The organism is Paenibacillus sp. FSL K6-1122 (assembly GCF_037977015.1).
Lineage (GTDB): Bacteria > Bacillota > Bacilli > Paenibacillales > Paenibacillaceae > Paenibacillus > Paenibacillus amylolyticus.
Genome location: NZ_CP150272.1, coordinates 5643164 through 5758506 on the forward strand (window position 1 = coordinate 5643164; position 115343 = coordinate 5758506).

The window sequence follows — 115343 nt, forward strand, 5'->3', positions numbered from 1 at the left end:
AGTGCTCAGCAAGCGTATCCGTATTCCCTCTAAAATAATTACTCCCATCCCGTGTCATCCACAGGACGTCATGCCGATCGTAATGTCGGTTTAACCAGCCCACCGCCTCGGCACTCCCCAAAATGCATACCGTCTTGGCAATGATCTCGCATTGCGAAGCATGCTGTCCCAGAACGGTACACTGCAATACGTCCGTATCTGCCGGCTCCATCGTCCGGGGGTCAATGAGGTGGTGTGCAAAGCTTCCATCCGTATTCTGCCATTGTCTGCGGGAAATACCCGAAGTGGCAACAGCTCCTCGCTGTAAACGGATCGCTCCCGACATAGCACCCTGATTCTGCAAAGGATCTGCTACTTGCAAGGTCCATTGGGAATGGTCTGGTGAACCCCATACTTGAATATCTCCACCCGCGTTAATCAAACCCGCTGGAATATGCAATGTTCGCTGCAACCAGTCTGCGATACGCTCTACTGCCCAGCCCTTAACAATGCCTCCCAAGTCCAACTCAGCTCCGGGGTCCAGATGAACCATCCGGCTACCTTCCCGCTGGATCCAGCTCGGACGGCTGTGGTCATATCGATCTTCCATCCAGCCTGATGATTCAGGTGTTCTCGTTCGCAATACACGTTCAATTAATGGACGTTTCAATTGTCGTTGCTGCACCTTCTCGAAGCTTAGATCATATCCCGAAGCCTGAAGAGCCTGCGAGATACCCGGTTGAAAAATCCCTTCGGTCAGGCCAATATATCCATAGGCCAAACTCAAAACTTCATCCATCGCAGCGGAGATGGGCATCCATCCGGTTGAAGCATTCAAACGATTCAGTTCACTGTCTGCAACAAATCGGCTGAAGCGCTGCTCCTGCGTCTCAAACCAATTCTTCACCACGGTTGCTGCATGTTCAGCTTCTTCCCGCCCAGCTGACAGTTGCACTTCAACATCCGTGTTCATCGCACGGAATTGAAATCGGAGCGGACGAGCAACTTGCTCCGTGCGGCTCATGATGCACCTGTACGTGACTGATAGTTGCCACTGCTGTATCCGGAGTCTGTAACCTGGTTATTTTGCCCGATACGCTGAGAATCTGAATAATTCCCCTCGTTACTGGAGCTCTGATCTGGCCGAGCTGCTTGTGTGCTATCGGATGTTCCATTATATTGACTATCATTATTGTCATTGTCCTGCGTGTTCCAGTTGTTGCTGTCCGTTGTACTGTTGATCCATTCATCCATCACATCATCATGCGTATCCACTTGGCTTGAAGCAGTAACGCTTGTATCTGTGCCATTTGCTGCTGCATAGGCCACATCAAAGGCATCCGAAGTTCTTACATATTGAAAAAGTGCAGCCACAGTCAACGTTGCTGCCGCTGAAGCTTGCCATTTTCTCCATTGATTCCGTTTTCTTCTGGTCATCGCTCTTCCCTGCTTTCTTTAGCGAAGTTCATAGATGTATCATAGGCGCGCTGGCTTAAAAATAGATGAATGAACCGTTAAGAGAGGCTAAAAAGGCCCAGAACAGGTGAATTTCCTGTCCCGAGCCTCTATATAAGATCGTATTATCATTCCATATCGATATCATCATTCCGTTTAGATTTGAAAATAGAACGTGCCATCCGGTTGCTGCTCTTGCTTCACTAGTTCGCGTCGAATTAACTCCTGCAAATGGGCTAACGTCTCACTCATGGCAAACCGCAGTTGATGGGTACCCAGCCGATTGCCAAACATGTGCACACAGATGTCATAAGCATTCGCCGGTGACTCCTGAATTCGCTCCGTCATCTTCTGAAGACGTTCCTCGTGATGAGCCAGCAATTGAACTGTCCGTTCGTTGAACTGGGCAAAAGGATTCCGATGCCCCGGATACGCCTGCTTGACATTCAGCTCCCCAAGACGTTGCAATCCTTCCATATAAGACAATAATGGCTGAGGGTCACTGCCGGGTTGCAGACTAATATTCGGTGAAATCTGTGGCAAAACTGCATCTCCGCACAGAATCTCCATGGACTCCGGCGCATAAAAGGATAAATGGCCTGGGGCATGTCCACCCGTCTCCACAGCAACCCAACGTTTCCCGCCCATATCAAGCCACTCGCCATCTTCAATGGGTGTCACCTTCGGAAGTGGTGTGATCTGCGAAGTAAATGCCTTCATATGTTCATGTATCTGCTCAGTCTTGTCTTCCGGCATACCATGACGACCATAATAATCAGGTAATATTGTATTGATGCGTGAATCAGGTCCCCACATATAGTCGGCCTCTTGGCGGGAGCGTGTGGACATTCGAACGGGTGCCCCCGTCATCTGTTGCATCCAACCCGACAACCCAAGATGATCGGGGTGATGGTGGGTCAGTACAATTTGACGAATATCGCTAAAGGTCAGGCCGAGATCTGCCAGTGCTTCACTCCACTCCTGTTCTGTTTCCGAATTACGCGGTCCCGGATCTATAATAGTTATCTTCCCATCCGATTCTGATAACACATAACTGTTCACCCAACGTAAGGGAAACGACATGCTGATCTTGACCCGGTGTATGCCCTCTGTCATGGGCATCTCTTCTGTGCGCTTCATGTTATCCCCCTTCCAAACTGTCTCTGTTCACTCTACAGGACGACGACCAACAAAAATCATGCGCGGAGAAGTCTGCTCGTCATATTTCTCTTCGTCATAGCCGCCATGTACCTGATCTACCCGGAGTCCGGCGGCACTTAACATCTGACTCAGTTGTTCCCGTGTGTACAACTTCACACGTTCCTGATATACCCGCGGTTCATGTCCGGATGTGGTATCCGTAATGCGAATTTCCTTTTGCACAAACCCTTCCTCAATCTTGCGATACTCCTCAATACGCTGTCCTTCATCCTCTCGAACGGAGTGTTGCACCAGATGACGCGTTACATAAGCCGTATTCATAAAATCAATAATATAGCTGCCACCTGGGCGAAGCATGCGATGAATGGCACGTAATACTTTCAATTGTTCTCCGTCCTCCAGGAAATAACCAAACGATGTGAACAGATTAACTACAGCGTCAAAGCCACCTTTCAGCGGCAGTTCACGCATGTCTGCGTGACACCAAGATACTCGGTGTTCAGTGTCCATTAGGCGCGCTTCGCGTAAAAGTACATCGGACAGATCAACTCCGGTCACTCGCAATCCTGCATCAGCAAGTGCCATGGAGTGACGTCCCATACCGCAGCATAGATCCAATACTTCAGCATTCGGCTCAAGCTTCAACCAATTAATCATTTTATGTACTTCCTGATGGGCACCCTGCACATCCCGGTGCTTGTATACGAGAAGATAATCTTCTCCAAAACTCTTTTCATACCATTCCGTCATCCATTCTCGCCCTCCACTTGGTCACTGGCTCTCTATCTGTAGTACGCTATGTACAGGCCTGATCATTTCCACTAGCTTTAATGTATTGTAACGTCTTTATTCTGCAAACTCAAAAAAATCCAGTAATTTTCCAACATTGAAGAGCCAAAATGCACACGATATAATGTTAGACATATGCCTGCAAATCGGTTAATTATAAGAGGTTGTTCAAAAAGCAACAGGAGGTGTTCTTATGATTCGCATCGGACTTACCGGATGGGGGGATCAGGAAGATCTCTATCCAAACCGTACCAAAGCCAAAGACAAGCTCAGTCTATACGGACAATACTTCTCCACCGTGGAGGTGGATAGTTCCTTCTACGCCGTTCAGCCGCGGGATCGAATGGCGCGATGGGCCGCAGAGACGCCCGAATCCTTTGCTTTTATCATCAAAGCCTATCAGGGAATGACCGGACATCTGCGGGGCAAGCCCTACTTCACCAGCACGTCGGAGATGTATAAGGCTTTTCGGGAATCACTGGAACCGGTCATTGAAGCCGGCAAGATGCAGGCAGCCTTGTTTCAATATCCGCCTTGGTTTGAGTGCAATAAAGACAACGTGAAAGAGCTTCGTGAAGTGAAACTGAGAATGGAGGGCATTCCGTGTGCCCTGGAATTCCGTCATCGTAGCTGGTATGAAGGTGACATGCGCGAGCGGACGCTTTCGTTCCTGAAAGAGCAAGGCTGGATTCACAGCGTCTGTGACGAACCTCAGGCAGGTCTAGGTTCTATCCCCATCGTGCCACAGGCGACGGATTCCGAGATGACACTGGTTCGCATGCACGGACGTAATGTGTCCGGGTGGCATCAGAATGGTGCGCCTAATTGGCGCGAGACCCGTTATTTATACCGTTACAACAAGGAAGAATTGTTGGAATGGAAAGGGTATCTGGAGCAATTGCAGGAGCAGAGCAAGGATGTCTATGTTATTTTTAATAACAACTCCGGTGGCGATGCAGCAGCGAATGCCCAGATGATGATGGACCTGCTGGACCAGCCAGTGAAGCCTTTCCCTGACCGTTCTGAACCGGAGAAGGAAGAAGGACCGGAGCAGCTAGAGCTATTTTAATACGTGCTATAAACGGAGTTATTCATATTATTGGGTGAAGGTAAGTGTATTTATCATTGCTATTATGCAGATCGGATTCGAAATTGGAAACAAACTAAAAGCGGCAAGCCCGGGGGCTTTGCCGCTTTCTTTAGCTGGTAATCTCCTATAGAAGGCTATCCACAAATATCCGTTCAGTTGCGTCAAACATCAGCGCTGCGCGGCTGTAACCGAAGAATCGATATGCGCCTCACGGAGCTTCTGGTTCATTTTATACAATTCAATGCCTGCCAAGAGCACAATGCCGATCCCATGGGTATCGTTTAGATTCCATCCCAGATCATCGCGATAATACAAGGCGGTAAACGAGTACCCGGAACCCCGGCATACCCCGTATATATTGCCTTTATAGTCAATCGACAAACGTGTCATGCCTTCCCATCCTTGGCGTACTGCCTCCAAATAAGGCTCTGGCTGTTCCAGCCAGCCTTCCCGAATACCACGGGCATAGGCGTAGATGAACATGGATGTGCAGGAGGTTTCTTCATACGAATCCGGGCGGTTCAGCACCTGATGCCATAGTCCATTTTCCCCTTGCAGCGCCAGATAACCTTGACTTAAATCACGATAGAAAGTTAGCAGTTCCGACCGTTTCACATGATCATTTGGCAGGATAGATAACAATTCGGTTAATGAAAATAGCACCCAGCCGTTCCCCCGTCCCCATGGAATACCTGTCGCCCGACCACGCACAAAATCATACACGTGGGACATGATCTGTTGTTCGGGAAGGTAGAGGTATTTACGGAACATCAGGAACTGATTGACCGCATCATCCCAATACGTCGCATCTCCTGTCAACTGACCATAACGCATCAGAAAAGGTGTACTCATGTACAAGTCATCACACCACATCGTTTCCTGACGCATCTCCCCACTGCCGCGAACCCGGTAAAAGGCGCCATCCTCCAGACGTTCTTGCTCATCCGTAATGTAGCCTGCAATCCGATCCGCAGTATCTCTTCCCCCACGAATATCACCGAACTCCATCGCAGCAAGCAAAGTGGACCCAAACGAACCGCAATCATCCAGGCTGTCGATGGCAGACAGTTGATTATTAATCCCTGCCGCACCGTACCCTTCCCGATCCCACAGACCATAGCGGTCAAATGAAGTGCTCAGTTCAATATGTTGCCGCACATACTGAATGTAATCATCCCGTCCCAATTCCTGTCCCGTCTGTAGCAGTCCAAGCAGGGTAACGCCAAGCGGATAATTCCACTTTCCGTAATGTGTATTCTCCAGATAGGGACGGACATGCGTATCAGGAAGATCTACTCGCCAATACACACCTTGTGCGCCATCATCAAATACGGTATCTGTTCGCACGATGTCGGCGTGGGATGGTTCAGCACCGGGAGCAAACACACCCGTGTACAGCCAGGGGTTAGAACATCCCGCAACCGGATGAGGCGATTTCAGTCTCCAGCCTTTGGAATCCGAACGCTCGGCATATTCCAACGTGAATCCCCATGAGCCGCCGACTGCCTGAATTTCACCTTTCGCCACCAGATCGGATGTACCGTAACGGCGAGGAAGTTCAACGCGGAAATTACCGCTGCTTCCAGCAGAGTATACTTCCGTGCCATCCACATACAGGGTCAAAGCTCCATCATGACGACCTTTTAAAATAACTGGTGATGTTCCTGGCAAAGTTACATCCAATCTGGACCAGGCGTAGGCAACAGCGGGCTTTTCTGTACCAAAGATGCGGGCAAAAGAACCCATGCTCTGCTCCTCATCTGTCCAGCCCCTGCGCGGATACCAGGTAAGACCCGTTTCTTCTTCCGTCATGCCGTCACGAGGAAGAGATACTACAGGTTCATCGACGGGTTCCGAATATAACCAGCCCTCTTGACCCTGACGATCTGCCCCAGGAGTGAGGAAGTGCAGCGGGAAATTTTTGAACGAGGCTGTTCCGTAGATACCGCCGAATCCCACTTCTGTTTTGACAAAACACAGCAATACATCATTCCAGCCATAGTTCACGGAAATCGGAATCTGGGTTCTTCGCTCAGGAAATAATTCCTGCAATAGCTCAGACTTGAATACCTCTTCACCGTTCACGTAAATCGTCACCGGACTATAACAGTTCAAGCCCGTATTTAACGTTGTATTCTGCTCGCTCCATAACTTGCCCCATACATACACGTACTGCCCTGCATGCCCCCCAACGCATTTCTCATTCAGATTCAGGTTGTAACGATAGTCCCCTAGCCTGCGAAAACCTCCCTGATGATAAGCTCTGAACAAAAAGGAATGTTTCGGATGATCGCCAATATAACGCTGAGCCACCGTAGTTAATATATCCGGAATTGAATCGTATACCTTGCCTGCAATCGCCTCGTTCTCATGAAAATAACGAATGATCGTCAGCTCCCTTCCTTATACCTTGATTCGTTCGCTTAGCCGCAATGTTTCTCCACCCTGCACTTCAACAACCTGCTGGTCAGCCGTGAACCAAACCGGGATGGCAGACGGATTATGGATGATGGATCGATCAGCCGAACACTCGAGTCGTTGTACCGCTTTCCAATAGGCAATCACTTCGATGTTCGTGGCATACCAGATATCGTCCCTGCCGCCAATCTGCTCACCAAACTGTTCGATGATCTCCCAGTTGTCGTTGTCATTGAACTCATAACTATGACCCCAGACGTAGAGTAATAGTGGTGTACCTGTTTTGGAATGTTGGATAAAACGTTTGGCATGCCCCGCCAGATCATGGTTATGATGACACGTCGGATGCCATTCAAGCGGCCGATCTGGCAACGTGTATCTGCCATGTGATTCAACGGTACGGGCATAATCAATGCCAAGCCACTCCAGCTTTGTACTTAACGCACGGTCGTACCCTCCGTTGGGATAAGCCATGCCTCGTACCGGATAACCGACGAGCTGCTCCAATGCTTTTCGGTCTTCGATAATCTCTTCGGTCAATAGTTCATTCGGAACATAAGGCAGCGTAGGGTGAGTAACCGTGTGAACGGCTACTTCATGCCCCGTATAAAGTTCAGCGACTTCCCCAGCCTCAATGCGGCCTGGATTACCCAGGGTACCGGAGTTCAGATTAAAGGTTCCCCGTAGACCATACCGATTACAGATTTCCACCAGTCTGCGATCATGCACCACTCCATCGTCATAACTGAGTGTTAACGCTTTCATCACACCACCTGGATAGCGATCAAACTGAATACGATGTCCCATTCCTTACTTCCACTCCTTTATCCCAATTCTTCAACAGGTACATGACCTGCATCCTGTAATCGATGATGTTCTGAATCAAAATACGTGCCTTCCAGCAGGCCGATCAATGTGTTGGTAATCCGCACTTCAATGTCGTTGTCTCCCGCACGCAACCAGGAGGCCTCTCCCTTCCAGCGATACGGAGACCAGCATCTTACACCCAGGCTATGTCCGTTTACCCGCACTTCCACCACATCTTGCACACGCCAATCGCTAAATTCCAGTTCAAACGAGGTAATAACTTCCCCTGGCTCATCCAGCCAGAACGTGCGTTTATAACTCATTTCCCCTGCAAAATGGGGATACAGCGGCTGCGGTTCTGGTCCGATACAAAGGGCCGTGTCCGACTCCCGCACGAGCGAAGCCATGCCTTCATGATGGAACTCCACACCGAATCTTCCCTGTAGATACAAGGGATCCACAATGCCATCCTCATCTTTCGTTACCTGTACGATGACGGTCATTTCGTTGAGACCGCTGTGCAGCAACTCCGTAATCTCACAAGCGATGTTATTGTGGTCGGTTATTTCGATTGGATCGAACTGTTCTTTTCCAAGTGATTGCCCATTAATCTCCATCGACCAAGTGCCCGAAATCGCCGCTCTGTCCATAAATAACAAACATGCGAGCAGTGCCGTTCTTAGCTCAAATGTAGTCGTATATCGACATTCGATGGGATAGGCTAAGGATGCTTTTTTCGGTGTGCCAAATACCTGATTAAACTGGATTGGCAGATGCTGCTGCTCCGATAATTCTGCCGCTTGATCAATAAACGGTTTCACAGCTACATGCTGGCTTTCCAGAATCACACCATTAGCATTGGAAGCCTGAAGATAGAATTGTCCCATTCGCAAAATGTTAGGCTGCACCGTTTCGAGTCGCCATGGCCCTTCCGAAGGGACCATGATCTTACAGGCTTGATTAGCTCCTGCCAATACATCCGCTCCGAACGTCGAACCCGTTTTGTCTGTTACATCCACCTTCGTTGTTAATGCCTCTTCCTTCGCAGGTTGTAAAGTAAGACGAACAGCATGCGCTTCATAAGGCGCAAGTGTTAGTGAAATGCACCATTCCCCACCACTGCTCGTATACGGCAATGTCTGAAGCCGCCCTGTCTCCAGATCAAGTCGTTCTGCCACAATACAAGCACCCTCTGTCAACTCCGTTCCATCCCACAGCTGTCTGGCGACCAGCTTCAATTGACCAATCAGGTCCTGACCCTCCTGATTGGTCAAAAAAACCATATGCTCTCCAGACGACAATTGACGGGTATGCATCAGCAGGGAGGCACTTTCCTCCTCCATGATCCAACAGATGGGTTCCGGCAATACCTGATCGAGCAGGAGAGAGATTAGCTCCAGCGAAAAGTCATCTCCTTGCCCCGTTCCTGCGGGTAGAAAATAAGCATTCCCCTCACCCTGATGCCACATGGTTTCACGGTTATCGTGATCTGTTGTCACGTTACGGCCCCAGTACACCTCTTCCGGCTGCTCGCCCGCATCAAAGAACTGGGCAGCTTCATCTCCCTCTGGACTTCCCTGCTGAATCGCAATATGTGGAGGCATCCCAACAGAGATGACAGTTCCTCCCTGTTGAACAAATCGCTTCACCTGTTCCCAGGCCACGGCCTCCAGATTCAGCATCGGTGGCAGAATTAATACGTCATAACGGGCAACGCCGAGCTGAATGATGCCATCCGTTAAGTCAGCTTCAGCCAACAATTCGGGATCAAGGTGATCATAGTCACGTCTGTTTTCGAGCAGATGTGTCGTGATCCTCATCCAGTCCTTCGTCAGGCGCTCCAGTTGCACCCGTTCTGCTTCGTCCTCGCCGCTATACTCAAATCCATGCAGCGGATTACCCATCAGACTCCAGAATGTCGTCGTTGGGTCAAGTACAGCAATTCGAATGTCTGCTGCTCCAGTGCTCATGAGATAGCTCAAACGTCCGGTGTAATCCCCTAACTGCCGGAAATGCTTCCAGTAGGGATTCTGTAAAAATTGAGATGGCGGTGCGTCATGCTTCACAAGCCCACCAATCGTATAGAAAAAGGCGTGAAAGTTATAAAAATTGGTGCCCATGGCGGCCATTCGATCAATCATCCACTTGGCATCCTGTAGCGTCATGGACCAGCCTACACTGTGAAAACATTCAATCAGATTGCGGCTTCGGCCCAATTGCCGGGCAAGCGAACTGACCATCTTGGGATTGTCACGCATCTTTTGACCATATCGTTCCAGAATCCACGATAAGGATCGTCCAATTTTCTCATGTGCTGAATCACCACCTGGCATATGGCTAAACAACTGGGTCGTCATCCGTACACCAGGCACTTCAGCCGCATACTGGATTCCTGCTTCCTCACACCAATCATGCACCTGTTTGTGATAGGACTCCCTGAGAAGCAGGTGCAGTGACTGGTAATAGTCATACCGAATACGATGCGCGTCCGGAACATCACCATATAACAGCGCCGGTAGCGAATCGATCAGACTATAACCACAACGCTCGCTGAAATAACGGGGAAGCTGTTGCGACCAGGGGATACGACCCAGCGGTGCAATCTCATCCGAGAACATGCCTTTGATTACGCTTTCAAATCGATCTCCAACCGCTGACTTATAACGCTCATGTGTCAGTTCAATAAAACGACTCATCGCTTCCTTGTGGCAAGGATCAACAAAGTTGCCGTAATATTTGAAATCATCGATCTCCATTTCTTGAAATATAATCAACTCCCAATCACCCGGGGGAACATCCCACAACAAGCGGAACGCTGTTCGGTAGGTGAAGAACCGCTTGCGGTTATACGAGGTGAGTCCTGTCTCCTGATAGACCTGATCGGTCTGGATATTGCCGATTTTGCTGCGCAGATCGATGGACCCATGCCACAGACGCTTGCCCTGTTCATCCTTGGGAATCGCCTTGGCAACCAAGACTCGTCCCCATGGCAACTCCATATCCACAGCTTCTCCGCCCTGAACCACCAGTTGGTGATGCACGAGCTGTCGTTGCTTCGCTTCAGGGAAATCAAGGGTCACTTCCCCACCAGCCATCCCGCTTGGATATGGATATTCGTCATATAACCATACCTGCATGCCGTGAGCAGCCGCCGCTTCCACTGCAATCCGCACCTTATCAAACCACGCTTCCGACAGATAGGGAATTTGCAGTCCCTGACGTGGACAGATGAAGAATCCACCTACACCTTGCGCCGCCATCTCAGCCACTTGCCGCTTTATCTGTTCTTCTTCCATATCCCCGTTCCAGAACCAAAAGGGATGGACCCTGTACTGCGCCTCGGGATTTTCAAAAGCATCCCCGTTCCACATGTTGCCTTCCTCCTTTCACACTAATTCAGTGCAGCGTACAGTTCATTAACTTCTTTCACATAATCGTCTCCGCCGTTATTCTTCCACAGGGCAACAGCATCTTCGAATCCTTTCTCATCAATCTGACCTACGATATATTTGATCCGCGCATCGTTGATGATATTGTCCAGCTGCGGTCCTTTCTGAGCGTAAACATCAGAGATCAGCGGTTCGCCAGGATTGGCAATGACAATCTCTTCGTTGGCTTTCTGCACCTGTGCAACCTTTTCACGGACAGGTGTCTGTTGGACACGAAGCGTTCTGTCTTCCGGCACAAACATCAAAATCTGATTTAAACCCTGCAAGTCGCGGAGCGCAAGCTTGTCAGTGCTCGGTATGATGTAGTCTTCTTTTTTCTCATACTGCTTGCCTTCCAGTCCGTTGTACAACAATGCCTGCAATTCCTGTTCATTCAGCTGATCCAGAAAACTCAGTACCTTCTTCAGGTCTTCTTCCGTTTTGACACTGCTTTTGGAGATCGCAATCAGGCCGGAGTAGCCGGACGTTGGCATATCACGCAATCCCTTTGGACCTTCCATCGCTTGCAGCACATCCACGCGTCCCGTCGCATTGGGGTCTTTATCGAGTATTTTCTGATCCATCCGCTGCGCATTATCTGCTACATCCACCATGACACCGGCTTGCCCATTCACAAATGGATCAGGAAGTTTCGTTGCATCCATCACGGCAAAGTCCTTGTTCACCAGACCTTCGCTATAGATTTGCCGGAAAAATTTCAGGGCTTCCATGTATTCTGGTGTCTCATGCGCCGGGATCAGGCCTCCGCTGCCATCATCTCCCCATTTGTTGGGCGCACCGAACCATACCTGCATGTTATCCCACGGGCCCGTGAATTTGCTGGCAACCAGACCGTACGTATCATCCTTGCCGTTACCGTCCGGATCATCCTTCGTGAAAGCTTTTAATACATTGTAAAATTCATCAATCGTCTTTGGCTCTTCCAGCCCCAGATTCTCCAGCCAATCTTTGCGGATTGTAACCCCGTTACGTCCCAGGGCCCGTGCCCGGTAGATCCCATAGGTTTTGCCATCGATTGATGCATTGTTGGTGATGATTTCATTCAGTTGACTCAGATTCGGATAATCTTTCAGATAAGGACCAAGCTCCCAGAATGCTCCGGTTCGGGCCGCATTAATAAAACTTGGGGACTTCCCTAACACCACCATAATCTGAGGCAGCTTTCCCGAGGCCAGTGTGATGTTGAATTTGTCTTCATACGAGCTGCTCGGCACCCACTGCAGGTTCACATCCACCTTGGTCAGTTCTTCAAGCTTCTGGATGACCGGGCTGTTCTCCGGCGGATTCTCCGCTTCGAAGTTCGGAAGCATAATGGTAATCTGATCGGTGCCACCCGCAGCGGTTCCTGAACTTTCTTTGTCCGTGGAGCATGCTCCTAAGATCGTACTAAGTACCAGTGACGCAGAGAGTAACAGTGCACCTTTTTTGAATCCCGTTTTTTGTCCCATACGTTCTCCCCCTTGGCTTTAGCCTTTGATTGAACCTAACATGACACCTTTGGCAAAATGCTTCTGCAAAAACGGATACACCAGCAAAATCGGAATGGTACCTACAACGATCACCGCCATTTTGATTGACTGCTCTGGTGGCTGCACAAAATTGGGGTCCATATTAGCCATATCTCCGACACTGGCTTGCGAAAGTAACACGATCTGTCTCAGCATGACTTGCAGCGGCCATTTGTCACTGTCGGAAATGTACAGAAGTGCCGAGAAAAAATTGTTCCAGTGGCCTACGGCGTAGAACAAGGCAAACGTGGCAATGACTGGCTTTGATAAAGGCAGAACAATTCGCCACAGCACCCCGAGATCTGAACAGCCGTCGATGCGGGCCGCTTCCTCCAGCCCGGGCGGCATTTGCTGAAAAAAGTTTTTGACAACTATTAAGTTAAAAGCGCTGATCGCCCCAGGAAGCATAAGGGCCCAGTAAGAATCGAGCAGTCCCAGTCCACGAATGACGAGGTACGTTGGAATCATGCCACCACCAAATAACATCGAGAAAATCACCATGTTCATCATGACGTTACGACCCCAGAAGTCACTTCTGGATAGTGGATAGGCCATCGTTAGAGTGAAGAACAGATTGACTAGTGTACCTGCCACCGTGATGAAAATGGAAACACCAATGCTGCGAAAGATCGTGGACGATGAAAAGATATACTCATACGCGCTGAAGGAAAACACCTTCGGAATGAGGAAAAAACTGCGTTCGGTGATCTCGGCTTCTGTTGCGAAAGAATTCCCTATAATATACAGGAACGGAAGGACGGTTAATATGCCCAGAATCCCCAGCATGACGTAATTGAAGATATCAAATACCTTGCCGGCAGGGCTGTTGTATAGACGGCTGTTCATGGGCGCTCCTCCTTAATAAATTCCGGGATGGCCGAATTTTTTCGCAAGTTTATTACTGCCAAGCACCAGAATAATCCCCACCACAGACTTGAATAGTCCCACAGCGGTACTGTAACTGAATGCACCTTGCGTGATCCCCACCGTATACACATACGTATCAAAGACGTCTGCGACATCCCGGTTGAGGGAGTTGGTCATCAGATAGATCTGCTCAAATCCGGTATCGAGGAAGTTCCCCAATCTGAGAATGAGCAAAATGACTATAGTCGTACGAATGGCTGGAAGTGTAATATGCCACATCCGCCGTAATCGTCCGGCGCCATCCACAATGGAGGCTTCATATTGTTCCGTATCGACACCTGCGAGGGCTGCCAAGAAGATGATTGTGCCCCACCCCATCTCCTTCCACATCATCTGTACAATAACGAGCGGACGGAACGAACCCGGACTGGAGAGTACATCAATGGGCTTGCCCGTAATCCAGGCGATCAGATCGTATAACACGCCGCCTTGCGGGGTCAGGAACACATACGTGATACTGGCGATAATAACCATCGATACAAAATGGGGTACATAGACCAGTGTTTGAATCGTTCTTTTGAAGAAAGCGACCCGAATTTCATTTAATAACAAAGCGATAATGATCGGTGCCGGAAAAAAGAAGATGAGATCATACAGGGCAAGGACCAGCGTATTGCGTAATAGTCGGTAGAAGTCCGGATTGGAGAAAAAGTTCGTAAAGTTCTCTAGCCCCACCCAGTTACTCTCCCGGATGCCCAGGAAAGGCTGGTAGTCCTGAAAGGCAATGATGATCCCCCACATGGGCAAGTATTTAAAGATGACAAAGTACAAAAAGCCGGGAAGCACAAGCACATATAACCACTTGTTTCGTTTGATCTGCCTCTTCCAATTGGACTCTCGTCTCATGGGCCTTGTGGCCCTATCCGCTTGGGTGGTTGCAGTGCCGTTGGTATTCCAGTCCGTCTTCCCGTTCATCATGTCTCCCCTCCCTCAAAGATGTAAGCGTTATCAATTCATCTGTTATTCAGACTATACAGCCGATCTTTTTCCGGCAACCTTCATTTTTTGCATTGCTCCGGCTCATTGGCCGAAAAGCCCGCTATAACGCCATTTCCACAAGAAACTGAACATAACGTAGCAGGTAGAATTGCACATTTTTGCGGGTTTATCCTTCTTTGTATCACGGTAAAAAAAAGAAAAAACCAACATTCACTAAAGCTGAATGCCGGTCTGAAATGACAAAGATATAAAAGGTTATTGTCCGAACCATTGATCGCGATACTGACTCGGGGTAACTCCCTCCTGTTTCTTGAAGATCCGATTAAAATAACTGTGCTGATATCCCACAGCCGCTGCAACATCATTGATTTTCATCGTTGTCTCCCGTAACAATTGCTTCGCCGCATCCATTCTCACACGTGTCAGATAATCAATAAAATTGATGCCCGATACCTGTTTGAATGCCTTGCTCAGTGCATAAGGTGTCATCTGCTCCTCGTCAGCACAGTTTTCCAGCGAGATGTCGTTGCGGTAATGTGTATCGATGTACAACATCGTTCGTTCCACCACCAGTTTCAGCGGTTCCTGCGATCGTACCTCAACCTCTTGTATATAAGGTATGAGTACCTCATTCATCATCCATTGCTTCATCTGTACAGGTTCACGAATACCGGATAGTTGCTCATACATGTTGTAACCACCAAACAGCTTATAAGGTGTGACACCCGTTTGCAGCATCATGTGCTGAATACTGCCGAGCAATTGAAGCATCATTTGCTGAACTTGGAATTCGGTACTGCCCGTCCGCGTAATCTCACTCATGAATTGTTCCAGCACACGTTCCGCTTCGGTTTGTTTGCCCAGCCTGACCGCCTGTAACAATTCCCGTTCCAGCCCAAGCGGATAGGAAGCTGCTTCATTTCTGCGGAAACACGCCTCATCCTCCAGATCGAGAATCTGACTTCCTTCCTCCACACTGCGATAAGCCACGGCCTGTTCCATCTCGACGAATCGTCCGGGCAGTTCCTGAAGTGAAGCTGCCGGGCGACTGACCATCAAGGTCACCTTCATTTTGAGCGTACGTCCAATGACCTCCACCAGTTCCCGTCCCCATAACAGCGCTTGTGATTTCACAGGTTCGTCCTGGGGAGCAATCACAATCATGGCGGAAGACAAGTCATGAAAGTTCATGACACTGATCTGCCTGAAATAATTTTTCGCAACTTCCTGTGTAATATTCACTGCTGCAAAGGTGACTAATCCCGTGTCCTGGCTTCCAAATCTGCCTTGCAGCTGCTCGTACCCCGTAAAATACATCTGTACCAGCAAATACTGCTGGCCCTCCAACTCAAATCCGAGATGACGCATCCGCTGCTGAAGATCCTGCTCGTTATAGGCGTATAGATGCCCCTGCACAAGTTGTAAGACAAAACTGTCGCGCAGATGGGGAAGTTGCTCCTGCAATTGGCGATGTGCCGTGACACTGCGAGAGGTCAGTTCGTTCCACTGTTGCTCCAGCAGCTCAAACTCGTCCAGCTTGGCATCCGTTGGTGTTGTTTCGTTTCTGCCAGGCGTAAGCAGATGCAGCATCCGTGCTACAGGCGAATAGATGCGGCGGGAAGCAAACCAGGATAACAATAATCCCAGGATGAGACTGCCTGCACTCGCAATGACGATGATTTTGGATACCAGTTTGACTGGCGAAGTGACTGAGGTCAAAGGTGCTGCGGAGACGTAAGTCCAGTCTGAATCGATCCGACTCAATGAACCGTATGAGACAGAATAGGTCTGATCCTCATATCGGAACAGGAATGAGCGGCTGCCCGCATGTAGGGCTACTTCTTCTTTTAGCTGCTGCTCAAAAGCAGAAGTCTCTCCCGCCGTTCCCGGATTCCCGGTAACCAGTGTGTTTCCTTCCTGATCCATAAGGAACGTTAAACCTTCGTCATACGGAGTAAGCGTTTTCAATAAACTGGCGACTTTCTCGTTATCCAGCGTGATGATCAGTGCACCAAACGGATTAATGCTCTCCCCCGGTATCTTATGTACTAGAACAAGTGCATTGCCTGCATCCGTATGCAGTGGACTATCGTTGGTCGAAGGTTCGGTATCACTGTTGATGCTGGAAACCCAATCTGTCCAGTACACGTGGTTCCCCATGGAAAGGTATCGATCATAGGCTTGTACTTTGGCTTCATCGTTCAATTCGGTATAATCCCGATTAAACAAGATTGGCTTAGGCTCTTGTAAATACAGCTGTGCTGACTTGATCAGTGGATGAGAACCTTGTAATACGTATAAGGTAGTCACAATCTCCTGCGTTTCATTAAAATAATACACAAAATCCAGCGTTCGCAGTGCATTGCCAAACCTCGGTTCAAAAGCCCAATGGGATAAGTTCATCTCCAGATAAGCCAGCTGGTCATCCACATTGCGTGCCCGGTTCTCAATCTGGTTCTGGTGCATCTGATTGAACTCGGTTTCCATCCGGCCAACAACCTGTTGATACATGACGATACCTGTGATTAGTCCGGGAATGCTGGCAATGAGTAAAATAAGCATGAGGCTGTTTCGATAAAATCGTCCTTTATGCCTTCCAGCCTTCAAATCGGATAACCGCTTGAATCTGCCAAATATTCGATCGCTCCTAGTCGGTTCCATCGCTGCTCACCTGCCTGCTTGCATCGAGTCTGACTGTCATGGAAACTTTCTCAACTCCCCTGAGAATATATGGATGAAATCCTTTTCTTGTATTATACGCACAATCCTCAGGTGAATGAAACGATCTGTAACCGATCATTTTTTTAACCAATGTTTTATTAACATGACAAAATGGATTACAATGAGATATAGCAAACATGAAGGAGGCCTTTTTAATGAAAGAACAGACTTATTTTGAACAAAATAGAGAAAAACACCTGGCAGAACTGAATGAATGGTTGTCCATTCCAAGTATCTCTGCCATTTCAGAGCATAAAGAGGATATTAATCGTGCAGCACAATGGGCAGCAGATGCGCTCACACGTGCAGGCATGGAAAACGTAGAGGTCATTCAAACGGCTGGACATCCGATTGTCTATGCAGATCACCTGCATGCACCCGGCAAACCAACGGCTCTGATCTATGGACACTATGATGTACAACCTGTTGATCCGCTTAACCTGTGGGAGACACCTCCTTTTGAACCTACCGTTCGTGATGGCAAGCTGTATGCCCGTGGTGCAACGGATGACAAAGGACAGATCTTCCTACATATCAAGGCAGTAGAAGCCATTCTCGCCGAAAACAAAGAACTGCCAGTTAACATCAAGTTCTGCATTGAAGGCGAAGAGGAAATCTCCAGCCCGAACTTGCCCATCTATCTGAATGAACATACAGACAAGCTGCGTGCAGACATGATACTAATCTCGGATACGTCCTTGCTTGAAAAAGGTAAACCGGCGATCTCTACAGGCCTGCGCGGCCTTTGCTCGCTTCACGTAGATCTGAACACAGCCAATACCGACTTGCACTCCGGTTCATTTGGTGGTGGTGTACCTAACGCACTGCACGCACTCGTATCCCTGCTCGCTTCGTTGCATGATGAGCAAGGCCGTGTAAGTGTAGATGGTTTCTACGACGGCGTACTGCCACTGTCTCCTGAGATGAGAGAAGAATTTGTGAAACAAGGCTTCAATGAAGAACAGCTTCGTCAAGACCTTGGGCTGGAGCAATTGTACGGCGAAGAAGGTTACTCGTTCGTGGAACGTGTAGGCGCTCGTCCAACATTGGAACTCAACGGCGTATGGGGTGGTTTCCAGGGCGAAGGCAGCAAAACGGTTATTCCGAAGGAAGCTCATGCCAAAATTACGTGCCGTCTCGTGGCGGATCAAGATCCACAACATGTATTGGATCGTATCGAAGCACATCTGCGTGCTCACGTTCAACCAGGTGCAACGCTGCATGTGAAACAGATCGAGAAAGCTTTTGCTTTCAATACCGATCCTTCCAATCCAATTCTGCAAAAAGCAGCAGACGCGTATGAGCACGTGTATGGCGTTCGTGCCCTCTTTACCAAAGATGGCGGCTCCATTCCGATTGTTGAGAAGCTCTCACGTGTACTCAAAATCCCTGCTGTTATGATGGGTTTCGGCTTGCCGGATGAGAACCTGCATGCACCGAACGAGCACTTCAACCTGGAGAACTTTGATAAAGGGTTGTTGACGATTGTTCAGTTTTTGAAGAGTTTGTAAACATCGTGTTTAAAACCAGATCATGAGAGCGTGCTGAGTGGACGTTCCGGGGCCGAATCGTTCTTTAGATCGCTGTTATCCCCGGATTTCCTTGATTCCCTTTCTAAAGGGTGAAATCCGGGGATAAAGGCGAACGCTCCGCTTCTTCAGAATCGATTTCGTCCCCTTCACTACGTTGCAGCTTCTCGCATGACTGATTTTAGGATTGAGCTAACTATTGAATGGTTAGTGTAATTAAGAGAACAAAAGGACGGCCTTCGGGTCGTCTTTTTTGTTATTTATTTTGTTTCTTTGTTCTTTTTTTTGATTCTTTTTTTTGGTTCTTTGTTCTTTGTTCTTTGGTTCTTTGGTTCTTGTTTCTTGTTTCTTGTTTCTTGTTTCTTGTTTCTTGTTTCTTTGGTGAAATTGTAGTTTTTTTGATGGCTGCTTTTTATGATGGAGACGATGGAGGCTTACTTTTAAAAAGGTTAGTGTATTAGTGATAACAACATGGTAGCCCTATAGGCCGTTTCTTTGATTTTGTCGCGATCGTTACGTTGTAGCTTTATCATGGTGCTTTAGAGGGTTGGGTCTCACTTTGATGGGTTAGTGTGATAGATTACCTTAACGATGGGCTACTGAACACTTTTTCGATTTTTTTCTCTATAACTTCGTTATCATTGTTCCTATGACTGATTTTATAGACGAGGTCTCGGTTTTAATGGTTTAGTGTATGGGAGATAACATACGCGACCTTATAGTCTTTTTTGATTCGGTCTCCTTCACTAGGTTTCAGCTTTTACAGCGGTTGCTTTATTGTGACTGGTTTTAGAAGACGGCTAACTTTTAAGGGTTTTGATAGAGATAACTCAAGCGTTGGCCTTTGGAGGTTTGTTTGAATCGATTGATATTCAGTACTTAGAATGAACCTTATGGAGTATGATGTGGATCGGGTAACGAAGATGTTGATAGCTAAAGGGTTTTTGTGGATGGCAGGGTCTTTTGGGATTCCTGCGTTTTGACTTGCTTATGTTCAGCGACTTCGGCGCGGGACTTTTGCCATGAGTGTTTACCTGCTGTTGCGCCCCGGCAAGCTAATCCAAAATGATGAGGTGAATGTTGTGTCTACTTCTCACCTGACCAAAAATGCGCTGGCTCACTCGCTTAAATCACTGATGGAGCATACTCCATTGAACAAGATTACGGTCAAACATCTGGTGGAGAATTGCGGAGTGAACCGGCAAACCTTTTATTATCATTTTCAGGATATTTACGCGCTGCTTGGGTGGATCTATCAGACTGAAGCGGTGGAGAGTCTTACGGAGTACCGAAGCTACAGCACATGGACGGACGGATTCTATAAAATCTTTTGTTACATCGAGAACAACAAAACGTTCTGCTGCAACACACTCGACTCGCTCGGGCGTACCCATCTGGATGTATACCTCTATGAAGTAACCCATGATCTGATCATGGGTGTTATTGATGAACTCGCCTGCGGGATTAAGGTCCGCGGAGAAGACAAAGAGTTCGTTGCCAACTTCTATACTCTGGCCTTCACTGGGCTGATCATTCAATGGATGAGAGGCGATATGCAAGAACCGCCAAAACAGATTATTGAGAAGCTTAGTGAGCTAATCGAAGGCAATGTCCTGAGGGCACTGCACAGGTATGAGAACAAGCTGCCATCCACTTAAGGATGCGCGGCTTTTTTTCACATGTGATCTAAGCCTAGGTTTTAGACAATTTTCCAAAAGTGACCAAAAATTGGACACTCCCTTTCTTTTGATCATACCTTACGGAACCTGCAAGGTTTACATTAGGGATGTGATTACAGTAACTTTTGGAGGCGAATGATCGTGAAGAAAGAACATGGTAATAAACAGGTCTATTTTGTAGGCGGCGGCATTGCATCTTTGGCGGGTGCAGCTTATCTGGTTAGAGATTGTGACTTTCCCGGAGAACATATTCACATTATCGAAGAAATGTCGATTCTCGGCGGCAGCAATGACGGTGCTGGTAATCCCGATCAAGGATATATCATTCGTGGCGGACGGATGCTCAATGACGAGGCCTATGAGAATCTGTGGGAGTTGCTGGCTTCCATCCCTTCCATCGACCGTCCGGGCATATCTGTCCGACAGGAAATCACCGAATTTGACGATGCCAATCCCACACATTCCAATGCACGGCTCATTAACCGTGACGGCAAGGTCGAAGATGTGCTCTCCATGGGTTTTGATATGGCGGACCGGTTGGCGATGGGCAAACTGATTATTACTCCTGAAGACACGCTGGGTAAATTGCGAATCAACGACTGGTTTGGCCCTCATTTTTTCAAAACAAACTTCTGGTATATGTGGGCGACCACCTTCGCTTTCCAGCCTTGGCATAGCGCCGTGGAATTCAAAAGATACATGCTTCGCTTTTTTCACGAATTCCCAAGAATTCAGACACTGGAAGGCGTTACCCGTACACCCTTCAACCAATATGACTCGATCATCCTGCCATTGCATAACTACCTGGAGCCGTTTGGCGTAGATTTCACGCTGAAATGTACGGTTACCGATCTGGATTTCAAAGACGGAGACGGCATTACGGTAAGTCGGATGCATGTGCTCAGGGAAGGTGAAGAGGAAGTCATTGACATCCTCGAAGGTGATCTCGTCATTGTCACAAACGGTTCGATGACCGAAGGGGCCGATATCGGCTCCATGACTTCCGCACCGAAACTGAACGGCAAGGGCAGCTCATGGAAGCTGTGGGAGAACATTGCCGCCAAGAAACCGTTGCTGGGCAATCCTTCTTCATTTAATGATCATGTGGATGAGTCCAAATGGGAATCGTTTACGGTCACCTTCCAGGATTCGGTCTTCTTTGATCTGATGGAGAAATTCACACGGAACCGGGCAGGTACCGGTGCTCTGGTTACTTTCAAGGATTCCAGCTGGTTCATGTCTGTCGTTCTCGCCTTCCAGCCGCACTTCCGTGGTCAGCCGGAGCATGTCAACGTATTCTGGGGATACGGATTATCCCCGGATAACGTGGGCGATTACGTGAAGAAAAGAATGTGCGACTGTACAGGGGAAGAGATTATGCAGGAGTTGATCGGCCATCTTCATTTCCAGGAACATCAAGAGGACATCATGGCTACCGCCAACTGCATTCCTTGCATGATGCCATACATTACAGCGCAATTCATGCCTAGACTAAACAGCGACAGACCGAAGGTTGTACCTGAAGGCTCCACCAACCTGGCCTTCATCAGCCAATTCTGCGAGATTCCCGATGACGTGGTATTCACAGAAGAATATTCGGTCCGAGCAGCACGAATCGCGGTATACACTTTACTTGGAGAAAATCGTCCAATCGAGCCGATCAACCAGTATCAGTATGATGTCCGGACGCTGTTCAGCAGTTTTGTGACTTCGTTTAGATGACCACTTTTCATGAGGATTCAGACATTAGATGAATGAAGGAATGTTGGATGGATCTGTGGATGGAGATAGATCTTTGGAGATATCTATAGAATTCGGTGAGTAACTTTGTGATCTTTAGGAAGCTTTGTTATCTTAATTCTACGGATAGTGCCAAGTTAGTAAGATATGAGTTACTACATGAGTTAGCTTCAGAAGCTTGCATCCCCGTTGAACGAGTTAATGAGTGAATATGGTTGTTGCTGAACTGATTAGTCGTTGTATAAAGAAAATAGAGAGAGTTCCGTCAGCTATGACAGGACTCTCTCTTTCGTTTACTCGTGTACTATCTAAGTCCAACCCATAGCTTTCATCGAGATTGCCAACTGTCGTCTAAAGAACCTCACAAGCCTTATTACTTGAAATTTCGCAGGTTTGAAAATCTAACGAATCGTAGACACTTTATTTGTGCTGTAAGCATATTTGGGTAGCAGAATATCACTAAATTGTACTAAATAGCGTGTCTGAGATTCGTTACATTTTGTATGACAGCAAAATCATTGGAATAAGGCTTCACAGATTCGTTAGCGCTACGCGGTCTACGGAGAAAACTACTTATGAGAATGGAATCGTAGTGAAATGTTGTTTTCGAGATCCTAGTCCATTCTTTCTTGAAGCCTAACTTATTACTCTTCCATGTTACTCACGTATACTCTTGTAGTGTTCTTATTATTCTTGGTGTTTATTTTAATTTTTTCGTTGATACTCATCGCTTATGAGTGCCACATATTATACTCTTCCTACTCACGCTGCTTATTACAGCCTACATATCACACTTCGCTTAAGTGCGGAAAGTCGTAAATTTCAGCATGTGCACTAGCTTGGATAAATGTACGATCTCCTGCTGGACTCCAGAGGTGTCCGTACCTGCCATTGCCTGATTTGCTCGCAGCGTTCTACGTGTATTCAGCATACCCTCGATCAGTTTCATGACTGTGTTGCGTCCACGATGATCGACAATCATATACTTTTTGCGTGAATCCAGCTCTACCCATACGATGTTGCTGAATGATGTGAACAAATGCCTGCGGTACAGCTCCATATCTGTCTCATTGTAATGCTCACCATAAAAGGCATAATATCCGTGTATGTGCAACTTCTCCGCCAACACTGTGATGAACGGATCATGTTCGAGCATAGCGTTACGTTCCATGTTTCACGCCTCCGTTATGCGTGATCCGCAGATCCCGTCTTTTTGAGATCTATTTTAACATATTGCGCACGGTGTTGCCTCTACACAGATAAAAGCCAAGTTTTAACTCCGAAGACTGATGCATCACAAATGAGAGTTATTAGCACGATACTAATTTTCTAAATCTAATATGACTCGCCGATCCGTCTGCCCTTCACCCACACACCCTCAATATCCAGCTCCGCATTCAGCAAAACGATATCTGCCTGTTTTCCTTGAGCCAGGGAACCTGTCCGGTGATCAATGCCGAGCAGACGTGCAGGGGTTAGACTTGCTGCCCGTGAAGCAGCCTTCAGACTCAAGCCCACTTCCTGCACCAGGTAACGGAAACCGCGAATCATCGTCAGCGTGCTTCCCGCCAGTGCGCCGCCGTCCTTCAGTCTGGCCTCCCCATGCTTCACGATTACGGGTAGATCGCCGATCTTGTATTCCCCATCATCCAGTCCCGCAGCAGACATGGCATCCGTGATCAACACGAGTTGATCATCATGTTGCTTCAGCTGAGCCAGGATCGAGATCGCCGCAGGATGCACGTGAATGCCGTCGGCAATCACCTCGGCACTGATACGTGGATCACTCAGCACGGCTCCGGCAGCACCCGGTAGCCGGTGATGTAGCGGTGTCATGGCATTAAACGTATGTACCGCATGATGAAGTCCGGCTTCCACTGCCCGCTCCACCTCTTCATAGGTCGCATCCGTGTGACCGAGTGCCGCTGTAATCCGCTGTTCACGTAGCCACGAGATGACCTCCAGCGCACCTTCACGTTCCGGTGCCAACGTAACTTGACGGATCAGGCCAGGATATTGCTTCTCCCACGCTTCGAGCCAGGATACATCAGGCAGTATGATATGTTCCGGATTTTGCGCGCCAGGCCATTTCGGACTAAAAAACGGACCTTCCAGGTGCACGCCCTCAAGCTGTGCATAGGGCATTTCACCGGAACGATAGCGGTCCACTTCAGCAAGTACGTTATCCAGTCGCTCTTTCGGAGCCGTCATGGAAGTGGCAAGCATCGCTGTTGTGCCCTGCATACTATGGAAAGAAGTGATCTTGTCCAACACCTCCGGGCTTGCGTCCATAAAGTCTTCTCCGTTCCCACCATGCACATGGATATCAATGAATCCAGGCACAATGAGACCACGTTCCGGTACTGACAGCGGCAAAGCCTCGCTTCGAATCCGTTCAGGAAGACCTTCCGGTATCCCAGCATAAAGGATTTCCCCATCCCTCCAGGCTATTACACCGTCTTCCAGTATTTCATCTGCAAGGAGCAGCTTGCCCCGAAGAAGAGAAATATTATCATCACGCTGGCTCCCAGGTTCATGGCTATTCGCTCCGGTCATCTCACCAGCCTCCCTGCTGCACGGTCCAGCAATACCACCACATTTGGATGACATTGCAAAAGCGATGCAGGACAGGCCGTTGTGATTGGCCCCATGAAAGCTTCGCGAATAATCTCGGCTTTTTCCTCGCCACGGGCAATGAGCAGAATCTGTTTGGCTTTCAAAATGGTACCAACACCCATTGTAATCGCCTGAGCCGGAACTTCATCAATGCTGTCAAAGAAGCGTGCGTTTGCCTTTCGCGTCTCGTCTTTCAGATCCACGACATGTGTTCGTCCTGTAAGTTCAGTTCCCGGTTCATTGAAGCCAATATGACCATTATGTCCGATGCCCAGCAGTTGAAGGTCTACCGGTCCACGATCGTCCAGCCGTTGTTCATAGGAATTACATTCCTGTTCCAGATCTGCAGCCTGACCATCAGGCACTTGCGTTCTAGCAATATCTACATCGATATGATTGAATAATTGTTCATTCATAAAACTACGGTAACTTTCACGATGTTCTGTTGGAAGTCCAACATACTCATCCAGATTAAAAGAAGAAGCCTGTGAAAAGCTGACAAGCCCCTTCTGATATAACGTGATAAGCTGTTTATATATGCCTACAGGAGAACTTCCTGTAGCAAGCCCCAATACAGCCCGTGGTTTGGTCTGCAACAAGCTGGCAATGAGGCCAGCACCTGTGGCGTTCAAATCTTCTTCATTTTCAAAAATGCGTATATTCATCTTCATCTGTCAGGCACCTCCGTTGTGTTGGACTCGATAAGATTGCACATTGTGATAGGATTGTTCCAGTCTGGGGATAAAACGGTCGAAGTCGGCACTTACCATGCCTGTGAACAAAATATCGACCACATGCAGTAGCGCAATACGTGAAGCCATATCTCCACGCCTCATGCCTTCTTCCAGAGAAGAGGTGAATAGTGGGATATCGGATACAGTTGCAAGCTTGTTACTGCCATAGGAAGTCAGTGAAATCGTAGAAGCTCCGGCCTGTTTGGCACAATGCAGGGCATCGATGGTTTCTGGTGTTTCGCCTGAATAGGATACGGCCATCGCAACATCTCCCTCTGCGAGCGAAGATGCGGATGTAATCTGCATGTGTGAGTCGGAGAAAGCGGTACAGCTCTTGCCGATCCGCACCAGTTTCTGATAGAAATCCTGTGTAACAATCGACGAGGTCGCCACACCATACAGATCGATGCGGCGAGCCTGGCACAATAATTGCACTGCTTGCTCCAATCTGCCCAAATCCAGCAAACGGGTGGTATCTGCAATCGACGCGAGGTGGTTGGCTTCGATAGCTTCAACAATTTTGGATAGGGAATTGCCCGCTACAATATCCTGATACGCCGTTTCATCAGATGCGTGGGACAATTCTGCGGCGAGTTTCATTTTGAAATCGGGAAAACCTTTGAAATGAAACGACTTGCAAAAGCGGGTCACCGTCGCCGCACTAGTGCCACTCTGTTCTGCCAGATGACTAATCGTCCAGCTGGGAATGTTCGATGGAGATTGCATAATGACTTCGGCAATACGTCGCTCCTGAGACGGAAGGTTATTCAGTTCTTGCTGCAACGCACGTAATATGGCTGCCATGAGGACCTCACTTCATGAAAATTATTTTTATTTATTTTTAGTAAATTAAGAAAATCATTTTTATAACTTCATTCTAATCAAGACGATCCTGCAAATCAAGAGGTATTTCCCATGGCTTTTGCAATATCAAAAAAAGGAGCAATTCAATGAATCAAAGACAACGGAGAAAGTACATTCCTTCCACCTGGATTATAGCTACCAAACAAACAGAAGCACATGCCTATTATGCCCTCTATGCTATTGACTGGAAACGCGGAGGTCGGCTGAGTTGGGAGGGCTGGAATCAGCTCGAAGACCTGCTGCAATTTCATATTCCGATCAAACGAAAAGCCGGAGGCCGGAAAACTTCTTCCCAGCCTGCCGCCAAAATAGCAAAAAGAGCGCTCCATCTTCATCTGAACGAAGCGCAATTCGAGGAATTGGAGCAGCTCTTTTATCAGCCAGTTTCGAAGAAAAGATGGAGGAGTTTCATTCAAATGAATAGGAATCTATAAGTGATAAATTATTATGGAGCGGTTGTTTCATTTTTTCACGTAAAACAAAAAAGCCTCTTCCCTTCTTTGAATGAAAGAATAGGAAAGACTTTCGCGGTACAACGATTCAATTCATTTTGATTCAAGTTAACTCGTTCTAATTGATGCCATCATATCGTTTTAAAAACTTGCTGAGTAAGCTGGGGTTTGTCATTTGATGAACCGATTGATTCTCAATCTCCTCCGCCAGATCGTCATCTGTGAGAGAAACGAAGAACGTAATATCTGCTTTGGTTTGTCCATATCGGGCGAAAACGTCATCTGCTGTCTCATTCACAACTTTCGCAATGATTCGAATGATCTCATCTTTATACTTCTGGACATCTTCTGTTGCATACAACAATCGGCTGATATGATTAAAGTGCGTCTCCTCGCCATATTGATATTCGGAGCAGCCCCATCTGTAATAGATCTCGTCCTGCTCGCTGTCGCACAACCCCTGTTCCTTCATATTGGTAATATGCCTAGTCAGGGATTCCTCTGTATTTACCGCCATGAACAGCGTTATCCAATCACTGTCTGTTCCAAATACACAAGCATATACTTTCTCCAGCTCTACTTTTGCCAGCGTTTGTTCCAGATCGGGTAGAAAACCCGCTCGAAATTTATTTTCAAATTCACTTAAAAAGCGATCCACTCAGCTCATCCTTTCATTACTATTATAAGTTGAAATACGGAGTAGTTACACTTGCCACTTCGCTGACAGAATAACCTTCTGATCACTGTTATCCCCAGATTTTTTGAATCATTTTTTATAAGGGTGAACATCTGGGGATAAAGGCGAACGCTCCGCTTCTTCAGGTCATTTCTGTCCTCTACGTTCTAGTGTAACTGTGTTGTCTAACTCATGGAAATATGTTTTAAGAACCCATTCGTCCGTTCAAACCATTGTTTCAATTCTACTGCCTTATCTTCATATATGTAATCATTATGGTCTACTAAAAAATGAAAACAAGCGATGCTACGTTTCGGATCTTCCCTCCATTTATTGTTAACTCCCTTATTTTATGGTCCATTGCAGCAAAAAAGCCTTGCCCCATTCTTCATGACAAAGAATAGAGAAAGGCTTTCATGCTGCTACTTAATCCTAACTGTAATCCGCAACTAAATCTTAAGCTCTTGTTGAATTTCTGCATCACATTCGTGATGGGATTTGAAGTACGCTGAGATATATCAACTTAAATGTATCAAATCTCAAAATAGTCTAAATAAAACTTTTTAATCTGATATCCCAGTTCATCTTCGACAAGTGATTTCACAAATTTTTTTCTTAGAATCTCCTTATTACTCGAGCTACTAAGTATCTTTTTAATTTCATCTTCACTAAGGTATGGAAACCAATCTAAATTGAATTTCTGAAAATCGAAATTATTCTCTTGTATCACTAGATCATAAAAATCATCAGTCCCAATAAACTTAGTGAAAGGATCTTTATTATTTATTTTGTTATGCCGTAAAAGTAGAACCAGGACCCCCAATTCGCTTATTAACGGATCAGGATAACTCTTCATCGAACTGTTTTCAACTTTATTTTTCGTTTGTTGTATTTTTAAAAACAGTTTTCCTTCAAAATGCTCAGTTGAATGTAAAACACCAGCCTCACAAGCTGCGCCATATATTTTAACTTCAAAGTTCTGTAATAAGAACTCTTCTAAAATGAGTTTTACTGACTTCTGATCTACTGGTCCCATAAATCTATATAGTGGAATTAGAACTTGAAGTAATATACTGCGCTTATTATTTGATAGATTGCCATGTTCAATTGAGATGATTAACTTTTCAATATCTAATTCAATACTAAAATTCTCATACTCACTCTGGTCAATAAGATTGATTAGTCCTTGAATATAATTGTTATTATTGAGCGCATCAAGTTCGAATCCTCCTTGATGACCGTTATGCTTATAATCTAATAACTTGTTGATAAAAGCTATAGTTAACTTTGCGATTAACGGTGATTCTAATTTATCATTTTGCTTCTGATCATATAAGAATTTTAATAATGTGAAATAAATATCATGCTCAACATATCCCGAACTTAACAACCTTAGCATATCATCGATTAACTCATTTAAATCTTGTGGATCAATCTTAATCTTACCAAATAAACATAACATATTTTTAAGAATCTCTCTCAAACCAATAGTATAATCAATTTCTAAATAGCTTGTTATTAAATTCGAGAATAACCCCTTTAAATGGATACTTGGAAATGATATCTCAATTTCATTTATATCATATTCTTCAAATATTTCATTTAGTTTTTTACAATCTAAATATTTCATTATTATAATGACATCTTTGCGGGAAAAACTATGATTCGGTAATCTATGAAGGAAAAATCCAGAAAAAAGAGAGTCTTGAGTTGTTTGGACCTCCGATTTTACTTTGACTGAATAAGTACTGAGGAGCGATTTTATATAAGAATAGTAGTATTCCTTCACTTCTGAATATTGATCCACCATAATAAAATTATTGTGTGTGTAATCAAAAAACTCATGTACATGACTTACCATATTATTAACTGATGTAGAATTGGGACTATCAAATCTGGTATTTAAGTCTTTTGTTACTTTTTCAGTTAACTCTTTAATACGAAGTAGTTGTTGTGAAACGTACCCTTGTTCTTGCAATAAATCGTGAATAAATTTAACTTTATCTTTATCTTTTTGAGCTAGCATCTCATATACATCATTTATTTTAAGGTTCGAATGTTCATATGTCTCAATAATCTTAGTAATTTGTTCAATAAAAACACTTTCTCCTAAGTCATTCAATGTAATTACAGTTTGAACACCAGTGTTATGTTTAAGTTTTCTAATTAGATATCTCTTGTTGAATTCAATAATATAGAGTAAGATAAAATCTTTATTTCGATACGATTCTAATGAAATTTTCTCAAGGATTTCAAATGCAGAAACAAATTGATTGACCAAATACTTAGCATATGCTCTCATTAGTTCATTAATAATTTTATTCTCGAAGTCATTAATCATTTTATAATCTTGTTTAGCTACAAGATTAACTGAAAAATAATCATTCAATAGAATATCTTTAATAATCCGGGGTTCATTATTGTATGAAAAATCAAAAGTAAAACTTTGCTTTCCAACACTCATCTCTGACAGTCTTGTTTTTGCGAACGTAAATTTTATAAAGTCATATTTCCGTTTTATTTCCCAATCTTGTTGTTCATAAGACTGTTTTATAGTGTTTAAATGTTCTAAAAGATCACTATGATAGGTTTCATCTTTAGAGGGAAATAATTTTAAATTCCCACCTTTTTCTATAAAGTAATTATCTATATCAAATAGATTTACCAGATCTTTGACTCTTATTGTGTTCAAGCTATTAAAAGCTTGAAGCTTTTCATAACAAGAATCTAGAGGATTTTGATCTGACTCTTTATATTGAAAAATGTAGTCTAAAATTTTAACAACATTCTTCCCTTGGGAGGATTTTAGCTCAGGAAATTCTTTATCTAAATATTTGTTTGGAATGTCAAATTTATCAATTACATTCACACCGAGATTCCTAAAATACTCTTTTTCCACTAATAATCTAGAATTATCTGAAGAATCAACTAAATATGCCTTCTGAAAATGCTCACCTAAGATACCCTGCACATTTTTCATTATTAACTTCAGATCATAATCTTGAAGTGAGTAACCTACAAAAAGTACAGTGTTGTTGATAAAAATTGATTTAATATAAGATTCTATCAACTTGAAATTTGTAGAATAATTTAAATAATCATCTTCTTTTAGTACAATATTTTTTCTCTTTAAGTCCCCGTGCATTTTAATAAGCATTCTTCCGTTTGATGAATAGGGAAGATCAATATCCTCTTTAACAGTATCATAGAACATAAAATGTTTCTCAATTGCTTGCTCAATTAAATTATCATAGTTTGTTGTTATTATATGTCTGGGTTTAAACCTTAAAATATAATCATGTAATAAATTAGGAGACACTGACGTATCAAAAATTTCCATTATCTTTTTAAAATATTCATTCTTACCTCTCTGGTTGTAGAAATATTGAGGGATTTTTAGAAAATCATCTGAGTTTACCTCTCTATTAATACCTAAACCTACAGCAAATTCTTTTATGAGCCCCATCCAACTTGGTAAATTAGAATTTGCTGAAATACCAGCCCCTACAAACAATACAAGATGATCTCTGCTCATTGCTTCCAATATCGCTTCTATATCTAAATTCTTTTTAAATATCATTGATTATCACCTCTATTTATATCAGTCTTATAAAGAGATAGATTAATGCGTTTAGATTTCATTTACTTTACAATTGTACCATGAAATTGAAACCTCCGCGCTTACTTCCTATACCCTTAAACAACTATGTTATAATAAAAATACGACTATCCAAGCGAGGTGACGCCGATGAAATGGGGAGAGATTACTGAATTACACCCAGATCGTTTTGTACTTGTGGAAGCAATCAAGGCAAGTTCCAGCAACCATGTCCGTCAACTAGAGGATATAGCTGTTATTCAAAACTATGATAATCCTCAAGAAGCCTGGAGCGGTTACAAAGAACTGCACAAGCTCCATCCGACACGCGAGTTATATGTATTTCATACGAGCAGAAGCGATGTTGAGGTTGTAGAGGAATTTTTCTCAGGAGCCTCATGCAAAGTTGACTTTGAATTAATGAATGTTCAATTTTCAACATAAGCCATGTAATGATAACCTTTGATGGTTGTCGTTGCGTGGCTTATTTTTGTACACCATGGTTGGGTGACTCAATCCCGGAACACGGATCATCTGATGTAATAAACTATAATCAACAGCAAAAAAGCCTTGCCCCATTCTTCATGACAAAGAATAGAGAAAGGCTTTCATGCTGCTACTTAATCCTAACTGTAATTCGCAACTAAATCTTCAGTTCTCCAAGCTTAATCAGCTCGACAACTGCCTGCGAACGACCCTTAACATTGAGTTTCTGCATCACATTCGAAATATGGTTTGAAACACACAAAAAAACTATAGCCTACCCAATACAGAATGGATCTCAACATTGTTTGCTTTATCAACTATAATGTTTGACACTAATTTTTTCAGGATCAGGTTCACTTGGTCTACTTCAGTAAATTGTCTTAGATCTGATAATTCATCAAGTGAGATGTTTATCTCCTTAAACTGTTCACTGTCATTCAAAGCTCGTTCTAATTCAGATTTCATTTTGGACAACTGTTCTTGTTTCTGTTTAATCTCTTGTTCATACTGTTCCTTCTCAAACTCATATTGCTCATCATCAATTTCATCGTTTAACTTTTGCTTTCGGATTTCAAAAAGCATTTTACGTGTATTCTGTATCTGCTTCTCATATTTAACGATTAACTTTCCAGTATCTTCTTTCGCTTTTTTAGTGAAGGTTACAGTCTTCCCCGACTTTGTTTTACTTCTAAGTTTCTCGCTCAATCTTTCAATAAGAGCATCTTTGAAATCGTCGTATGGAATCCTATTGTGATTTTCACATCCAGTTTCACCCTGTCTTCTTCTCTTAGAACAAACTAAGTAACGATAGCTGTTCTTCTTGCCGTTTGAGGTCACAATGTTTAATGATGATCCACAATGCTTACACTTGATTATACCAGCGAATACATTGACTTTGTTTCTTACCCCTCCACGCTTTCCACCGCCACGCTCTAACCGTATCTCCTGTGCCTTTCTAAATAGCTCCTCACTAACAATTGCTTCATGAGTCTGCTTACCGCTTTCTTCCCATAGCTCCTTGTCACGCTTAACCAACTTTCTAGATTTATCAGAGATATTGTTGATATCGTTATAAACCTTTACAACTGTAAATTTATTAAATATGTTTTTACCTGTATATATCTCATTCGTTAGTATACGCTCTACAGACGTTATTCCCCAGTTCCCTCCTCTGTAAGAGGGAACTTTCTCTTTATTCAGATACTTTGTTATAGCTTTCTCACCCATCTTTTGATTGACATACATATCAAAAATGAGTTGAACGATCCTGGCACGTTCATTAGGTACAATGGTTTTCCTATCATCGACCTTTATTTTGTCATAGCCCAATGGTGCAATAGTACCTAAATAATTTCCTTTCATTCCAGACTGACGTATACCTCTTCGTGAAGATATGCTAATTTGCTCACTCAACTTTTGGTTAACTGCTGAGAATATTTGAAATTTAAACTCGTCATGATCAACTTGTGAATCATAGTTCTCGTCCAAGGATACAACCCTTAAACCAAGCTTATCTACAAGAGTTCTCTTCAAACCTAACGAGTCATACGTATCACGAGAGAATCTAGATAAAGAAGAAAAGAGGATGGTTTTAAAGTAACCCTTACCTGCATCCTCAATTAGTGTCTGAATAGATGGTCTTCCAACAATGGATGTACCACTATCCCTGTCTACATATATGTACTCTTCACGAACCTTTAAACTTAGCTGTCTGGCTTTCTCTTCACAATCCATCCGTTGGTGTTCTGGACTGAACTTTTGTGACTCCTTTGTTGTGGATACCCTAACATATATTGCTGCATCCTCATATCTCATGTGACATTCCCCTCAGTCTGTAGATTTAATTGTGATATCATAGTCTGTAGCAGGGAAATTTTTGATCGCTCTTTGTACTACAGTATCAACTACAAATTGAATTGCTGCTTTTGCTTCTTCTTCGCTACGGTTATCGTCTATAAAAATAAAGTTGAATGATTTAGATTTTGTCTGCTTGTTTGTCTCCTTCATCCGTTGTACACCACCCGTATGACTTTCGTACGGATAATGTATGCGAATGCTGCTTGGACGAATGACAGACAATGTTTTTGCTGCACTTTGGATATTCACTCACCTCCTCACCTTGTATATTCGAGGTAATAGTAGTTGTCACCCGGACACCCCACGAGACTACTCAGTATTCTAAGACATGTTCCATTTGTGTTTAGTGTAGTTTAGAGTGCAATGAATAGATGGATTACAATTGAGTCTAGAGATAATCTTGCATGTTCTTTTGTTATGTATTTCTATTCTTGATCCTTCAACTTAATTTGCATTTGTTCAAAGGTAAACGGTTGATGCACATTGTATATTTGACCATCAATCTCTATCTGTCCTATTGGTATGTATCCTTTATACACTTTCTGTTCATTCTCATTACTGTCTACTTCAATGCTTTTTTGACCAGTCGTTGATTGCTCCGATTGAATCAAAACTATTTTTCCATCTTGAGTGTTTGTAAAAACTCCAGTATCGTTTTCTAGCTTAGGTAAACCCAAGTCTTTCTTTGCATCTGTTATCGAATCATATCTTCTAAATATGGGAATTACATTGGTTTGCTTGTTTCCCATCTCAAATGCATAAACTGGCTTAGCCTGTGCCTTATATGAATTTTCACCGAAAGGCAATATGGTAACATTAGATAACCTGTAGCCGATATTTGGATCAGTGTTAATACGGTCAATTGTGGGACGATAAGATTGATTCTGGTCATTTTCAAGAAAGCGCTTTGTCTGCGTAATCCATTCCTTCCACATTTCTGGCTTCAAATTAATAATTTCACTCACTCCGCTAATCGGATCACTCCAATCGCAGTGAACTCCTCTATAAATACCTTGCGAATAACGACAGCTATGAATTCTCGACTCCACTGATTTAAAAAGGAGATATGCAGCCATGGAGTACTCTTCCTCAATAACTTCATCCTCAATCAAACTCTGTACACATAAAATTCCTCTTGGTAAATATGTGTTCTCTCCATACTTTTCAACCCATTTTTTAATTTCTGATGGGTGTAATTTGTATGGTCTTCCCATTTTTTTATCTGCCATTTTATAATCTACCTTTCTTAAATGTTAATACTACTTTCTAGTTCATTCTTATTCATTTTAGAAGTCGGACACCTAAGCCCGACCCCATACTTTTTGCTTTATCTTATCTAACTCTGTGGTATCTTAACTTGCACAACATCTTAAAACTAAAGTCCATCACCCCATAGTCATTAATAACATAAGGTTCACCTTTATGATGAAAATAATTTGGTTCAGTTCTTTTAATTTCATATCTACTTCCCATGGTTAAGGAATCTAATTTGAATTTGTTATCAACAACCTCAGCGTATATTGGCATAAGCAGAATCCCTCTTGTAATATTTTAATTGCAATTTTGGGTTGTAGAACATCTCAGTGTTTGCGGTATATGTATTATCCATACTGTAGCGCTCCCCCTCAGTGTATATAGAACCATCATCCACCTTAACCTCATAAATCTGTCCTACTGTAAAATCACTCGTTTCCCCACTTACCAATTCAATATAATCCGCATCGTTAATATTGGTGATCTCGATCAAGCCATTATGCATGTTCTTTCCTCCGTGTTTAAATATTTTAATAGACACAATTGACAGTACCACCAAATCAAATCAATTTGCACCACCACCTTTAATAAGCTTCAAAGGTGTCTATTTATATATAACACTTGTTAAATCGTATGTAGTTAATCCCATGCACTGATGTATCCCATTTGCACCTGACCAGCTCTATCCAGCATAGGAGCGTATTCTTCCGGTACAGAGCCGATTCTCCACATTAACTGTTCTTTTGATATAGTTGAAATTTGCTCCATCATAACTATGCTGTCATCACGCAATCCACATTCCATAGCGTCCAAATTAACATGTGTAGGCATCGCTTTCTTCTTGGCTGTGGTAACTGAAGCTACCTGTACCGTTGGGCTATATTTGTTACCCATGTCATTTTGTATTATGAGAACTGGGCGTTTGCCTCTCTGAACACTGCCGCTGCTAGTATTGATTAATTCTGCGAACCATAGTTCATATCTCTTATATTCAGTCTTTTGAGCAGTCAACATTTCATATCACTCCGTTTATCTATTGTTTATATCAGAATTATAACAAACAAAATATATAATGTACATATATTTATACTTAAAAAATAAAAAAATAGGATTAGCTCTATTTGCTAATCCATTCTCTATAAAATTAAAACAAAAAAAGCCCTATTTATAAGGCTTCATCAAAGTTGATTTCTATGAAAATTTGGTATTTCATTTAGACAACAACCACGGATGTACTTATTTATCCGTGGCCTATTGGTAGGTTTGTCATGCAACTATGTTACTAGAATTATCTGGACTATCAATTCTAGCGCTAGTCTTTTTAAAAAATTTTACTGAATTTTTATTCAATCCCCAAATGAAGAAAATTAACCAAATGATTGGTAGAAGCCACCACAGACCTTGCCAAGCAAAAGTAAGAGTAATGTTGCTTAACTCAGCAGAAACTCCTATTAAAGCAACGAATATCAGAAGACCATGAGAAGCAAATAAAAAAGGGTACTTTTCAAATACAGTTGAATTACTTTCATTTGAACTCGATATTCGTTTCCCGACCATCTTTCCAAGTGAAGTTAACAAAAAGAATAGTATGACAATTACAGACGAAGCACCAATACTACTTAAAATCAGAATTTTTCCATACGAAAGTTGGTTGGCATTGTTGAATAAGCTGGTAAACGCTTGAACAGACCCAAATACCCCCATGAGTATGGCTGCAAAAATACCTAGAATAGATATAAATTGCGCTACCATATTGTCATATTTCGATTTTGCTTCTTGATCAATTTTTTCAATTTTTGATTGAAGTGAATTATTTTTAATATTTAATTCTTCATTCAACTGTTCAAGTGCTTGGTATCGCTTATTTAATTCTTCAAGTTGTCTTTGATTTTCGGTGAACAAGTGAGTTTTTTGAATTGCAGCTAATTCAATATGTCGTATTATCTTATAATAAGTTTTCCTTGTTTCATCATTATTAACTTCATCTGTTGAACTGTTAAAGTAATCAACTCCAGTTGTTTTTAACATTTCGAATAAACGATCGGTAACGTCATCTGTAATTTTAGTAAAGATAATCAGAGTTATATGGTTGTATGGAATTAGTCCATTATCAAAGTCACAAAGATTTAACTTAGAGATGAATTCTCTAACAGGCTCAGTATTATCTATTTGCCGCTCTTGAGAATGGTGTTGAGTAAATAAATCATCAAGGTTTTGCTTTTCATTTCCCTCTGTCTGTACAACTATAATTTGATCTATTAAAGTTTTGAAATGAGACAGAAATTGATCTTGACTGTATCTATCTGTATCTACAATCATTTTTTAAAGTCCCCTAGAATTTCTTCTAAAGTATAAGGACGTACATATCTTCTATTGAGAATATCATCCCTGTAGTCTGCCCAACCCTTTAATTCATGAGATGTTTGAACCAATTTAAAAGCATCCACTCCAAGTAAGTTAAGAATGACTTGATCCCATGATGCATAATCTGAGCTGTACGTGCCTTTTGTTACAATCGACTTTTCTCTAAAGTGATTGTAACTGTAATATACAGTTGGTACTACTGGGCCGTATTGCCACTTTTCGAATGGCATATCATAAGTTTCACGTGCTAATGTATCAATTTCACCTGTATTTCTCATGTGGAAACCAAGTGAGAAGTACATCACTTTTTGTAAATGTAGGTTTGTTACAGGTAAAGAATTGCGAGAAGCAACTTCGAATATATGACTGGACAACTCTCTCATCCCCGACATTTAAATTCCCCCTTCACTTGTATGTAAATTTAAATTATATCTCTTGTGTCGCTTCTAACCACGAAAGAACATGTGTTCCTATATCTTATACTCCTTATTATGCCATAAATTTAGCCAAAATGATACCCTTTTCCAAAAATTATTGTTGTTATTGGTGCAAGCATATGGTAACATATTAAAGTTTGCCGACCATTGGTAATATTATTGTAATAATATTTACATGCAAAGCAGGGGAGAGGACACCCAATTCAATCAATAGCTCAGTTAATATTGAGTCGATGTTTTTGAAATATTCACATGTTAATCAAGCTGTCTCCCTCAAAGAGTGTTGTTGACGTTCCTAGGTGAGTCTGAACCGTTGAGCCCTCAATGGCAATCAGCTTGCCATTCAAATATACCTTTGCTCCATTCCCTGTTGTAATACGTCCCTGACCACTTCCACTCGTACCAGGACTAATTGAGATGATGCTTCCACCTCTTTGTGGCGATGGTGATGGATCAGCAACCCATTGTTCAGTGGTAGAGTCTCCTACGCATGCTACCGAGACACCATTGACTGTAAACTTGTTGCTGATGGTTGCTAAAGTGCCCGTAACCTTTGCTCCCGTCGTATGTGTCGTTGTGTCATAAACGGTACTATAACCTGTACAGTTTCCAAATTGATCCCAAGATGAGCATTCAGATCCAGATGGATATCTTTCAACATATGAGACATGTCCACTCTTAGTTGAATCCTGTGTCGTTGATCCTTGTAATGCTATTTTTGCGATAATAATCTTCCTTTCTTACATCATGTAAATTTTAAGATACCTCTGTTCAGTTGAGTTATCGTCAGCGTAATCTATTGCTTGCTTTTTAGAACTGTCTTTGATTTTTGCATCTGCTTTCAAATTTGTCATTTCCCCAAAATAGAAATCATTCTTAGTAATTACGGTCAACATTAGCGCCGTTTTTCCGTCATCACGTTGAACATTAACATCGAGGGCATTTCTCTTAATTGCTTTGTAAGCTTCGTAATTATTCTCTTCAACAACGTACATTAGCAGTGTATTACCACCATTAGATAAGTCTTGGGCGTTTACATCAAGTGTTCCATTATTCAATGCTGTACGGATCTTCTCAGCATCTAATTTATTATCAGTTGAGTAAATCTCTTTCAAATCCTTCACCTTTTTGCTTGCGGTTGTATTTGTGTTATTGTTGCTTGGAGTAGTAACGACTGTTCCAAATTGAACACCCGTAGGACCAGTGTTTGTTGTGCTGTTAGCCGTAACACCCTCTTTTAAAGAAACCTGAGAACTTGTAATAGATTCTACAGAGTAGCCCAAAGCGTTTGCTGTGTCTCTCACTGGAAGGTAGAGTCTTCCTCCAATATTCATTGGACTTTCAGAAAGTTTTGCTTGAGTGCCATCTACAACAATTTTAACATTGCTTTGAGTTGCTTTAAGATATGTAGCTGCCCCTACCGCTGTTCCTGCTGTAACTGCAACTCCAACAACTGCTCCAAATAGAAATGTTGGCAGTTTTTTAAACATCTTTTTCATCTTATGTACCTCCAATTTAATATGGAATATACCTAGTAAAATCTAGATACAGTATATCCCATATATCGGTCACACGAATGATTTTATTACTTTACTACTTCACTCTTACTCCGTTGATGTAAACCTCTTTACCAATATTAAGGTTTGGCTCCTTAGTCTCTTCTGGTTCATGTGTGATCAGGCTTATGTAGCTATTTAACATGTCTGGCTCAGTGTATTCTTTAATTTGTTCATAGATGTAGTTATCTAGCATCTTTGTAAGATTGTGCTCCATGACAAAATTCATAAGGATATCACTTTAGTTCATGGTCGTTTCGTACCAGTCTCTCGTTTCAATTAGTTCCGTCATTAATGCTTTTTGTAGCTCATAGTTTTTACTCATATGTATGTTCCCCTTTATTGATTAGTTTGTGTGAAAATTGAATGCTTTACCATGGAATTCAAACGTACCGTCTGCTGTAATCTCAATATAACCATTAGTGTTACCGATCTTCATTGGCCCTTCATCAGCCATTGCTGTTAGCTCCTTGGCTGTGAATACCATTTTTGCATCTTGAGAATCTAGATAAACACCGCTATCTTTAAAGTCAACACTGCGCTCTTTTCCTGTATTACTTGCTTTATAAAGTTGCTTATAACCGCCATTGTACTTGGTATTAACCATTTTAGCTCGATTATTAGCACCACCGTCACCTGTACCAATGATATCAGTTGGTTGAGCCGCATCTCCTGAGCCATCAAAGCTAATCTCTCGCTTAATCTTCTCATTCGTCAACTTATATGCATAAGCAATGATACCTGTATCTTCCGTAGTCAGAATACGCTTTTCACTATCTTGCCAGAACAATAAACGATCACGGGAATCCTTGGCTTGCTCTTTTGATTGAACCTGTGCAGTAATCCAGCGTTGATAATTATCTTGGATGTCAATGTAGTCAATGAACTGCCCTACATCTGCATCTTTACCAATAGTTTTCAGTCTGTTAACGGTTAGGTTGTTGATGTAACCCTCGTCAGCAAGGATTGTGTTAACCTCAAGCATTTCAGCAACCAATTTCCCCACATTAATGATATCAAACTTATCCATGTCTAGGATTCCTGCATCTGTATCCAACAAAACTTCACCAGCTTTACCGTAAAACTTAGCTTTGTGAGCCTTAAGATTCCCGTATAGATCCACGGAAAATGCTGCATCATCAAAATCTTCTGACCCACTCCAAAATCCAAGCTTCGGGAACATTTTCATGATACCTTCACCATCTCTAAGTGTAAGCCTGTTGCCTACTAGATCAGCTTCAGCCAAAATATACTTTTTAATTCTCTCTGTGTGATTCGTAAATCTTCGATCTCCTTGAAACCACTCAAATGGATTTTCTTCAATTTTCTCATCTAGAATCTTACGGATTCCCTGTTTAGCAAGGACGTACAATTCTAGATTCCCTCCAATTTGTGAGTTTGATGCAAAACTGTATGTATTTCTGTAGGCTTCGAAAACATCATTTGCTGTTTCTGCCTGTTCGATGAAAAAGTCACGATCCCGATCAACATTGACGCCAGATGTATAAAAAGCCGTTTTATCATGAGCTCTAATTTTGTTTATTTCAAACTCATTCTCCTGACTAAATTCATATAAAACAGGGCTCCCATCTTCAAATTTTGCTACTAATGTATGAGCAATTAATTTACCTTTATCAACCCTTTCTTTAATACCAGGCCGTCTTTTGTAATATCTCTCAAACCAAAATTTGATGATTTTCTTCAAAGCTTTCATGTCTCTATGTTGTGATTTCTCGAACTCTTCCATAATTATCTTTGCAAGATCAACATCACCAGCCGAGAAAATGATCATATCATCAATTCTCCAAATCTTTTTACCATCATTACTAAGTCGGAAGTTCACACCATTAACTTCTGTAGAAATGGCTGAATCAGCCCCCATATACAAAAAATCTTTGTTGAACATAACCTGACAATAACTCAATTAGACATCTCCCTTTTTATCTTTTAGAAATTCAGTGAATTTATTCCGATAGAACTCATATATCTCATAGGCTTCTGGTGTTTGAGCAAGACAGTCCATTTCAAGGAACATTTTCACAATATGAATAACAATGTCTTCGTTTTCTCCCTCAGTAGGAATGTACGCATTCTCTAGGGCAAGATCATTGTAATCCTTAATGAATGCTTCCTTGTTTTTCATAGCAAGCCTATCTCCAACTTCATTTGATTCAAGAATGATAAAATCCCCATATTCGTCTCTCTCCGTATGTAGCATTGTAAGACTCTCAATTTCCTTATTCCATGTGTCATTCAATGGAGAAAGTATATCGTCTAGGAAACGCTTTTTCATTCTTTCGCCTTGAGCATTCATCTTAAGGTTGAGGATATACTTCCCCAACCATGGTATATGATAATTAGGTATCTTCAAAAATATATCTCTCCCTGTATCTATGATTTAAAACTCAACGGTGAGCTTTTTCACCTCGTTACCTTTACAGATGTAGCTTCCTTCTACATACATATCAAAATTACTCTGAATGGACATCAGCATTCCGTCAATGTGCTCTCTCTCATAGTCACTTGTTCTACTTACGATACTTCTTCCATCCTTCAATATAATCTTCACTTTCATATTCACAAATCTCCAATTCATTATGTATCATTTTCGACTTTCACTATCTACGGTCAATCTATCTACGACTTTCCTATTTCTCTTCTTCATCCCTGCTACCCTTACTAATTCTCCTTGGATCACTTCCAGCCCGGCCATAACCAGCTCATCAACCTGTACCACGCATATCTGACCTTCCTCGTATCTCATCCCTCACTTTCTTGTGTATTCATAGGCTCCAAGGGTTTGTCTTGGAATTCGTTAACCTTGTAATCATAGTTTATGAAATAAAAAATTTAATGTCAATACGTATTTTTACTCTTAATTATTTTTACATTTATCTTCTACTATAGTGTCATCTCAGAATCGATTCTCTTCCTCAGATCGTTGATTAATTAATAGGAATTTGGAACACAACTATCCTAGGAGGTATAAAGTGTCCTCCTTTGTGAATGCCCTTTTAATTCATTGTTATTTACAATCTACGAGTAGTGCGTTCTGATTCGCTAATTGATTCAGCAACATCCTTCATGGAGCGCCGGATCAATGGTCCAGCGCTTTGGTCTCCATTGTTTTTAACACCCCAATATTCCTTCAAGAATACTGCCTGTCTCCCTTTCTTAACCGGATCACTCTCAGCTTCTCCCCTATGCTCTGTGTTCTCAGCAATCAACATGTATTCAGCTTGCCATTCATCTACATCCATGGAGGATGAATTTTATCCTCTCTGTTTTTCAAAATACACTTGCAACCCCATCATTTTCATGTTAATTTAATTAAAAATACATATATTATCTCTTAAAAAAAGGGGGGGCAACCAATATTGCTCGTAAAAAGAAGCTCACAGTAACAGACATCATAGGTAGTGATTATGAACAATGGCAGCAGGGTGAGATCATCACAATTGAAGCTGGTACAGGTGTAGGTAAATCATACTTTATCAAGAACACATTGTATGAGAAGGCTAAACGTGAGGGAACTAAGATACTGTTCCTACTTAACCGAACACGGCTCAGCGAACAGTTTCAAAGTGAGATTGAACAAGACAATAAGACAGATGTAATAACGATTCTTTTGTATCAGAATGTTGAGGATATGTTAAGAAAACGAAATGTAGTAGTTAGCAAAGATTATCAGTACATAGTGTCAGATGAGTTCCATTACTTTCTCACCGAATCAAAGTTTAACAATAACACAGAAGATTCATTTAATTTAATTATATCTGAATCAGAAAAGACTAGAATGTTCATGTCCGCTACAGCAGATGCAGCAATAGAATATTTTCGCTTCAAGCATATTGAGCATCGTAGTTATAACGTCCCTCATGATTACAGTTACATCAAAGAATTAATATTCTATCAAAATGATAAAGTGTTAGAGAAGTTTTTACACTCTATTCCTAAGAATCAAAAAGCTGTTTGTTTCAGCAAAAGTGCAAAGAAAGCTTCTACCCTACATACCATATTCAAGGATTCACTTTTTGTCTGTTCTGCATCTGGAACATCTAGAGAAAAGAAATATCTCGACAAAGAAAGAATTAGCCGTATGCTCATGGAAGAGAAATTTGAGGAAAAGTTCTTGTTCACAACTTCCACACTGGATAACGGTGTCAACCTCAAAGACAAACAAATCAAGTATGTAGTTGCCGACATTGAAGACATAGATACACTCATACAATGTTTGGGTAGAAAAAGAATTGCTGATAATAGTGATAAGGTAACCGTAATAATCAAGAATATTTCAGACAAGATGATCAAAAAAAAACTTGAAGACTGTGAACGCATAATTAATCCTGCGAAGTATTTGATGGATAATGGATCACTAGAATATGTTAAGAAATATAGGAAATATAGTAGTCCAGTAATTTATGACACTGTAACCGTGGAGAATGACAAGGTTGAAAAAGTCATTAACGAATTACGATATTTTAAGGAATGCTACGACAAGAAATTTTATGAAGAGATACTACAGGAGGAAAATGGATACATGAAACATTTACAAACTAAGCTTCAACAAAATAGTTACACGATATTGGACGATACATATGAAAAAGCTACACTTTCAGATTACTTAGATAGTATTGTTGGTAAGCAACTTTATAAAGAAGAACAAGAAGAGTTAATTAAGAAGGTCAATATTCGAGACAGTAGAAACAGGTTACAACGTGGATGTCGAATTATTAACGAATACTTTATAGAAAATAACTTTCCATATAGTGTGAAAGACAAGATGAAGAATAACAAACGAAAACTTGATAATAATGAGCCTAATCCAAACTACACTAAGACGTATTGGTCACTTGCCAAATACAATTGATAATCACAAATAGTACATAAATGAAAGCGACTGAAATTAAAAAAGTCAGTGTTTATATAGGTTTTTTGATGATTTTGCATATTTTTCATGGAATAAACCCTTATAATAAGGATTCATTTAGGCAAACATTAGCTCAAAACCCTTGATACGACTGCGTTTATGACTAATGATTGATTATTTATTTTGGAATTAAATGTACCAAATTGAAACCGGAAGGTGAATTGGCGCAGCCAAGAGGAAACGCGGTAGGTCGTCATATACGTTTACGAAGCGATAGCGAAGTGTTATTGACGAGATGGTATCGTTTCCTGATTTACTACCCACGGTTACAATTACATATATAAATAGTCTTATCTAATAACTTGTCACTTTAAACTCCCACAAGGTTAATTGTTTATATTATAGGAAGTTGAAGTGACAAGTTATCATTTAACACAACAATAATAGATGGCGAGATCCATTCCGTTTCACTCCATGGCTGTCGCTCACCTTCATCCACAACAAAACCGTTGTGTCTGTCATTAGTATAAATTAGCCGGTCAATAACAGAATTGCTTGATTACCATTTCAGCTAACTTTTTAAGAATTGTTAACCAATGAGCGTCCTTAACGTTATCTTCTAGCAGGTTTGGAATATTGATGTCATGTCTATAATCCCACTTAGCGTGAACAAAGCTGTTCCTGTATTGGTATAGCGCCTTTACAAAAGTACTTACGTCATTGCTAATCACTAGTTCCATTTCATTTGCTTTTTCAACCACTTCATGTATACCATCCACATTTCTGAGAAGTCCTTCTAAGTCCTTTTCTTCCTTATTTCCATAAAGATTTGTCATATTTTTAATGAAACCATCCATATCCGTTGAGGTATTATAATCAAAGATCAATTCTTCTATTTCATTTTTACGATTTATAATGAAAAAGAACTCCAGAACACGATAAAAATAAATCGGTTCTTCAGATTTCCTACCCTTGTTATAAAAAGCGATAGGCTCGTGATACTTTGTCGTATTAAAATCTGTAAGATCAATCTCAATATCTTCATTAGGATTGTTCCAAATGTAAAGATTATCAGTATAAGTATACGGAATTATTTGAGGATAATCACCAACTACTCCATCCTCGGGTCTATTATACTTTGCTAGCAAAAATAATACTTGTTGCAATACTCTATCTATTTCGTTTTGTTCGCACCCTTTTAATTTTATCGTTTCATAAAAACCCCATCCATTAAAATAATCATCCCTAGAAAAAGATGCAAATAATAACCTATACAAATTGCTCGGTTCTGAGATTTCAACACCCACATGATTCAATTTGAATCCACTCTCAAATTCAGTTTTTGGCCAGTTTCCTATAGAAAGATAGGTTAATAAAACTTCACAATATTTTTCTTTTTTAGAGTAAAGACCAACATCCTCGTATATCACTAATCCTGGGTTAGTTTTCTCAAGGGATTTTTTGTCTAATTGGTATAACAAGTTTTCTTCGCTTCTGCTTCTTACTTTAATATCAAAATCTCCACGCAAATTTTCCCATTCTATGCAAACAACAATCTCAGTACTTCTACATTTCAATACAAATCTTTCTTTGTCCAGTCTTAGAATCTCAAAAAATTTAGTAAATTCAGGTATATCATTCTCAAACTCTTTCTCAATCGCTCTTAATTCTATACTTACCATACACTGCCTCCTACTCATTTATCAGCAACATAATGAATCTTAGTATGACTACGTAATTCCTTAATATCTAATACATTTATCTGTCTCAGACAAATAACAGCCATCTCAAGCAGTTTGACCACATTCCCTTTGTTTAAAATTTCCTAGCATATAATCCTAGTTTGTACTAATTATACGAAATAATATTATCATAAATCTATTTCTTGCCCTATTCAGTTAATTATTCAATAGAATAGAATGCACTTTTGAGGGCGATAATGAATCAAGTAGTAATTGATTCTTATTAAGGTGGTCATTATGAGATATAAGAAAAGGTATGAATATAAGATTATTTCACGTTATCCAGACGAAGACCTTGCAGTTCCAGAAGAAATTATGGAGACGCAAATCCTCAATTGGATGGAGCATGTTCTACTGAGTTATTCCAGTGAGAACCAAATAGAAAACAGTCAAAATTCGGAGGATTGATTTTTTTGATGAGAGTACTCAAAGATCATGAAAAGCTCGCCAGGGAAGATATTGTATCCTTGATCGATAAGATTAAAGCTATTGTTTATACACGAGTATCATCTGATATACAAGTGGATAACTACTCACTTGAATCACAGACACAAATATGCGTAAAGGAAGCAAAAGAGAAGTTTGATATCAGCGAACATGAGATTATTGTGTTGCGAGAAGAGGCTGAATCTGGGGATAATCCTAACCGTCCAATGCTGGATTACATCTTATTTCTCCTTGAAAAAGGAATAGGGAACACAGTCATCTTCTTGCATCCTGATAGACTGAGTAGACATTTGCATTTACAACAACAAATCACACATAAGATTTGGGAACTCGGATGCGACCTTCATTTTGTAGAGTTTGATTTACAAAAAGACAATGCCGAATCGATGTTGAATTATAACATCCAAGGTTCCATTGCTCAATACAATAAGGCTAAGATTCTCGCCAATACAAAACGTGGAAGAAGAGCTATGGTCGCTGACAATAAAATACCGGGAATGAACCGTATCTATGGATATACCTATGATAAAGACTTACATACATTAGTCGAAAATAAATTTGAAAAAGAAGGGTATTTAATTATGGTAAAACTGGTGTTAGGGGGTTCAACTTGTTCTGAAGTTGCTGAATATTTGGCTACTAGAAAATATCCCCCTCCCAAAGGAGATAAATGGTATCAGACAACAATTAGTCGTATATTAAGAAATGAATCATACATGGGAACCTTCTACTATGGGAAGACAGAAATTGTACGCTCATATGGAAAGACAAAACAATTATCAAAGCCCAGAGATGAATGGCATAAAATTGATATTCCTCCATATATAAATGAAATAACATTTGAGAATTTACAGAAAGTCCTTGATAGCAATACTAAGAACGGCGGTATGCCATCAGAATATAACTTATTGAGGAGTATCGTAAGATGTGGAAGGTGTGGATCAGCCGTTTCGGCTGGTGTTACAAGTGTAACTCAAAGTAGGGCTCTTAAGTACTATTCATGTACGCGAAAAGCAACAAAATCATTCAGTTTTGAAACTGGTGAATCCAATTCCACTTGCAGAGGAGCTAATTTTCGTGTCGATATAATTGACTCTATTGTATGGAATGAACTGTCTAAGTTAATCATCAATCCTGAAAAATTGATTAAAAAATTATTAGAACGCTTATCAGACAAAAGTAAAATTGATGAGATGGAAATTAGAAGAGACTCTATTATTAAAGAAATTACCAATAAAGAAAAGTCTAAAGAAAGATATATTGACCTTTATGCAACTGGCTTTATCATAACCAAAGAAGAATTATCAAGTAAACTGCTATCAGTTGAGAAAGAACTTGCTGCATTGCAACAAGAACTATCATCATTGAACGAAAACTTAGGTCTGAACAGTGGACAAAATAATGTACAATTGAGATTACCGTTGCTGGAGAAATATCAAAAAATCATCAAGAATGAATTGCAAATGATAGACATGAGAAAAATAGTTGGCATCCTTGTCAATAAAATAGTCTTACATGATGACAAACATATTGAGATATTCTACAAATTCACCGCTGAGAGCCATTTAATTAGCAGTGATACCTACTTCTCTGATTCAGACAACTTTGATAAGCTTAAGTGGGTAGTTGAATCCCCCCCTCCTAAATGGGTGAATATTGAACACCTTTACCCTCAGATGCTGAAGATGTACAACGAAGAGTTGCTTAGCTTTGAACAGATAGCTGAATCAACTGGAACAGATTGGTGGACTATTAAGCAAATGTTTAAGGCTAAGGGAGCCATCTTGCTTACAACTAAAGAAAGAGGAGTAAAAAGACGTGCTCGTGATTTTGAGAAGGTATACAATCTTCACTATGTTGATGGACTAGCCTTCACTAAGATTTATAAAGAACATGGCTTAAGTCCATACTATTGTAAACAGGTGCTTCAAGAAAACATACACAAGTTAAAAAAATGAAAAAAATACCCCTCTGTGTCCTCTGGAATAAACACTGTATTCCCCCTCCTCTATGGAGGGCTATTTTGTGTAGATGGGATGGCATTATGTGGTGACGTTTTTATCCAATTGAATTTCCCTCATTCAAATTCAACTCTCGTGTCGAAGCAGATGTGCTAGGGGCATATTTTGTAAAATAGTCACCTTTTTGGATTTAAAATATCCCCCCATGTATCTATGTATCGTCAATGCAATAACTTAATGAACCATTGATAAGTGCTAGCGGATTATTTTCCAGAAATTTATTATTTTCTGGGTGTAAATGCACCCCCTTATGTACATTTTCCGGTTTACATCCGTATCGCAATTGTGTCCGTTAGGCTTATTTGTTTAAGTGTGTATGTGTTATACTGTAGTGTACGAATACTATAAGGTAGGTGTTATATGACAGATATAGATTCAGAAGTTGCCAAGAAACTGGTTGACCAAGTAACTCATCATTACAAAGGTATCAATATGACTATTTCTGATGCTACACTAGATGCTATTCGCACATATCGTCAGTCAGACTTTACTCTAAGTGACGATACCATCAGTCGAATAAATCAAATCGGTAAGGATTGGGATATGTGGGGTAAAAATATTTCAGAAGCATTGAACACTTCAGAAGTATTTCACACACTCAGCATGGTTGATAAGCAAATGAATAGTGTACGTGATGCTCTAACTACCATGTTCGAAAATGTCGATTTGTCTGTTTATAAAACTCTTGGTGAATCTTTAGAAAAAGTTATGGAGCGACATTTTGATGATTCCAATGAACATCCAGAATTTTCTACCGTATTTGAAGAGAGAATTAATCCTCCTGGTGATGCATCAGATGAAGACAATACTTCACCAATATTCAATGTATTTGCTGGCTATCTGTCAGCTACTTACGGTCAACAGTTTGATCCATCAAGAGATAGAAATAAGATTGTTATCATGTTTCTTTTTATCTTCTTATCTCAGATCGGGACTAATTTATTGAATACGTCCATAGAAAAAGCTATCTACCCTGAAAAGGATAATGAACAAAAGGTAGAGTACCCTTATAGCAATTATACTAAAGAACAAATTGATAGAGCATTAGATTTGGAAGAACGCAAACTTATCCTTCAAGAAAACGAACAAAAAAAGGACTCGAAATGAGTCCTATTATTCTCCAATCAAATAAACTTAATCATGTTCAGGAATAGACCTCGAACAACAAATCGCCTAGGCTAATGAATGCTGCTCATATTCTTTTACCCTACGATACCAACTGTTAGGCTTCATCTCTGCCCTTCTCATAGCTTCAACGGCTGTGATATTCCCTTGTCTCCATTCTGTGTATGCTTGCTTAAACTCTTCATTAATCGCTTGCTTTGGTCTACCAAACACAACACCGTCATTCTTAGCAGCCGCTATTCCCTCAGCCTGTCTATCATTAATCTTCTCACGTTCACGCTCAGCCATATATGAGAGTAACTCAAGAACGATACTTGATATCACTTTTTCTAACCCATTCTTATACTGTCTTGTGTCCAGGATAGGCATATCCAAGACAACTATGTGAGCGCCAATGTTCTGGGTAATATCTTCCCATTCCTTTTTAATCTCCTGTGCATTTCGCCCTAAACGATCCAGTTCCTTCACAAACAGTATGTCGTCTTTACGAATAGCGTTTTTCATTACTTGATACTGGGGTCTGTCAAAATTCTTTCCACTCTGCTTATCTATGTAGAAATCCCTTTCCAATATTCCTAAGTCCTTCATTGCTTCTAATTGTCTCGCTTCGTTCTGATCCTTAGTCGAAACTCTTATGTAACCATGATGTCTAATCTCTCCCATAATTCAACCACCTTCTACTATGTCGTTAAAGTTATTATAGCAAAAGTATTTCAAAACATATATAAGTATTTATGAAATGTTTCATTTATATTTATACAGAATTTGAAATGTACCATATATACTTTTGACATATTCCGAAAGAGTCTTTCAAAAAGTATACTTTTAGCCACACCTTTTCAATCGTAGGAACGTACCAATATGGTACTGGAACAACATCGGAAAATTACGAAGTCCCTTGGGACAGTGTGAGCCTGTCTTAGAAATTCGTCTCTGTAACCGGATTCAGACTGAATCGAGAGATTACAATCACATAGATCATGGTTCCATTCGTGTACGATACAACAACTATCCATTTATGCAGTTAAATCAACGTTTTAGCTTCTTTGTCAGGTCAATTTATCCTATATCGTAAGCGCAATCGTAGAATGATCAACAACACCCTAAAAAGCTAGTCGTAGCAAGTGATTTTAATAAACTAGGAAATTTTGTAAATTCACGATTGAATTCTAAAAATATCTAGACAGGACAAGGGATTTCAGCGTTTTCCAAAAGTTCAATCGTATAGTAACAGGATTATTTAAAACGATGACTTATTTACACAATATTTCACATTTGTTCACGTAACAATAAATTCGATTCAATTCAGTATACATTTTTCCCATATCATTTATACTAATTCTCAGACTGAAGGCAAATGGTCAATTTAGTGATCACCTCTTAACCTCTTAAAGTATGTATTCGACATGTTGGACGACCCTAGCTGTAAAAGAAGCGATGATGAATCTTATGAAAAAATCATCGATTACCTAACCAGCTCTAAAATTGAAATTCATGAAGGATTCTAAGCGCCCATATGTGGTGCTTTTTTATTTCAAACTTATATTTCACCTAGAGACACTCGAACAGTATAAAACAACTAAAGTATTTGACAATCTACAAGTCCGTTATACAATTCCCTTATAAATTATAAAGGAGAATTGAAAATGAAAAGAAGAACAATAAGTTCGAATGAAATTAATCTTGTTTCAATGTTGGTACTTTTAGTTGGAGCAACATACTTGTTGATGAGGGTTATGGTATTGGGATTGTCATTATACTTTACTGGTATCCTACTCTTCTCAATACATCTTAACCGTAAAAGAAAAACTAGAAAAATGAACGTTCCGGGCGAGTCGATATTAATTAGCTCTAATGAAATGGAAATACATGTGAATGGTAAAGCAAAAGGTAATCTTCGAAATTTTCTTTCGTTAGTAAGTGAGTCTTTAGTTTTTGGAGTGGAAAATAGACTTAATATTACATTCTATACTTGGCATCTGACCCCAAAATACTTAAAAGCAACACTGGGCGATAGCATAATCATTAGTAAACCTAGAACGTTTGAGAAAATAGCCCAATTAGTTTTTAATCGACATTACTACAGAGCCGCGTTCAAGAAAAAATCAAATAACAAAAGAATCAATCCGTTGATCAAAGTCAATGTGGAATGGGAGAAAGTAAATCAAGAAACCTTTGACAAATTAAGATCAAAAAGCAAATCCGCATAAAATTTTTGTTGAGTAGTTTGAAGATAAACAGGGACTCTTAATTGAGTCCCACTATGTAATAAATGATGCATTTCATAAAAAAATACCTCTCTAAAATAAGAAAGGTATTCAGCACCATATTCACTATTGAGAGCCCACACTTGCGGCGCGCTGTTTAAGATCGTTTAGCGAAGTTGTGATTTGACTATCAAGGGACTCAACCTCTACAGACAAGTCTGTTACATTAACCATCCCATAAAAATTACCTTCGCTTGTCAGAGAGTTTGAAGATGTAATCTTCGCACTGTTAGTTTTAAGAAAATTTGTCTTGGAATCTAAGTTAGTTTTCAGATTTCTCATAGCGTCTAGAAGTCCATTAATGTTGTTGTCTTTTTCTACTATAGATTCAACTTCTATGATGTGAGAATTTAAACCTGAACTTAGATTCTCAAGAGCTGAAATGGCTTTCTTTACATCTTCGTACTCTTTCATTAACATCACAAAAGTGTTTGCGTCTGATGTAATATTTTCGAGCTCTTCTACTTGAGTGTCATTTATGTATCTTATCGTGCTTGATATAGTTTTTATCTTAGCCAACTTATTATTTAATTCATTAGTCTTCTCTTTAACATAGTCACTAAGGCTAGGCACTGCTTCCTCTATTAAAGCTAACTCCTTAATACCAGCGGATATTTGTGTACTTGTGCCATATGTGTCTGAAGAGAAGATAGAGTATTCCTTTACTTTATTAAGGTAGAGAGTGGCTTCATTTTCATCGGCCTTGCTTAGTTTGTCATATTGCTCGTTGAAGACTTGATAGTTTTTCTCTTTAAAAGCCACATTTGCTGCATTACTTACTTCATCAACGTTGACTGAGCAGGCTGCAAGCAATATTGCAAGCAAAGCTACAGACAAGAGAGTTGATATGGATTTTCGATGATTCATTGTAAACCTCCGTAATTGTTATTTTATGCCACAAGGAATTTTAGCATAGAAAGACAAACCCTACAACGAAAGTTTATTAACAAATAATTGAGCGGAGTCTCAACGAATGACAATATGGCACACATCAAAATCCCGCTTTCTTAATCAAACTTGTATTTCATTGACATGTCTACCACAGCTCTAGTGATTCCCCGTAATCTCTGATATCATCATCCATTTTGTCGATTTTAGAAGCATCCATTACAGAATGGATAAAATGTTCACCTGCTTCAAACTTACTCATATCAACTGTAATTTGTGCAATTCTAAAATCCCCACTCATTATTCCAACAGTCACAGTTTCGGCTTCTTTTACCTTAGTTTGCTGTAAAAAGTCATACAACTGTGTGAACACATGTTGCACAGCCAACCCTTTCCCTACATCCTCACTCATGTATACAACTACGTCTATATGTTTTGATATATCTATCGCATCTGTAACTTTTATATCTTGAGCAAATACAAAAACTGATGTGTCGATCTGGGAAACTTCTGTCGTGCTTGCCACCGTAGCTTCCTCTTTAGTTTCATTTGTTTCGCTTGCTTCCACAACCGCTTCATCTATTGAAGATCCTGTCTCATTATCGTTGGCAGGATCTTCAATAGTATTTTCAACGGGGCTAGCCTCTAGTTTAGATTGTTCTTGAATAACAGGCTGCTCTGCACTCTTCTCTGAACATCCTGCCATTAACACCACGAGTGCTAATACAGATAAATAGAACTTAAAATTCATCATGAATAATTTCTCCCTATGCTGATAGTATTTAATTATAAAGTTCGATACACTTCTCATTAAGCATTCCTTTTACTTACTCACCTGAATACCTGTTCACTGTTATAGGATAATGGTAAATCTCAATATCCTCTGCAATGAATCCTCTCCGCTGAGCTGCTAACAGCGTATCATACGTGTTCTGCCGTCCTACAGGATTATCAGTATGTATGTATATCTTTTCCGCCCTCAATCCATGCTCACAGAAATACTTAACCAAGTCATATCCATTAGGTAACTCTTTGCCCTCTACATCCTCACCCAGATCATGGTCTAACGTAAGAATAGCCACCTTTCTGGTCTCAAGAATATGTATATTGCTTCATAGTATGTACGAGCGACCACAAAGCCATCTGGACAGTCTCTGAGATCGTCTACGTATAGGTTAATCTTATCTGTCATGGTCGATATCTTTCGCTTTTAGCGGATAGTGATTACTGTTCTAAGTCCACCTTCATTAAGGTTAACACCATAACCACCGATCAGTTGAACTGTTTTGTACAAATCTTCGGCAATTCGTTTGTAGTTGTCTCCATAGTGAAAAGCATCAAGCGAGACTTCCTTGTTTGTATGTAATTCTTGCAGCAAATTAACCATTACAGGAATACTATTGTTAGTCGTAGCCATTTAGTTAACCTCCCAATATTAGTTTGTTTTTTCGTACGATCCAACAGGAAGAGATGTCGACAATTTCTGAGACTGTCTATGTATCCTTCCCTGTGAAACACATCTTTTACTTAGTATTGAGCCTACCAATAGATTCATTGTGCTCAATATAACTCGACTAACAGACTCTCAAGTTTAGAAGGTAGCTCCCTTTGATAGTTAGCGTGACTAGATTGATTTCGTAAAATGACTCTCATAGTCTTCAAATCTGTGAACGGTGTCAAGCTTAATTGAGTCCTTTTTCATAAATAGGAGTTGGATCTCTCCTCCGATTCCCGCCCAGCCTGTCTCTAATCTATCATCGTTTGTTTTCTGAAGTTCCATTAGACGAATGAAAGTTTGTTGTAGATTTCCATTCTCTTCATATTCTTGATACACGTCGAAGTCAGCATGAGGTTTTAATAAGGTTCCATATGGAATGTCTCTCTTCTCAAAATTCTCTTCAGACTTAAACAAATATCCTTTGAATACAGACTCTGCTTCTGAATATCCAAAATGAAATATGGTCGAAGTAGCTTCTTTAGGGTGCTTTTCATTAAGTTCAATAAGACATTCTGTAGCAACATCGCTAAAATATTCAACATCTCTTGAAATCAATTTTCTTTGGATGTAAATATACCAGTCATGCAATAAATCTAAATTTCCAGTTCCACATATTACACTATTGAGATGAGGGAGTAAAAGAATTTTTGTCGTGAATTTCATCGGAACTCTGCTGAATGACCTACTTACTAAAGTGTCCATTGATAAGATAAGTTGATTTTTGTCAAACACAACGTTAATTGCTGTCATTTTATACCTGCTCCCCTATCAGAATTAGAATATAATATAATTTTTTTCTTAAATAAATAGAATTCGTCATTTAATTAAGACTCGCGGCAAGCAAACCAGTAACTCGAGCTGTTTACAATGAGGAAAGTAGTGGTTACACGTATGTTTGGTCTGATGGCCCTTAAATTTCATTTTGATTCCCCACACTATACTAAACAACCTTAACGCTAGAAATTTTCACAATTCGGAAGAACGCGGAATTATCATCAATAATTTATCTCTTCATAGAACAGTCAGCGTGTCACCAGAATATCAATGAGCACCCATAGTCATCTCACTATCATCATGATATTTAATGATCTTTGTATCTCTCAATTTTCTGTTGCTGTAAGCATACTATCAGGCACCATCACTTTAAACTCTACACTCTAAAACTATAACGTGTTTAAAATGCCCACATCCTTCTTTGTATACTTTCAATAATTCACGTACTTTTTTAGTTTTAGATATCAATATTATAATCAAATATTATTCGAGGTCTATCAATAGGAACTAAGGTAACTTGTTTTATTTCTCTGGTTTCTGTAATCGGAAAATAAATACTGTTTGCTCCTGGAACTGCTGGTTCAATAAAATCAATACGATTTTTAATTAAACATAACATTAATGATGATATGTCTTTAGCAAGATTTAAGAGTTCATTAATATCTACTTCATCTCCATATTGAAAAGTCAAAAGATTACCCTCTTTTTCCAAATCACTTATAAACCCAGAAAGTCCGGAGATATTTGGAATAATCATACTAGTTGATAATCTGCCTAATTCATGTTTTTTCTGAATTGTTGCATTATCATAAATTAACGGGCTGCCTGTAGTTCTGGCCTTTCTAAGTTCAAGGTATTCGGGTTTTACTTTTTGTCCGTACATCTTGATACCAACTGATAAACCGTGCTTATATTGATTATAATAAAACTGAAGGTCTATAAATTTTGCTACAATATTTTTCAACTTATCTAACATGCTTTTTACGTCCATATCATAATTAGATAAAGCATGGGTTATACTTTGGGCATCATGCCCTTTCATCAACGATTCTATATATGGTCTATTTGGGATCATGAAAGTTTTTAAAATATCGTCATCAGATTTTTTTGATATCCTGTGAACTATTCCAGTAACCTTACCTGCTTGATATTGAACTGTTTTTTTTATAAAGAATTCACTCTCTCTAATGAATTTCACCAGACAAAACAGATCCTCTACGTACATCATAAGTTCTGAAATAGCGCTGTATATTAATCCATTAGTTGCCTCAATGTATGTGTAGTGTTCAGGATCTTCAATATAACTATCTCCATAATGTTTTTGAATAACATTCATAAATGAATTTCTGTTTTCTATTATATGTTTAATCGAAAGAATCTTTGTCTCTCTCCATGTATGATCAAAACTTCGAAAATAAGCAATCATTTGATGATCATTGGCTTTGCGTCGATCCTTTTTATCCATTGGCTCACCTTCTCATTTCTGTACTTTCAAAAATAATACTCTTTTTCTTCAAGCAACCAAGCATTCAAGAACTCTACTCCCTGGATTCCTCCACTGGTAAATGCTACTTGCTTGGGTCCTGAAAGAATACATCTTGAATGGTGTTCCATCTTATACAAGTTCTTTTCTAGTACTCATTTGTAACGAAGAAACGAAATCTGCATCAATATCATTAACCAATTCAGTAAAATGCTGTTTTCATTTTTTTTACTTCAGCTCATTTATTTGAGTTGAATCATAGCCTTGTCTTCCAAAGACGTTCAAATGCCTTAGAGTTAAAGTTCTCTGTAATATACTTGCAAACTTCATAGCACAATCTGGCTAACACATGATTTCACTCGGGTTGAGTCTTTATCAGTCCACCAACAACATTAGAAGCCCTCTCATTAACCTCATTTTCATTCATGTTAAGGATCATTGGTTTCATATATTTGGATTTTTGACATCTCTTTCTCTGTTTTGAAACTTCACAATTAAGTTTCGGGAAACATAAGTGCTGAGTATTGTATAAATTTTATATCTCTTATTAATTTTGTTTGACCAACGATATTACTGTTCTCAGCGAATAGCTTTTCAAACAATGAAATTATTACTTCTGTCGAATGATACATTAATATGTGCAATAGTTTGTAAAGTGCTTTCCACTGTTCTAACAGAGCGTTCTCATCAGTAAAAACAAAATTTAGATTTGAGCTACTAGTTTTATAATGTTTAACTGTAGTTACAATATGATTAGCCTGATTCCAAATTCTTTCTAATCCATAAGTTATACTCTTCGTGTATCTTAAGTTATATATTTCCTCATACGAATTCAGATTAGTATTTGCTAATATTTCTGCCTTTTTAATAATTTCGATTTTCCTTTCTTTTGAGATCTTATCAGGTGCAATGTTCTCAGAATCAGAACTATTAAAATTCTCGATAAAATCATTTTCATCTGCCAATAGCCATTCTAACAATAACAAGTTATCTTTGAATGGTTTTCTTAATAGTGAGAAAGTAACTGTTAACTTTCTTTTTTCAGAGCATTCTAATGCTTCATAAATAAAGTTACAGAAGTCAGCGACCAAAGCGAAGAAGACTTCTCGTTTAGTGATCTGGTTCACTAAATTCCCATGCCCGTTACTCATTAAACATTCATAAAGTGAAATTTCACCATGACTTATTTTTTCATATTCCTCCTTTGCCAGATTAATAGTCAAAGAAAATTTTCTAAGGTCTAAAGAATCAGCCTCAACTAAAATATTCCTAATTGAGTCTAGTAAATCTATAAAATAATCATGTGAATGATGAAACTCTTCTGGTATAAAATGCTTTTGCACTAACTCCCCTACTTTCTAGTTTAATTATTGATATCAACTCATATTTTATCGAACAATCATTTCCTTCAGATAGGAATGGAATGCCTGTTAATTTTTATTTACTTAGTTTCTTTCCCCACAATCCGTGAAAGACTCATTTTAAATGACAATCTTAAATATAAGTAGAGCGAATACGATTACCCACATACCTAAAAAATTTACAGACCCCAGAAAATATATTACTGCATTCAGTTTCATATCTGAGTTCCATCCATATTTAAATGCATAGTAATTGGCGTCCCATTCTTTTCTCCTAAAAAAGTAAATCATTTGCCTCCCCTCTGGGAATTCAAAATTATACTTTACGCTATTTTCAAATTGCCAAGCGTGCCTCATTTCATGTGCTAAAGTTAACAATCTCTTTGCTTTCTTTACAACAACAGTATTTGTATTCTTGTCGAATCCTCCATTTAATAATCTATAACCCCTCTCATCAAGATATTTTTTGGCATCTTCCCCCACTAAAACAGTTGGATTCACATTCAATATGTTTTTCATAAGGGCTGTATGCTCTTCAAACTTTTTAAATACGTTGTCTTCTTTATTTGTAGCCTTTATCATGGTGTATCCCCATTTCTAATTTTCTTCAAAGCACATTTATGTATCTTTATTGAATCCTTTGATACTGCTGTTCAATTTCAATAACTAATGTGTTAAACATTATTGATAAATCATCGCGCCAATCCTCTGGAGATTCGTAGAGCTCTTCCTTCTGTGAAGCAACATCTAGTCCCCTAATTTTTTCTATAATTCCATAAGGTAAAAGATGTAGCTTTACAAATAAAATAGGACGAACATTAATTCTATACTGTTCGAGGTCAAATAAGTAATAGCCAACTTGATCTTCCCGCACATAATGCAATTCTCCGACAGCTCTTAAGAACTCATTATAAATATTAAATTCACTTTCCAGTTTATTCTTCTTCTCTGTTCTTTCTGCATCTTCCAAACTCCACTCTCTATTTTCCTTGTCCTTCTTTGCGTCACTTCTAGATTTTTGTATATTTGTAACCAAAGAACCTATAAAAGTTAAAGTAGAAGCCCCCAATGCACTCACCACAGCTATCCAAGCAGAATCCATTGCCTTTTTTCCCTTCTATGTAAAAGTATTATTTCACTAAGATAACCTCGAAATATAAATTGAATTATCAGTACATAATACGCTGGTCCCTATCAATACAATTACTTAGCTACCACAATTATACAACAACAAGTGTCAGTCTACCTATGTTTTCTGAATATAACTGTGATGTTCAGTTTGTTTGACTACTACTAGTTGATACTAGTATTCTGTGGTTATTATCTGACACATTCAGATAAGATTTCTAGGCTATATATCATAAATAAGCTCGTTTTTCAAAAGCTCTTCTGTAGTTTTGTTAATTACAACTAAGGGACTATTGTCCTCTACAATAAGCCTTGAAGCACTTATGAACCATCCATTATTTATATATTTTTCAGTGTAAACTTGTGCTCGTTTAAATAGAACTGAATTAAACTCTTCAAACTCCGCATTCACATAATCATAAATTCCATCAATTATGTAATTTTCTGCTTCTCTTTTTGAGTTGAATCTAAAAGCAACAGTTATTCCATCATAATCAAGTAAGTCGTCAACCATAGACCTTATCACTTTTGAAAGTATTTCATCATCAACCTTCTTTGATATTTCAATGATTCCTGAAGAGCTACACATTATAAAAATCTCTCGTACTAGAAAGGTTTCTCTGATTATCTTGGATTTCTTAATGAACTTTGTAAAGAATGCTCCTCTTTTTGGTCTTTTCCTATAGCCGAAAACTCTCCAAGTCCAATCATCTAATACGATGTTTGCTGAAATACCAATCAGTTCTGTTAATGCTGCTTTTAAGCTCTGTGCCATTCTCTCACTCTCCTTGGATGTGCTCTCATATAATGCCTTATTATATGGTCAAGTTGATTACTACTCAATCTTGAAATTTCAATTTCAACTTAACGCAAAAAAAGCACCCATAAGGATGCTTAATGATTATTCAGAATGCTTAAATTTAATTGTACGTGGAAATCTCTTTCTAAGAGAAAAAATATTTGCAAATCCAACAAACGACGCTATATATGATCCAATAAACACAGATGTAAACACCTGAAAGTACGACATATATTTGTCTGTCTCTCGAATGAGATAATAAAAATACATAAAGAATAATGCAATTACGGTAGATATCATTAAGGAGGAAATTACATGAATAAGCAAAAGAACCCCAGACTTTTCTTTCTTCTTTATATAATCTATTTGTCCTTTATTCTTGATTCCATTTATAAGCCCTTTTACTGTTCCTTTAATCTTCGGTTCAGTTTTACTTTCTGTATGTAATATGTCTAATACAATGCCGTCTTTTTTATCCCAGAAATCAAACGTGATGGTTACTTCAGTTCCTTCTAATACAAATGCTTCATTTTTGTTTATCTCTCTTGTACAACCTACCAAACTAACATCGAAAATTTTTGTTCGAGTATCAAAAACTACTCTCAATTGATCTTCTTCTGTTATATCTGTTTTGTGTATAGTGTTTGTGCCATCATTCCATACTATTATTTGTGATTTGTACAAGCTTTCAATCCTTTCCCCAGAAAGTGTCACTTCAAAGTCTTGTGGTAGATTCAAATCAAGATTACCGATAATTTTTAGATTACTGGTTTGATAACAAATTCTTGACCTATTTCTCTGTATTAAATAAAAAATGTAAGTTACAACTGCACCAAGCAATGTACCAAGTACAGCTCCAATTATAGTTAGTAACATCAATCTACTCCTCCCAGTCTGTATAGAACAATTTTACAATGGGGTTTACCAAATTAAAAGATGCTTCGACAAACTTCTCATAGAAAACAAAAAAATGACTCTTTCACATACACAAGTCTTCTACCACTACTTTCTCTCAATCAATCTAATTTGTTTCTCTACCTCTTCCAATAGTGGTTTAGCTGCATCAATAATATACTTTACAGACCCATTTATTGCAGTCTCAATCTCATCATCAACATATTTAGAAAGCTTGTTATACTTGACAAGGTCATAATCTCCCCACCATCTCTTGCTCATGTCAAAGATAACTTTACGTTTGGGAGTTGTCATAGCAGGAATTGATTCAATTGCAGTATTTAGAGATTCATAGCCACGCATATACTCCCATAACCTTTTCAGTAACTCTTTGTGATCTTCTAAATTCAAGAGTGAACTGTTGTTTACTATTTGTCCGGTTAATGTATTTCTCAAGTAATACTTCCCTTTAGCATCATAATGTTTAAGTACAGTATCTAATTCATGTCTAAGCATATGTAATAACTTGATACGCTGGTTCTGTTCAGCTCTCTTCTCTTTTCTGTCTGCTCTCCAGTTAGCAAGCCACCAACCTATAAGTACTGCAATCAAAGGCATTATAACGCTTCCTATTACATTGCTATCCCACATAAACTTTAACCAATTCGTTAGCCAATCCACTAACTATATCACTCCTTATTTATGATAGGAATATTATACCACTAACACCAGTGTGAAGAGACAATGATATATTCTGATCATCTTAGAGCAAAACTCTCCTAAACTAAGAAAAACTAGGACATTAGAATCCTCAATAGCAAACTATATTACAATATTGTAATTTAATTGTTCCGATGGAAGTATTGACTTAAAATTTTTCCAATGTTAACTTTAATATGTAAATATCATACATAGGAGGAATTGGTTATGATTAAAAAGAAAGTTTATGGTATGGGGCTTGCATTATGTATGTTTTTCACAATGTCTAGTGGAGGAGCAGCATTAGCATCTCCAACACAGCACACTATTGAGGATAGATACATTCTATCTGAGTATAATGGCGAGGAGGCAGTCTTTGATACTTTGGAAGAAAGTTACTACGTAGCTCCAGTAGATGCAACGGGAGCTAAAGTAGAAATCGAGGAATATAAAGATTCATTGAATATTTCTGATCAACTCTCCAAAGGTGCATCTCCAGAAAGTTTAAATATCATTGTTAACGAATCCTCAAACCAACAAAATTTTGCAGCTAAGGCTACTAAACGTTATGTACAAGATTTAAAATGGCAATCGACACACCTTCCTATAGAAATAAGCGCATGGCTAGAATGTCCCACTGGAGCGGGTCCATGCTCAATCGAAGCTAACTCATCTATCACAAGAACTGAAGAGTTCTCCGCAGGTGTAACTGCAGGATTCAAAGAGATTATTGCTTCATCGGTATCATTTACATGGGCCAAGTCAGCATCATCTTCTATAACTATGAAATTACCAGTTAAACCAGGAGTAATAGCCAAGATGACGTTTGCACCAACAAGAAATTATACTAGAGGTCAAATATGGGATGGTTTACACTCAAGCGAGATGTTATACGCAAATTGCCCTGCTGTATTAGCTAATGGCGTACATGATGGAGTATATGCACTAAAATATAAATGATGTAATATTATAGCGAGAGAACATCTCGCTATTTTTTTTATGGAGGTTATGAAATGAAATTATCACTATCACTTATATTTTCAGGATTTTTCTTGATCGGAATCTCTTCTTTAAATTTCACATTGCTACAAATGCATTACCTTCAGTTACAATCGCCAGTTAATTTAGATTTTGTTTTTGGGACAATGCCTAGTTTATTCAGTTATACAATAAGGGGAGTACTATATTTAGGCATTCTTAGTCTTATAGTTGGTCTTGCCATTTATCCTTATAATGGAAAAAAGATTAATTAAAGCAGGTAGTCGGCAATCAAAATTTTGGAATGTAGCCACTAATGAGACGTCTTTCTTAACTGGAAGACGTTTTTCGTTCTGAACTGATATATTCTAAATATTAAAACTCATTTTTAGTATCAGCCTCTGTTTTAAGCATAAAGCTTTTATCAAAATATATTGTGAAAGTGTCAGTGTTATCAAACCTAATCTTAAATTCGGTTTTCAATATAGTACAAAAAATACTGTATTGAGAATCCAAACAAAAAAAGGACAGCACCCATTTGCACCATCCTCACATATCACATTCAATTTTCATCACCATTCGTTTTTGTTTCCTGATCAATGTTAACTCTTCACGTATTTCTATCCTACGTTCAACCGTTAAGTCTAACCTAGATCCTTCAGCAACTAAATGACTATACCTTGACTCAAGTGTTGTAAGATTAAGCACCCTCTATTTCTTTGGCTTAATACGATTGGTTTCGCGTTTATTACTAGGTGACCTATACGGATTTGCAATATGATTCAAACTCATTATCATTTCGAGTAATGAATTTCCATTATACATCGAATCTCATTATTCGAAATGATAATTGTTCTCATGTCACGCTCCTGTTGCTCATTTGGTAATGGTCTGAGTACCTCACGAAACAGATCTGCAAACAATGATTCCAGCCAACTCAACTCTTCACTAAACGGTGGTAGCAATTTAGCATCAAGTAAGTCAATCATTGTTTGATATCGAATATCACTTTCTTTTGCCCTTTCCATCATCCCTATAATCATGGCAACATCCAATCCATAACTGGTAAAGTATTTATCAATGGCTTCACGAGTACGTTGATAATGATCATAATTCCATGCCGATTTCTCATCAGGTGGTAAATTGTCGTAATCCGGTTTGTACAATTCCTTCATGTGTGTCCTCCTTTAGTCAAAGTGAAATCGGAATTTCATCAAGTTATTTTTGGCCGTTGTTAAACGAATTATGAAAATCTCGTTACAGTACACTGTTACAATGTTTGATTTATATTATTCTCCGGTCAGGGAGCCAACTTTGTACCTGTCGTGCAGTGCGAATAAATTAATTAAGGTACAATCGTTCCAGCACATCATTGAGATGTATGTTATTCTCTTTTCGTTTTATTCTCATCACATCTTTGATATCGATTCTCCATTGTTTAGCCCGTTCAAGATGAGCCGTAGACACACTATGTTTGAAATACTGCATCAAAGCCTGTAACGGATTAAGCATGTACATATCCAAAAATGATTCGTCTGACATTGGATTGATGTAAAGTTGTTCTTCCCTCATCTCATCAAGTAAAGAGTTAATATTTGAACCAGATGGTTTGTGAGGTACACGCATCATGAATTCGTAACGTAACTCATCTGAAGTAAGCACAGCTTTCATGTTAGCAATCAATCCATGAGCTTTAGGGTTAATTTCCAATTTAGTAATGATTGATTCAAACGTTAAAGGAACCTTTTGAACGAATAGATTAAATGTAATTGTCATATGTATTAGTCTCCTTTTCGCAACTTGTGGCGAATTAATATTAGGCCAGTGCAACAGATTTCAGTGCTACCCACGTACCGTTACGTGTACGTATACATAATTGTCGATTGATCAGCTTGCCGTGGTTGTACATCTGTATCACTCTTCCTAATTGAATTCACTTTCCGCAGAATTCTGCATAAGGTTTATTTACAGGTTGTTACACAAATAATCGATACAGTATATTGTTGCTGATTTAATTCAGATTTCATAATTGCAACTCAAGTTCCAGTACAATCTTGATGATGAAACGTTGTATATGGTGTACAATGAGTATACAGATGTTAACGTTGACACTCTAAATTATGCCCTTGAGGTCATAATTTAAATATACACTTAGGGTCATATATTGTCAACTGTTTGGAGGTAATTTATTGCTCAAGGTTAAAATCAAAATTAAAGAGGTACTTAAACAACGCAATCTAACACAAAAACAGCTTGAATCTATGTCTGGGGTTAGCCAAGCCAGAATTTCAAAACTTACCAAAGAAGATAGACAAGAGGTTAACCTTGAAATGCTAACAAGAATAGCCGCTGCACTAGGAATCACAGATATATCTGAACTGATCCAGTTTGAAGAAGTACCAGATAATGAACATGGGCCTGACTCAAAATGAGTTGGGTCTTATCTTTGGTTGAAATCCAATAAATTCACAATATGCCTTTTTGCGCAAGAATAAATACCTCTATCCTTTGTTCTTTCTACATGTTTCGTAATAGTTGAATGATATAATGATTGCATCATTTCGATTTTGGAGGCGATCTGGATGGAATTTATAATATCAGGAAGTATATTGGATATTAATTTACACAATCAGGTTTATAATCTCCCATTTGAATTTGAAAGTGATAAATATTATACACTTACCATTTGTTTCAATAAATACATGCTATTAGACAACAATGATATACCTTCGCTTTCCAATCTCCTCAAAAATGATCCCAAATATTCATTACAAAACTTCTCTAAGAATGAGGAAGACTTACGGATTAACATAATTTATAACATTCTGGACTATCAATTAAGAGAGATAGACAAATCCCTATGTGAAAGAGGCGTTGATATAACATTTGCTCAAATTAACGGAGTTAGTTCAATTGAAGCAAGTGCTTTAAAAATTGAAATAGTAGAAGATAAAAGACATTCTAAATTCACGAAAAAAGGTAAAAAGTCGAATCAAAAGCCTCTCAAAACATATATTAAGGCTCCTGATTTAGAATACGCACAAGATATTGCAAAACCCTATATAACTAAAATGTTAGTTGAAAGTTTCTGGAAAAATATAAAATAAGGAAGTGAAAATCAATCCAACATATTGATTAAAATCTCATATGAGAACCTGATCTGATTTGTTTTTAGGTTAGAGGTAGACAGTTCTAGTACCTACTTTCATCTGGTTCCTATATTTTGCTCGAACAAAACAAAAAGGTGACACTAAGCGCCACCTCACACAATCAATTACACTAATCCATACACTAATTCAAGGTTCTCCATGTTCAAGAAATCCTTTTTCAATCTAGCGTAAACATAACCGCCATCGCGTGTACGTCCAACATTATAATGCTTACAAATAGCATAATATTCCTCTTTACCAAGTTTACCACTTTTTTCATACAGTTCATGTGCCATATATAACATTCCACTGTTTCTGATATTTGTAGGCGTTAATGTTGGAACTTGATACAGCTCTGATATCTTCTTTATTCTTCTATTGATCAATGCGGAAGCTGCTGGTACGTTACCCTCCACACCTGTACGTGCATCAGCCGCGCCACGAACTATGTAGTCCGTTTTAGTAAGATAGTTTTTATTGTTTCTCATGCCCTCAAACTCTAATCCATTATTCTTGAAATTGACCTCTTCATTGTTTGCAGTCCTCATAATGTTATATAACTCGTTTGAGATGGGAATTATCCTTGATTCTTTATTGCCCTCAGATGTTTCATTAAGTATTTCAACTTCATAACTTATTGGAGCACTAGTTATCAGTCTAACTCGTTCCATTTTAAGTGTCAGAAGTTCACTATATTGTCTACCGTATACACCTTCATATATCCCCAAAATAGCCAATTTATCTTGGTGGTTAATACAATTTTTTACCCATTTCATAATATTGTCATGATGGAATAGAATCGGCTCACTTGTATCTAAAAATTGTTTGTAAAACTCATCAGAGCTAACCGCATCAAGTGGATTGATGTTGTCTACACGCAAATCCTGTTCAATTGCCCATCTTATATAATTTTGTATTATGATTCCTGTGGCTGTGATTGTAGTCATCTTTGTGGACTTCAACAAGAGCAATACCTGTTTAATCTCACTCAAGTTAAAATCGTATAGATCACGACTTAATTTTGTTTCAATACTTGAAGCTCTCTTCAGTACACGTCCATAGGAGACCTTTGTTGATTCAATCTGATTTTTCAAGTATCGTTCTTTCACGGATGAATTGTAGAAGGATTCATCATAGATTTTATTCACACTGTACACCTCTAAATATAGAGTCGAAATACTTGATAAGATCCTCACGTATACGCTTGTTTCCGGTTAATGTCTTCTTTTCATTCAGTAGATTTAATAGTTTTTCTTCTTCTAGATTAATGCTATCAATGTAATGAGATAATTTCTGTAACGAAATCTTTTTCTCATACATGTAATGAGCTAGAACGATATATCCTATAAACATTAGAGGGTGACTCATAATGTGACTTCCTCGTAGTTTTACATTGGTTGAAAACTCATCTGGATAGCTTCCTACTAAATAAGCAACGAATTCTATCAGGAAATCCGATACTTGAAGCACGTCAAATTGCCTTTCCAATTTGAACACTTTATCTACAGCATAAGAAAGGATATCAAAAGTTGTAAGTTCTCCAACTAAATCACTTACTTTGTTAGATGATGCAATCTGTTTCCCGATTTCAGACTTACGTTGCAGATTTGCCACTACTTTATCAGACAATCTTTCTTGAGCTAACTCTTCTCTTCTTTCCTTCTTCAACACGTTAACTGTATTAATCTGACCAAAGTATCTTTGAGCTGTATCATGGTCGTATGATCTTATAGATAATATCAACTCCAAGTCTAAGTGTGGATTGGTTTGCAGAGCAACCACACCTCCTTGTAAGCGATGGAATCCATCAAGGATGGATATAACAGCGCCCTCGTTTATTGTCAGTGTGTTGGACTCCTCATTGTACGTGACAGGGTCTACTTCACTTGAGAATACATTTAGAGTGATCATATCTTCAAAATAACTGTTAGATGCCATTTTATCAGCGATCCTTTTAACGCTTGCCTTGTTTACAATAGGAGTCCTTACTATACCTCCCGACTTGTTTGTCTTATAGTTGACTCCACGTTGTGTTTCATCGTCATAAATAATTAACTGGCTGTCGTACAACTTGACTAAGTTTTGAATTGAAATCTTGGTGACGTAGCTATCAAATTTAATCTTTGTACATTCCTCAAAATGGATAGGCAAAGTGATTCTTTCTTGAACTGATTGGCTAAGAACATTCTCCGCTTCTTTAATTTCTCGCTTACCGAAATACCTATCTGGGTCGAATAGTTTATCCTCTGTTACTTTATATAAAGCTTTGGTCAGGCCATAAAGCATTGGAACATCTAAATTGGAAACAGACTCCACATTAGATATTATTGAATTAATCTCTTCAACTGGAACATTTAATTCCATTAGTTGAACCTGTAATTGATGCTTTACTTTTTTAGTTTTAAGAACTACTTCAAGATGAGTCAAAAGGATATGTTCAACTTCTATTCTATCTATCTTCATATGTATCTTCACTCCTTAAATACAGTATAGCACCCGCCAAAGTGATTTTAAACGTAAAGATACATATAGGGTGTCACCAAATGACACCACTGGAGACTCCAAAATTTGGAACAACGGTGTTACCGGGTAATACGACTGTAGATGGCGAGGATTAGCTGTGTTGGACTTAGAGAAGCGCGCCATCAATGGGTCGGGCAAACAAAAAAACAGCCGTATGAGGGCTGTTAGATGTCTGACATTATGCATTTATTCTTTGCTTGGTACGATCTATGTTAAAATTAGCCGGTACATACTTTGAATAGGTGCCTTGCCTGATACATTCACCACAATATGTACCAACTTCAGTTGGACTTAAACGAATAGTCTTTTGACATCTGCTACATTTACACATCACAAGCCCTTTTCTCAGTTCATCATATTTCTTAACAAGAGCTAATGTCTTTCCATTAGTGTATCCTTCTTTAACTCGCTGCTTTTTACGATAATTGTTTGGTTTAAACCTCACTAAAAGAACCAACTCCTTACATTTTGATTCTTTCTATTGTAACATGTTTCGACATAATAACCCAAGTTTTTACATCATAATATAACAAAAAAAGCCCTTTAAGGGGCAGTATTTGAGAAGTCAGGCGGTGTAATATTCATCAACTGATTCCATGTCGTTTCAAGGACACCAGTGAAACCATTTGCGAACAGTTTGTGTGCAGATACATTTGGGATTGCGTAAATTAGTGACCCTATAATGATAGCGATGGTAATAATTTTCGGTAACTGAGTTGTATCAAATTTAATTGCGCGTACGTTATTCATCCCCTTGAATATTATAGGGATATTATACCATGTATGAGAACTCACCTTCCACTTCACCCCGAGTAACGTCTAATTATGATTAATTTCAAACTGCATCACATTCGAAATATGGTTACGCACCGTTTTCTCGCTGATGAATAACTGCCCTGCGATGTCACGCGTTGTTTTGTCTTGAACCAGTAATTCGAATACTTCGCGTTCACGGTGGGTCAACAAAAATTTGCTTTTATGATCGATACCCTTCAATGTTCACCCCTCCTTGCTCGGGTTGTGTTGGTGTAACAAGGTTAAGGGGATACAGTCAACTCATCTTATGTCAGGTCAAGGGCGTTGGTTCAGTTTTATAAGAAAAATGGGCAGTAAACCATGTGATTCATTGTCCAAAGAGAACATGAGCAGTTGTCTATATATTTGAGATTATGTAAGACAAACATGCCCCTGCAGCGGATGTTACCATCTGCGCAAAGGCACACTTGTTCATGTCAAAAAACTACCGATTCATTCGATTCATGACACCACCGTTGTGATTACGGTTCATCAGGCCATCGTCAAGGATGCCATCACGGTTATTCGTATCTGTTCCGTTCGTTGGGAAAATGCGCTCCACCATCGATTGGAACGTATCGATCATGCCACTAACGGGCTTACCGTTACGAATATCTGTGGCATAGTTCTCGACATGCTCCACAAAATCCGGATTGGCTGATACATATACATTCTCGATGTTCGGTGCAAACTGTTTGATTTTGGCTGAAATCTTACCCTTAATCTCAGCTGATGTGTTATCGTCCGTGCTATCTACACGTTGTCCTTCACTTCTCATACCATAATGCCCATCGTCCGTCCCACGTGCTTTGCCGCTGTTTGTCAGACCACGCATCATGCCAACGGCGCCTGTGCCCATGGTTCCATAGATGCTGCGGTCATTCCCCATATGGCTGCGATCCGTTGCCGAATTTGTGTTCAGTCCTGGAGCAATTCCGCTAGTGCTGTATGGAGACATTGTGCCCGTACCGCCATTCACACGCATACCACCCATATCGTGATTCATGTTGCCCCCACGCATGGTATCACTGGCATGATTACGCATCGTTCCATTCAGCATGCTCGTACGACCATTGGACTTGCTTTCCAACTTGCCTGCATGACCATCTGCCAAACGAACAGCCACATAAGCATTACGATCCGTTAACATGACACGGGCGGATTTTACTTCCTTCATCTCCGTGATGCGTTTTGCCAGCTCTTCACTGGATTTCAGGTCAGTGACATTATGCATGCGATAACTTTTCGCACGGATGCCATCCATTCCATTTGTTTCCACACCATAACGGTTAATGCCGTTGGCTTGCTGACGAACACTTTGCGTATGCATATTGTTGGTATCCCGATTCGTGCCACAACCTGTCAAACCGGCCATTACAAAGATTGCAGTAGATAATGATAACGTAATAGCTGTTGCCTTTTTGACTGCTGGCATGTACTCATCCTCCAATGTATGTTGGTTTTGGTCACAAAGATAGGATGCGCTTCTGTACACACCGATATGCTGAAAGGATATGGTACCTTACCCTGTAGATTCAGGTATTCTGGTTTTGGTCTTTGGGCTTTGCTTATCGATCTTTGGTTTTGATCTGTGGACCGTGAGTTTCTTCGCTATATAAAATAAAAAAACAGTGCTGCTTGTTCGCAGCACTGCCTCGAAATCATATTTGAATCTCAACGCAACAATATCACTTATCTTCCGCCCCGCTCAATTCCCGTCTGTTGATGAGGATGTCGTTGCGTCATTTGTAGAACTCGATGATTCTTCCGAAGAAGTTGTTGATGCTTTAATTGTATCCGGGAATTTCTCGGCTTCCGTTAGACTTGTCGTATCCATGCCATATGCCCATTGACCATCCGGCGTAATAACCCAGATCTGATCCGATTCGGATGGCACCGTAAGTCCCCGATACACATCTCGAACTTGTTGCCCATTGACCGTCTGTTCAACAGACAGGGTGAATCGGGGAACCGAATTCTTCAGCTCGGACGCTTTGCGCACATCATCTGCTGTCGACAAGTTTTTGATTTTGCCGATAAGAGATATGGCATCTGTGGCTTCAATCGTTTTTCCATTCAGTGTCCAGGTCTGTTCTGCCGCATCGTTCTCCGATGTCGATGTTAACATCCAGGTAGCTGCCTCACCCTCCCACTCCAGAGACCCAACATTTGTCTCATCCATGTTGAAAGGTGTCGTGTCCAACAAATCACGACGAGACAAAGCTATGCTGGTAATCGCCTCTGTCTGCACGGCAACCACAGGGCCCGAATCAACACGCACATAACGTGCATCATCTGCTGGAAGCTGGCCGCCAATAGCCAGTTTGATTTCCCGATTATCTTTGAGTTTGATATCCATACGTGTAGCATCTGTTCCTAATCCATACTTATCCAGATCCGTTGGCGCTTCTTCCACCACCAGTTCCTGATTTGCACCACTCAGAGCATCCAGCCAGCTGCTTACACTGTAACCGTTCAGAGGATAGGCTTTTGGCTCAACCATCTGCCATACGCCATTTTCAAGCGTCAGGGTCGAAGTTGCTGCTGCATCGGATGTCGCCTCCGTTGTGTCATGTATTGTAATAGATTGAACATCCCCGGATTGAATACCAAGCAACTTGGCTTGAACCGCTTCTTCTTCCCGAAAATAATTTTGACTGGCCGCGTACACCCAGCCCACAATTAGTACAATGACCACCAGAATCGTTGGAACCCATTTTCTCATACTCGTCTGCGCCTCCACCATAAGAGTACACCAATGATAACAAAGATGAGTGGGAATGCTACAATAGCCCCGAAGAAAATCGTTCTGGCTTGTTCGCCATTCAGGTATGCCATCTCATACCCAGCTTGTACACGTGGGCGAATCGTCAATCCATTTTCTTTCTCACTCAAATAGTTTACCGTATTCAAAATAAAGTCCCGATTGCCACCATTCGCAATTTCCGAATCCTGCATGAAAATGGATGAGCCCAGAATAACTGCCTTCGGTTTACCATCCGTCGTATCGGCTGCATATCCTAATTCAACGGGGCCCTGAATGTCCTCTTCGGCATCATTGGTTGTTTCATTCTGCAATAAACCGCCGATATTTGTCTCCCCATAACTGTCATTCGAAGAATGCATTAACGGTGAAAGGGTATATTTATCCTGTTCTTTGCTGGTCAGCGCAATCGACAACGACAACATCGGATACAATTGGCTTGCAGCAAGTTTGTCCGTAATTGCATGTGTACCATACTCCGGCACCACCCAGAGTGGTCCCATCGTACTGGCTTGCTGATTATCCACCATGACCGCATGCTCATCAACGACGCCATAGTCAGCCATGAGGGCATCGATGTTTTTCCAACTGGATTTCATATCTTCTACAAATCCGAGGGATAATAACAGCTTGCCTCCATTACTCAGATATGTACGAATGGCTTTCATTTCGGTATCACTGAGATCGCGTTGTGGGCCAATAATGGCGAGTACATCTGCATCTTCCGGAACCTTTCCGGCTTGATTCAGCTGCAACTCTTCCGTCTGCACATTATTTTGTTCCAAGGAGGATTGCAGCGTAGTCATCTGAGCGAGACTCAGCTCTTCATGCCCAGTCAAAAAGACCATTTTGTGCATCTCCGTGGATGACATATTCATGAGCGCCTGCGTAAGTTTTTCCTCACCTGTGAACTGATATGATCCGTCACTGCCGTCACCTGTCGCGGTAAACAAACTGGCGATATCAATCACTTTGTGTTGATCTCCCTGCTCAAGCACAATGGAGCTACCTGTTATGCCATATTTGGATGCAAGCGCAGGTTCCTGCGTCAGATTATACTGTTTTAGCTTCAACTTGCTATTGCGTTTCGTGTATTCCTCAACCATATCCGTGACCTCACGGTTCAGGACGGTGTTGTTGGCATTTTCAACGGTTAACACCAGAATGTTGACGTCATCCTTCACATTTTTGATCGCAGTAAGAGACTGGTCAGATAACGTGTATTGTTTGTTCGAGGTCAGATCCAGCTGGAAGCCGCCAAGTGAATTCAGGAACAGTGTTAGCAAAATAAAGATGCCAATCACCGCTACGGACAGCACGGTACTGTTGGTATGACTTAACCATTTTTTCATCTTCTCACCTCCACCGCTTCCGTTCCACAATTTGAATGCTTAACAGCAGAAACACACCCGAAAGGGTGACATAATACAAGATATCCGGCCCACTAAGCACACCTTTCATGAAGCTGTCGAACCGGTTGGTCAGAGCAAACGGGTCCAGCCACTGTTGCAAAGCAGAACCTGTATTACCTGCGAATGAATCAAGCATCCACAAAACGAGCAAAATAATAAAACCCGCCACCGCAGACACCATCTGATGCTGGGATAATGTAGAAGCGAACAGTCCAATCGCCATCATGCTTCCGCCCAGGAAAAATAACCCCAGCGCAGACATCCATACTGTCGTCATATCCAATGTCCCATAGAACGACATGATGAAAGGGTACACCAGACTGCACAGGATGAGCACGACCAGAATGGCCAGAGAAGCAAGATATTTGCCAAAAATAATTTCTGTTACTCGTGCCGGAGAAGTCAGCAACAATTCATCCGTTCCTTGTCTAAATTCCTCTGCAACCAGTCGCATCGTTAACAATGGCACGACAAATAGCAGCATGGACAACGTATCGCCCAACACGAGACGATAATCAACAATACTCGGCTGGTAATATACAAAGCTTGAATAGAACAGCAGACTGGTCATCAGTACATATACGGCAAAAGCAAAATAGGACGTTGGTGACAGAAAATAAGCTTGCAGCTCTTTATTGCATACCGCCATCATTCGTCTCATTTGGAGTCCTCCCCTTTGCGAGCTTGGGGCAAAGCATCGACTGATGTACCAACTGATGTTCCCGATATACTCGACGAGTCGATGTCCGAAGTTACGTCCTGATCCATCTCTGCCCCAACAACCTTATCCACATCTGCCGAATTTGCGTCCGTGTCTGTTGCCTCGGTTGTGGTCAGCTTCAGGAAGATTTGCTCCAGGCTCAGGTTCTCCTTCTTCATCTCCAGTATCGGTAATCCTGCACCTGACAAAAGGTAGAACAGCTCCTCCCGGAAATCTTCCGAGTTTTCTCCAGTAAGCAGCATTTTAACCGTATCCGCTGAATCTGAAGTAAGTGAAGTATCTTTGCTGGTATTCACATCCGATGCTTGAATGACTTCACTCCGCACCTTCTCCCATGGTGTCAGCACATTATGTAATTGCTCCGCAGTGGCCTTCACTTCAATCGATACCTTGAACTGATCCCCCATTGCTGATCCGAAATGCTGAGGTGAACCATCCAACACGAGCTGTCCCTGATTGATGATCAACATTCGATTACAGAGCGTGCTCACTTCAGGCAAAATATGCGTACTGAGCAGCACCGTATGGTTCTCCCCCAGTTCTCGAATCAGATCTCTGATCTCAATAATCTGATTTGGATCAAGGCCCGATGTTGGCTCATCCAGAACCAGCAGATCCGGCTTGTGAATAATGGCTCCTGCTAGCCCGAGGCGTTGCTTGTATCCTTTGGATAACCCACGTACCATTTGCCTTTCCCGACCCTGAAGTCCAAGTCTGCTAACCATCTCACTGACCCGTAGCTTAACCTCACGTGCCGGGACATCTCGCAAATTGGCTACGAATTTAAGATAGGACTGCACCGTCATATCCGGATAGAGTGGCGGCGTTTCAGGCAGATACCCAATCTTGGAACGAACACGCTGACCCTGCTCATGCACCGATACTCCATCCACCATAATGGAACCCGCGGATGGATGCACATAACCCGTAATCATACGCATCGTTGTTGTTTTCCCAGCACCATTGGGTCCGAGAAAGCCAACAATCTCACCACGTTCCATGGTGAAATCCAGTTGATGTACGCCGCGTTGCCCTTCGTAAACTTTGCTGACCTGTTTCACTTCGAGCACATCATTCATCCTTTCCCGTTAAAATACCCGTGCAGCATCGTTCGTTATATAAATTCAACTGAAAATATTTACACTTGCACTCCGATGGCAGAATAACCTTCCGATCACTGTTATCCCCAGATTTTTTTGATTCCTTCATTCAGAAGGAAAAATCCGCTGATAAAGGTGACCGCTTCGCTTCTTCAAGTTATTTCTGCCCTCTCCGTTATCGTGTAAATGTTACGTTGAACTTATGTAATAGATGATGGGCACGGGAAGTTCCTTGTATATTACGGGAGCTATCCTAGCCTCAGCTTAATGACACTTAAAAGACAGCTTAAAAATATTTGTCCAAAATGTGAACATTCTGACCAACACCCACACCCTGCGCTTAAAGCCAACGTAACATAGAGTACAGGAGAATGTGCTCCTGACCAAAAGTCAGAGGGTGAATCGTGTGAAAGTATTATTCACGTTTTATGTTCCGAGCGGTGGCGTGGATACGTTAAATCGACTGCGCACCGCTGTTCTGAAACGCCATGGCATTGAAGCGCACCTATTGTATCTCAGCACAGGCTCGGGATTGCAGAACAACAGTGATACACCCATTTTCACCGCGTCCAGTGACGAGGATATCCATCATATCATCCATACTCATCATTATGATGCCATCATTGCCACTTCAGACATCGCTATGCCCGGCCGTTTGAGAGGACTTGGTTATACCGGACGAATTATTTTTGAAGCGCAGGGACTCGGAGCACGCGATCAAGCTCTGGAAACGATACAGATGGGTGTCCCATACCTCCAAGCTCATTGTGATGCTGCCGTTATACCTCCCACAGACCACCTGCTGGATATGTTCATTCATATCTGTCCTTGGCTTCATCGGTTTGTTATTCCCAATATGCTGGATACAGACACCTTCGCACCAATCTTGGTGGATACCCCACCCTATCCGGTGCTGGCTTGGGTAGGACGACTTGAACACAACAAAAACTGGCGTGAATATCTAATCATATCGAGTGAAATCGTCAAAAAAAATCCGGAAGCCAGACTATGGTTGTTCCACGATCCAACTTTGGCTAATCCAGAAGATGAAGTCATGTTCCGGCACATGCTGGCAGAATACGGGCTTGAGGATCGGATTGGCATCTTTATCAATGTTCCTCATTCTCAGATGCCTGCATATTATTCTATGATTGCCGCTTCAGGGGGCATCATGTTATCCACTTCCCTGCTTGAAGGATTCGGTTATGCCGTCGCTGAAGCCATCTCTTGTGGCTGCCCGGTGCTCAGCACGGATTCGGATGGTGTGCGTTCATTTATCACACATAATAAGACTGGTAAGTTTTATCCAATTGGAAATGTAGAGGCAGCTGTAGCCGAAGCAAGGGACCTTATGAATAACAAGAAACTGCGTGAGTATATTCGCATTCAGGGCAGACAGCATATGAGCTTGTCTTTTTCACCAGATCGATATGCCATTTCTTTCCGTGAAATGATGACAGCACTACGAATTTTCCATTGAGCATAGCAAAAAAGGCAGTTCAGCAAAATTTCTCTGAACTGCCTTAGTATGGTTTTTATAGAGTCTTAGTGTCCCATCATCATCGCGGGATCAGGCTTGTCGCCATTTTGAAGTTCTTCTTCCGGCATCGGTTTTGGTTTCCGCAGAATCAGACTGAGCAAACATCCGAACAATGCAATACAAGCGGCCAGGAAGAACGTATCATTGAAACCAGCCACCAAACCATGCACGATAGCGGTCGGCTCTGTACTCGTTGTATTGTCTGCGATTCTTGAAGTCAGGAAGCCTGTAAGCCCTGCAACCGCAAAGGACACGACTACTTGCTGTGCAGCAGCCGTGAGCGGTGTCACCCGTCCAACCAACTTACGCGGAGCAGCATTTAATACATGCGTATTGAGTGGCATCATGGACAAGCCCATACCCAGACCCATCATGACCAGAGCCGTTATAATCAGGCCAAGACCTGTCTCTGCCGTAATGGAGGACAGAATAAACAATGCTCCCGAGATAATACCCAGACCCACGAAGGCCAGAGGTCTAGCACCGATTTTATCAAACAATCGACCACCAAGCGGCATACCCACTCCGGAAGCCAATGCCTGTGGCAGTAGAATCAATCCTGTTTCCAGTGCAGTGTAACCTTTGATCTGCTGCAAATAAAGCGGGATCAGGATCATCGCACCGAACAGCGCCACTTGTGACACCCATGCGAGAATAATTCCCCGTGAGAAATCAGATGATTTGAATACCCGGAGTTCGAGCAATGGATTTTGATGACGAAGCTCCACAATAATGAACAAAATGAGCGCTACACCACCCACAATGACACCCGTCAAAGTTGTTGCAGACGTCCAGCTCGTTCCGCCCTCACTCACACCGTAAGCCAGCATCGAGAACGCAATTGGCGCCAGAATCATGCCGAGCAGATCCAGTGCAGGTGTGCGTCCACGATCTGTATCCGGCAAAAACTTGATACATAGAATGAAAGCTGCAATACCAATGGGCAAGTTAATCAGGAAGATCCAGTGCCAGCTCAGTGATTCAATAAACCACCCGGACAACACCGGACCCAATGCGGGGGCAAGCAACATCGGAATTCCCAGCATCCCCATGATGGAACCTCTTCGCTCAGGCGGAGCCAGACGAAAGACCATTGCCATACCAATAGGAGCAACCATGCCTCCACCAAGGCCTTGAATGATACGGTAAATGATCAATTGCTCAGGTGATTGAGCGATCGAGCATAATACAGAACCCAAGGTAAACATGGCAATCGTGAACAGAAATACTCTTTTGGCACCAAAACGGTCCGTTAACCAGCCTGCCAGTGGTATAACCGCAGACAAAGCCAGGGTATAACCCGTAACCGTCCATTGGATCGTTTTAAGATCCGTCTCAAAATATTGAACCAGATTTGGAATGGCCACGTTCACCACCGTGCTATCCAGAATAACCATAATCATTCCGACGATAATTGCCAGGAGTGGCAGTATAATGGCTTTAAGCGAAAACTCTGCCGGCTCCTGGGGTACTGCTGTTTGTTCTTTCACGTTCTCCACACTCTTTTCCAGCCAGTAGATCGCAGCCTTATTCATGCGTCTCACTCAGCCTATATTGACGACCAATTTCAAACTATCGTTTTAAATCGTCGTTTTAAACTTTCGTTTAATACTGATCTAATTCTAATGAAAATACCTTTGCTGTCAAGCTATTTTTTCAGACAATTCTACTATGGATGCACCACAAAAAAATGGAACAGGCACCTTCCCTGCTCCACACGTTGGTTAATCATGATTATGCAATGATGTCCATATCAATCTGCAAGCTTCATCATCTGATATTCTGACAGTATGCCCAATGTCTGACCGTGAATACTTCTGCAATATATTCGAATAACCAGATGCTTCGGTGAAGAACTGTTGCTGATGATCCTCAGTTCATAAGGCTCGGATGACACATCCAGATTATGAATGACCTGATTACCGCCCGCTCCCCCCGAATTTGACGTTAGGTGAAAAAGGTGTCGATACAGTTCTCCGTGAATACTGGCTCCACCAACAAATACATCCGTCCCTTCCTCGCCGCCCACATAGGCCAACTCCACATCCATGTACTTGACGGGAACAAATGTCTGTAACAGATTCTCATGAATCTCAAGTAAATATACCGCCACTGTAGATCCCTCCTTCGGAGCACACGAACCTTCCTGTACATAGGATATGCTTCCTCTCGTCCATTGCCATTTGCATTCACCCATTTTCGACCAATTACACGGAAATGCCCGACCTTCCGGTCCTCTTTTTTCATAGAATAAAAGGATAGAAGCTCGGCCGGTGCAGGCCGTGACAAGGAGGTAGCTATGAAAGTTCTGCTCGTTACGTATTGGGAGCTTACACATATGGGAGGCATATGGACATATGTTAAACAACTGGCCGACAGGTTAATCGCACTTGGTGTAGAGGTTGATATCATGGGCACAAATGGTGCCAATAACGAAGTATATGTTCGTAATCTGAACCGCGCTTTCTCCAAGGATAAGGTGTGGCCCATGCTGCAAGCCAAACTCAATCCGACTGATCTGCCACAATTCACTGCCGATCCTCTTCTCGCTTATTATGAACTGAATAGATATGCCTTCGAGATGGCAGCCGCTTATCTGGGGGTGGACCACTATGACGTTATTCATGCGCAAGATCCGGTAGCTGCCGTAGCCATAAAACGCATCTTGAACCGCAATATCCCACTGGTTACAAGCTATCATGGCGCTCTTGCACGCGAAGCCTTTTACGATGCACAAAATACCAACCCACAGCTTACTCTCCCTTCATATTTGCAATCCAAGCGTGGACGTTATTTTCTCTCATTGGAAGAGCGAAGTGCAGCGCAGTCCGAGCTCATTCTCGTGTCAAGCCACTGGATCAAGAGTACGCTTACAGAGCTTGCCGTTCCTGAATCAAAGTTCAGACAGATTCCCTATGCTGTAGATCTCCCAGCCTATCGTGCCTCAGCAGCTGTGAAGTTCCGCCAGCGACCACCTGCGGGCAAAAAAGTCATTGCCTTTACCGGACGACTTGAATACATCAAGGGCGTTCATGTGTTAATCAAAGCCTTAGCCAGTCTGAAAAATAAACGTTCCGATTGGGTCTGCTGGATCGCAGGAGAAGGCAATCTAACCGATGAATTGCGTTCACAGGCCGCGTCAACGGGGATTGGAGCTGATGTTGTGTTCTGGGGCAAGCTGGACAATATTCCTTCCTTCCTGCGCCATGCAGATATCTATGTCCAGCCCAGTCTGCAGGACACCCAGCCATTCTCCGTTACTGAAGCGCAACTGGCGGGTGTACCTGTTATCGTCAGTGGCACAGCCGGCATGCCCGAGATGGTTGAACCTGGACGTACGGGATGGGTTGTTCCTCCGCAGGATGTCGACTCGCTCCGTGAACTGTTGGATGCACTACTTGAGGATGATGTTACCCGAAGAACAGTGGGGGCGGCGGCGAAAGCTTGGGCTGAACAACATCGTTCACTGGAAGTGATGGGATTTCGTACATTTCAAGTCTACCAAGAAGCCATCTACAGAGGAGGACATACGATATGACGTTACTTGTACCAAGTGATCTATACAATCGCTGGTTTTCGACTCCAGTTTCCACACCTCACATCAACGTGGATTACGCTGTAATGAATGAATTGATGAAAAAGCTGCCTAAAGGATATATATTTCCCGATCCTGCATCCATGGCGATCATGAATTCAAAAGATTGAGTTGTCCAATGATATGCCGTCTTCATATAACATGCCGAAATATCAAACAAGGGGTGTCCCATCTGTCATATGAATGACTGAGGACACCCCTTGCTTGCTTTAATGTGTTCTAACGGACCGAGAACACGCTATTACAGATCGTTTTAATCTGTCGCCAACTTGGAATACATATTCAGATCACTGAACGTTTCGCCTACCCTCTCGTATGCTCTGAGGGTGCCTTCGTATGTGAAATTAAGCTTTTGCAATAGCTTGATAGAATTCACATTATCGGGGTCAACCTTTGCCTCAATACGATTCAGTTTCAAAGTCGAGAATGCATGAGCTAACAAAGAAGAGATCGCTTCCGTAGCATATCCTTTCCCCCAGTGTGATCTGGCAATGTCATACCCAATTTCTGCTTTGATATTGTCAAAATCCAGTGAATTATAACCACATGAACCTATGATTTCGTTGGACTCTTGCACAAGGATAGAGAACCGAATGGCCTTGTTTTCCTGAGCAAGATCATTCAGAAGATTAATCATGGCTATAGCTTGATTTTCATCCGTAAAATGAGTGATATTCATAAATCTAGTCACATCCGGATCAGACCAAATTTTAAACAAGCTGGCCGCATCCGATACGTTCATTTTTCGCAAATATAACCGTTCTGTGTATAACTCTGTAATCAATACTCTTACCTCCATTAGTTTATTAATAGTTGGGTTTAAGATATTGATATCTGCGCATAGTCCAGTCCCTTCCGTGTATGAATCATTTCATTATACAGAGACTTCAGCAATCGATCACCCTTTGTGTCCACGTATCTGTCCATAAAGTAAAAAAAGAGCTTCCACTTATAACACTTAAAAAGTGTTTCATAAGGGTGCTCTCCTGTCCATTTAACACCTATTCCATTCAGCCATCGTTGCCAAATCCATCTATTTCCAGTACCCGCCAACCTGAAGTAAGTTAAACAGAATAGGCCGATGCTTCGCCTGAACCTGTTCCATCTCGGCAACCAGTGCCTTGAAGTGACGTTTGGTTCCCATTGACTCATGCAATCGGTAACACATCAGAGGTTCATTGTAGTAGAACAGCTCATACATTGGAAACAGCCTCATCCACATCTCATAGTCATGGGTGTAGCGAAAATCAGTGTCGAACAGTCCAAACCGCTCGAATGCTTCCATCTCTAACATGACAGTACAGCCGTTGATCGGACAACCTTCCAGCAGTACCTGCAACATCTCCAGACGACTTCCCACTTCCGGATGCACCGTATCCAACCATTCACTCTTCTCATTCACATAATGGTAGGCACCATGGCAGAATGAAGCCTTAACCTCGCGCATAAACTTCAGTTGCTTCTCCACCCGATCCAGCAGCATCACATCATCTGAGCTGAGCCAAACAAAGTAATCCCCTGTTGCCTGCTTGATGCCCTCATTTAATGCTGTCGCGGTTCCACCGTTTTCTTTGCGAATATAGCGGATGGAATCCATGAATGGCTGTAGCCGCTCCACGTGCTCGGTTGACCCATCATCCACCACGATGACCTCGATATGCGGATACGTCTGGTGAATGGCACTGTGAACAGCCTGCTCGATATAAGCACAATTGTAAAAAGGAATGACGATCGATACTTTTGGCTCCATTCGGGCCTTCCCCTCCTCTTACTGTCTTAGGTAAAATGCTGCGCAAAGAGGGCGTTAATCAGCCATCTTTTGGCTTTCTTAACTGCCCTCCCTACGCTACCCGCCAAGCGTCGCTATTCGCTGCAACAGCGGTTGCCGATATCTGGACCATACCATGGATGCCTCTCTGCCGATGACATCCGCATGACGTACCGATCCCATTCCCCCATGCCACCGATAGGCAGTAAGCGGTTCATTCAGGTATGGGAACCGATGACCGTTCAGTACAATACGCATCCAGAGATCCAGATCATGGGTGTAGGGAAGAAGTTCATCGAACAGCCCCACTCCGCTAAAGAGATCCTTGCGGATCATGACCGTGCAGCCATTCACCGGATTGCCGTTAACAAACCGTCGTAGTAAATCCATATCCGACATCGGTTCAGGCCCACCATGCATTCTGGTAACTGCCGAATGCTCGTTGATATAGTGAAAGTTGGTATGTGAGACGAGCACATTCTCACGCTGCATAAACTCCAGCTGATAACGAATTTTATCCGGGTACAGATAATCATCCGAACTTAGCCAGGCTACATAATCACCAGAGGCATGACGGATGCCATGATTAAGTGCCGAAGCCGTCCCGCCATTGCTTTTGCCAAGCACATTAATATAAGGAAGATAGGGTTGAAGCAACTCTGCATGCCGGGTTGAACCGTCATTCACAACAACGATTTCCACATCGGGATACGTCTGGTTCAGCGCACTCTGAATCGCCTGAGGCACATAAGGGCAGTTGTAGAATGGAATGACAATGGATACTCTCGGATTCAACTTGTCGTCCTCCCTTGCTGGACACGAACATCACTCAGGATATCCTGAAGCGATGAGGCAAATGGAATCATCGGCTGCCAGCCAAGCTTGCGCAGCAGTGATAATTCCTCCTGTTTTCCCGAACCATCCGGACCAGAAGATGCCCCATCCCAGCGAACAGGGACTTCCGCTTCTGTCATGGACAACAGCAGATCTGCAATTTCACCAAGACTGCGCTCGACTCCAGACACCACCGGGTATACTGTACCGCTGGACCCGTGTACCAGGAGGGTTGCATACGCTCTGACGGCATCCCGCACATCCAGAAAGTCACGGGTATTGTCCCGTCCGGACAGACGGAATGCCTCGGTTTTGCCCGCTTGCTCACAGGCAACAACATGGCGTGCAAGCAGTGAACAGATGCCTGTGGAAGGACCCGCACCAATCAGATTGCCTGGCTCCGCCAGCATGATCTGTTGTCCGAAGAGCGACATCCACGACAAGGACACCATCTCTTCCAGCGCTTTACTGAGGCTGTATGGATGCGGAGGCTGGGGAATCCGGCCAGGTTCCGGCGTATATTTTAACCGCGATCCTACAATAACGGTTCGTGCTGTCGGACAACTACGAAGCGCATCCAGCAAATACAGCACGGCCATCACATTGGTCTCCAGGACCAGTAGCGGATCAGACCACGAATCAGGCACTGAATTTTTGCCAGCGAGATGCAGCACATAGTCGGGCTGCACCTCGCCGATCAGATGACGTACTTGCTGTTTATCGTTCAGATCACAGACATGGACTTGTGCACCTTTACCAAATGAATACACATCCGGCCTCCGGACTACCGCTGCAACCACTGCACCCGCTTCCCGAAAATAAGATACGGCATGTCGCCCGGTAAAACCGGAGGCGCCTGTAATCAGTACGTTCTTGCCTCTCAGCTCTGCTCCATCCATAATGCCAACTCCTTCAGCATTGTAGAATAATCCGGCAGGTCTGTCTTCACATCCTCGCGAGTGGACACCAGCGTACGGTCCTGCACTACACTGTCATCACGCACAATCGTCACATCCTGCTTATCCCAGGTCTGCTTGAACAATACAAGCAGGTCATGCTTGCTGACAGGTGCCGGATGAGCTAGGTGGATCAGACCACTAACCGATGAGGCCAGGTAATGGTCTACCCATTTGGCCAGCTCAAGTGTGGTCACACCGTTCCAGAATACGCGGGTATACCCCCCGACTTCACCTGTGCTGGACATAAACCATTGCATCAGACCAATGCCGCCCTGGCGAATCTCGGGTCCAATGATGGACGTACGGATCGTCAGATGACCTTCATCCTGAACTTCGCCTAGGGCTTTGGTGATGGCGTATGCTGAAGTCCCATCCGTAACATCATCTTCCCGGTATGCTCCCCGTTCTCCGCTGAACACACAGTCCGTGCTGATATGAATTAAGCGTGCACCAATCGTATCTGCAACCCGCCGCAGACGATGTGGCAGGAAACCGTTAATATGATATGCAGTAATTTTGTCCTCGTCTGCGAAGTTGTTCAACACACCTACAGCATTAATAATCACATCCGGGTGCACAGCTTCTACCAACCGATCAACCATGAAGCTGTCGTTCACATCCAGGAGCAGACCATTGGGGTCCGTTACATCCCGAGATGTGTAGAAGACGCTGTGTACACCTTGACGGCGGAAATAGTCGACCAAAATATGGCCGGCCATTCCGTTTCCACCAAGTATCAGCAGTTTCATGACAAGAATCCTCCGCGTTTCAGAATTTCACGAATCTCCTCTTTGGTCATGAGTTGGTGTTCAGAACTAAAACTGTTAAAGGAGACCGGGGGACAATTGGTATAATGTTCACGCAGACCCGGTATACCCAGGGTAGGGAGAATAACCAGGTACTGCTCATCGTAGACAACGGTGGTCATGCTCTCGAATTCACTCATCAATATTTCATGGATTTTCTCCCCAGGACGAATGCCACGTTCCACAATGCTCACATTCTCCACACCGGAATCCTCAATCAGCACTTCCGCAAGATCAACGATTTTGCAGGTAGGCATCGTCATGACAAAGATCTCTCCGCCGACACTTTCCACCGAAGCTTTGAACAGCAAGGTAATTGCATCCTTCAGCGTAAGAAAGAATCGAGTCATACTCATATCCGTGATGGAGACCTGCCCTTTCTGGCGGATCTGATTCTTGAACAGATGTACCACACTTCCGTTTGTTCCCAGTACATTCCCACCCCGTACCGTAACAAACTTGGTATCGCTGTGTAACAAGTTTGCATATACAATTAATTTCTCGCCGATCGCTTTTGTCATGCCATAGAAGTTGGACGGATTGGCAGCCTTGTCAGTCGAGATATAGATTACTTTTTCCACCTTGTTCTCAATAGCAGCCTCAATTACGTTCTGTGTACCAATCACATTGGTTTTGAGTGCTTCGTACGGTTGGTCTTCACACACCGGAACATGCTTGAGCGCTGCCAGATGAAATACATAGTCCACATGCTGGCAAGCCGCCGTCAAGGCGTCCTTGTCACGAATATCTCCAATCCGGAAATGAAGACGCGGGTCTTCAAATTCACGACTCATAGCCACTTGGCTGGACTCATTCCGGGAATATACAATAATTTCTTTGGGCTGCTGGGGCAGTAGTTGAGCCACAAGTTCATAACCCCATGATCCCGTACCGCCAGTCACGAGTATACGCTTATTTTCAAACATGCATTTTCCCTCCAAGCAGAAATTTAACCACTTTACTGGATACATCTGTGGCTTTGTAACCTTGCGGGCAATCCCAGTCGCTAGACATCTTTGTCATGACTTTCACGCAATCAGCGATGCGCGCGGCATCCAGACCGGAGACTACATTGCTGCCGCAATCGACCGTTTCCGGCCGCTCGGTAGTTCGACGCATCGTTACGGTCGGCACGCCCATAATGCAACACTCCTCCTGCACGGTACCGCTATCCGTAAGTGCACAGCGTGCATGACGTTCAAGCATTACAAAGTCGAAGAATCCAAACGGCTCGTGAAACTCCACCAGCGGGTTCATCTCCAGATGCAGATGCTCCGCAATCCGGATCGCTGTACGCGGATGAATACTGCAGATCACACGCAACCCGTGTTCCTCTGCGACCTGGTTCAGTCCTTTCATAATCTCCAGCAAATGAGGGGCATGATCCACATTCTCAGCTCGATGGGCAGTAACCAGGAAGTATTGCCCAGACTTCAGCTTGAGCTTCTTCAGTATTTTGCTGGAACTTACTTGCGCGTCGTAGTGCTGCATGACTTCATAGATGGGATTGCCCGTTAGCACGATGCGCCTGCTTGGTACCCCTTCGCTGACCAAATGTTTCTTGCTCTGTTCCGTGTAAGGCATATTAACGGTGGAGATGGCATCAATAACCTTACGATTTTTCTCCTCAGGCACATCCAGGTCAAAGCAACGATTGCCTGCTTCCATATGAATAACAGGAACACCCATGCGCTCAGCCAATACTGCACATAATGCGCTATTGGTATCGCCGAGCAGCAGCAATTTATCGGGTTTCTCCTGCAATATCAGATCTTCCATCTGCGTAAACATCGAGGATAGCTGTCGTCCCAGAGTGGCCGCTTCATCCTGAAGAACGTAATCCGGTGCGCGCAGGCCCATTTCCTTGAAAAAGAGACCGCTGAGACTTTCCGTGAAGTTCTGTCCCGTATGCACCAGAATATGTTTGGACGCGTACTGGTCCAGCTTGGAGATGATCAGGCTGAGCCGTATGATCTCAGGTCTCGTACCCAGCACCGTCATGATCTTCATCGTAATCCCTGCCTTCATCTTGTATTGGAACCCTTGCGCCCTGCTCGGCTACGTCCCGCTTTGGCAGATTTGCGTCTGCGACTAGCCGATTTCCCCATATGTGGACGCGGTCCCTTGGTTGTACGGGTTCTCCCCTTACGTCTGCCAGTTCCGGAAGTACGTTTCAGCCCCTCACGGTCTCGGCGAGAATGAGGTGCAAGTGGCTTGCGACGACGTTTCCGCGTTTTGCCCCTCTGTTGAATCGGCTTTGCAGCCGGGACAGTACCTGAGGCAACAGGAGCATCGTGACCCAATGCGATTGGAGGTAATGAGGAATGTGGCAACGCCTGTATGACGGTCAGTGGGAATAATAGTGCTCGAACCGTAGTCGGCTCCAGAACCAGTACAGTGCGTAGTCCTCCCTCCCCATGGGTATACACAGGTCCATTCGGAGGTTGGATATAAGCAAACCATCCGGGAAAACGCAATAACCACTGTGTCACCATCGTATGCAGTTTCGTTCGGTAGGTTTCAACGCCGTAGAGCCTTTCCGCTTCTGTCCGATTACGCCACCCCGTATTCGAGGCCAGCTCTGCATCATTCAGCAAGGTTGTTGCCAAGGTGACAAGCGCTTCGGTATCACCCGGCGGGGCCAGAAATGCATCACTGCCTACGGATTCCATTAATTCCTTCAGTCCACCCTGAGCAAAAGCGATGACCGGTTTGGCAAAATAGAGACCCTCCAGTGCGGTCATGCCAAACCCTTCTTTGACCATGCTTGGGATGACCAGGATATCCATCGCGGTATACGCCAGAGATACGTTCTCTTCAAATGTGGTGAAGGTAAACCGGCGTGAATACCCGGATTTTTTCACCCGTGATACACACTCGTCGTAATACTTTTTATCCGATGCTGCCCCGATGATCCAGAAGCGACAGCGCGAATGTGTTTCACAGATCCTCAAGGCCATATCTACAAAAGGTTTCAACCCTTTGGCATCATATATAAATGAAGAAATATAACCGATACAGGTCTGCGATGATTTGAAACCGAGCTCCTTACGCTTGCGTTCGCGCAGATGAACCCAGCGGTCCGGTGCTGGTAGCGCGGGTTCCCAAGTTGGGGAGATAATGGTCACTTTGTCACCTATGCCGGCTTCGTGGAATGGGGCTACCGCTGTCTCGGATATACCGATAATCCAATCCGCGTAACGCCCAATCATCTGGATTGCCTCGTTTGTATGTTCATTCGTATGAATGATCTCGGTAATCTTCCAGATGACCGGAATCTGAAGGGACTTTGCCGCTACAGCCGGCATCACATTAACGCAGGTGTTCGTTAACACCATATCGGGAGCAGTCTCCCGTATTAGGGAGACTGCTTCCTGATACGCCGGTGTATGACGAAGATGCTCCGCATCATCTGCAATGCCCAGGTAAGGTGTGTACACACCGTGAAGCATCGGCAGAGTGCATATTTTGACCTGAATGCCGAATCTTCGCGCAAGCCCCGCAAGCTTCCCCTCCTGAGGGGCTACGAGCACACATTCAAAGATCGTACCGATCTCTCTCATAAAATGAAGCAGCAGCTTCTCGGCGCCTGTAATGCTGCGAGTATTACACACATGTGAAAATAACATCATCTTTGGTTTCGTTGCCATGGCCGCACGGACCCTGTACACGATTATCCGATACAGGGTACTGTGCACACCTCCTCCCGGCCAGAATTAAGGGAATATGATGGTTAACATTTCATTAATTCTTTTGCCATACGTGTGGTCTTTCAGTGTACGTTCAAGTCCACGAAGTGCAATCTCACGACGTTCCTTTTCATGAGTAAGATAATATTCCACTTTGTCGAGTAACTCCTGCGGCGAGGAATATGTCTCAATCTCCACACCCGGTTTGTAGAAACGCGCAATGTCATCCCGGGCGTCGGTCAGCTGTAGCGTCGTGGACGCGGCAATTTCAAACGTTCTCGGGTTCGGTGAAGCTGGCGCGATTTTGAGGTGATTATTATTGACGGAATCATCTTCGTGGGATCGATGCAGGTTGATGACAATTTTGGTGCCATTGTACACATCATTGGTCTCCGGCGGACTCATCCAGCGCCCGAGCTCAATCTTCTCGCCATAGGCAGTATAGTCAGGCAGACGGTCCCACCAGATTCCGTTAAATACCGTATTGTGTGACATCAACTGAGGCATGATCGGATTGAAGAAGTATACCCGGTTCCAGTAGGCCGAGCCGATAAAGCTGACATCCCGTTTTAACGGGGAAGGAGTTGTAATCGGAAAGTAATGATTAGTAAATGCGGCAAAAGGGAGGTAGTGAACGGACGCGCAGCCGATTTGTCGATATAGATCGATACAGTTCAGTTCCAACGTGAAGACATGGTCAAAATGTGTCACAATATCCAGCGTCATATCTGTATAGTACGGGTCATCCGTGAGCCAGATCGCCGTCTGAATGCCCGCTTGACGAATCGCATCGATATGCTCGATGGGGATATCCATTCCATCCAGTACAAGCACAAGATCAGGACGCGTCTGCAGTGCAATTTCAGAAATCGGTTGACGCGGATCAGAGAGGGTTACTTGAGCTACCATACCCTGTAGCGTGGCCATAATGGCCTCATCCAACGGGGAGTAAGGGAAGCCTTTACCCGAGGATACATACAGCACGTGAATCTGTCGGAAAGGCAACGGTTCCTGTGCACAATTCACAATATAGTTGGCGCGACCGCGCAGATATCCTTCTTCCTTACCTGCGTCATATCCGGCATGTTGCCCATTTTTGCGTGCTTGATCAGTCAGGCTCAGTACGGGTGCATGAACCTTTTTGGTTTTACGGTGTTTGAGAGACATACCGCCACTCCTTTATTTTTTGGGATAGGATTCTTGTTGATGCTGCACTTCAGACGGGGATTACAAATGTTCCAGCAACTGACCGATCCGGCGAGTGAATGTATGCTGGTTCATCGTGGTGAGAAGTCCACGCCACGCCATCGCCTGTCGTTCTTCTTCATGCTTCAGATAATAGTGGATTTTGCGCTGAAGTTCTGCTGCGTTGGTGAACGTCTCGATGTCATATCCCGGCTTATAATAACGGGGTAAATCTGCACGTGCATCCGTAATCTGCATTGTGCCGCAGGCGCTGATCTCATACGTTCGTGGATTAATCGAGTGACCTTTAAGATGATGTGTATTGCGATTGTCTTCCCCATTCTCGCAAGTCCGGTGAATGTTAATGACAATCTTGGCGCCATTGTAATAATCTACTGTCTCTCCAGGAGCAATCCATCCTTCGTGGATGAAACGGCCTAGTACATCATAGCGTGTCAACCGATTCCACTGGCTACCCGCAATGAATACCTTTTTGTCCGCTAGAAAAGGGGCCAGCTCATCAAACAAGGCAATCCGGTTCCAGAATCCGGTACCGATAAAACAAATGTCGTGCTGATGCTGCGGTGCGGCGCGCCGCGGTTGAAACATGCCTGGATTCACCGCGAGTGGCATATAGATGACCTGGTTCGCTCCATGTCCCAGATAGAAGGGTACGGCGGCCTCTTCATGCGTGAACACGACATCATAATGCTGACAAAGGGACGTTGTATCTTCGGTGAAATACGGATCATCCACAAACCACACGGCAGTTCGGATACCGAGTGCACGTATGCCATTCACCTGCTCTACATGATCTGCGGGGAATACATGCAGACCATTCATAACGAGCACAACATCGGGCCGATGGTGACTGGCTTCCTGCAACATCGCTGCTGGCGATCCAACAACGCATTCACGTACAGATTGCTGCAGAGCCAAGGTGACACCTTCATCGATGGCATCGAATCCTTGCGGGATATATAACACCTTCATGTCCCGCAGGGTCGGTTCAAACATCTGCACCCGCTCCATCATGGCTTGACAGCCGCCAAATCTGCGGCCTTCTGCATATCCGCCGCGGTAAGCCGTTTCCGCTTCGGTCAGCGGACGGTGCCTTCGTTTTGCCACATTATTCACCCTGTCTTCCTTCAGGAGATCTCACTTCCAGACTCTCCCCGAGATTGGTCTTCCCTCTAAAGGATATGCCTCGGGGTCAGATGCATCATGGACGGGTGTCCTGCAAGGCGCAAAATTGGCGTATGCCCTCCACATCCGCCTGTACGGGCATGTCCGCTTTTGCGGCGATGCAAATAGCCCGGAGGGATCTGTCCCCCCGGGCTAACTGTATACAGGTATCATTCCATGCAGGAATAATCCTCTCTACTCGGTTACTGTGCTTTGTAAGCCAGCTGATGTCCGTCCTCGAATCCCTTGGCGAAACCCGCGTTGAATCCCTCGTTGTACGCCTCGTTGTATCCCTGGCTGTACGCACCGTCCGGGTTCGGATCGGTAGGGGTAGCCGGGACGACTGGTTGTACGGGCTTTGGACTCCGGTGCCGCCGTACCGCACGTTTCTTTTTTTTGAGCCACGCACTGCGTCCTTTAAGTGGACGTTTGTGAAGAACACGTTTGGCTCTGAGCGCACGCAGTTTGCGAATTTTGCGCAGACGGGCTCCACGGATTAACAAAGCTCTTTTGGTTCTCAGTCGTATTTTCTTCTTCTTTAACATGTCAACATTCCTCCTGTATGTCCCGAACGATACGAATTGCACACCCGGGGTCTTTGAGCCACGGCAAGCCAGGCTCCCCATGCTGGATTCGGGCCAGCCTGATTCCCGTAACCATACGAGACATTTCTGCCTGATAGCGACTCAGCAAACGAATGTTTTCGGCCAGACTGCGGGCGGATACTTCCGAATGAGCGGTTACACTGGCTACACTGTCCAGAATGCGTGCCAGCGCCTGCTGACTGTGTGCAATGGATTCAATGAGCGCCAGTTTGGCTTCCTGCTCACGCCGCATCAGACTCATTTTCCCATGTCTCCCAGATCCATGCCGCCAAACATGCCACCGTCCATACCGCCGCCATCTTCGCTATCGTTCTGTACCATCACCGCTTTGAGATTGTTGCACAGTCCGGTCTCCATCCGGGTTAATCCTTCCAGCAATTCCACCAGCTGATCATGCATTTTAAGCGGCTCGCCTACCTGATCCCCATGCGTCAGAAAGGTATCCCCATTCAAATGATTCAGCGTCCAGTTCCGTACCTTCTCGGCCTCAATCGCTTTTGCCTCCAGGATCAGGGCAATATTCCACTGCATTTTGGCTGCTGCGTCCAGCATCAGAATGAGGCTCTGTTCTCTACTCATGTTCCTTCACCCGCCTTCCGGGCTTATTCTTCCTCTTGAACCGCGATCTCCCGCATGACTTGGGTCAGCGTTTCGGCTACAGCCTCTTCCAGATCTGCAAGGCCCCCCAAGTAAGAGATAATGCTTTTGTTGATTTGCCCAGAGCTATCCAGCAGACCGTCAACGCCATCCAACTCCGGTTCAATATCTGGCAAATGATTGATGATTTCAGACATGCGTACAGCGACTTGGCGTTTGGCATCCAGCACACGTGCGATCTGCTGGTGAGAGTGTGCAATATGTGTGATGATTTCATCGATTTTGCTCTGCATGGTCCTCCTCCTTACCGTCACGGCCTGCTTCACCCATAGAAAAACCCGGCCTATCAGCATTTGCCTGTTACAGCATATGCCGGGCCGGGATCGTCAGTTACTACAGCTTGCGCCTATATCGTCAGATGACATAACTCCAGTCGGAAGAATATCGACTGAGGAATTGGCGAGTACGTTCCTGCTTGGGACGTACAAACACCTCCTCCGGGGTTCCTTCCTCCACAACGGAACCTCCATCCATGAAAACAACCCGATTTGCCACCTCACGGGCAAACCCCATTTCATGGGTGACTACAATCATGGTAATCCCTTCTTGAGCAATGGAGCGGATGACAGACAACACTTCTCCCACAAGCTCGGGGTCCAGCGCAGAGGTCGGTTCATCAAACAAAATCACTTCGGGATTCAGTGCCAATGCTCTGGCGATGCCCACCCGTTGCTGTTGTCCACCTGACAACATACTTGGATACTCATTAATTTTGGCAGACAGTCCGACTTGTTCAAGCACGCGCAAGGCACGTGTGCGGGCATCGGCTTTGGACATTTTCTGGGCAATAATTAAACCTTCCGTGACGTTATCCAGCACCGTCTTGTGTTTGAACAGATTATAATGCTGGAACACCATCGCCGTTTTTCGTCTCAACTGCACAATGTCATGTTTGCGTGCATGCTTGCAATCGACGGTTAATCCACTGATCTGAACCTCGCCCTCATCGGCACGTTCCAGAAAATTGACGCAGCGCAGCAGCGTTGTTTTGCCTGATCCACTCGGTCCAAGGATCGCTACGACATCGCCCTGTTCCACGGTCAGATCAATTCCCTTCAATACTTCCTGCTTGCCAAAAGTTTTGTGTATGTTGGTTAGTGTAATCATGACACGCCTCCTTTGCTATACACGGCAACCCGACGCTCAAGCAGAGCAGTGATCCGCTCGGCAATGATGGTCAGCCCCCAATAGATGAACGCTGCGGCGATAAAGGCCTCCAGAAACTTCAGACTGACGGATGCCACCACATCCGCTTTACCGAGGATGTCCATCTGAGACACGGTAAAAGCGAGTGTTGATCCATGTAGGAACCCAACAAACATACTGCACAGGTTAGGCAATACAGCCCCGATCGCTTGAGGGATGATGATACGCCTTAAAGCCTGGAATGTGCTCATGCCTACAGCGTGAGCCGCCTCCATCTGGCCGATATCCACAGCAAGAATGCCTGAACGGATAATCTCGGACATATAAGCGCCCGCAGTGAGTGAGAAAGCAAACAGTACAAATACGAGAATTGGAATCGACGAGGATTGGAAAGCCCAACCGTAACGTTCCGCCAGCTTATCGATAATCATCGGAATACCGTAATAGATGAGGAATAGATGCATCAGCATCGGTGTTCCACGCAGGAATGAAACGTAGAAGTCAGCAATGCGGTGAATCCACCGCAGGCGATAGATACGGATCAGAGCCGTAGCCAGACCGATTCCGAAGCCTGCAATCAACGGAACAATCGTAATGACAAGTGTCAGTGGCAATGCCTTCAGGATTTGAAAAAAAGATGTATAGATAAACTGGAGATCAATCGACATATGCTCACCCCGCTATTCGTTTCAGGCGTTTGGCTCGAATTGCCGGTTTGTGTACAACTCTCTTGCGTTCATGACGCTGGAGTCTGCGTTCTGCAAAGGCAAATCCTTTTTCAAGAACAATAACAATGACATAATAGACCACAGACAGACTGATATACACTTCAAGTGCATGCGATGTAGCCGAAATTAACGTCTGCCCTCTGCCCACCATATCCATGACACCAATGGAGAAAGCCAAAGACGTATCCTTTAATGAACCGATTAACGTGTTAGCCATGTTCGGAAAAGCAACAATCAGTGCCTGCGGAACAACAATCCGCCGAAAAGACTGGAATGTGGTCATACCCGCAGCATAGGCTGCTTCCGTCTGACCTTTATCCACACTGCGCACCGCTCCGCGAAAGATCTCGGCAAAGGATGCCGCGTCACTAAGCGCATAGGTCACAATGACAAATAACAACGGGTCGGTTCTCGACAGGTCGATGCCAATGGGTTTGAGCAACTCGGGAAGTCCGTAATACACCAGGAACAATTTGATCAGGATCGGTGTGCCCCGCATGAATGAGACGTATAGGGTGGCCAACTGGCTTAGTACCGGAATCCGATACAGCCGGGGAACGGCCAGAAGCACGCCGCCCACCAGTCCGAGCACGATGGAACCACCCAGTACAATCAGTGTTATATGCAAATATCGTAGCAGTTCCGGGATGAAATCCAGAACCAATGACAGATCAAATGATTTTCCCATTACCGCTGCACACCTTTCTCAGACTACTCTTCAACCGTATAGTCAGCTCCAAGCCACTCTGTGCTCAGTTTGCCTAACGTTCCATCTTCTTTGATCGCTTTGAGCGCTTCGTCCACTTTGGTTTTGAGCTCCTGCTCATCTTTGTTCAGAATAAAGTACACTTTGGAGTTGGAGAGGGCATCTCCTACCGTTTTCAGCTGAGCATCAACCGCCTTATTCTGATAATCAATGGCAAACTGAGTACTGATGGTGGCATCCACCCGGCCTGTTTTAATCTGAGTAATGGTATCCTCACCCGCTCCGGAATAAACGATATCAATCCCGTTGCCGTTCGCTGCATTCCATTTCTCAGCGAGTACAGCCGCATTACTTGTAGCACCAACAATCAGTTTTTTCCCTTTGAGATCCTCAATCGATTTTACTTCCTCATTTTTCTGACTTACGACAATTTTATTTGGAAAAATATTATAGGCTTCATCATTAAACAGGAACTTGGCCTGTCTCTCATCATTCACTTCCATCTGGTGAGCGATCAGGTCAATTTTTTTCGTTTCCAGACTCAGCAGCAGGTTTTTGAAATCCATGGTGCTGAATTCGAATTCGTACTCAGGCAAACGTTTGTCGATCTCCCGGATCAGTTCCACATCATAACCTGTTAACTTGCCATTCTCATCAATGAAGCAGACATTTGGGAACTGTGTACCTGTTCCTACAATGATCTTTTTCACTTTGGTGTCGCCTGCTGCCAAAGCAGATTCTGAATCATTGCTTGCAGTTCCTGTGCTGCATCCAGCCAGTACCGCCAGCATTGTAATGAACAGCAGTGCTGTCCGGAATTTTTGAATCCCCCGTTTTTTAACCATTCCCAATCTCCTCCACAGGCTGTTATCACAGCAAATATGATGTGTACTCCCATTCCTCTTCCTATTAACAAACCATTCTTACTTGTATAGTCGGAATTAGGTTGAACAAAGAATATCATTACAAGTCATCTTAGGGCAATAACTAAACTAATAGGACATCCTGATATGGTTATAGGACTTCTCTATAGTACAAGAAAAAGCCATCCCCCATATCGATTGGCGGATGGCTTCTTCTTGTATGACTCTCACTGGTTATACCATTTTGGCGGTGCATCACTTGGTGTGTACACTACTCATCTATCTGCGACTCGCCCATTTAATTTTACGTGCAACTTCCACTCGCTGTAATTGTAAGAGACCGATCCGTTCCTCGAACTTCTTGCGTTCGTCCATGGAATGAGCGGCATGAATCTGGTGGCACAGACCTGTCAGTTTGCTGTTGATGTAATCAAACCGTGTCCATAGTTCCTCTTCAGGTGTGCGTTGCTGCTCCGTCGCCGTCTGAAATATTTTGAGTTGGCGGATAAGGGATTGTTGCCATTCCTGATCCTGAATTTGGATGGCAAAATGCAAAAGATCCAGATAGTCATCAATTTGCAACGAAACGCCGCAATCAGATTTAGTGTTCATCGTCGTCTCTCCTTATTTCAGTACTTGGCTGGAATCCATTACTCCTATCTTACAGGAACAAGCCCACTGAAAGCGAGTACTGAACGATTAAATTTCGGGAAAATTTTTATTTTTTTATGTTAAAACAGCTTTACATTTCCATTAAGACCAATTTGGCAGGATATTGATATTGGTACATATGAAATTGGTAATAAAAAACCCGCGTTAAGGAAAAAAGTTCTTTCCTCAAAACGGGTTTTTAAACATTTTATATATAATATTAACACATATCAAATCAGTCATTTTTTCCATCTCGCTGCTGTCTGGTCATCAGTAACATGAGAAATGAGATGATAATAATGGAAACAGTCCACGCCCAAGCCATGGTCTGATTGCCCGAATCTACAGCGACATAGATTGCCGTGGGTACCGTTTGTGTTTTGCCCGGAATATTGCCTGCAATCATCAGTGTCGCTCCGAATTCGCCGAGTGCACGGGCAAAGCCCAGGATGAAAGCGGTCATCAATGCTCTGCCTGCGAGCGGCAGGGAAATGTAACGAAAAACCTGCCACTCATTTGCACCAATCGAACGACCTGCATCCTCCAGATCACGATCCACACCACTGAATCCCGATTTCATCGTCTGATACACGAGTGGAAAAGCAACCACCACCGAAGCAATCACCGCAGCCCACCAGGTGAAAATAACCGGTGCGGAGAATATGGCTTCAATCCATTGTCCAAACAGACTTTTACGCCCCAGTATGACAAGTAACAGAAATCCAACCACCGTCGGAGGAAGGACTAGCGGCAGCATAAATGCCGTTTCCAGCAGAATCTTTCCCCGAAATGAAGAACGTGACATCTTCCAGGCTATCGCAATTCCGAGCACAGTGGCCACTACGCTGGATAATAACGCAACCTGAAGCGATAGGCGCACCGGTGACCAGAATACGGACCAGTCTATGGCGTTCACATTCATTCCGGAATTGTGAATCCGTATTTCGCGAAGATATCCAGTACTTCAGGGGTTTGTAAATACGCATAAAATTGTTCGGCCTCTGTACGGTGTTTGGTTCCTTCAATAATGCCTATTGGATAATTGGCTGGTGTGTAGCTGTTCTTGTCCACCTCAAACGCAATTTTCACCTGATCCGAAGTAAGAGCATCCGTTTTATATACAAATCCTGCATCTGCATTACCTGTCTCTACATATTGAAGAACCTGTCTAACGTCTTTCCCCTGCACAAGTTTACTTTCCAGTTCATCCCACAGCTTGGCATTGGTCAGAGCTTCCTTGGCATAGGTTCCCGCAGGAACACTTTCCGGAATCCCAATGGCTACCGTCTTGATGGAGTCGCTGGTGAGATCCGTTTCACTGGTTACTGTGTGGGTCCCATCTGCTGGCACTATGGCCACCAGTGAATTCTGTAGCAGATTCTTCTGATCGCCCGATGCAATCAGGTTCTCGTCCACCAGTGCATTCATATTTTTTGTTGCCGCCGATACAAAGACATCAGCCGGGGCACCCTGTTCAATCTGCTGTTGCAAGGCACCCGAGGCGCCAAAGTTAAAATTAAGTTCTATATAAGGATTAGCTAGCTCATAATTGGTTTCAATCTCTTTCATCGCATCGGTCAGGCTGGCCGCCGCAGAGATCGTCAGATCTACCGTTTCCTGTGGATCGGTATTTCCTGCTGATGAACTTTCACCTGATGCCGCTGGCGTTGAGGTCGTTTGTTCTGCACCCGTGGATGTATCCGTAGTGCCCGTGCTTGCGCCACAACCTGCCAATATAAGAGCCAGTCCCAGTGACATACTTCCCAACACATATCCGATTCTCTTTCCCATTCTTTTCTCCCCCAACGTTATCTTTAGATATAACTAGTTATAATTGATTATATCTAATTATACACAAGACAAAAAAAATGGGAAGGTGATTAAGATCACATTTGATTTTTGTTATCTGTCCTATGCGTGTATTGCGTGCTCTCAGGTTTATGACATCCCTCAATTAATGATATAGTACAAGAAACATTCATAACAAAACCATAATTGCTCTATACCTTTGAAGGAGGATCTTCACTTATGACGGAGGAGCAATCCTACACAACCGAAGAAATATCCAAGCTGCTCAAAATATCGAAACTGACGGTCTATGACCTGATCAAAAAAGGAGACCTCGTTGCATACCGTGTAGGTAAACAAATGCGAATTGATGCAACCGATCTGGAGGCATATAAACGTCGCTCCAAGCAACTTCAGTCCTCAGGTCAACGTATCCCGACTTCTCATCAGACCTCGGAATCAGGGACTCAGCCAAGTCAGGGTGATTTTCAGGGAAGTTCCTTACAATCGACTACACCCGTTGGGTCTGCGCATGCGATTACTCCAGCGAATTCTGCTCATGCAATGACTGCTGTACCAAGGCATCTGGTCATAACAGGTCAGGATGTCAGTCTGGATATTCTAATGCGCCATATGGAAAAACAAACCCGGGACATTCGTCCGCTACGCTCGTTCATGGGTAGTCTGGATGGGCTTATCTCGATGTATCGCGGTGAGTCCGATCTGGTCAGCACCCATCTGCTCGACGGAGATACCGGTGAGTATAATCTGCCGTATATTCGCAAAATTCTGACAGGACGGTCCTATGTTGTGGTGAACCTGCTATCACGTCCTGCCGGACTGTACGTACAGCGTGGCAATCCGCAGAACTTGCAGAATTGGACCGATCTGAGCAAGTCTGAACTTCGACTCGCTAACCGGGAGATAGGTTCTGGCGCGCGAGTATTGCTGGATGAGCAACTTCGACTGCATGGAATTCCTGCCGCAGGTCTGATCGGATATCAAGTCGAAGAAACCAGCCACATGGGCGTGGCGGCCAAAGTCAGTTCAGGAGAAGCTGATGTCGGAGTTGGCATTGAGAAAGCTGCACGACTTGTGGGTCAGGTTGATTTTGTCCCGCTCACTCAGGAGCGCTACGATCTGGTCATGCTCAGGAAGCAAGGTAATGAAGCCTGGACAGAATCTGTCCTGCGAATTCTCCAATCATCAGAGTTCAGGCAGGAACTACAGTCATTCGAGGGATATGATGTATCCCGGACAGGTGAGATTTTGTACGAAGCATAGATATACGAAATGTAGACAATAACAGCCCATGCTCAACGTGTATTCAACATTACATCATGCATATACAAAACGCCTTGCAAGGGCTGCAAGGCGTTTTTGGTGTTTCTTTCTATATATAACGCATGATATCGATGAATGGATTGCTTAACGTGGCAAATCGATCTCAAAAATGAACACACCATACGCGGGCATGTTGATCTCATTCTGAAGTGTTGTACCTGACAGTAACTCTTTTACTTGCTTCTTAAGGTTAATGGGGACTTGTTGATCCGAGTAGTTGAGTAAAAAGACATAAGCTTTATCCTTACCAGAACGGATACCAAGCTCAACTTCGGACGGTACCTCTACCAGGTCACCCACAGGTGAAGATAGCTCTATTTCATCCAGGAGAGCATCTACGACCGGTTCATTGTAAGCCGCTCCATAATACCATACTTGCCCCTGACCTACCGTACGTTTGGTCAATGCAGGACTACCTGCATAATATTCAGATGTATACTCAGCCATGACCTGCACGTCAGCATGCTCCACATGAAGAACTTCGTTAAATCCGGCCGTTGACGTTCCCTCCTGAAGTCGCTCACTCGCCCCACTCCATTGCAGTCTGGCTGCTGGAACGGTTCCTTTGATTAAGGTAAAGTCCTCTACGGTTACACCACACAACTCAGCGACAGCCCCAGGGAACGGTCTCATGTAACAATGCCCCTTGAGATCCTTATATCCGGTGCGAGCACCGAAAAACAGAGTGCCTCCTTGACTGACATAGGCTTGCAGAAGTTCTGCTGTCTCGTCTGTCATGATGGCCGGGTGAGCATAGATAATCACCTTATATTCGGATAACTCTTCCAGTGTTGTCGTTGGTTGCAGTGTAACCATGTCCGTCGGAATATGACGATACTGGAGCTGCTTATACCAGGAGCGAACACTCTGTTGCTGAAGCGGACCGTGCCATTCGTCCAACTCTCCGTCCCACAGGTTATCGTAATCCTGTAGGATCGCAACATCGGCTTGATATGTAGTGCCCGCAATAACACGCCCGATCTTGGCAAACTCTTCCCCTACTTGTGCAACCTCGCGTACTCTTCTGTTAGGTTGATTATGGTAATCATTGATGCCATGCCAGTACATCTCCGTGCCAAATGTTGCCGTCCGCCAGCGGAAGTAGACGAGTAGATCTGTTCCGTGAAGAACAGATTGATACGACCATAATCGGATCTGTCCCGGTCTTGGCGTACCCATGCCTATACTGTCGACCCAGCCTCCTGGCCCAGACTGTTGTTCCATGACGCAGAAGTTCGGTGACATGTTACGTACGTTCGACAGTTTCATGCTCCAGGCCCGATCTTGTAATGAGTTATCGTCTGTCCCTGGGAAGATCGTGGCAAACTGCGGATACGAATCATAGGAGAAGAAATCCAATAGCTCCTCTGTCATTTCATGATTATCCAAGTGTCCAAACGTACCGTTTGTTGTGATCCAATGTTCCGGGTCCAGTTCCCGAATGATGTCCACCTGAAGCTTGGCAAATGAAATGGTATTTGCTGAGATGAATCTCTTTTCATCTAGTGCCAAATGAGGGTTGGGCGATTGGCTGACCATATTTCGGGTAAGGTGAACTTGCTCCCAGTCAGTATAGGTCTGACTCCAGAAAACGGTTCCCCAAGCCTGGTTCAGATTCTCCAACGATTCATAACGATCCTTTAACCATTCACGGAAGGCGACATGGTCCGCCTCAGCATAGAAAACATCCATATGACAATTGAATTCATTATCGATCTGCCATCCAATGAGAGCCGGATGATCTTTATAGGCAATCACCATATTGCGCACGATTTTTTCACATTGCTGTCTGAAGATTGGGCTGCTGTAGTTGGTATGACGCCGCATGCCGTGTTGATACAACACCCCGTCTTTATTTGCGTTTAATACTTCAGGATATTTGGATGTTAACCACGCTGGTGGAGTTGCAGTAGGTGTTCCCAAAATAACACTTAAACCGTATTGATGCGCCAGATCCAGTGCCTTCTGGAAAAAACTAAAATCGAACTGGTCTTCTTCCGATTCAAAGATAGACCATGCAAATTCAGCCATCCGAATAACTGTGATATTCATCTCTTTCATTCTACGGAAATCGTCCTCCCACAACGCTTCCGACCAGTGCTCAGGGTAATAACAGACCCCCATTTTTAATTCATCCATTTGGATTGATTTTGCCACCTTTAATTGCCCCCTTAACCTGCCATATTGCCTCCATTCTATTGGAACCTTCACATATAATAAATGACAAGATTATGCGACTTATAATAAAATATTGTCATTGTCCAAGATTCAAATAACAGTGGGATGAATCCATTTCAGTTCACTACATAAAAATATTGCGTTTAAATGGAGGATGCACGTGAAAGAACACCTCTTTCTCCCCAAGCCGGTTTTCCCCAGACATGTATGCTTTCCCGATTTTATTGGAGGGTACAGTGACTTTCCGAAACATTATGTGAATCGGGAATATCGAACGAAAGATATCAACTTGGATCATTGCTATAATTTGCACCTTGTACTTGAAGGTAAAGGATTCCTGGACACGGGAACCACTCGTTATGAGCTAACACGAGGGCAGGGATTCCTCTACGGTCCCGGTCTCAGACAAACCTACTATTCAGATTTGGATGACCCTTGGAGTATTCGTTGGATTCACTTCTACGGTATTCGTCTCGAAGAACTGTTAAATGGAAAAGGCGTTGACGAGCCCTGGCTGTTTCAATGTTCCAACTTTCCGGTGGTTACCGCGCTCATGGATCGATTGCTGGAGCTAGGCAGAGGCTATCAGGTGGAGGACGAGCACAGTGTGGCAGCAACATTATATGAACTTCTGACCCGATTGCAATCCGCAGCGAGTCAAATCAATGTTTCTTTAAATCACACTTCAGAGCGAATTCGTGAAGCAGGGAATTATATTCGCTCTCATAGTAATGAGCACATCACACTTGATCACGCTGCCGGAATTGCCGGATACAGTACAACATACTTTAGCCGCAAGTTCAGTCAGACGTTTGGCATCTCCTTCCCGGAATTCCTCTTGGAATCCAGGTTATTACATGCGAAACAGCTGCTCGCAACAACCAACCTTTCCATTAAACAAATTACACTGGAAACGGGATTTTCACAGTCAAGCTACTTCATCCGCTGTTTTAAAACCCAGGAAAACGTAACACCTATGCAATTCCGTATGATGCACAATCATTCGTTATAGGGCACGGGACGTATTCCTTGAACAAGCTGATGTAAAAAAGACTCTGCATATAACATGCAGAGTCTTTTTCGTTCATTTTTTATATAAGTTCATTTGTATCTTCGTCCTCATCAGCCTTATATTCCAATATATCTCCAGGCTGACAATCCAGTGCTTTACAGATCGCATCCAGAGTGGATAAACGGATCGCTTTTGCTTTTCCTGTTTTTAATATGGAAATATTGGCGATTGTGATCTCAACTCTCTCTGCAAGCTCGGTAACCGTCATTTTCCGCTTTGCCAACATCACATCAATATTGATTATAATGGCCATATATTCACCTCAGACCACTAGGTCATTTTCTGATTTGATATCAATCGCTTCCTGTAACAATCTTTGGAGCACCGCTGAAAACACTGCAATGACCAATGAAGCAAAAATAGGAACCATTCCCATAAGAATGAGGCCTGGGGCATCATCTTTCTCTGCTACAACATAAACAAATGGCAACATCACAAAATAGAGACTACTGATTACAATAGCACAATATTTTATTGTTTTTAAGGATTTCACTGACATTAGAGAGAACGCTTCATTTTTGTCGATGTAGCTCAGCAGACGGAATGCCTGGTACAGTGCAACAATAAACGGAATAACGGACACATACATAATAATCACTATGGGGTATAGTGCACCTGCATAATTCGGATTCACCGGATTGTTTGCTAACCAGGGTATGCCGAATATACATAAGGCAAGAATGGGAACACCAATAAGCAACACAGCCAATTTTAAAAAGATGGTTGTACCTCGCTTCACAAAAAGCACCTCACTTGTTTTAAGTGATATGAATTTATCATAGTATTTATCGTTTTACAATAAATTTTTATTGCAAAACAGATTTTATTTATTCTTTTGCACATTAAGGAAGAGAGACCAAAAGATCGCCCCCCTCTTTGCTTCAGTGATTTTTGGACACAAAAAAAGCCCGATGCTAGCCACTGTTTCACTAGCTTCGAACTCGGTTGCATATACGCCATATTTGTCTGAATTAACATTAATTTTTACGAATGAAACATACTCTTAACCGATCTCGCTCACGTACGCCAGAACAGCCCAGCCTCATCCCTTTCCACCTGTTCCAGCACATTCTCAAAATCGGAACAAGGTGTAATAACATCTACCGGATTCCAGCTGCTCTGTTCATCTCTGGCATACACTTTCCACTGATTTTCTTCCCAGTAAAATCGGGCAATATGCATCTTATCCCATTGATACCGTTCAGTGGCGCAGGTACCTTCTCGTGAATATATCCGTTCATTACGGACTGAATTCTTCGTAACGTAAACAAGTCCAACATGAGATGCACATCCTTTCAGCAAAATACCACCTCTGTTCTACGCACCACATGCAGCTCCAAGCACACAACAACCTGCTCCATGCAAAGGTGGTCAGCCACATCCCTTGATCATTTTACCAGCTTGATTTTGTTACGCCAGGAATCTGTCCTTGATGAGCCAGTTCTCTGAACTTAATCCGAGATACCTTGAACTTGCGTAGATAACCCCGCGGGCGACCTGTCACTTCACAACGATTCTTTAGTCTGGTCGGAGATGCATTACGTGGCAATTTCTGCAATGCTTCGTAATCCCCTTTTTCCTTCAATTCCCGGCGCAGGTCCGCATATTTTGCCACGATCGCCTGACGTTGCTTCTCACGTACCACTTTAGATTTTTTAGCCATGAATTACAGCTCCTTTATCCATTGAATTTATGTTTAGAACATCAATTTCCGAGTTATACGGCTTCCACAGGCCATGGCAGTGGATTGTCGAACTGGCCCCAGTCGCCCAGCATTTCTTCATCACTGAGCAGGCACTGGTCCAGCTCGTCTTCAATGCTCGCACGCTCCATTTCGATCCCAATCATGACAAGCTCCGTCTGACGATCTCCCCACTGGGCATCCCATTTCTCCAGAACATCCGGCTCGTTACGTAAAATCTCTTCTTTGTCCGCTTCCGGCAACGCCGCGACCCAATGTCCCGCAGGACCAAATTGAATGGATGGTCCTGCCTGACTGAGACTTGCCGCAACATCCCCTTCAGCCGCAAGCCATACTAAACCTTTGGCACGTACCACTTCTTCCGGCCAGTAACTCATGAATTCAGCCAGACGGGAAGGATGGAATGGCTTTCTCCGGCGATAGACAAAGGAACCAATACCATATTCCTCGGTTTCCGGTGTATGCGACTCCTTCTCCAGCTCCTGAATCCACCCAGCGGACATGCTCACTTTCTCAAAATCAAAGCGGCCTGTATTCAGAATCTCGGACGGATTCACCTGTCCGTTCTCGGTCCGAATGATCTTGGCGTTAGGCTGTAGCTTGCGGATGATGCCTTCGAGCTTGTTCAGCTCGGTGTCATCGACCAGATCACATTTGTTCAGTAGCAGCACATCACAGGTTTCGATCTGATCAATCAACAAGTCTACAACGTCACGGGTGTCCTCATCTCCGGTCGCCTGATTACGATCCAGAAGACTCTGTCCTGATCCAAAATCATGCCAGAATCGATTGGCATCTACTACCGTTACCAAACAATCCAATCGGGCCAGACTAGTCAGGTCAATACCCGACTCTGCATCGGCGTATGTAAAGGTCTGTGCAACTGGAACAGGTTCACTGATGCCGGTGGATTCGATCAAAATATAGTCATACTTGCCTTCATTCACCAGCTTCTCAATCTCCTGCATCAGATCATCCCGCAAGGTGCAGCAGATACAGCCGTTCGACAACTCCACCAGCTTCTCTTCGGTTCGAGACAAGGTTGCCTCCCCCTTAACCAGCGCTGCATCAATATTGACCTCACTCATGTCGTTAACGATTACGGCAACCTTAAGCCCTTGTCTGTTGTTCAACACGTGATTCAAAACCGTCGTTTTCCCTGAACCGAGGTAACCACTCAGTACGGTTACCGGAACTTGCTTTTGTGTCATAGAAATCTACTCCTTATATGTGCAGTCTGTGTAATTCAGACTTTAATAGTAATTATTACGATTAACAACAATGACTATAATCCTGTTAGACGGTCATTGTCAAACTATTTTTGATTTCAACCTGCAAAAATACAAAAAAAGGCTGACGACCAGCCCTTGCACTTTCGCATCCTGAGGATACGTTTTGGCAAGAAGTGAGTCATAAACCTCCTCTGTAAATGTTCTTTAGTTCAATTTATATAGCCACCCCAGATCTGGCCTTATTGCCCGCTTCCATCCGTTGCCTGAACACCAACACCAGTACCATCGCTGCAACAGAGAGCAACGTGCAGATCATAAACATGGTCGAATACGAACTCGCTTGCACAATAAGCCCCATCGCCAATCCGCCCATAGAGAATCCAAGGTCATACGAGGACATGAAAATCCCCATGAGTACATATCTGGAATCCGCAGGCAGCACAAAGGACAGATATGTGGTTAATGTCGGGTACAACAGTGCCAGGGCAAAACCGCTGAACACCGCGGAGAGATACACCAATGGCCCGATGATCTCCATTAAGCTGAGTAACTGGGTTCCCAGTGCTGCACACAGCATTAACCCTGCCATCAGCCAGGTATTCCAGCTACCATCGGACGGAATTTTTTTTCGCAAAATAAACCTGCACAAGATCACAACCAATCCCTGTATCGTCAGAAATACCCCTGCACTCGCCAGTCCAGTGGATACCATATATAAGGGAAGAAAGGTCGCTGTTGCCCCAAAAACGCAGGACGCAAACAACATCACCACACTGCTAATCAGCAGTGGCGTACTGCGCCAGATGCCGCCGAATGAACGAAACATATCGCCCAAGGTGTACGATTTGTTCTGCACGGTACTCCGCGGCAGATCCACATTATATCCAATCAGAAGTGGCAAAGCCGCCAGTCCGATCATCAGCAGCGTAAACGCCAGATCACTGGCATTTTCCCAGATTTGTATGGCAAGGATCGGAATGACCAGAGAAGGAACCATCGTAAAAAGGGTGTACATGGACAGCCCTTGTGCCCGGTCTTTGTCCTCCAGCTTTTCCACAATGCCTGCCTGCATCGTCATGGAGAAAAAGGCCGTAGCCACCCCTTGCAGGGCTCGCAACCACAGATACGTCTCCACACCAAAAACAACAAACAGCAACAGCGTACCCGCATGCAAAAGCAATAACCATTGCATCACACGAAGTGGCCCATGCTTACCCAGCAGTTGTGCTGCAAAAGGTCTCAAGAGCATACAGGTGAACATATATGCCCCCATCATCAGACCAATCTCAGCCTGATTCAATCCGGCGGCTTCGCTTCTCAAAGGCAGAATAATCGTCAAAGCTGAATTCGCCGCAAAAAATAAAAAAGCCAGCATATAAAACCGGATAAACGAAAAGGATACCGGATTTAATTTCCCATTGGATGTTGCATTCATCGAAGACTTCAAACGTTCGTCACCACTTTCTCTTCTGGCAGTCAACTCACAGATGTACCTGTCATGGGTCTACGCCGTTCATAGGCAAAAACGATCATTACCGCTCCTAGGATAGCACAGATCATGTACATAAATGAATAGGAAGAGAAGTCAGCGACGGGTCCCATAATCACACCACCCAGAGAAATCCCCAGATCAGCCATCGCAATAAATAACCCGATCAGGACGTTCCGATTCAGCTTAGGCAACACAAAAGATAAATAGGTCGTGAGTGTCGGATACAGGATTGCCTGACCGATTCCCATGAGTACAGCGCCCGCATAGAAAAAGACCACCCCGCCTGTCACGGCAAAACTGACACATTGCGCAGCTACGGCGAGCAGACACATGGTGCCCATCATGAAAGGAGAATGCCAACTGCCATCGGACGGAATCCTTTTTCGAAGCATAATTCGAGTCAGCACCACCGTTCCTGCCTGAAGCATCAGATATACGGCGGCATTCCCATTTGGTACTTGGCTCGCATACAGCGGAATAAAGGTGGTAATCGCGCCAAATACAACGGAAGCGGCGAGCATTAACACACTGCAACGAAATAAATGTGGATTCTTCACCAACTGACCAAAGGATTCCCACATGCTCACGTTCTGCTCCGAAAGATTCTCAGCAGGTTGCTCCTTGTTTGGTTCCATTTTGGCGGTATATCCGAAGACACCCGTACAGACGGCAATGCCGATCAGAACCACTGTAAAATAATCCATGCCACCCGTCTGCCAGATTCCTAATGCGATAACTGGCCCCACGATGCCTGGTATATAACTGAACAGCGAATAATACGAAATCCCCTGAGAGCGATCCTTCTCCGGAAGGGCATCAATAATGCCAATCTGCAAGGCCATGGAGAAAAACGCTGTCGATACACCTTGTAAAATACGAGCAACCAAATAACCGCCGAGTCCCGTAAAGGTATATAAAATCAGGGCAAATCCATTGATAATCAGAATTAGACGCAATATCTTAATCGGACCGTGCTTTTGAATAATCCGACCTGCCCAGGGTCTGAAGAACATTGTTGTGAACATATAAGCGCCCATGATCAGTCCAATTGTTGTACCGCTCGCACCCAAGGACTCCCCTTGCAATGGGATGATCACGTTAAGAATGGCATTGGCACTGAAATATAGAAGAACCAGTATGTACAAGCGCAGAAAAGGCCAAGACATCGCTCCACTCACAATGGGTGTTCCCCCTAAAATGGTATTAAATGCTTCAATAATTTCTTCGCATAGTCTGACTGAACATCCTTTAGCTGCTCAATAGGAACGATCTCTTCAATCTGACCCTCTCTGAAAATGATAACCCTGTCACAGATATAAGCTGCCGCTTGTATATCATGTGTGATAAAGACATAGCTCAGCTTATAGATTTCTTTCAACTCTTTCAGTAATTGCAACACCTGGATCTGAACAGACACGTCCAGTGAACTGATCGCTTCATCGAACACAATAAGTTTTGGGGCTGTCGAGATGGCCCTGGCAATGCACACTCTCTGAGCCTCCCCGCCGGATAGTTCATGCGGATATTTGGATCTATAGGAAGGGCCCAGTCCAACTTGGTTCAGCAACAGATCTACCTTCTCTGAGTTTCCCTGATGCTTTCGCAGTTTTTGCTGCGCTTGCATCGGTTCCATAATGGCAGCTTCCACGGTAAGAAATGGATTGATGGAGGATGTATAATTTTGAAAAACAGCGCTGAGGTTTCCCATCCGTACACGTCGATCCTGTACGTCTTTACCATCCAGCGAGATCGTTCCACGATCCGGCCGTTCAATGCCCAGAATTAGACGGCCCAACGTCGATTTACCGCTTCCGCTTTCACCGATGATACCGAGACACTCACCCTGCTGGCATTCAAAGGTAACTTGTTTCAAAACTTGATGTCTATGCTTGGAGAACAGTCCGCCTTGGTTATATGATTTTTCGATACCTTCGACCTTTAGCATCTATAAGTCCCCCTGCATCAACGCCTTAAAATGATTGCTTAGCTCCAGTCGGGTAGAGACCAGATACTGCGTATAGGCATGCTTCGGCTCTGTCAAAACAGAATGCATGCTGCCATGCTCTACGATGTTTCCGTCTTTCATGACCATCACGTCATCTGCAATCTTCTGAACAACGCCGAGATCATGGGAGATGAACATCATGGAACAGCCCATGCGTTCGCGTAAATGAATCAATTGCTCCACCACTTCATATTGAGAGATCGTATCCAGCGCCGTTGTCGGCTCATCCGCAATAATCAGATCAGGCTCAAGCACTAATGCCAGTGCAATCATGATTCGTTGCAGCATTCCACCGGACAGCTGATGTGGATATTGATTCAGAATCTCGCGCGGATGTCTGAGCATGACGCTTTCCATGGCATTGATGATTTTCCGTTCACTCTCGCGGGTATTCCAGCCAAAATGCTGCTGAAGCGTCTCCCGAATATGAACACCAATGACACAGGAAGGATCAAATGCACTCATGCCATTCTGCAAAATCATACATAGATGCTTGCCCCGCTTACGCCGCATCTCCGGTTCCGAAAGCTGGTTCAGGTCTTCGCCCTGAAATAACATCCTGCCCGATTGGCGAATCCATGGCTTGTTCAGTCGCATGATAGCCCTGCACGTAACGGACTTCCCGCTACCACTTTCCCCCACGATGGCCATACAGCTTCCCTGCTTAACTTCGAATGAACTGTTATGAATGATCACTTTACCTGTATTGGTATCCCATACTTTCAAATGTTCAACCTCGACTATATTCATAAGTGGCCTTTCTCACCTCACTTTCGTAAGACTTGTCAGACTTACCTTGAGAGGTCATCAATTTGGGGTCCAGAGCCACCTGAAGGGCATCCGATAGAAAATTAAAAGCAGACACCACAACCACAATGGCCAGGCCTGGTGCCAACATTAATTCTGGTCTGGAGAACATGACTTCCCTCGCCTCATTGAGCATCATCCCCCACTCCGCATGCGGAGCCTGAATGCCAAGCCCCAGAAAGGAAAGGCCGGAGATCTGCAACATCATTGAACACATGGAACCACTCGCAATGACAGCAATATCGGCAAAGGTAACCGGAACAATATGTTTGGTTATAATTCTCAGATTGGGTGTGCCGGAGGCTTTGGCGAATTTTACATAATCCATATCAGAGAATTGCATCACAGATGTGCGAATAACACGGGCAAACCAGGCCCATTTCATCCACACAAAGGCAATCAGTATATTCTCCAGTCCTGCACCCAAAATGCCAACCACCGCCAGTGTCATCACGTATCCGGGAAAAGACAGCATGATATCACAGACTCTCATGATCCATGCATCCACTTTTCCCTTGAAGTAACCTGCGATGAATCCAACAATGGCCCCGATCAGAACAGATAGACTGAGCGCAACCAGAACCCATAACACACTTGGACGGATGCCATAGATAAGCCGGGATAATACACATCTGCCCAGATGATCATTGCCTAATAGATACTCCCAGGACGAGGAGGCGTATCGAAGCTTCATGTTCACTTGTCCAGGATCATGTGGCGCAATAAGCGGAGCCAATATGCCCGCCATAAGCGTGACCATAATCACTAGCAAAGAGGTCAACGCAAGCTTGTCTTTGCGCAGATTTTTCAATATTCGCATCAGAATTCCTTTCTCAACCGGGGATTCATCGCCGCATTAATGATGTCGGATAACGTGTTAAACAACACAAAAGTGACAGCCAACATCAGAACATACGCCTGAATAATCGGAAAATCCCTGCTTAAAATGGATTTCACGCTGAGCCTCCCAAGCCCCGGCCAGGCAAATACATTTTCAATGACTACCGTACTGCCCAACACAATTGGGATCGCCATGCAAAAGATGGACACGGCCACCTGTAATGAATTTCTTAGAATATGCAGGGTGACTTTCTTCTCGCTCAGGCCACTTGCCCGTGCATATAACACATAGTCCTCATTCATATTGCTCAGCATGGAACTTCGAACCGTTCGGAAGTAAATGCCCGTATAACTCACCGTGATCACAATCACCGGTAGAATGTAGCTTCGATACGAGTCCATGCCGCTGGTAGGTAACAGGTCCAGCTTGACGGAAAAATACCAGATCATCATGGCTGCAAGCCAGTAGGACGGCATGGCTGTTAGGAAAAATGATACGCCTCTGACCGATCGATCCAGCAACTTGCCTTCTCTCATGGCACAGATCACACCCAGCAGAATGGACAGCGCAATAATAAATACCGATGAGACAAGTGTTAACTTCAATGTGTTCATAAAAGCCGGCCCCATTAATGACCACACAGGTTCACCAGATACATAAGAGTTGCCAAAGTCCAACTGTACAACAGCCATGATCCAGTTCGCATACTGGATCATGAACGGCTGATCGAATCCCAGCGCTTTATTCGTTTGGGCGATCAGTTCATCCGTGATCTGCGGAACTTCCTGTGCCTGTAACACAACAACCGCCGGGTCCAAGGGAGATAGATTAATCAGAACAAACGTTATAAATGAAATGATAATCAGTAAAGGGATGGTTAACAGAATCCTTTTGACGATATAACTTCCCATATCCATCTCCGCTCTATTTAAAATTCATTTGTTCAAAAGGTAGTTCATATTGAGTCTGCTTGAATGAGATTCCATTAAGATTCTCGGGAGCGACTACGGTAACACGTCCGTTGGTAATCGGGATGAAGACTGCTTCATCATGGACGATCTTCATAATGTCGGCATACAGGGATTGGCGTGAAGCCTCATCCGTGGAAACCATAACCGCATCAATTTTCTGATAAAGTTCATCTGCTTGGGCAATTCCGCTTGTTGTATGCTTGTATGCCGAATCAGACGTAAATGCTGCAATGGTACTCTGTGGATCATAAGCCAGCCCCCAGGTTTGATTAAAGAGCAGATCATATTCCCCGGTAGCTCTCCGATTCGCAATGGAAGTGGATTCTTCGCCACCGATCTCAAGCTGAACACCCAATTCTTTCATCGAATACTGGATCAATTCAGCCTGTATTTTCTGTGAAGACGAGTTGCTGTCATAGTATAATTTCATGGCTAAAGGCTGACCGTTCTTCGTTCTCACCCCTTTACCATCTGCCAATGTCCAGCCAGCTTGGTCCAGAAGATTTTTAGCCAATTCCGGATCATACTCCCGTTTCTTAAGGTCTACCTTGGCGTAATTGACATTGGCTGAAAATAGCGTGTCTGCTACAGTCTGCGTTCCGTTAAAGATATCTTTACTAATCGTTTCCCGATCAATGCCAACCCATAGCGCTTCCCGCACTGCCGTTTCCTGAACTGGACTATTCTGGCGACTGCTATTGGCTACGATCATATTGGTATTCATCGCTTCGCTTCGAACCACTTGATAACCACCAGATTCAGCTAATTGGTCCATGGCCTCGACATCGATGCTATCTGCTCCCCGGTCATCGGTGAACACAAAGTTGATCTCTCCTTTTTGCAATGCCAGGAATGTTGTTTCACCTGCGGGAAGAACCTTGGATGTGATTTTCTTGATTGCAGGTGCACCACCCCAATAGTCTTCATTGGCTTCAAACGTGGCATTCTCTTCAACTTTATGAGCAGTAAGCTTGTAAGGTCCTGTGCCGTGGAAACCACTTACTCCGTCTTTGGTTCCTCCATCCTTGAAATCCTTGGGTGATATGAAGACGTAAGGTCTTGTCATGGACAATTCCACCAGTGCCGGATAATAGGCTTCCGACAGCGTCAGCTCCACCGTATGCTCATCTATAACTTTTACACTTGTGATTTTGGTAGACAGCTTGATCCAGGCATGTTTTTCGGCATTGGCCTGAACGGCATCGATATTTTGTTTGACCGCCTGTGCGTTGAACGGCTCCCCATCATGGAATTTCACATCTTGTCGCAGATGAAAGGTATAGGTCTTGCCATCCTCCAAGATATCCCATGATTCCGCCAGCAATGGCTTGATGCCGTCAGGTGTGTTTTCCACCAGAGACTCATATACCATCCCTTGCGCAGGCATGGAACCTGTATACAGATGGGGGTTCATATCATTAATATCTTTGGCAGAAGCATAGATAAGTTCTGTTTCTACCTGGCTATTTACAGACTCCGTTTGGGCGCCCTCTTTCTCTGTTGTGTTCTGAGCGCATCCGGCGAGCAGCGCAATGGCTGACACCAGCAATAGTATAGATGTAAAAGTAAGACCCTTTTTCACAACATTTCCTCCTGATGAGCAAATTAAAATTCAAACTTTACACAAGACCACTACGTGGTCAGAACAACCTTCCGATCGCTGTTATCCCCAGATTTTTTTGATCTCTTTTCCAAAGAGAAAATCCGGTGATAAAGGCGAACGCTTCGCTTCTTCAGGTTCTTTCTGCCCCCCCCCGTTACTGTGTAAAACAAAATTTAATTTGCATTATTTAAATGTAATCAGACCCTATTACTCAAAGTCCGGTGCAGATCATGCGGATATCCTCTTCAAAGGATTGGATCGCAAAGGCTTCGGACAAGCGTTGATCCGAATGTGCGTCAGTCATTTCCTGAATCTTCGCTTCAAATCTGGCGATAAATTGATCAATCGTTGGACAGCTCACATCGAGATGTCTGGCAATACCCTGAATGATTTTGATGCGGTAGTAATCTTCCTTGGGCATGCGGGGAATATCTAGTTCCCCTTCGCGGTTCATGAACGTTTTGCGGAATGGGACTGCTGAAAAGTCGAAATATTTCCCTTCCGAATTGGGTTCCGAGAATGGATCAATCAATAATGAGGCGTACCGTATGTATAATAAATACTCCTGATGAATGACCTGCAGCTGATTGAAATTCTCGATATCCTGGCGTGATATACTCTCTAATCGAACCGGATAGTTGTCATCCGTCATGAATTGAAGCAGGTTCACTCCCTGGATATGGAGTCGGTCCGTAATATTCTTAATCTCCTGCCACTGTGCCCGCATTTCCCGTATCAAAACTTGTGTAATCGGACCTTCAGGATACATCTTGTATACGTATTTCTGAGTATCTGGAGCTCCGAAGATGTATTCTAATGAGAAGTCATTCATGAACAAGGGTGGATGTACGTACAACGAGATATTTCTCGTTTCCGCCTCCAGTGGGGATCGCATCACTTCCAGCGCAACACCCAAACGCTCATAACCTTGGCGTAGCTTACTAACCTGTTCAGACGGGTAACGAGTGGAACCGACATAGACCTTTTTTTTGACCCCTGTAGTAATCACATGATTCGACGGATGTACGTGCATCCAACGGGTATCTCCAAGGTAGGTAGAGAAACTGATCACTTCCGGCGCTGCATTCCGCTCTCTCATATAATGGGTCACGAGTCGATTCGACCCAAACGTTGGAGAAATCAAAATGATACATTTCAGTTGTTTGATGAATTCATCATTCATTTGTTCCAGTACATCGATATACGCATCGGTGGTAACCGCCAAAATAAGTGTATCCCATTTACCATCAATGGTGTCATATCCCTTGAACACATGATCAACGTAACACTCACCTGCGAGCGATTGATGTTTCTCATTTTGAATGCTGACCTGAATACGCCCATTGCTCTGTTCGAGGGCTGCGAATACAGACGCTGAACGAACCGATTGTCTCCCCGTAATGCCTATACAGCAGTTGAGATGATCTTTGAGCGTTACCGCAAGCTGAATGGATGCAGGTCCGGTTCCGAGTATCAGAATTCGCTGAAGATTGCTCATATAAGCCTCCTTAATTCAATGTTCAATCTGTAATCCATTTGGACGCACTTGGATGCACTTGCATACCTATGCTTTTTGATACAACGCAATATCAAACACATCATCCGGGCGCAGGATCGTATCCACCAGCTTCCATTTGTTGCTGTCCGTCTCTCTCATCGGATAATTGAACAAGGACTTCAACTGATCACCGTATCTCATGGCTACAACCACCTGTGCATTCGTCAGGGCATGCAGTTGATCAAGCAGCTCATATTTAGGGGCCACCGTAGAGCTGAAAATGATATGGGTTGCTTCCTTGGTATACTCCAGATTTTCCAGCAAGGTTGACTGCAAACGTATCTTCAAGCCCGCGCCCAGCGTCTCCAACACCTTCTGCCCGAGTCTAATGGATTCTTCATCAATATCGATCCCGACGACCTGTGCACCTGTTCGCTTGGCGATGAGTAATGGTGTCATGGGGAATGAACCGGAGCCTACCAACAACACTCTGGAATCGGAGGTGACATGGAAGCTGCCGAATTCTTTATCGATACACTCTTCTATATTTTTGAAATAATCGGCAATCTGCACATCCCCGTTCTCTAACTTTAATGCACGATATTTCTCCATGATCGCCACACACTGGGCGGATTTATTTCTTAACTCCCACACAAGCGAATCCAGTTTTTCCAACTCCGAATGCTCCAACTGTTCCCAGGCTGCCTTATTGTCCTGATCAGTCACAAAGCGGGAATAGTCATTGATCACAGCCTCCAGCTCTGCACTATGCTGAATCGTATGATCATACTTGCTCGCGAGCTTATCGAATTTCTCTGCAAATTCACTCAAACATGTCTGAAAATGGACCAATGTGATCATTTCTTTTCCCCCTATACGTTGTCTCGATCATGTATCATGTACCTCATGCGTTTACAACGCTCCATTCTGCTGGAGCATCTATGAAGGCTTTGCCCTGAGCCACGATGCCAACAGATCCCTCAATCGTAATACTCTCAAGTTCTGTGCCATCCCACTGGGCTACCACTTTGATCGCACCACCAGGCTGCTTGATGTACTGCGTAATCTGCCTCTGCTGGCTCCATGCGAGATACGCTCCCACGGAGGCCGTACCCGAGCCACACCCTCTCTCCCAGATCAGACTATCCAGCTCCGGAACATAGATGAGTGGGGCCATTTCTTCCGAGTGTGATTGATATAACAAGATACCAATCAGCTTATCCCCCAGGGTTAGTCCCAGTAATCTTGCAAGGGTCTGTGCCCTCTTCTTCATCGTATCGTCGAAGTCATCGACTTCAATCACGATATGGATGAACTCAGCGTACCGGATGATCACCATATCGAGTTCGATGCCTTCGTATCGGATTGTT

110 protein-coding genes and 2 pseudogenes (2 of these 112 running past the window's edge) are annotated in these 115343 nt (G+C 42.9%); 19 read left to right on the plus strand and 93 right to left on the minus strand.

Going from position 1 to position 115343, the window contains the following annotated elements:
* The 4 genes from NSQ20_RS25290 to NSQ20_RS25305 form a co-directional block, all read right to left on the minus strand.
* On the minus strand, positions 1–1003 hold the 5' portion of the coding sequence (locus NSQ20_RS25290; protein ID WP_051446925.1) for an FAD:protein FMN transferase. It extends 41 nt beyond the left edge of the window; the window shows 1003 of its 1044 coding nt (coding positions 1–1003); its start codon is at positions 1001–1003; its stop codon lies beyond the left edge, outside the window.
* Positions 1000–1416 (minus strand): hypothetical protein, encoded by a 417-nt coding sequence (locus NSQ20_RS25295; protein ID WP_340031101.1) that lies wholly within the window; start codon positions 1414–1416, stop codon positions 1000–1002. The genes NSQ20_RS25290 and NSQ20_RS25295 overlap by 4 nt, the downstream gene beginning before the upstream one ends.
* Positions 1417–1590: 174 nt before the next feature.
* Complete coding sequence (locus tag NSQ20_RS25300; protein ID WP_076253307.1) at positions 1591–2574, minus strand: MBL fold metallo-hydrolase; 984 nt, start codon at positions 2572–2574, stop codon at positions 1591–1593.
* A gap of 27 nt (positions 2575–2601) precedes the next feature.
* On the minus strand, positions 2602–3345 hold the full coding sequence (locus tag NSQ20_RS25305; RefSeq protein WP_100527764.1) for a class I SAM-dependent methyltransferase: 744 nt from the start codon (positions 3343–3345) through the stop codon (positions 2602–2604).
* 232 nt (positions 3346–3577) lie between these two features.
* On the opposite strand from NSQ20_RS25305, the gene NSQ20_RS25310 reads away from it, so the two are divergent.
* Positions 3578–4453 (plus strand): DUF72 domain-containing protein, encoded by an 876-nt coding sequence (locus tag NSQ20_RS25310; RefSeq protein WP_253502937.1) that lies wholly within the window; start codon positions 3578–3580, stop codon positions 4451–4453.
* A gap of 189 nt (positions 4454–4642) precedes the next feature.
* Here NSQ20_RS25310 and NSQ20_RS25315 read toward each other — a convergent pair whose 3' ends face one another.
* The 7 genes from NSQ20_RS25315 to NSQ20_RS25345 all read right to left on the minus strand — a co-directional run bounded on the left by NSQ20_RS25315 (position 4643) and on the right by NSQ20_RS25345 (position 17183).
* Positions 4643–6787, minus strand: coding sequence for a glycoside hydrolase family 88 protein (locus tag NSQ20_RS25315; RefSeq protein WP_340031102.1), 2145 nt, complete (start codon positions 6785–6787; stop codon positions 4643–4645).
* Positions 6788–6877: 90 nt separating this feature from the next.
* Positions 6878–7699, minus strand: coding sequence for a polysaccharide deacetylase family protein (locus tag NSQ20_RS25320; protein ID WP_036605864.1), 822 nt, complete (start codon positions 7697–7699; stop codon positions 6878–6880).
* A gap of 17 nt (positions 7700–7716) precedes the next feature.
* Complete coding sequence (locus tag NSQ20_RS25325) at positions 7717–11070, minus strand: glycosyl hydrolase (RefSeq protein ID WP_340031103.1); 3354 nt, start codon at positions 11068–11070, stop codon at positions 7717–7719.
* A 20-nt stretch (positions 11071–11090) separates the two neighbouring features.
* On the minus strand, positions 11091–12596 hold the full coding sequence (locus NSQ20_RS25330; RefSeq protein WP_340031105.1) for an extracellular solute-binding protein: 1506 nt from the start codon (positions 12594–12596) through the stop codon (positions 11091–11093).
* An 18-nt stretch (positions 12597–12614) separates the two neighbouring features.
* Complete coding sequence (locus NSQ20_RS25335) at positions 12615–13502, minus strand: carbohydrate ABC transporter permease (protein WP_017692544.1); 888 nt, start codon at positions 13500–13502, stop codon at positions 12615–12617.
* Positions 13503–13514: 12 nt separating this feature from the next.
* On the minus strand, positions 13515–14429 hold the full coding sequence (locus NSQ20_RS25340; protein ID WP_340033061.1) for a sugar ABC transporter permease: 915 nt from the start codon (positions 14427–14429) through the stop codon (positions 13515–13517).
* A gap of 348 nt (positions 14430–14777) precedes the next feature.
* Positions 14778–17183, minus strand: a complete 2406-nt coding sequence (locus NSQ20_RS25345; RefSeq protein ID WP_340031106.1) for an AraC family transcriptional regulator — start codon at positions 17181–17183, stop codon at positions 14778–14780.
* 215 nt (positions 17184–17398) lie between these two features.
* Between NSQ20_RS25345 and NSQ20_RS25350 the strand changes: the two genes are divergently transcribed.
* The 3 genes from NSQ20_RS25350 (at position 17399) to NSQ20_RS25360 (ending at position 22173) form a co-directional block, all read left to right on the plus strand.
* A complete protein-coding gene (locus NSQ20_RS25350; protein WP_340031108.1) occupies positions 17399–18754 on the plus strand; it encodes a dipeptidase in 1356 nt (451 codons plus the stop codon).
* Between the two features lie 1100 nt (positions 18755–19854).
* Positions 19855–20430 (plus strand): TetR-like C-terminal domain-containing protein, encoded by a 576-nt coding sequence (locus NSQ20_RS25355; protein ID WP_338706926.1) that lies wholly within the window; start codon positions 19855–19857, stop codon positions 20428–20430.
* 156 nt (positions 20431–20586) lie between these two features.
* On the plus strand, positions 20587–22173 hold the full coding sequence (locus NSQ20_RS25360) for an oleate hydratase (RefSeq protein WP_340031109.1): 1587 nt from the start codon (positions 20587–20589) through the stop codon (positions 22171–22173).
* An 817-nt stretch (positions 22174–22990) separates the two neighbouring features.
* Here NSQ20_RS25360 and NSQ20_RS25365 read toward each other — a convergent pair.
* The 4 genes from NSQ20_RS25365 to NSQ20_RS25380 all read right to left on the minus strand — a co-directional run bounded on the left by NSQ20_RS25365 (position 22991) and on the right by NSQ20_RS25380 (position 26345).
* The gene (locus tag NSQ20_RS25365) at positions 22991–23362 is read right to left on the minus strand and encodes a hypothetical protein (RefSeq protein WP_339284117.1); all 372 of its coding nucleotides are present in this window, start codon (positions 23360–23362) and stop codon (positions 22991–22993) included.
* A gap of 164 nt (positions 23363–23526) precedes the next feature.
* A complete protein-coding gene (nagA, locus tag NSQ20_RS25370) occupies positions 23527–24747 on the minus strand; it encodes an N-acetylglucosamine-6-phosphate deacetylase (RefSeq protein WP_340031110.1) in 1221 nt (406 codons plus the stop codon).
* On the minus strand, positions 24744–25472 hold the full coding sequence (nagB, locus tag NSQ20_RS25375; RefSeq protein WP_100527779.1) for a glucosamine-6-phosphate deaminase: 729 nt from the start codon (positions 25470–25472) through the stop codon (positions 24744–24746). Before nagB ends, nagA begins: the two co-directional genes overlap by 4 nt.
* A gap of 9 nt (positions 25473–25481) precedes the next feature.
* Positions 25482–26345, minus strand: coding sequence for a MurR/RpiR family transcriptional regulator (locus tag NSQ20_RS25380; protein ID WP_340031112.1), 864 nt, complete (start codon positions 26343–26345; stop codon positions 25482–25484).
* A gap of 146 nt (positions 26346–26491) precedes the next feature.
* Here NSQ20_RS25380 and NSQ20_RS25385 point away from each other — a divergent pair, with 146 nt between their 5' ends.
* On the plus strand, positions 26492–26839 hold the full coding sequence (locus NSQ20_RS25385; RefSeq protein ID WP_237177823.1) for a hypothetical protein: 348 nt from the start codon (positions 26492–26494) through the stop codon (positions 26837–26839).
* A 136-nt stretch (positions 26840–26975) separates the two neighbouring features.
* On the opposite strand, the gene NSQ20_RS25390 is transcribed toward NSQ20_RS25385, so the two are convergent.
* The gene (locus NSQ20_RS25390; protein WP_340031113.1) at positions 26976–27515 is read right to left on the minus strand and encodes a DUF4303 domain-containing protein; all 540 of its coding nucleotides are present in this window, start codon (positions 27513–27515) and stop codon (positions 26976–26978) included.
* Positions 27516–28065: 550 nt separating this feature from the next.
* Positions 28066–31113, minus strand: a complete 3048-nt coding sequence (locus NSQ20_RS25395) for an SIR2 family protein (RefSeq protein ID WP_340031114.1) — start codon at positions 31111–31113, stop codon at positions 28066–28068.
* Positions 31114–31281: 168 nt separating this feature from the next.
* On the opposite strand from NSQ20_RS25395, the gene NSQ20_RS25400 reads away from it, so the two are divergent.
* Complete coding sequence (locus NSQ20_RS25400) at positions 31282–31575, plus strand: hypothetical protein (protein ID WP_340031115.1); 294 nt, start codon at positions 31282–31284, stop codon at positions 31573–31575.
* A gap of 199 nt (positions 31576–31774) precedes the next feature.
* Here NSQ20_RS25400 and NSQ20_RS25405 read toward each other — a convergent pair.
* From NSQ20_RS25405 to NSQ20_RS25465, 13 genes and pseudogenes are all read right to left on the minus strand, one after another.
* Positions 31775–31873 (minus strand): annotated as a pseudogene (locus NSQ20_RS25405) (LuxR C-terminal-related transcriptional regulator); the annotation flags it as partial.
* A gap of 11 nt (positions 31874–31884) precedes the next feature.
* On the minus strand, positions 31885–33432 hold the full coding sequence (locus NSQ20_RS25410; protein WP_340031116.1) for a recombinase family protein: 1548 nt from the start codon (positions 33430–33432) through the stop codon (positions 31885–31887).
* Positions 33433–33444: 12 nt separating this feature from the next.
* The gene (locus tag NSQ20_RS25415) at positions 33445–33723 is read right to left on the minus strand and encodes a hypothetical protein (protein WP_340031117.1); all 279 of its coding nucleotides are present in this window, start codon (positions 33721–33723) and stop codon (positions 33445–33447) included.
* Between the two features lie 176 nt (positions 33724–33899).
* Positions 33900–34703 (minus strand): hypothetical protein, encoded by an 804-nt coding sequence (locus tag NSQ20_RS25420; RefSeq protein WP_340031118.1) that lies wholly within the window; start codon positions 34701–34703, stop codon positions 33900–33902.
* A 281-nt stretch (positions 34704–34984) separates the two neighbouring features.
* Positions 34985–35233, minus strand: a complete 249-nt coding sequence (locus tag NSQ20_RS25425) for a hypothetical protein (protein WP_340031119.1) — start codon at positions 35231–35233, stop codon at positions 34985–34987.
* A 134-nt stretch (positions 35234–35367) separates the two neighbouring features.
* Positions 35368–35742 carry a type II toxin-antitoxin system PemK/MazF family toxin gene (locus NSQ20_RS25430; protein ID WP_340031120.1) on the minus strand — a complete coding sequence of 125 codons (375 nt, stop codon included), beginning with the start codon at positions 35740–35742 and terminating at the stop codon, positions 35368–35370.
* A gap of 252 nt (positions 35743–35994) precedes the next feature.
* On the minus strand, positions 35995–37047 hold the full coding sequence (locus tag NSQ20_RS25435; RefSeq protein ID WP_340031121.1) for a hypothetical protein: 1053 nt from the start codon (positions 37045–37047) through the stop codon (positions 35995–35997).
* Positions 37044–37484 carry a type II toxin-antitoxin system antitoxin SocA domain-containing protein gene (locus tag NSQ20_RS25440; RefSeq protein ID WP_340031122.1) on the minus strand — a complete coding sequence of 147 codons (441 nt, stop codon included), beginning with the start codon at positions 37482–37484 and terminating at the stop codon, positions 37044–37046. The genes NSQ20_RS25435 and NSQ20_RS25440 overlap by 4 nt, the downstream gene beginning before the upstream one ends.
* 785 nt (positions 37485–38269) lie before the next feature.
* Complete coding sequence (locus NSQ20_RS25445) at positions 38270–39028, minus strand: stalk domain-containing protein (RefSeq protein ID WP_340031123.1); 759 nt, start codon at positions 39026–39028, stop codon at positions 38270–38272.
* A 403-nt stretch (positions 39029–39431) separates the two neighbouring features.
* A complete protein-coding gene (locus NSQ20_RS25450; protein WP_340031124.1) occupies positions 39432–41009 on the minus strand; it encodes a hypothetical protein in 1578 nt (525 codons plus the stop codon).
* Entirely contained in the window at positions 41010–41456 is a 447-nt protein-coding gene (locus NSQ20_RS25455) for a hypothetical protein (RefSeq protein ID WP_340031125.1), read from the minus strand.
* Between the two features lie 27 nt (positions 41457–41483).
* Complete coding sequence (locus tag NSQ20_RS25460) at positions 41484–41660, minus strand: hypothetical protein (RefSeq protein ID WP_340031126.1); 177 nt, start codon at positions 41658–41660, stop codon at positions 41484–41486.
* 454 nt (positions 41661–42114) lie between these two features.
* Positions 42115–42345: a hypothetical protein gene (locus NSQ20_RS25465; protein WP_340031127.1), complete on the minus strand. Its 231-nt coding sequence runs from the start codon at positions 42343–42345 to the stop codon at positions 42115–42117.
* A 389-nt stretch (positions 42346–42734) separates the two neighbouring features.
* Here NSQ20_RS25465 and NSQ20_RS25470 point away from each other — a divergent pair, with 389 nt between their 5' ends.
* Positions 42735–43955 carry a hypothetical protein gene (locus NSQ20_RS25470; protein ID WP_340031128.1) on the plus strand — a complete coding sequence of 407 codons (1221 nt, stop codon included), beginning with the start codon at positions 42735–42737 and terminating at the stop codon, positions 43953–43955.
* Between the two features lie 539 nt (positions 43956–44494).
* Here the strand turns inward: NSQ20_RS25470 and NSQ20_RS25475 are convergent.
* Positions 44495–45637, minus strand: a complete 1143-nt coding sequence (locus NSQ20_RS25475) for a hypothetical protein (protein ID WP_340031129.1) — start codon at positions 45635–45637, stop codon at positions 44495–44497.
* A gap of 476 nt (positions 45638–46113) precedes the next feature.
* Between NSQ20_RS25475 and NSQ20_RS25480 the strand changes: the two genes are divergently transcribed.
* Both NSQ20_RS25480 and NSQ20_RS25485 read left to right on the plus strand, forming a co-directional pair.
* On the plus strand, positions 46114–48102 hold the full coding sequence (locus NSQ20_RS25480; protein WP_340033062.1) for a recombinase family protein: 1989 nt from the start codon (positions 46114–46116) through the stop codon (positions 48100–48102).
* Between the two features lie 423 nt (positions 48103–48525).
* Positions 48526–49272, plus strand: coding sequence for a hypothetical protein (locus NSQ20_RS25485; RefSeq protein ID WP_340031130.1), 747 nt, complete (start codon positions 48526–48528; stop codon positions 49270–49272).
* 66 nt (positions 49273–49338) lie between these two features.
* Here NSQ20_RS25485 and NSQ20_RS25490 read toward each other — a convergent pair whose 3' ends face one another.
* On the minus strand, positions 49339–49953 hold the full coding sequence (locus NSQ20_RS25490) for a recombinase family protein (RefSeq protein ID WP_340031131.1): 615 nt from the start codon (positions 49951–49953) through the stop codon (positions 49339–49341).
* A 983-nt stretch (positions 49954–50936) separates the two neighbouring features.
* Here NSQ20_RS25490 and NSQ20_RS25495 point away from each other — a divergent pair.
* Positions 50937–51500 carry a hypothetical protein gene (locus NSQ20_RS25495; protein WP_340031132.1) on the plus strand — a complete coding sequence of 188 codons (564 nt, stop codon included), beginning with the start codon at positions 50937–50939 and terminating at the stop codon, positions 51498–51500.
* A gap of 123 nt (positions 51501–51623) precedes the next feature.
* Here NSQ20_RS25495 and NSQ20_RS25500 read toward each other — a convergent pair whose 3' ends face one another.
* From NSQ20_RS25500 to NSQ20_RS25555, 12 genes and pseudogenes are all read right to left on the minus strand, one after another.
* On the minus strand, positions 51624–52424 hold the full coding sequence (locus NSQ20_RS25500) for a hypothetical protein (protein WP_340031134.1): 801 nt from the start codon (positions 52422–52424) through the stop codon (positions 51624–51626).
* 169 nt (positions 52425–52593) lie between these two features.
* Positions 52594–53199, minus strand: coding sequence for a hypothetical protein (locus NSQ20_RS25505; protein ID WP_340031135.1), 606 nt, complete (start codon positions 53197–53199; stop codon positions 52594–52596).
* Between the two features lie 73 nt (positions 53200–53272).
* Positions 53273–53637, minus strand: a pseudogene (locus NSQ20_RS25510) (cyclic-phosphate processing receiver domain-containing protein).
* A gap of 18 nt (positions 53638–53655) precedes the next feature.
* Positions 53656–53862, minus strand: a complete 207-nt coding sequence (locus NSQ20_RS25515) for a hypothetical protein (RefSeq protein ID WP_340031136.1) — start codon at positions 53860–53862, stop codon at positions 53656–53658.
* 207 nt (positions 53863–54069) lie between these two features.
* On the minus strand, positions 54070–54693 hold the full coding sequence (locus NSQ20_RS25520; protein ID WP_340031137.1) for a hypothetical protein: 624 nt from the start codon (positions 54691–54693) through the stop codon (positions 54070–54072).
* A gap of 481 nt (positions 54694–55174) precedes the next feature.
* Complete coding sequence (locus NSQ20_RS25525) at positions 55175–56182, minus strand: hypothetical protein (protein WP_340031138.1); 1008 nt, start codon at positions 56180–56182, stop codon at positions 55175–55177.
* Between the two features lie 512 nt (positions 56183–56694).
* Positions 56695–57543, minus strand: coding sequence for a hypothetical protein (locus NSQ20_RS25530; RefSeq protein WP_340031139.1), 849 nt, complete (start codon positions 57541–57543; stop codon positions 56695–56697).
* A gap of 138 nt (positions 57544–57681) precedes the next feature.
* The gene (locus NSQ20_RS25535; RefSeq protein ID WP_340031140.1) at positions 57682–58143 is read right to left on the minus strand and encodes a DUF6782 family putative metallopeptidase; all 462 of its coding nucleotides are present in this window, start codon (positions 58141–58143) and stop codon (positions 57682–57684) included.
* Positions 58144–58189: 46 nt separating this feature from the next.
* Positions 58190–58663 carry a hypothetical protein gene (locus NSQ20_RS25540; RefSeq protein ID WP_340031141.1) on the minus strand — a complete coding sequence of 158 codons (474 nt, stop codon included), beginning with the start codon at positions 58661–58663 and terminating at the stop codon, positions 58190–58192.
* A 249-nt stretch (positions 58664–58912) separates the two neighbouring features.
* Positions 58913–59464: a hypothetical protein gene (locus tag NSQ20_RS25545; protein ID WP_340031142.1), complete on the minus strand. Its 552-nt coding sequence runs from the start codon at positions 59462–59464 to the stop codon at positions 58913–58915.
* A gap of 126 nt (positions 59465–59590) precedes the next feature.
* Positions 59591–60364, minus strand: coding sequence for a hypothetical protein (locus tag NSQ20_RS25550; RefSeq protein ID WP_340031143.1), 774 nt, complete (start codon positions 60362–60364; stop codon positions 59591–59593).
* 126 nt (positions 60365–60490) lie between these two features.
* Positions 60491–61063, minus strand: coding sequence for a hypothetical protein (locus NSQ20_RS25555; protein ID WP_340031144.1), 573 nt, complete (start codon positions 61061–61063; stop codon positions 60491–60493).
* Between the two features lie 246 nt (positions 61064–61309).
* Here NSQ20_RS25555 and NSQ20_RS25560 point away from each other — a divergent pair, with 246 nt between their 5' ends.
* Entirely contained in the window at positions 61310–62041 is a 732-nt protein-coding gene (locus tag NSQ20_RS25560; RefSeq protein ID WP_340031145.1) for a hypothetical protein, read from the plus strand.
* Positions 62042–62094: 53 nt separating this feature from the next.
* A complete protein-coding gene (locus tag NSQ20_RS25565; RefSeq protein ID WP_340031146.1) occupies positions 62095–62334 on the plus strand; it encodes a hypothetical protein in 240 nt (79 codons plus the stop codon).
* Between the two features lie 519 nt (positions 62335–62853).
* Here NSQ20_RS25565 and NSQ20_RS25570 read toward each other — a convergent pair.
* Together NSQ20_RS25570 and NSQ20_RS25575 are read right to left on the minus strand one after the other, a co-directional pair.
* Entirely contained in the window at positions 62854–63234 is a 381-nt protein-coding gene (locus NSQ20_RS25570) for a hypothetical protein (protein ID WP_340031147.1), read from the minus strand.
* 166 nt (positions 63235–63400) lie between these two features.
* Positions 63401–63835, minus strand: a complete 435-nt coding sequence (locus NSQ20_RS25575; RefSeq protein WP_340031148.1) for a hypothetical protein — start codon at positions 63833–63835, stop codon at positions 63401–63403.
* Between the two features lie 413 nt (positions 63836–64248).
* Between NSQ20_RS25575 and NSQ20_RS25580 the strand changes: the two genes are divergently transcribed.
* Positions 64249–64491, plus strand: a complete 243-nt coding sequence (locus NSQ20_RS25580) for a helix-turn-helix transcriptional regulator (protein WP_340031149.1) — start codon at positions 64249–64251, stop codon at positions 64489–64491.
* A gap of 150 nt (positions 64492–64641) precedes the next feature.
* The gene (locus NSQ20_RS25585; RefSeq protein ID WP_340031151.1) at positions 64642–65166 is read left to right on the plus strand and encodes a hypothetical protein; all 525 of its coding nucleotides are present in this window, start codon (positions 64642–64644) and stop codon (positions 65164–65166) included.
* A 167-nt stretch (positions 65167–65333) separates the two neighbouring features.
* Here NSQ20_RS25585 and NSQ20_RS25590 read toward each other — a convergent pair whose 3' ends face one another.
* The 8 genes from NSQ20_RS25590 to NSQ20_RS25625 all read right to left on the minus strand — a co-directional run bounded on the left by NSQ20_RS25590 (position 65334) and on the right by NSQ20_RS25625 (position 74493).
* Positions 65334–66356: a hypothetical protein gene (locus NSQ20_RS25590; RefSeq protein ID WP_340031152.1), complete on the minus strand. Its 1023-nt coding sequence runs from the start codon at positions 66354–66356 to the stop codon at positions 65334–65336.
* Complete coding sequence (locus tag NSQ20_RS25595; protein ID WP_340031153.1) at positions 66349–67671, minus strand: DNA sulfur modification protein DndB; 1323 nt, start codon at positions 67669–67671, stop codon at positions 66349–66351. Before NSQ20_RS25595 ends, NSQ20_RS25590 begins: the two co-directional genes overlap by 8 nt.
* Positions 67672–68550: 879 nt before the next feature.
* On the minus strand, positions 68551–68727 hold the full coding sequence (locus tag NSQ20_RS25600) for a helix-turn-helix transcriptional regulator (protein WP_340031154.1): 177 nt from the start codon (positions 68725–68727) through the stop codon (positions 68551–68553).
* 244 nt (positions 68728–68971) lie between these two features.
* The gene (locus NSQ20_RS25605; protein WP_339185893.1) at positions 68972–69961 is read right to left on the minus strand and encodes a YhcN/YlaJ family sporulation lipoprotein; all 990 of its coding nucleotides are present in this window, start codon (positions 69959–69961) and stop codon (positions 68972–68974) included.
* Between the two features lie 273 nt (positions 69962–70234).
* Positions 70235–71251, minus strand: coding sequence for a DUF4340 domain-containing protein (locus NSQ20_RS25610; RefSeq protein ID WP_340031155.1), 1017 nt, complete (start codon positions 71249–71251; stop codon positions 70235–70237).
* The gene (locus NSQ20_RS25615) at positions 71248–72642 is read right to left on the minus strand and encodes a GldG family protein (protein ID WP_340031156.1); all 1395 of its coding nucleotides are present in this window, start codon (positions 72640–72642) and stop codon (positions 71248–71250) included. The genes NSQ20_RS25610 and NSQ20_RS25615 overlap by 4 nt, the downstream gene beginning before the upstream one ends.
* 4 nt (positions 72643–72646) lie before the next feature.
* Positions 72647–73363, minus strand: coding sequence for an ABC transporter permease subunit (locus tag NSQ20_RS25620; RefSeq protein WP_017692528.1), 717 nt, complete (start codon positions 73361–73363; stop codon positions 72647–72649).
* Complete coding sequence (locus tag NSQ20_RS25625; protein ID WP_340031157.1) at positions 73360–74493, minus strand: ATP-binding cassette domain-containing protein; 1134 nt, start codon at positions 74491–74493, stop codon at positions 73360–73362. The genes NSQ20_RS25620 and NSQ20_RS25625 overlap by 4 nt, the downstream gene beginning before the upstream one ends.
* A gap of 436 nt (positions 74494–74929) precedes the next feature.
* Between NSQ20_RS25625 and NSQ20_RS25630 the strand changes: the two genes are divergently transcribed.
* On the plus strand, positions 74930–76003 hold the full coding sequence (locus tag NSQ20_RS25630; RefSeq protein ID WP_235193923.1) for a glycosyltransferase family 4 protein: 1074 nt from the start codon (positions 74930–74932) through the stop codon (positions 76001–76003).
* 65 nt (positions 76004–76068) lie between these two features.
* Here the strand turns inward: NSQ20_RS25630 and NSQ20_RS25635 are convergent, their stop codons facing one another.
* Together NSQ20_RS25635 and NSQ20_RS25640 are read right to left on the minus strand one after the other, a co-directional pair.
* Entirely contained in the window at positions 76069–77598 is a 1530-nt protein-coding gene (locus tag NSQ20_RS25635; RefSeq protein ID WP_339195264.1) for a DHA2 family efflux MFS transporter permease subunit, read from the minus strand.
* Between the two features lie 218 nt (positions 77599–77816).
* A complete protein-coding gene (locus tag NSQ20_RS25640; protein WP_076253288.1) occupies positions 77817–78176 on the minus strand; it encodes a hypothetical protein in 360 nt (119 codons plus the stop codon).
* A 186-nt stretch (positions 78177–78362) separates the two neighbouring features.
* Here NSQ20_RS25640 and NSQ20_RS25645 point away from each other — a divergent pair, with 186 nt between their 5' ends.
* Both NSQ20_RS25645 and NSQ20_RS25650 read left to right on the plus strand, forming a co-directional pair.
* Entirely contained in the window at positions 78363–79601 is a 1239-nt protein-coding gene (locus NSQ20_RS25645; RefSeq protein WP_340031158.1) for a glycosyltransferase family 4 protein, read from the plus strand.
* Positions 79598–79768 (plus strand): hypothetical protein, encoded by a 171-nt coding sequence (locus tag NSQ20_RS25650; RefSeq protein ID WP_164783209.1) that lies wholly within the window; start codon positions 79598–79600, stop codon positions 79766–79768. Before NSQ20_RS25645 ends, NSQ20_RS25650 begins: the two co-directional genes overlap by 4 nt.
* A 143-nt stretch (positions 79769–79911) precedes the next feature.
* Here the strand turns inward: NSQ20_RS25650 and NSQ20_RS25655 are convergent, their stop codons facing one another.
* The 21 genes from NSQ20_RS25655 to modA form a co-directional block, all read right to left on the minus strand.
* Positions 79912–80442 (minus strand): GNAT family protein, encoded by a 531-nt coding sequence (locus NSQ20_RS25655; protein WP_340031159.1) that lies wholly within the window; start codon positions 80440–80442, stop codon positions 79912–79914.
* 249 nt (positions 80443–80691) lie between these two features.
* Positions 80692–81408 (minus strand): glycosyltransferase, encoded by a 717-nt coding sequence (locus NSQ20_RS25660; RefSeq protein WP_076253285.1) that lies wholly within the window; start codon positions 81406–81408, stop codon positions 80692–80694.
* Positions 81409–81504: 96 nt separating this feature from the next.
* Complete coding sequence (locus NSQ20_RS25665) at positions 81505–82221, minus strand: glycosyltransferase (protein WP_340031161.1); 717 nt, start codon at positions 82219–82221, stop codon at positions 81505–81507.
* Complete coding sequence (locus NSQ20_RS25670; RefSeq protein ID WP_340031162.1) at positions 82218–83159, minus strand: NAD-dependent epimerase/dehydratase family protein; 942 nt, start codon at positions 83157–83159, stop codon at positions 82218–82220. The genes NSQ20_RS25665 and NSQ20_RS25670 overlap by 4 nt, the downstream gene beginning before the upstream one ends.
* Positions 83141–83968 (minus strand): SDR family oxidoreductase, encoded by an 828-nt coding sequence (locus tag NSQ20_RS25675; protein WP_036605842.1) that lies wholly within the window; start codon positions 83966–83968, stop codon positions 83141–83143. Before NSQ20_RS25675 ends, NSQ20_RS25670 begins: the two co-directional genes overlap by 19 nt.
* Positions 83965–84951 (minus strand): polysaccharide biosynthesis protein, encoded by a 987-nt coding sequence (locus NSQ20_RS25680; protein ID WP_017692517.1) that lies wholly within the window; start codon positions 84949–84951, stop codon positions 83965–83967. Before NSQ20_RS25680 ends, NSQ20_RS25675 begins: the two co-directional genes overlap by 4 nt.
* Positions 84944–86035, minus strand: a complete 1092-nt coding sequence (wecB, locus tag NSQ20_RS25685) for a UDP-N-acetylglucosamine 2-epimerase (non-hydrolyzing) (protein WP_036605946.1) — start codon at positions 86033–86035, stop codon at positions 84944–84946. Before wecB ends, NSQ20_RS25680 begins: the two co-directional genes overlap by 8 nt.
* Positions 86036–86049: 14 nt before the next feature.
* Positions 86050–87675 (minus strand): glycosyltransferase family 4 protein, encoded by a 1626-nt coding sequence (locus tag NSQ20_RS25690; RefSeq protein WP_133120496.1) that lies wholly within the window; start codon positions 87673–87675, stop codon positions 86050–86052.
* 66 nt (positions 87676–87741) lie between these two features.
* Entirely contained in the window at positions 87742–88881 is a 1140-nt protein-coding gene (locus NSQ20_RS25695; protein WP_340031163.1) for a glycosyltransferase, read from the minus strand.
* Between the two features lie 60 nt (positions 88882–88941).
* The gene (locus NSQ20_RS25700; protein ID WP_083669917.1) at positions 88942–90036 is read right to left on the minus strand and encodes a glycosyltransferase; all 1095 of its coding nucleotides are present in this window, start codon (positions 90034–90036) and stop codon (positions 88942–88944) included.
* A gap of 251 nt (positions 90037–90287) precedes the next feature.
* Positions 90288–90629, minus strand: coding sequence for a hypothetical protein (locus NSQ20_RS25705; protein WP_051446920.1), 342 nt, complete (start codon positions 90627–90629; stop codon positions 90288–90290).
* 1 nt (position 90630) lies between these two features.
* Positions 90631–90930 carry a hypothetical protein gene (locus NSQ20_RS25710; RefSeq protein ID WP_017692511.1) on the minus strand — a complete coding sequence of 100 codons (300 nt, stop codon included), beginning with the start codon at positions 90928–90930 and terminating at the stop codon, positions 90631–90633.
* Complete coding sequence (locus NSQ20_RS25715) at positions 90927–91268, minus strand: hypothetical protein (RefSeq protein WP_017692510.1); 342 nt, start codon at positions 91266–91268, stop codon at positions 90927–90929. Before NSQ20_RS25715 ends, NSQ20_RS25710 begins: the two co-directional genes overlap by 4 nt.
* Before the next feature lie 23 nt (positions 91269–91291).
* On the minus strand, positions 91292–91579 hold the full coding sequence (locus NSQ20_RS25720; RefSeq protein ID WP_017692509.1) for a hypothetical protein: 288 nt from the start codon (positions 91577–91579) through the stop codon (positions 91292–91294).
* A 121-nt stretch (positions 91580–91700) separates the two neighbouring features.
* Entirely contained in the window at positions 91701–92453 is a 753-nt protein-coding gene (locus NSQ20_RS25725) for an amino acid ABC transporter ATP-binding protein (protein WP_017692508.1), read from the minus strand.
* On the minus strand, positions 92450–93160 hold the full coding sequence (locus NSQ20_RS25730; protein WP_340031164.1) for an amino acid ABC transporter permease: 711 nt from the start codon (positions 93158–93160) through the stop codon (positions 92450–92452). Before NSQ20_RS25730 ends, NSQ20_RS25725 begins: the two co-directional genes overlap by 4 nt.
* Positions 93161–93164: 4 nt before the next feature.
* A complete protein-coding gene (locus NSQ20_RS25735; RefSeq protein ID WP_036673451.1) occupies positions 93165–93908 on the minus strand; it encodes an amino acid ABC transporter permease in 744 nt (247 codons plus the stop codon).
* A gap of 23 nt (positions 93909–93931) precedes the next feature.
* The gene (locus NSQ20_RS25740) at positions 93932–94771 is read right to left on the minus strand and encodes a transporter substrate-binding domain-containing protein (protein WP_081745807.1); all 840 of its coding nucleotides are present in this window, start codon (positions 94769–94771) and stop codon (positions 93932–93934) included.
* Positions 94772–95068: 297 nt separating this feature from the next.
* Positions 95069–95401: a hypothetical protein gene (locus tag NSQ20_RS25745; RefSeq protein WP_017692504.1), complete on the minus strand. Its 333-nt coding sequence runs from the start codon at positions 95399–95401 to the stop codon at positions 95069–95071.
* A 274-nt stretch (positions 95402–95675) separates the two neighbouring features.
* Entirely contained in the window at positions 95676–96362 is a 687-nt protein-coding gene (gene modB, locus NSQ20_RS25750; protein WP_083669918.1) for a molybdate ABC transporter permease subunit, read from the minus strand.
* Positions 96359–97231, minus strand: coding sequence for a molybdate ABC transporter substrate-binding protein (gene modA, locus NSQ20_RS25755; RefSeq protein ID WP_340031166.1), 873 nt, complete (start codon positions 97229–97231; stop codon positions 96359–96361). The genes modB and modA overlap by 4 nt, the downstream gene beginning before the upstream one ends.
* Positions 97232–97468: 237 nt before the next feature.
* Here modA and NSQ20_RS25760 point away from each other — a divergent pair, with 237 nt between their 5' ends.
* Entirely contained in the window at positions 97469–98512 is a 1044-nt protein-coding gene (locus NSQ20_RS25760) for a helix-turn-helix transcriptional regulator (RefSeq protein ID WP_340031167.1), read from the plus strand.
* A gap of 144 nt (positions 98513–98656) precedes the next feature.
* Here the strand turns inward: NSQ20_RS25760 and NSQ20_RS25765 are convergent, their stop codons facing one another.
* Positions 98657–100729 carry a beta-galactosidase gene (locus NSQ20_RS25765; RefSeq protein WP_340031168.1) on the minus strand — a complete coding sequence of 691 codons (2073 nt, stop codon included), beginning with the start codon at positions 100727–100729 and terminating at the stop codon, positions 98657–98659.
* 175 nt (positions 100730–100904) lie between these two features.
* Here NSQ20_RS25765 and NSQ20_RS25770 point away from each other — a divergent pair, with 175 nt between their 5' ends.
* Positions 100905–101762 carry an AraC family transcriptional regulator gene (locus tag NSQ20_RS25770; RefSeq protein ID WP_340031169.1) on the plus strand — a complete coding sequence of 286 codons (858 nt, stop codon included), beginning with the start codon at positions 100905–100907 and terminating at the stop codon, positions 101760–101762.
* Between the two features lie 79 nt (positions 101763–101841).
* On the opposite strand, the gene NSQ20_RS25775 is transcribed toward NSQ20_RS25770, so the two are convergent.
* The 15 genes from NSQ20_RS25775 to NSQ20_RS25845 form a co-directional block, all read right to left on the minus strand.
* Positions 101842–102075 carry a helix-turn-helix transcriptional regulator gene (locus tag NSQ20_RS25775; protein ID WP_036605834.1) on the minus strand — a complete coding sequence of 78 codons (234 nt, stop codon included), beginning with the start codon at positions 102073–102075 and terminating at the stop codon, positions 101842–101844.
* 9 nt (positions 102076–102084) lie between these two features.
* Complete coding sequence (locus NSQ20_RS25780) at positions 102085–102561, minus strand: DUF2975 domain-containing protein (protein WP_047841240.1); 477 nt, start codon at positions 102559–102561, stop codon at positions 102085–102087.
* 278 nt (positions 102562–102839) lie between these two features.
* Positions 102840–103124, minus strand: coding sequence for a DUF3024 domain-containing protein (locus tag NSQ20_RS25785; RefSeq protein ID WP_340031171.1), 285 nt, complete (start codon positions 103122–103124; stop codon positions 102840–102842).
* Between the two features lie 91 nt (positions 103125–103215).
* Entirely contained in the window at positions 103216–103485 is a 270-nt protein-coding gene (gene rpsN, locus NSQ20_RS25790; protein ID WP_036605831.1) for a 30S ribosomal protein S14, read from the minus strand.
* A 53-nt stretch (positions 103486–103538) separates the two neighbouring features.
* Positions 103539–104735 carry a GTP-binding protein gene (locus NSQ20_RS25795; protein WP_340031172.1) on the minus strand — a complete coding sequence of 399 codons (1197 nt, stop codon included), beginning with the start codon at positions 104733–104735 and terminating at the stop codon, positions 103539–103541.
* 235 nt (positions 104736–104970) lie between these two features.
* A complete protein-coding gene (locus NSQ20_RS25800; protein ID WP_340031173.1) occupies positions 104971–106236 on the minus strand; it encodes an MFS transporter in 1266 nt (421 codons plus the stop codon).
* Positions 106233–107426: an MFS transporter gene (locus tag NSQ20_RS25805; RefSeq protein ID WP_340031174.1), complete on the minus strand. Its 1194-nt coding sequence runs from the start codon at positions 107424–107426 to the stop codon at positions 106233–106235. Before NSQ20_RS25805 ends, NSQ20_RS25800 begins: the two co-directional genes overlap by 4 nt.
* 14 nt (positions 107427–107440) lie before the next feature.
* Entirely contained in the window at positions 107441–108193 is a 753-nt protein-coding gene (locus tag NSQ20_RS25810; protein WP_340031176.1) for an ABC transporter ATP-binding protein, read from the minus strand.
* The gene (locus tag NSQ20_RS25815; RefSeq protein ID WP_127547083.1) at positions 108194–109003 is read right to left on the minus strand and encodes an ABC transporter ATP-binding protein; all 810 of its coding nucleotides are present in this window, start codon (positions 109001–109003) and stop codon (positions 108194–108196) included.
* Positions 108984–109880: a nickel/cobalt ABC transporter permease gene (gene opp1C, locus NSQ20_RS25820; RefSeq protein ID WP_340031177.1), complete on the minus strand. Its 897-nt coding sequence runs from the start codon at positions 109878–109880 to the stop codon at positions 108984–108986. Before opp1C ends, NSQ20_RS25815 begins: the two co-directional genes overlap by 20 nt.
* The gene (opp1B, locus tag NSQ20_RS25825; RefSeq protein ID WP_036673435.1) at positions 109880–110812 is read right to left on the minus strand and encodes a nickel/cobalt ABC transporter permease; all 933 of its coding nucleotides are present in this window, start codon (positions 110810–110812) and stop codon (positions 109880–109882) included. Before opp1B ends, opp1C begins: the two co-directional genes overlap by 1 nt.
* 13 nt (positions 110813–110825) lie before the next feature.
* Entirely contained in the window at positions 110826–112454 is a 1629-nt protein-coding gene (gene nikA / locus NSQ20_RS25830; RefSeq protein ID WP_084650475.1) for a nickel ABC transporter substrate-binding protein, read from the minus strand.
* Between the two features lie 232 nt (positions 112455–112686).
* Positions 112687–113973, minus strand: coding sequence for an opine metallophore biosynthesis dehydrogenase (locus tag NSQ20_RS25835; protein ID WP_036673432.1), 1287 nt, complete (start codon positions 113971–113973; stop codon positions 112687–112689).
* 66 nt (positions 113974–114039) lie between these two features.
* Positions 114040–114834, minus strand: coding sequence for an SAM-dependent methyltransferase (locus NSQ20_RS25840; RefSeq protein WP_340031178.1), 795 nt, complete (start codon positions 114832–114834; stop codon positions 114040–114042).
* A 43-nt stretch (positions 114835–114877) separates the two neighbouring features.
* A protein-coding gene (locus NSQ20_RS25845) for a diaminopimelate epimerase (protein WP_036605821.1) crosses the window boundary here: on the minus strand, positions 114878–115343 show its 3' portion. 395 nt of this gene lie beyond the right edge of the window; only the last 466 of its 861 coding nucleotides appear in the window; its start codon lies beyond the right edge, outside the window; its stop codon occupies positions 114878–114880.

Excerpts from the sequence above, each read along its gene's own strand:
- NSQ20_RS25400 (WP_340031115.1), top strand. The coding sequence starts at position 31,282 with ATGAAATGGGGAGAGATTACTGAATTACACCCAGATCGTTTTGTACTT.
- NSQ20_RS25360 (WP_340031109.1), top strand. The coding sequence starts at position 20,587 with ATGATCGTGAAGAAAGAACATGGTAATAAACAGGTCTATTTTGTAGGC.
- NSQ20_RS25620 (WP_017692528.1), bottom strand. The coding sequence starts at position 73,363 with ATGAGACGAATGATGGCGGTATGCAATAAAGAGCTGCAAGCTTATTTT.
- NSQ20_RS25435 (WP_340031121.1), bottom strand. The coding sequence starts at position 37,047 with ATGATTGTAGATACAGATAGATACAGTCAAGATCAATTTCTGTCTCAT.
- NSQ20_RS25575 (WP_340031148.1), bottom strand. The coding sequence starts at position 63,835 with ATGACAATTACATTTAATCTATTCGTTCAAAAGGTTCCTTTAACGTTT.
- NSQ20_RS25330 (WP_340031105.1), bottom strand. The coding sequence starts at position 12,596 with ATGGGACAAAAAACGGGATTCAAAAAAGGTGCACTGTTACTCTCTGCG.
- NSQ20_RS25325 (WP_340031103.1), bottom strand. The coding sequence starts at position 11,070 with ATGTGGAACGGGGATGCTTTTGAAAATCCCGAGGCGCAGTACAGGGTC.
- NSQ20_RS25840 (WP_340031178.1), bottom strand. The coding sequence starts at position 114,834 with ATGATCACATTGGTCCATTTTCAGACATGTTTGAGTGAATTTGCAGAG.
- NSQ20_RS25645 (WP_340031158.1), top strand. The coding sequence starts at position 78,363 with ATGAAAGTTCTGCTCGTTACGTATTGGGAGCTTACACATATGGGAGGC.
- NSQ20_RS25810 (WP_340031176.1), bottom strand. The coding sequence starts at position 108,193 with ATGCTAAAGGTCGAAGGTATCGAAAAATCATATAACCAAGGCGGACTG.
- NSQ20_RS25540 (WP_340031141.1), bottom strand. The coding sequence starts at position 58,663 with ATGGATTCTGCTTGGATAGCTGTGGTGAGTGCATTGGGGGCTTCTACT.
- modB (WP_083669918.1), bottom strand. The coding sequence starts at position 96,362 with ATGAATGTGAACGCCATAGACTGGTCCGTATTCTGGTCACCGGTGCGC.
- NSQ20_RS25410 (WP_340031116.1), bottom strand. The coding sequence starts at position 33,432 with ATGAGATATGAGGATGCAGCAATATATGTTAGGGTATCCACAACAAAG.
- NSQ20_RS25635 (WP_339195264.1), bottom strand. The coding sequence starts at position 77,598 with ATGAATAAGGCTGCGATCTACTGGCTGGAAAAGAGTGTGGAGAACGTG.
- NSQ20_RS25725 (WP_017692508.1), bottom strand. The coding sequence starts at position 92,453 with ATGATTACACTAACCAACATACACAAAACTTTTGGCAAGCAGGAAGTA.
- NSQ20_RS25480 (WP_340033062.1), top strand. The coding sequence starts at position 46,114 with ATGAGAGTACTCAAAGATCATGAAAAGCTCGCCAGGGAAGATATTGTA.
- NSQ20_RS25710 (WP_017692511.1), bottom strand. The coding sequence starts at position 90,930 with ATGAGTCTGATGCGGCGTGAGCAGGAAGCCAAACTGGCGCTCATTGAA.
- NSQ20_RS25735 (WP_036673451.1), bottom strand. The coding sequence starts at position 93,908 with ATGGGAAAATCATTTGATCTGTCATTGGTTCTGGATTTCATCCCGGAA.
- NSQ20_RS25730 (WP_340031164.1), bottom strand. The coding sequence starts at position 93,160 with ATGTCGATTGATCTCCAGTTTATCTATACATCTTTTTTTCAAATCCTG.
- NSQ20_RS25605 (WP_339185893.1), bottom strand. The coding sequence starts at position 69,961 with ATGCCAGCAGTCAAAAAGGCAACAGCTATTACGTTATCATTATCTACT.
- NSQ20_RS25420 (WP_340031118.1), bottom strand. The coding sequence starts at position 34,703 with ATGGCAGATAAAAAAATGGGAAGACCATACAAATTACACCCATCAGAA.
- NSQ20_RS25520 (WP_340031137.1), bottom strand. The coding sequence starts at position 54,693 with ATGACAGCAATTAACGTTGTGTTTGACAAAAATCAACTTATCTTATCA.
- NSQ20_RS25505 (WP_340031135.1), bottom strand. The coding sequence starts at position 53,199 with ATGATGAATTTTAAGTTCTATTTATCTGTATTAGCACTCGTGGTGTTA.
- NSQ20_RS25610 (WP_340031155.1), bottom strand. The coding sequence starts at position 71,251 with ATGAGAAAATGGGTTCCAACGATTCTGGTGGTCATTGTACTAATTGTG.
- NSQ20_RS25300 (WP_076253307.1), bottom strand. The coding sequence starts at position 2,574 with ATGAAGCGCACAGAAGAGATGCCCATGACAGAGGGCATACACCGGGTC.
- opp1C (WP_340031177.1), bottom strand. The coding sequence starts at position 109,880 with ATGCGAATATTGAAAAATCTGCGCAAAGACAAGCTTGCGTTGACCTCT.
- NSQ20_RS25745 (WP_017692504.1), bottom strand. The coding sequence starts at position 95,401 with ATGAACACTAAATCTGATTGCGGCGTTTCGTTGCAAATTGATGACTAT.
- NSQ20_RS25565 (WP_340031146.1), top strand. The coding sequence starts at position 62,095 with ATGAAATTATCACTATCACTTATATTTTCAGGATTTTTCTTGATCGGA.
- NSQ20_RS25385 (WP_237177823.1), top strand. The coding sequence starts at position 26,492 with ATGAATCAAAGACAACGGAGAAAGTACATTCCTTCCACCTGGATTATA.
- NSQ20_RS25670 (WP_340031162.1), bottom strand. The coding sequence starts at position 83,159 with ATGGATGGAGCAGAGCTGAGAGGCAAGAACGTACTGATTACAGGCGCC.
- NSQ20_RS25835 (WP_036673432.1), bottom strand. The coding sequence starts at position 113,973 with ATGAGCAATCTTCAGCGAATTCTGATACTCGGAACCGGACCTGCATCC.
- NSQ20_RS25560 (WP_340031145.1), top strand. The coding sequence starts at position 61,310 with ATGATTAAAAAGAAAGTTTATGGTATGGGGCTTGCATTATGTATGTTT.
- NSQ20_RS25675 (WP_036605842.1), bottom strand. The coding sequence starts at position 83,968 with ATGAAACTGCTGATACTTGGTGGAAACGGAATGGCCGGCCATATTTTG.
- NSQ20_RS25570 (WP_340031147.1), bottom strand. The coding sequence starts at position 63,234 with ATGAAGGAATTGTACAAACCGGATTACGACAATTTACCACCTGATGAG.
- NSQ20_RS25320 (WP_036605864.1), bottom strand. The coding sequence starts at position 7,699 with ATGGGACATCGTATTCAGTTTGATCGCTATCCAGGTGGTGTGATGAAA.
- NSQ20_RS25335 (WP_017692544.1), bottom strand. The coding sequence starts at position 13,502 with ATGAACAGCCGTCTATACAACAGCCCTGCCGGCAAGGTATTTGATATC.
- NSQ20_RS25815 (WP_127547083.1), bottom strand. The coding sequence starts at position 109,003 with ATGAATATAGTCGAGGTTGAACATTTGAAAGTATGGGATACCAATACA.
- NSQ20_RS25475 (WP_340031129.1), bottom strand. The coding sequence starts at position 45,637 with ATGGTAAGTATAGAATTAAGAGCGATTGAGAAAGAGTTTGAGAATGAT.
- NSQ20_RS25380 (WP_340031112.1), bottom strand. The coding sequence starts at position 26,345 with ATGGCAGCCATATTACGTGCGTTGCAGCAAGAACTGAATAACCTTCCG.
- NSQ20_RS25525 (WP_340031138.1), bottom strand. The coding sequence starts at position 56,182 with ATGGATAAAAAGGATCGACGCAAAGCCAATGATCATCAAATGATTGCT.
- NSQ20_RS25350 (WP_340031108.1), top strand. The coding sequence starts at position 17,399 with ATGAAAGAACAGACTTATTTTGAACAAAATAGAGAAAAACACCTGGCA.
- NSQ20_RS25650 (WP_164783209.1), top strand. The coding sequence starts at position 79,598 with ATGACGTTACTTGTACCAAGTGATCTATACAATCGCTGGTTTTCGACT.
- NSQ20_RS25715 (WP_017692510.1), bottom strand. The coding sequence starts at position 91,268 with ATGAGTAGAGAACAGAGCCTCATTCTGATGCTGGACGCAGCAGCCAAA.
- NSQ20_RS25680 (WP_017692517.1), bottom strand. The coding sequence starts at position 84,951 with ATGTTTGAAAATAAGCGTATACTCGTGACTGGCGGTACGGGATCATGG.
- NSQ20_RS25690 (WP_133120496.1), bottom strand. The coding sequence starts at position 87,675 with ATGGCAACGAAACCAAAGATGATGTTATTTTCACATGTGTGTAATACT.
- NSQ20_RS25470 (WP_340031128.1), top strand. The coding sequence starts at position 42,735 with ATGTTAAGAAAACGAAATGTAGTAGTTAGCAAAGATTATCAGTACATA.
- modA (WP_340031166.1), bottom strand. The coding sequence starts at position 97,231 with ATGGGAAAGAGAATCGGATATGTGTTGGGAAGTATGTCACTGGGACTG.
- NSQ20_RS25775 (WP_036605834.1), bottom strand. The coding sequence starts at position 102,075 with ATGGCCATTATAATCAATATTGATGTGATGTTGGCAAAGCGGAAAATG.
- NSQ20_RS25485 (WP_340031130.1), top strand. The coding sequence starts at position 48,526 with ATGACAGATATAGATTCAGAAGTTGCCAAGAAACTGGTTGACCAAGTA.
- NSQ20_RS25395 (WP_340031114.1), bottom strand. The coding sequence starts at position 31,113 with ATGATATTTAAAAAGAATTTAGATATAGAAGCGATATTGGAAGCAATG.
- rpsN (WP_036605831.1), bottom strand. The coding sequence starts at position 103,485 with ATGGCTAAAAAATCTAAAGTGGTACGTGAGAAGCAACGTCAGGCGATC.
- NSQ20_RS25615 (WP_340031156.1), bottom strand. The coding sequence starts at position 72,642 with ATGAAAAAATGGTTAAGTCATACCAACAGTACCGTGCTGTCCGTAGCG.
- NSQ20_RS25595 (WP_340031153.1), bottom strand. The coding sequence starts at position 67,671 with ATGAAGATAGATAGAATAGAAGTTGAACATATCCTTTTGACTCATCTT.
- wecB (WP_036605946.1), bottom strand. The coding sequence starts at position 86,035 with ATGAAGATCATGACGGTGCTGGGTACGAGACCTGAGATCATACGGCTC.
- NSQ20_RS25795 (WP_340031172.1), bottom strand. The coding sequence starts at position 104,735 with ATGACACAAAAGCAAGTTCCGGTAACCGTACTGAGTGGTTACCTCGGT.
- NSQ20_RS25740 (WP_081745807.1), bottom strand. The coding sequence starts at position 94,771 with ATGGTTAAAAAACGGGGGATTCAAAAATTCCGGACAGCACTGCTGTTC.
- NSQ20_RS25490 (WP_340031131.1), bottom strand. The coding sequence starts at position 49,953 with ATGGGAGAGATTAGACATCATGGTTACATAAGAGTTTCGACTAAGGAT.
- NSQ20_RS25365 (WP_339284117.1), bottom strand. The coding sequence starts at position 23,362 with ATGGAACGTAACGCTATGCTCGAACATGATCCGTTCATCACAGTGTTG.
- NSQ20_RS25545 (WP_340031142.1), bottom strand. The coding sequence starts at position 59,464 with ATGGCACAGAGCTTAAAAGCAGCATTAACAGAACTGATTGGTATTTCA.
- NSQ20_RS25515 (WP_340031136.1), bottom strand. The coding sequence starts at position 53,862 with ATGGCTACGACTAACAATAGTATTCCTGTAATGGTTAATTTGCTGCAA.
- NSQ20_RS25445 (WP_340031123.1), bottom strand. The coding sequence starts at position 39,028 with ATGAAAAAGATGTTTAAAAAACTGCCAACATTTCTATTTGGAGCAGTT.
- NSQ20_RS25305 (WP_100527764.1), bottom strand. The coding sequence starts at position 3,345 with ATGACGGAATGGTATGAAAAGAGTTTTGGAGAAGATTATCTTCTCGTA.
- NSQ20_RS25660 (WP_076253285.1), bottom strand. The coding sequence starts at position 81,408 with ATGGAGCCAAAAGTATCGATCGTCATTCCTTTTTACAATTGTGCTTAT.
- NSQ20_RS25310 (WP_253502937.1), top strand. The coding sequence starts at position 3,578 with ATGATTCGCATCGGACTTACCGGATGGGGGGATCAGGAAGATCTCTAT.
- NSQ20_RS25705 (WP_051446920.1), bottom strand. The coding sequence starts at position 90,629 with ATGTTAAAGAAGAAGAAAATACGACTGAGAACCAAAAGAGCTTTGTTA.
- NSQ20_RS25495 (WP_340031132.1), top strand. The coding sequence starts at position 50,937 with ATGAAAAGAAGAACAATAAGTTCGAATGAAATTAATCTTGTTTCAATG.
- nagB (WP_100527779.1), bottom strand. The coding sequence starts at position 25,472 with ATGAATATACGCATTTTTGAAAATGAAGAAGATTTGAACGCCACAGGT.
- opp1B (WP_036673435.1), bottom strand. The coding sequence starts at position 110,812 with ATGGGAAGTTATATCGTCAAAAGGATTCTGTTAACCATCCCTTTACTG.
- NSQ20_RS25770 (WP_340031169.1), top strand. The coding sequence starts at position 100,905 with ATGCACGTGAAAGAACACCTCTTTCTCCCCAAGCCGGTTTTCCCCAGA.
- NSQ20_RS25550 (WP_340031143.1), bottom strand. The coding sequence starts at position 60,364 with ATGTTACTAACTATAATTGGAGCTGTACTTGGTACATTGCTTGGTGCA.
- NSQ20_RS25345 (WP_340031106.1), bottom strand. The coding sequence starts at position 17,183 with ATGGAACCGACTAGGAGCGATCGAATATTTGGCAGATTCAAGCGGTTA.
- NSQ20_RS25340 (WP_340033061.1), bottom strand. The coding sequence starts at position 14,429 with ATGAGACGAGAGTCCAATTGGAAGAGGCAGATCAAACGAAACAAGTGG.
- NSQ20_RS25465 (WP_340031127.1), bottom strand. The coding sequence starts at position 42,345 with ATGGATGTAGATGAATGGCAAGCTGAATACATGTTGATTGCTGAGAAC.
- NSQ20_RS25500 (WP_340031134.1), bottom strand. The coding sequence starts at position 52,424 with ATGAATCATCGAAAATCCATATCAACTCTCTTGTCTGTAGCTTTGCTT.
- NSQ20_RS25760 (WP_340031167.1), top strand. The coding sequence starts at position 97,469 with ATGACGGAGGAGCAATCCTACACAACCGAAGAAATATCCAAGCTGCTC.
- NSQ20_RS25720 (WP_017692509.1), bottom strand. The coding sequence starts at position 91,579 with ATGCAGAGCAAAATCGATGAAATCATCACACATATTGCACACTCTCAC.
- NSQ20_RS25695 (WP_340031163.1), bottom strand. The coding sequence starts at position 88,881 with ATGTCTCTCAAACACCGTAAAACCAAAAAGGTTCATGCACCCGTACTG.
- NSQ20_RS25295 (WP_340031101.1), bottom strand. The coding sequence starts at position 1,416 with ATGACCAGAAGAAAACGGAATCAATGGAGAAAATGGCAAGCTTCAGCG.
- NSQ20_RS25460 (WP_340031126.1), bottom strand. The coding sequence starts at position 41,660 with ATGAAAGTGAAGATTATATTGAAGGATGGAAGAAGTATCGTAAGTAGA.
- NSQ20_RS25535 (WP_340031140.1), bottom strand. The coding sequence starts at position 58,143 with ATGATAAAGGCTACAAATAAAGAAGACAACGTATTTAAAAAGTTTGAA.
- NSQ20_RS25425 (WP_340031119.1), bottom strand. The coding sequence starts at position 35,233 with ATGCATAATGGCTTGATCGAGATCACCAATATTAACGATGCGGATTAT.
- NSQ20_RS25585 (WP_340031151.1), top strand. The coding sequence starts at position 64,642 with ATGGAATTTATAATATCAGGAAGTATATTGGATATTAATTTACACAAT.
- NSQ20_RS25430 (WP_340031120.1), bottom strand. The coding sequence starts at position 35,742 with ATGTTGACTGCTCAAAAGACTGAATATAAGAGATATGAACTATGGTTC.
- nagA (WP_340031110.1), bottom strand. The coding sequence starts at position 24,747 with ATGACCGGAGCGAATAGCCATGAACCTGGGAGCCAGCGTGATGATAAT.
- NSQ20_RS25440 (WP_340031122.1), bottom strand. The coding sequence starts at position 37,484 with ATGTCGGGGATGAGAGAGTTGTCCAGTCATATATTCGAAGTTGCTTCT.